96 protein-coding genes, 1 tRNA gene and 1 riboswitch (2 of these 98 running past the window's edge) are annotated in these 115,343 nt (G+C 50.3%); of the genes, 50 read left to right on the top strand and 47 right to left on the bottom strand.

The annotated features are described in order from the left end of the window. The 4 genes from ACW9SV_RS16565 to ACW9SV_RS16550 all read left to right on the top strand — a co-directional run. Nucleotides 1-310, top strand: partial view of a cytochrome-c peroxidase gene (locus ACW9SV_RS16565; protein ID WP_479557872.1) — the 3' end only. It extends 803 nt beyond the left edge of the window; the window shows 310 of its 1,113 coding nt (coding positions 804-1,113); its start codon lies off the left edge, out of view; its stop codon occupies nucleotides 308-310. Nucleotides 311-414: 104 nt separating this feature from the next. Continuing rightward, on the top strand, nucleotides 415-1,170 hold the full coding sequence (locus ACW9SV_RS16560) for an MbnP family protein (protein ID WP_479557871.1): 756 nt from the start codon (nucleotides 415-417) through the stop codon (nucleotides 1,168-1,170). A 6-nt stretch (nucleotides 1,171-1,176) separates the two neighbouring features. Next, a complete protein-coding gene (locus ACW9SV_RS16555; protein ID WP_479557870.1) occupies nucleotides 1,177-2,280 on the top strand; it encodes a cytochrome-c peroxidase in 1,104 nt (367 codons plus the stop codon). Between the two features lie 199 nt (nucleotides 2,281-2,479). Further along, nucleotides 2,480-2,896 (top strand): BrxA/BrxB family bacilliredoxin, encoded by a 417-nt coding sequence (locus ACW9SV_RS16550; RefSeq protein ID WP_479557947.1) that lies wholly within the window; start codon nucleotides 2,480-2,482, stop codon nucleotides 2,894-2,896. A 122-nt stretch (nucleotides 2,897-3,018) separates the two neighbouring features. Here ACW9SV_RS16550 and ACW9SV_RS16545 read toward each other — a convergent pair whose 3' ends face one another. The 3 genes from ACW9SV_RS16545 to recQ all read right to left on the bottom strand — a co-directional run bounded on the left by ACW9SV_RS16545 (nucleotide 3,019) and on the right by recQ (nucleotide 8,132). Continuing rightward, the gene (locus ACW9SV_RS16545) at nucleotides 3,019-4,302 is read right to left on the bottom strand and encodes an acetyl-CoA hydrolase/transferase family protein (RefSeq protein ID WP_479557869.1); all 1,284 of its coding nucleotides are present in this window, start codon (nucleotides 4,300-4,302) and stop codon (nucleotides 3,019-3,021) included. Between the two features lie 189 nt (nucleotides 4,303-4,491). Further along, a complete protein-coding gene (gene purD / locus ACW9SV_RS16540; protein WP_479557868.1) occupies nucleotides 4,492-5,796 on the bottom strand; it encodes a phosphoribosylamine--glycine ligase in 1,305 nt (434 codons plus the stop codon). A 158-nt stretch (nucleotides 5,797-5,954) separates the two neighbouring features. Next, nucleotides 5,955-8,132: a DNA helicase RecQ gene (recQ, locus tag ACW9SV_RS16535; RefSeq protein WP_479557867.1), complete on the bottom strand. Its 2,178-nt coding sequence runs from the start codon at nucleotides 8,130-8,132 to the stop codon at nucleotides 5,955-5,957. A gap of 70 nt (nucleotides 8,133-8,202) precedes the next feature. Here recQ and ACW9SV_RS16530 point away from each other — a divergent pair, with 70 nt between their 5' ends. Both ACW9SV_RS16530 and ACW9SV_RS16525 read left to right on the top strand, forming a co-directional pair. Further along, nucleotides 8,203-9,171, top strand: a complete 969-nt coding sequence (locus ACW9SV_RS16530) for a KpsF/GutQ family sugar-phosphate isomerase (protein ID WP_479557866.1) — start codon at nucleotides 8,203-8,205, stop codon at nucleotides 9,169-9,171. Nucleotides 9,172-9,190: 19 nt separating this feature from the next. Next, nucleotides 9,191-10,267: a mannose-1-phosphate guanylyltransferase gene (locus ACW9SV_RS16525; protein WP_479557865.1), complete on the top strand. Its 1,077-nt coding sequence runs from the start codon at nucleotides 9,191-9,193 to the stop codon at nucleotides 10,265-10,267. Nucleotides 10,268-10,341: 74 nt separating this feature from the next. Here the strand turns inward: ACW9SV_RS16525 and ACW9SV_RS16520 are convergent, their stop codons facing one another. The 5 genes from ACW9SV_RS16520 to ACW9SV_RS16500 form a co-directional block, all read right to left on the bottom strand. Continuing rightward, complete coding sequence (locus ACW9SV_RS16520) at nucleotides 10,342-10,752, bottom strand: hypothetical protein (protein ID WP_479557864.1); 411 nt, start codon at nucleotides 10,750-10,752, stop codon at nucleotides 10,342-10,344. 194 nt (nucleotides 10,753-10,946) lie between these two features. After that, complete coding sequence (gene rlmB / locus ACW9SV_RS16515; RefSeq protein WP_479557863.1) at nucleotides 10,947-11,759, bottom strand: 23S rRNA (guanosine(2251)-2'-O)-methyltransferase RlmB; 813 nt, start codon at nucleotides 11,757-11,759, stop codon at nucleotides 10,947-10,949. Between the two features lie 275 nt (nucleotides 11,760-12,034). Beyond that, the gene (locus tag ACW9SV_RS16510) at nucleotides 12,035-15,040 is read right to left on the bottom strand and encodes a glycosyltransferase family 117 protein (RefSeq protein WP_479557862.1); all 3,006 of its coding nucleotides are present in this window, start codon (nucleotides 15,038-15,040) and stop codon (nucleotides 12,035-12,037) included. Between the two features lie 123 nt (nucleotides 15,041-15,163). Next, nucleotides 15,164-15,793, bottom strand: coding sequence for a T9SS type A sorting domain-containing protein (locus ACW9SV_RS16505; protein ID WP_479557861.1), 630 nt, complete (start codon nucleotides 15,791-15,793; stop codon nucleotides 15,164-15,166). A gap of 181 nt (nucleotides 15,794-15,974) precedes the next feature. Next, the gene (locus ACW9SV_RS16500) at nucleotides 15,975-16,739 is read right to left on the bottom strand and encodes a biotin--[acetyl-CoA-carboxylase] ligase (RefSeq protein WP_479557860.1); all 765 of its coding nucleotides are present in this window, start codon (nucleotides 16,737-16,739) and stop codon (nucleotides 15,975-15,977) included. A 40-nt stretch (nucleotides 16,740-16,779) separates the two neighbouring features. Between ACW9SV_RS16500 and rsfS the strand changes: the two genes are divergently transcribed. Genes rsfS through ACW9SV_RS16475 form a run of 5 tightly spaced genes read left to right on the top strand, consistent with a single transcriptional unit; the run spans nucleotide 16,780 to nucleotide 21,603 of the window. Further along, entirely contained in the window at nucleotides 16,780-17,178 is a 399-nt protein-coding gene (rsfS, locus tag ACW9SV_RS16495; RefSeq protein WP_479557859.1) for a ribosome silencing factor, read from the top strand. Between the two features lie 48 nt (nucleotides 17,179-17,226). Next, a complete protein-coding gene (gene ftsH / locus ACW9SV_RS16490; RefSeq protein WP_479557858.1) occupies nucleotides 17,227-19,338 on the top strand; it encodes an ATP-dependent zinc metalloprotease FtsH in 2,112 nt (703 codons plus the stop codon). A 37-nt stretch (nucleotides 19,339-19,375) separates the two neighbouring features. Continuing rightward, the gene (locus ACW9SV_RS16485) at nucleotides 19,376-20,026 is read left to right on the top strand and encodes a LutC/YkgG family protein (protein WP_479557857.1); all 651 of its coding nucleotides are present in this window, start codon (nucleotides 19,376-19,378) and stop codon (nucleotides 20,024-20,026) included. After that, nucleotides 20,010-20,789 carry a UDP-2,3-diacylglucosamine diphosphatase gene (locus tag ACW9SV_RS16480; protein ID WP_479557946.1) on the top strand — a complete coding sequence of 260 codons (780 nt, stop codon included), beginning with the start codon at nucleotides 20,010-20,012 and terminating at the stop codon, nucleotides 20,787-20,789. The genes ACW9SV_RS16485 and ACW9SV_RS16480 overlap by 17 nt, the downstream gene beginning before the upstream one ends. After that, nucleotides 20,770-21,603 carry a hypothetical protein gene (locus ACW9SV_RS16475; RefSeq protein WP_479557856.1) on the top strand — a complete coding sequence of 278 codons (834 nt, stop codon included), beginning with the start codon at nucleotides 20,770-20,772 and terminating at the stop codon, nucleotides 21,601-21,603. Before ACW9SV_RS16480 ends, ACW9SV_RS16475 begins: the two co-directional genes overlap by 20 nt. 475 nt (nucleotides 21,604-22,078) lie before the next feature. On the opposite strand, the gene ACW9SV_RS16470 is transcribed toward ACW9SV_RS16475, so the two are convergent. Continuing rightward, the gene (locus ACW9SV_RS16470; RefSeq protein WP_479557855.1) at nucleotides 22,079-22,360 is read right to left on the bottom strand and encodes a DMT family transporter; all 282 of its coding nucleotides are present in this window, start codon (nucleotides 22,358-22,360) and stop codon (nucleotides 22,079-22,081) included. A gap of 501 nt (nucleotides 22,361-22,861) precedes the next feature. Here ACW9SV_RS16470 and ACW9SV_RS16465 point away from each other — a divergent pair. Both ACW9SV_RS16465 and ACW9SV_RS16460 read left to right on the top strand, forming a co-directional pair. Then, entirely contained in the window at nucleotides 22,862-23,923 is a 1,062-nt protein-coding gene (locus tag ACW9SV_RS16465) for a sensor histidine kinase (protein ID WP_479557854.1), read from the top strand. Then, a complete protein-coding gene (locus ACW9SV_RS16460; protein ID WP_479557853.1) occupies nucleotides 23,923-24,705 on the top strand; it encodes a LytR/AlgR family response regulator transcription factor in 783 nt (260 codons plus the stop codon). Before ACW9SV_RS16465 ends, ACW9SV_RS16460 begins: the two co-directional genes overlap by 1 nt. Before the next feature lie 49 nt (nucleotides 24,706-24,754). On the opposite strand, the gene ACW9SV_RS16455 is transcribed toward ACW9SV_RS16460, so the two are convergent. After that, a complete protein-coding gene (locus ACW9SV_RS16455; protein ID WP_479557852.1) occupies nucleotides 24,755-25,246 on the bottom strand; it encodes a GNAT family N-acetyltransferase in 492 nt (163 codons plus the stop codon). A gap of 507 nt (nucleotides 25,247-25,753) precedes the next feature. On the opposite strand from ACW9SV_RS16455, the gene ACW9SV_RS16450 reads away from it, so the two are divergent. Both ACW9SV_RS16450 and ACW9SV_RS16445 read left to right on the top strand, forming a co-directional pair. Continuing rightward, nucleotides 25,754-26,908, top strand: a complete 1,155-nt coding sequence (locus ACW9SV_RS16450) for a zinc-dependent alcohol dehydrogenase (protein WP_479557851.1) — start codon at nucleotides 25,754-25,756, stop codon at nucleotides 26,906-26,908. Between the two features lie 13 nt (nucleotides 26,909-26,921). Further along, on the top strand, nucleotides 26,922-27,431 hold the full coding sequence (locus ACW9SV_RS16445) for a hypothetical protein (protein ID WP_479557850.1): 510 nt from the start codon (nucleotides 26,922-26,924) through the stop codon (nucleotides 27,429-27,431). A gap of 123 nt (nucleotides 27,432-27,554) precedes the next feature. On the opposite strand, the gene ACW9SV_RS16440 is transcribed toward ACW9SV_RS16445, so the two are convergent. After that, nucleotides 27,555-28,172, bottom strand: coding sequence for an SH3 domain-containing protein (locus ACW9SV_RS16440; RefSeq protein ID WP_479557849.1), 618 nt, complete (start codon nucleotides 28,170-28,172; stop codon nucleotides 27,555-27,557). Between the two features lie 214 nt (nucleotides 28,173-28,386). Beyond that, entirely contained in the window at nucleotides 28,387-29,241 is an 855-nt protein-coding gene (locus tag ACW9SV_RS16435) for an N-acetyltransferase family protein (RefSeq protein WP_479557848.1), read from the bottom strand. A gap of 547 nt (nucleotides 29,242-29,788) precedes the next feature. Between ACW9SV_RS16435 and ricT the strand changes: the two genes are divergently transcribed. The 4 genes from ricT to ACW9SV_RS16415 all read left to right on the top strand — a co-directional run bounded on the left by ricT (nucleotide 29,789) and on the right by ACW9SV_RS16415 (nucleotide 35,717). Next, nucleotides 29,789-31,420, top strand: coding sequence for a regulatory iron-sulfur-containing complex subunit RicT (gene ricT / locus ACW9SV_RS16430; RefSeq protein WP_479557847.1), 1,632 nt, complete (start codon nucleotides 29,789-29,791; stop codon nucleotides 31,418-31,420). Continuing rightward, entirely contained in the window at nucleotides 31,420-31,902 is a 483-nt protein-coding gene (locus ACW9SV_RS16425) for a gliding motility lipoprotein GldH (protein ID WP_479557846.1), read from the top strand. The genes ricT and ACW9SV_RS16425 overlap by 1 nt, the downstream gene beginning before the upstream one ends. 169 nt (nucleotides 31,903-32,071) lie before the next feature. Next, nucleotides 32,072-33,226 (top strand): endonuclease/exonuclease/phosphatase family protein, encoded by a 1,155-nt coding sequence (locus ACW9SV_RS16420; RefSeq protein WP_479557845.1) that lies wholly within the window; start codon nucleotides 32,072-32,074, stop codon nucleotides 33,224-33,226. Between the two features lie 418 nt (nucleotides 33,227-33,644). After that, the gene (locus tag ACW9SV_RS16415) at nucleotides 33,645-35,717 is read left to right on the top strand and encodes a hypothetical protein (RefSeq protein ID WP_479557844.1); all 2,073 of its coding nucleotides are present in this window, start codon (nucleotides 33,645-33,647) and stop codon (nucleotides 35,715-35,717) included. Between the two features lie 182 nt (nucleotides 35,718-35,899). On the opposite strand, the gene ACW9SV_RS16410 is transcribed toward ACW9SV_RS16415, so the two are convergent. The 11 genes from ACW9SV_RS16410 to ACW9SV_RS16360 form a co-directional block, all read right to left on the bottom strand. Further along, a complete protein-coding gene (locus ACW9SV_RS16410; protein ID WP_479557843.1) occupies nucleotides 35,900-36,769 on the bottom strand; it encodes an SDR family oxidoreductase in 870 nt (289 codons plus the stop codon). 287 nt (nucleotides 36,770-37,056) lie between these two features. Beyond that, on the bottom strand, nucleotides 37,057-37,986 hold the full coding sequence (locus ACW9SV_RS16405) for a hypothetical protein (RefSeq protein WP_479557842.1): 930 nt from the start codon (nucleotides 37,984-37,986) through the stop codon (nucleotides 37,057-37,059). Beyond that, nucleotides 37,973-41,968 carry an AAA domain-containing protein gene (locus ACW9SV_RS16400; RefSeq protein WP_479557841.1) on the bottom strand — a complete coding sequence of 1,332 codons (3,996 nt, stop codon included), beginning with the start codon at nucleotides 41,966-41,968 and terminating at the stop codon, nucleotides 37,973-37,975. The genes ACW9SV_RS16405 and ACW9SV_RS16400 overlap by 14 nt, the downstream gene beginning before the upstream one ends. A gap of 293 nt (nucleotides 41,969-42,261) precedes the next feature. Next, entirely contained in the window at nucleotides 42,262-45,309 is a 3,048-nt protein-coding gene (locus ACW9SV_RS16395) for a PAS domain-containing protein (RefSeq protein ID WP_479557840.1), read from the bottom strand. A 446-nt stretch (nucleotides 45,310-45,755) separates the two neighbouring features. Beyond that, complete coding sequence (locus ACW9SV_RS16390; RefSeq protein ID WP_479557839.1) at nucleotides 45,756-46,709, bottom strand: ComEA family DNA-binding protein; 954 nt, start codon at nucleotides 46,707-46,709, stop codon at nucleotides 45,756-45,758. 179 nt (nucleotides 46,710-46,888) lie between these two features. Further along, on the bottom strand, nucleotides 46,889-47,788 hold the full coding sequence (locus ACW9SV_RS16385; protein ID WP_479557838.1) for an SDR family oxidoreductase: 900 nt from the start codon (nucleotides 47,786-47,788) through the stop codon (nucleotides 46,889-46,891). A gap of 10 nt (nucleotides 47,789-47,798) precedes the next feature. Continuing rightward, nucleotides 47,799-48,419, bottom strand: coding sequence for a peptidylprolyl isomerase (locus ACW9SV_RS16380; protein WP_479557837.1), 621 nt, complete (start codon nucleotides 48,417-48,419; stop codon nucleotides 47,799-47,801). Between the two features lie 72 nt (nucleotides 48,420-48,491). Continuing rightward, nucleotides 48,492-49,436 (bottom strand): hydroxymethylbilane synthase, encoded by a 945-nt coding sequence (gene hemC, locus ACW9SV_RS16375; RefSeq protein WP_479557836.1) that lies wholly within the window; start codon nucleotides 49,434-49,436, stop codon nucleotides 48,492-48,494. A gap of 9 nt (nucleotides 49,437-49,445) precedes the next feature. Next, on the bottom strand, nucleotides 49,446-50,567 hold the full coding sequence (holB, locus tag ACW9SV_RS16370; protein ID WP_479557835.1) for a DNA polymerase III subunit delta': 1,122 nt from the start codon (nucleotides 50,565-50,567) through the stop codon (nucleotides 49,446-49,448). Nucleotides 50,568-50,718: 151 nt separating this feature from the next. After that, a complete protein-coding gene (locus ACW9SV_RS16365; protein WP_479557834.1) occupies nucleotides 50,719-51,948 on the bottom strand; it encodes a GlmU family protein in 1,230 nt (409 codons plus the stop codon). Nucleotides 51,949-52,014: 66 nt separating this feature from the next. Continuing rightward, nucleotides 52,015-52,257: a type B 50S ribosomal protein L31 gene (locus ACW9SV_RS16360; RefSeq protein WP_207432519.1), complete on the bottom strand. Its 243-nt coding sequence runs from the start codon at nucleotides 52,255-52,257 to the stop codon at nucleotides 52,015-52,017. Nucleotides 52,258-52,428: 171 nt separating this feature from the next. Here ACW9SV_RS16360 and ACW9SV_RS16355 point away from each other — a divergent pair, with 171 nt between their 5' ends. Further along, nucleotides 52,429-52,938: a phosphoribosyltransferase family protein gene (locus ACW9SV_RS16355; RefSeq protein ID WP_479557833.1), complete on the top strand. Its 510-nt coding sequence runs from the start codon at nucleotides 52,429-52,431 to the stop codon at nucleotides 52,936-52,938. 534 nt (nucleotides 52,939-53,472) lie between these two features. Here ACW9SV_RS16355 and ACW9SV_RS16350 read toward each other — a convergent pair. The 3 genes from ACW9SV_RS16350 to ACW9SV_RS16340 are packed head-to-tail and all read right to left on the bottom strand — an operon-like array spanning nucleotide 53,473 to nucleotide 56,171. After that, complete coding sequence (locus ACW9SV_RS16350; protein ID WP_479557832.1) at nucleotides 53,473-54,567, bottom strand: MlaD family protein; 1,095 nt, start codon at nucleotides 54,565-54,567, stop codon at nucleotides 53,473-53,475. After that, nucleotides 54,568-55,341, bottom strand: coding sequence for an ABC transporter ATP-binding protein (locus ACW9SV_RS16345; protein WP_479557831.1), 774 nt, complete (start codon nucleotides 55,339-55,341; stop codon nucleotides 54,568-54,570). An 11-nt stretch (nucleotides 55,342-55,352) separates the two neighbouring features. Beyond that, on the bottom strand, nucleotides 55,353-56,171 hold the full coding sequence (locus ACW9SV_RS16340; protein WP_479557830.1) for an MlaE family ABC transporter permease: 819 nt from the start codon (nucleotides 56,169-56,171) through the stop codon (nucleotides 55,353-55,355). A gap of 503 nt (nucleotides 56,172-56,674) precedes the next feature. Here ACW9SV_RS16340 and ACW9SV_RS16335 point away from each other — a divergent pair. The 4 genes from ACW9SV_RS16335 to secDF all read left to right on the top strand — a co-directional run bounded on the left by ACW9SV_RS16335 (nucleotide 56,675) and on the right by secDF (nucleotide 61,566). Beyond that, nucleotides 56,675-57,271, top strand: a complete 597-nt coding sequence (locus ACW9SV_RS16335; protein WP_479557829.1) for a non-canonical purine NTP diphosphatase — start codon at nucleotides 56,675-56,677, stop codon at nucleotides 57,269-57,271. A 76-nt stretch (nucleotides 57,272-57,347) separates the two neighbouring features. Beyond that, nucleotides 57,348-57,971 carry a uridine kinase family protein gene (locus ACW9SV_RS16330; protein WP_479557828.1) on the top strand — a complete coding sequence of 208 codons (624 nt, stop codon included), beginning with the start codon at nucleotides 57,348-57,350 and terminating at the stop codon, nucleotides 57,969-57,971. 102 nt (nucleotides 57,972-58,073) lie between these two features. Beyond that, complete coding sequence (locus ACW9SV_RS16325; RefSeq protein ID WP_479557827.1) at nucleotides 58,074-58,439, top strand: hypothetical protein; 366 nt, start codon at nucleotides 58,074-58,076, stop codon at nucleotides 58,437-58,439. A gap of 136 nt (nucleotides 58,440-58,575) precedes the next feature. Further along, nucleotides 58,576-61,566, top strand: coding sequence for a protein translocase subunit SecDF (gene secDF / locus ACW9SV_RS16320; protein ID WP_479557826.1), 2,991 nt, complete (start codon nucleotides 58,576-58,578; stop codon nucleotides 61,564-61,566). A gap of 358 nt (nucleotides 61,567-61,924) precedes the next feature. Here the strand turns inward: secDF and ACW9SV_RS16315 are convergent, their stop codons facing one another. Both ACW9SV_RS16315 and ACW9SV_RS16310 read right to left on the bottom strand, forming a co-directional pair. Continuing rightward, entirely contained in the window at nucleotides 61,925-64,177 is a 2,253-nt protein-coding gene (locus ACW9SV_RS16315; RefSeq protein WP_479557825.1) for a monovalent cation:proton antiporter family protein, read from the bottom strand. A 459-nt stretch (nucleotides 64,178-64,636) separates the two neighbouring features. Then, on the bottom strand, nucleotides 64,637-65,032 hold the full coding sequence (locus ACW9SV_RS16310) for a hypothetical protein (protein ID WP_479557824.1): 396 nt from the start codon (nucleotides 65,030-65,032) through the stop codon (nucleotides 64,637-64,639). Between the two features lie 130 nt (nucleotides 65,033-65,162). On the opposite strand from ACW9SV_RS16310, the gene ACW9SV_RS16305 reads away from it, so the two are divergent. Continuing rightward, a complete protein-coding gene (locus ACW9SV_RS16305; protein WP_479557823.1) occupies nucleotides 65,163-66,044 on the top strand; it encodes a YitT family protein in 882 nt (293 codons plus the stop codon). Between the two features lie 101 nt (nucleotides 66,045-66,145). Here ACW9SV_RS16305 and ACW9SV_RS16300 read toward each other — a convergent pair whose 3' ends face one another. Beyond that, a complete protein-coding gene (locus ACW9SV_RS16300) occupies nucleotides 66,146-67,567 on the bottom strand; it encodes an APC family permease (protein WP_479557822.1) in 1,422 nt (473 codons plus the stop codon). Between the two features lie 608 nt (nucleotides 67,568-68,175). On the opposite strand from ACW9SV_RS16300, the gene ACW9SV_RS16295 reads away from it, so the two are divergent. Next, nucleotides 68,176-69,450: a NupC/NupG family nucleoside CNT transporter gene (locus tag ACW9SV_RS16295; protein WP_479557821.1), complete on the top strand. Its 1,275-nt coding sequence runs from the start codon at nucleotides 68,176-68,178 to the stop codon at nucleotides 69,448-69,450. A gap of 266 nt (nucleotides 69,451-69,716) precedes the next feature. On the opposite strand, the gene ACW9SV_RS16290 is transcribed toward ACW9SV_RS16295, so the two are convergent. Together ACW9SV_RS16290 and ACW9SV_RS16285 are read right to left on the bottom strand one after the other, a co-directional pair. Continuing rightward, entirely contained in the window at nucleotides 69,717-71,363 is a 1,647-nt protein-coding gene (locus ACW9SV_RS16290) for a peptide MFS transporter (protein ID WP_479557820.1), read from the bottom strand. A gap of 195 nt (nucleotides 71,364-71,558) precedes the next feature. Beyond that, on the bottom strand, nucleotides 71,559-72,176 hold the full coding sequence (locus tag ACW9SV_RS16285) for a NifU family protein (protein ID WP_479557819.1): 618 nt from the start codon (nucleotides 72,174-72,176) through the stop codon (nucleotides 71,559-71,561). Nucleotides 72,177-72,385: 209 nt separating this feature from the next. Between ACW9SV_RS16285 and ACW9SV_RS16280 the strand changes: the two genes are divergently transcribed. Both ACW9SV_RS16280 and ACW9SV_RS16275 read left to right on the top strand, forming a co-directional pair. Then, a complete protein-coding gene (locus ACW9SV_RS16280) occupies nucleotides 72,386-73,762 on the top strand; it encodes a sodium:proton antiporter (RefSeq protein ID WP_479557818.1) in 1,377 nt (458 codons plus the stop codon). Nucleotides 73,763-73,963: 201 nt separating this feature from the next. Beyond that, the gene (locus tag ACW9SV_RS16275; RefSeq protein WP_479557817.1) at nucleotides 73,964-74,134 is read left to right on the top strand and encodes a hypothetical protein; all 171 of its coding nucleotides are present in this window, start codon (nucleotides 73,964-73,966) and stop codon (nucleotides 74,132-74,134) included. 83 nt (nucleotides 74,135-74,217) lie between these two features. Here the strand turns inward: ACW9SV_RS16275 and aroC are convergent, their stop codons facing one another. Next, on the bottom strand, nucleotides 74,218-75,300 hold the full coding sequence (gene aroC, locus ACW9SV_RS16270) for a chorismate synthase (RefSeq protein WP_479557816.1): 1,083 nt from the start codon (nucleotides 75,298-75,300) through the stop codon (nucleotides 74,218-74,220). Then, nucleotides 75,297-76,727, bottom strand: a complete 1,431-nt coding sequence (locus ACW9SV_RS16265; protein WP_479557815.1) for a BatD family protein — start codon at nucleotides 76,725-76,727, stop codon at nucleotides 75,297-75,299. Before ACW9SV_RS16265 ends, aroC begins: the two co-directional genes overlap by 4 nt. 278 nt (nucleotides 76,728-77,005) lie before the next feature. Between ACW9SV_RS16265 and ACW9SV_RS16260 the strand changes: the two genes are divergently transcribed. The 3 genes from ACW9SV_RS16260 (at nucleotide 77,006) to ACW9SV_RS16250 (ending at nucleotide 79,012) form a co-directional block, all read left to right on the top strand. Then, nucleotides 77,006-77,764 carry a ferritin-like domain-containing protein gene (locus tag ACW9SV_RS16260; RefSeq protein ID WP_479557814.1) on the top strand — a complete coding sequence of 253 codons (759 nt, stop codon included), beginning with the start codon at nucleotides 77,006-77,008 and terminating at the stop codon, nucleotides 77,762-77,764. Between the two features lie 13 nt (nucleotides 77,765-77,777). Continuing rightward, a complete protein-coding gene (locus tag ACW9SV_RS16255; protein ID WP_479557813.1) occupies nucleotides 77,778-78,623 on the top strand; it encodes a ferritin-like domain-containing protein in 846 nt (281 codons plus the stop codon). Between the two features lie 194 nt (nucleotides 78,624-78,817). Then, nucleotides 78,818-79,012: a hypothetical protein gene (locus ACW9SV_RS16250; protein WP_479557812.1), complete on the top strand. Its 195-nt coding sequence runs from the start codon at nucleotides 78,818-78,820 to the stop codon at nucleotides 79,010-79,012. Here ACW9SV_RS16250 and queG read toward each other — a convergent pair. Further along, on the bottom strand, nucleotides 79,001-79,951 hold the full coding sequence (gene queG, locus ACW9SV_RS16245; RefSeq protein WP_479557811.1) for a tRNA epoxyqueuosine(34) reductase QueG: 951 nt from the start codon (nucleotides 79,949-79,951) through the stop codon (nucleotides 79,001-79,003). The genes ACW9SV_RS16250 and queG overlap by 12 nt on opposite strands. Nucleotides 79,952-80,131: 180 nt before the next feature. Between queG and ACW9SV_RS16240 the strand changes: the two genes are divergently transcribed. Beyond that, complete coding sequence (locus ACW9SV_RS16240; RefSeq protein WP_479557810.1) at nucleotides 80,132-80,581, top strand: RidA family protein; 450 nt, start codon at nucleotides 80,132-80,134, stop codon at nucleotides 80,579-80,581. A gap of 77 nt (nucleotides 80,582-80,658) precedes the next feature. Here the strand turns inward: ACW9SV_RS16240 and ruvB are convergent, their stop codons facing one another. From ruvB to ACW9SV_RS16220, 4 genes are all read right to left on the bottom strand, one after another. Further along, nucleotides 80,659-81,702, bottom strand: coding sequence for a Holliday junction branch migration DNA helicase RuvB (gene ruvB / locus ACW9SV_RS16235; protein WP_479557809.1), 1,044 nt, complete (start codon nucleotides 81,700-81,702; stop codon nucleotides 80,659-80,661). Nucleotides 81,703-82,073: 371 nt separating this feature from the next. After that, nucleotides 82,074-83,252, bottom strand: a complete 1,179-nt coding sequence (locus ACW9SV_RS16230) for an acyl-CoA dehydrogenase family protein (RefSeq protein WP_479557808.1) — start codon at nucleotides 83,250-83,252, stop codon at nucleotides 82,074-82,076. A gap of 153 nt (nucleotides 83,253-83,405) precedes the next feature. Then, on the bottom strand, nucleotides 83,406-84,269 hold the full coding sequence (locus ACW9SV_RS16225) for a transglutaminase-like domain-containing protein (RefSeq protein WP_479557807.1): 864 nt from the start codon (nucleotides 84,267-84,269) through the stop codon (nucleotides 83,406-83,408). A gap of 182 nt (nucleotides 84,270-84,451) precedes the next feature. After that, a complete protein-coding gene (locus tag ACW9SV_RS16220; RefSeq protein ID WP_479557806.1) occupies nucleotides 84,452-86,893 on the bottom strand; it encodes a TonB-dependent receptor in 2,442 nt (813 codons plus the stop codon). 60 nt (nucleotides 86,894-86,953) lie between these two features. After that, nucleotides 86,954-87,051: riboswitch (TPP riboswitch) on the bottom strand. A gap of 159 nt (nucleotides 87,052-87,210) precedes the next feature. Here ACW9SV_RS16220 and ACW9SV_RS16215 point away from each other — a divergent pair. Then, nucleotides 87,211-87,432, top strand: coding sequence for a hypothetical protein (locus tag ACW9SV_RS16215; protein WP_479557805.1), 222 nt, complete (start codon nucleotides 87,211-87,213; stop codon nucleotides 87,430-87,432). 197 nt (nucleotides 87,433-87,629) lie between these two features. Here the strand turns inward: ACW9SV_RS16215 and ACW9SV_RS16210 are convergent, their stop codons facing one another. Further along, entirely contained in the window at nucleotides 87,630-88,304 is a 675-nt protein-coding gene (locus tag ACW9SV_RS16210) for a YceI family protein (RefSeq protein WP_479557804.1), read from the bottom strand. 58 nt (nucleotides 88,305-88,362) lie between these two features. After that, nucleotides 88,363-88,812, bottom strand: coding sequence for a MarR family winged helix-turn-helix transcriptional regulator (locus tag ACW9SV_RS16205; protein ID WP_479557803.1), 450 nt, complete (start codon nucleotides 88,810-88,812; stop codon nucleotides 88,363-88,365). A 153-nt stretch (nucleotides 88,813-88,965) separates the two neighbouring features. On the opposite strand from ACW9SV_RS16205, the gene ACW9SV_RS16200 reads away from it, so the two are divergent. The 3 genes from ACW9SV_RS16200 to ACW9SV_RS16190 all read left to right on the top strand — a co-directional run bounded on the left by ACW9SV_RS16200 (nucleotide 88,966) and on the right by ACW9SV_RS16190 (nucleotide 91,073). After that, complete coding sequence (locus ACW9SV_RS16200; protein WP_479557802.1) at nucleotides 88,966-89,610, top strand: DedA family protein; 645 nt, start codon at nucleotides 88,966-88,968, stop codon at nucleotides 89,608-89,610. Between the two features lie 77 nt (nucleotides 89,611-89,687). After that, complete coding sequence (locus ACW9SV_RS16195) at nucleotides 89,688-90,269, top strand: DUF6799 domain-containing protein (protein ID WP_479557801.1); 582 nt, start codon at nucleotides 89,688-89,690, stop codon at nucleotides 90,267-90,269. Nucleotides 90,270-90,530: 261 nt separating this feature from the next. Then, on the top strand, nucleotides 90,531-91,073 hold the full coding sequence (locus ACW9SV_RS16190; RefSeq protein ID WP_479557800.1) for a DUF4142 domain-containing protein: 543 nt from the start codon (nucleotides 90,531-90,533) through the stop codon (nucleotides 91,071-91,073). 82 nt (nucleotides 91,074-91,155) lie between these two features. Here ACW9SV_RS16190 and ACW9SV_RS16185 read toward each other — a convergent pair whose 3' ends face one another. Next, entirely contained in the window at nucleotides 91,156-92,154 is a 999-nt protein-coding gene (locus tag ACW9SV_RS16185; protein WP_479557799.1) for an enolase C-terminal domain-like protein, read from the bottom strand. A 238-nt stretch (nucleotides 92,155-92,392) separates the two neighbouring features. On the opposite strand from ACW9SV_RS16185, the gene ACW9SV_RS16180 reads away from it, so the two are divergent. The 6 genes from ACW9SV_RS16180 (at nucleotide 92,393) to ACW9SV_RS16155 (ending at nucleotide 101,317) form a co-directional block, all read left to right on the top strand. Further along, nucleotides 92,393-93,772 (top strand): dicarboxylate/amino acid:cation symporter, encoded by a 1,380-nt coding sequence (locus tag ACW9SV_RS16180; protein WP_479557798.1) that lies wholly within the window; start codon nucleotides 92,393-92,395, stop codon nucleotides 93,770-93,772. A gap of 94 nt (nucleotides 93,773-93,866) precedes the next feature. Next, entirely contained in the window at nucleotides 93,867-94,460 is a 594-nt protein-coding gene (locus ACW9SV_RS16175; RefSeq protein WP_479557797.1) for a thioredoxin family protein, read from the top strand. Between the two features lie 361 nt (nucleotides 94,461-94,821). Further along, a complete protein-coding gene (locus ACW9SV_RS16170; RefSeq protein WP_479557796.1) occupies nucleotides 94,822-95,922 on the top strand; it encodes an MFS transporter in 1,101 nt (366 codons plus the stop codon). Between the two features lie 105 nt (nucleotides 95,923-96,027). Then, nucleotides 96,028-98,019: a type I pullulanase gene (gene pulA / locus ACW9SV_RS16165; RefSeq protein WP_479557795.1), complete on the top strand. Its 1,992-nt coding sequence runs from the start codon at nucleotides 96,028-96,030 to the stop codon at nucleotides 98,017-98,019. A 195-nt stretch (nucleotides 98,020-98,214) separates the two neighbouring features. Further along, nucleotides 98,215-98,778 (top strand): fasciclin domain-containing protein, encoded by a 564-nt coding sequence (locus tag ACW9SV_RS16160; RefSeq protein WP_479557794.1) that lies wholly within the window; start codon nucleotides 98,215-98,217, stop codon nucleotides 98,776-98,778. A gap of 202 nt (nucleotides 98,779-98,980) precedes the next feature. Continuing rightward, on the top strand, nucleotides 98,981-101,317 hold the full coding sequence (locus tag ACW9SV_RS16155; protein WP_479557793.1) for a GAF domain-containing protein: 2,337 nt from the start codon (nucleotides 98,981-98,983) through the stop codon (nucleotides 101,315-101,317). Nucleotides 101,318-101,584: 267 nt separating this feature from the next. Here ACW9SV_RS16155 and fabV read toward each other — a convergent pair whose 3' ends face one another. The 3 genes from fabV to ACW9SV_RS16140 all read right to left on the bottom strand — a co-directional run bounded on the left by fabV (nucleotide 101,585) and on the right by ACW9SV_RS16140 (nucleotide 104,089). Then, the gene (gene fabV / locus ACW9SV_RS16150; protein WP_479557792.1) at nucleotides 101,585-102,775 is read right to left on the bottom strand and encodes an enoyl-ACP reductase FabV; all 1,191 of its coding nucleotides are present in this window, start codon (nucleotides 102,773-102,775) and stop codon (nucleotides 101,585-101,587) included. A 155-nt stretch (nucleotides 102,776-102,930) separates the two neighbouring features. After that, entirely contained in the window at nucleotides 102,931-103,641 is a 711-nt protein-coding gene (locus ACW9SV_RS16145; protein ID WP_479557791.1) for a phosphatase PAP2 family protein, read from the bottom strand. After that, nucleotides 103,613-104,089 (bottom strand): hypothetical protein, encoded by a 477-nt coding sequence (locus ACW9SV_RS16140; RefSeq protein ID WP_479557790.1) that lies wholly within the window; start codon nucleotides 104,087-104,089, stop codon nucleotides 103,613-103,615. The genes ACW9SV_RS16145 and ACW9SV_RS16140 overlap by 29 nt, the downstream gene beginning before the upstream one ends. Before the next feature lie 95 nt (nucleotides 104,090-104,184). Between ACW9SV_RS16140 and ACW9SV_RS16135 the strand changes: the two genes are divergently transcribed. Beyond that, a complete protein-coding gene (locus ACW9SV_RS16135) occupies nucleotides 104,185-104,664 on the top strand; it encodes a hypothetical protein (protein WP_479557789.1) in 480 nt (159 codons plus the stop codon). A gap of 19 nt (nucleotides 104,665-104,683) precedes the next feature. Here the strand turns inward: ACW9SV_RS16135 and ACW9SV_RS16130 are convergent, their stop codons facing one another. From ACW9SV_RS16130 to ACW9SV_RS16120, 3 genes are all read right to left on the bottom strand, one after another. Continuing rightward, the gene (locus ACW9SV_RS16130) at nucleotides 104,684-105,124 is read right to left on the bottom strand and encodes a hypothetical protein (RefSeq protein WP_479557788.1); all 441 of its coding nucleotides are present in this window, start codon (nucleotides 105,122-105,124) and stop codon (nucleotides 104,684-104,686) included. A 141-nt stretch (nucleotides 105,125-105,265) separates the two neighbouring features. After that, nucleotides 105,266-105,345 (bottom strand) — tRNA-Leu (locus tag ACW9SV_RS16125). A 133-nt stretch (nucleotides 105,346-105,478) separates the two neighbouring features. Next, the gene (locus ACW9SV_RS16120; protein WP_479557787.1) at nucleotides 105,479-106,198 is read right to left on the bottom strand and encodes a phosphatase PAP2 family protein; all 720 of its coding nucleotides are present in this window, start codon (nucleotides 106,196-106,198) and stop codon (nucleotides 105,479-105,481) included. Nucleotides 106,199-106,366: 168 nt separating this feature from the next. Here ACW9SV_RS16120 and ACW9SV_RS16115 point away from each other — a divergent pair, with 168 nt between their 5' ends. The 7 genes from ACW9SV_RS16115 to ACW9SV_RS16085 all read left to right on the top strand — a co-directional run. Then, entirely contained in the window at nucleotides 106,367-106,861 is a 495-nt protein-coding gene (locus ACW9SV_RS16115) for a CinA family protein (protein WP_479557786.1), read from the top strand. A gap of 179 nt (nucleotides 106,862-107,040) precedes the next feature. Continuing rightward, complete coding sequence (locus ACW9SV_RS16110; protein WP_479557785.1) at nucleotides 107,041-107,709, top strand: class I SAM-dependent methyltransferase; 669 nt, start codon at nucleotides 107,041-107,043, stop codon at nucleotides 107,707-107,709. Between the two features lie 59 nt (nucleotides 107,710-107,768). After that, nucleotides 107,769-109,601, top strand: a complete 1,833-nt coding sequence (locus tag ACW9SV_RS16105; RefSeq protein ID WP_479557784.1) for a M61 family metallopeptidase — start codon at nucleotides 107,769-107,771, stop codon at nucleotides 109,599-109,601. Nucleotides 109,602-109,794: 193 nt separating this feature from the next. Further along, a complete protein-coding gene (locus ACW9SV_RS16100; RefSeq protein ID WP_479557783.1) occupies nucleotides 109,795-110,421 on the top strand; it encodes a hypothetical protein in 627 nt (208 codons plus the stop codon). 178 nt (nucleotides 110,422-110,599) lie between these two features. Continuing rightward, entirely contained in the window at nucleotides 110,600-112,072 is a 1,473-nt protein-coding gene (locus ACW9SV_RS16095) for a sodium:solute symporter (protein ID WP_479557782.1), read from the top strand. 298 nt (nucleotides 112,073-112,370) lie between these two features. After that, a complete protein-coding gene (locus tag ACW9SV_RS16090) occupies nucleotides 112,371-113,819 on the top strand; it encodes a sodium:solute symporter (RefSeq protein WP_479557781.1) in 1,449 nt (482 codons plus the stop codon). A 200-nt stretch (nucleotides 113,820-114,019) separates the two neighbouring features. Continuing rightward, nucleotides 114,020-115,343, top strand: the 5' portion of a protein-coding gene (locus tag ACW9SV_RS16085; RefSeq protein ID WP_479557780.1) for an ABC transporter ATP-binding protein. 497 nt of this gene lie beyond the right edge of the window; only the first 1,324 of its 1,821 coding nucleotides appear in the window; the start codon lies at nucleotides 114,020-114,022; the stop codon falls past the right edge of the window.

The raw sequence follows: 115,343 nt of genomic DNA, 5'->3' as shown, positions 1-115,343 counted from the left end.
GTTGATTACGGGGCTAGAAAGTGACCGAGGCAAGTTCAGAGCTCCTTCGCTCCGAAACATCGCGCTTACCGCCCCTTACATGCACGACGGCCGGTTCAAGACTCTGGAAGAGGTGCTGGACCACTACAATGAGCACATTAACATGAACGACCCCAACCTAGACCCCCTTATTGAAGAGGCTCGTAATGACTTCGGGGAAACGTCACTGGGGCTCACCGCAACGGAAAAGAAGCAGATCATCTCCTTTTTGAAGACCCTCACAGATGAGACCTTCATCACCGATCCTCGCTTCTCCGATCCTAATAAGTGACCCAAGTAACAAGTTTCCGTCCTGTTTTTTACCAAACTACACCTGAAACGGCGAACGGCCTACGTTCGCTCTAAATAGAATACCCAACTTTCTACTATACACCTATGAATTCACGTTTTACTATTGATAAAAGCTTTTCCGCTACATTACTCCTGGTGCTTGCCCTTTTTTCCTGGAGTTGCTCAGACAACGACGATGCCCCTGCTGGGCCAAGCCAAGTCACTTTAGCTTTTCAGCACACCTTCCAGACGGAGCCTTTCACGCTGGCGAAGGAGTACACCAATGCGCAAGGCCACCGCGTGAAGTTCAATGCCTTCCGGTACTACATCAGCAATGTGAAACTTACCCGCCCCAATGGATCTGCCTACGTAGAGCCAAACAGCTACCATCTCATAGAACGAACCGCTGATCACATTCAGGAGTCTTTCACCCTCCCGGAGGTACCTGATGGGATTTATACCACCCTTACTTTCAGCGTTGGCGTTGACCCCAGCCGGAACCACTCTACGGACCAGGTAGGCGACCTTGATCCCAACCAGAACATGGCATGGGATTGGGACACCGGTTATAAATTTCTGGTAGCCGAAGGCCAGTACTTCCACCCTACCGAGAACGCCTTCAAAAACTTCCTGTACCATATTGGCCATGACGAGAACTACCGCACCGTCACTATAACCTTGCCTTCCAACTGGGGGCTGAACGGCCAAGACCGCACGTTGGACCTCTTGACCAACACCAGAACTTTGTTTGGGGGACCTAACGTGATTGATTTGAGTGCAACGGGCTTTTCCAGTGTAATGGGTGGAGCCAACGCCGGTTTAGTGGCCGATAATATCCAGCAGATGTTTAAGTTAAAATAAGCCCTAATGCGGCACTTGTCTTCTTCCTGTGTGTACTGCCGATGGCTTAGGCTCACGGGCTGCTTGTTATGCCTGCTTAGTAGCCTGATCACTAGCTGTACGCCAGAAAATGAAGCAGACAGACCAGCGCCGGAGAGCTACGCAATAGCTGTTCCTGCGAACTTGGGTACAACGGTACCATCCCCGAAACGGAACCCGATCACCAAAGAGGGCGTGTTGGTGGGCAAAAGACTGTTCTTTGACCCGATTCTCTCCGGGAACAACCAAATTAGCTGTGCCACCTGCCACCAACCCGAGAAGGCTTTTTCTGATAGTCACGCACTCACCATGGCGGGGGTCTCAGGAAAACCCCTACGAAGACATGTCCCCGCCTTGCAGAACCTGGCTTGGATGCAGGGATGGTTCTGGGACGGCGGGGCCAAAGACTTGGAGTCCCTGGCGGTGGGGCCGCTCACCCACGCTGACGAGATGGCACAGGACCTGAAGGAACTCACGCGGGAACTGCAGTCGCATTCCATCTATCCTTCCCAGTTCAAGGCCGCGTTCGGGACTGATTCTATCACTTCGTCTCTCATCATGCGGGCCTTGGCCCAGTTCCAACGTACGCTCATCAGCGGCAACTCCCGATATGACCGCTACATGCGCCGGGAACCCAGCGCCACTTTGACCTCAACGGAAGTAAGGGGCTTGGCTTTGGTGAGGCAACATTGCGCTCCCTGTCACGCTACCGATTTCTTCACCGATCAAAGCTACCGCAACAACGGCTTAGACGCGCTTTTTTCGGAAGACCACGAAAAAGAGGCTTGGGGCCGTGGCCGCATTACGCAACGCCCCGAAGATATAGGCAAATACAAGGTTCCGACGCTTCGGAACGTAGCTGTCACCGCTCCTTACATGCACGACGGTCGCTTTAAAACGCTGCAGCAAGTATTGGAGCATTACACCCAGGGAATGGTTTTCTCTGCTACCCTTGACCCCATCTTCAAAAAGCCCGACGGCACCGTAGGGCTTCCCCTCTCAACGGCAGAAAAAGCTGACATCCTCTCCTTTCTGAATACATTGACAGACCATGATTTCCTTCAGCGAAACGCCAATTCCAATAGCCAGTAAACCTAATTAAACAGATTGAAGTCATCACACCTGCTCACCCATTCCTATCAGAAATAGCCCTTGTAAGCAGATTACAGTATCCCGGATGAGAATTGCTATCCTTTCGGAAACCAGAACTGGGCCCGTGGTGTTTTACGGTTGATTTTGTAGTTTTACACTAGAAATAGAATTCACCTTAAATTCATCCATATCCATGGCAATGTATCCTGAATATATGGTCGCCCCTATCCGGGAAGACCTGACCTCTGTTGGCTTCGAGCAATTAATGACGCCCGAAGAAGTAGAGTCTGTATTGAACCAGAAAGAAGGCACCGTTTTGGTGGCCGTTAACTCTGTGTGCGGTTGCGCCGCCGCTAAAGCCCGTCCGGCCCTGAAAATGGCCGTGGCTAGCAGCGAGCAAAAACCATCTAAACTGGTCACCGTGTTTGCTGGAATGGAAACCGAAGCCGTAGCGAAAGTACGTGAGTTCATGTTACCATATCCTCCGTCTTCTCCTTCTATCGCCTTGTTTAAAGACGGCGAGTTGGTGCACGTAATTGAGCGTCACCACATTGAAGGCAACGATTTAACCCGCATTGTAGACAACCTGCAAGGCGCCTTTGAAGAATACTGCTAGTTTGTAGTTCTTTTCAGATAAAACAGGAACGCCTGACCAATTTGGTCAGGCGTTCCTGTTTTAAGAAGGTTTTGCTTAGAAAGGGCTGTAAACGCAAAGACCTTAAAGCTTAAACCCGGTTCCTATAGCACCTTGAAACGTTCAAAGGCGAGTCGCTCCAGTTCAGCCTGGTGGTCTGGGTGGGCAATCCGGATCAATTCCTTTGCGCGTTGCCGTAAATTCTTCCCGTATAAATCAGCAATCCCGAACTCCGTTACAATGTAGCGGACGTGGGCGCGTGTGGTAGTGACACTAGCCCCGGGCTTCAGAATGTTGACAATCTTAGATTCGCCTTTGTTCGTAATAGAGGGAAGGGCAATAATGGGCTTCCCTCCTTCTGACAGCGCCGCTCCCCGCATGAAGTCCATCTGGCCGCCCACGCCAGAGAACTGGTACGTCCCGATACTATCTGCGCAAACTTGGCCGGTCAGGTCCACCTCAATGGCGCTGTTGATGGCCGTGGTTCTGGGGTTTTGCCTGATAATAGCCGTATCATTGGTGAAAACGGTTTCTTTCATCACCACCGATGGATTGTCATGCAGAAAATCAAACACCTTTTTAGAACCGTTCACAAAACAAGACACAATCTTGTGCTTTAAGACCTTTTTCCGGGCACCCGTAATCACGCCTTTCTCCACTAGAGGGATGATACCGTCAGAGAACATCTCGGTATGGATGCCTAAGTCTTTGTGGTTGCCCAACTGCTGCAATACCGCATCTGGTATCCCGCCAATACCCATTTGCAGGGTTGCCCCGTCTTCCACCAACTCTGCCACCAACTTGCCTATCTGCGTTTCCACCAATCCGCAGGCCTTGCTGGCGTGCTCCGGCAGCGGCTCATCTGACCAAACTTTGGCGTCAAACTTACTGATATGCACAATGCCATCGCCATGGGAGCGAGGTACCCGGGGGTTTACCTCGGCAATCAGAATTTTGGCGGTCTCCACCGCTGACAAAGCCACATCCACCGAGGAGCCAAGGGTACAATACCCGTGCGCATCTGGCGGCGACACCTGCACCAAGGCAACATCCAGCGGGAGAATGTTCCGGCGGAACAAAAGGGAGATCTCACTTAAGAAAATGGGGATGTAATCGGCGGTGCCCTCATTCAGTGCCTGCCGGATGTTGGCCCCGATAAAGCAGCCATTGGTTTTAAAACTACCAGCATTTTCTGGGTAGGTGTAAGGGGCAGGCCCTTCGGTGTGCATGTGAATGAACTCTACCTCCCGTAGTTCGTCTGCTCGGGCAGACACGGCATTCACTAACCGCAGCGGCGTCATGGCGGCCCCGTGCACAAACACGCGGTCTCCTGATTTAATCAGTTTTACAGCTTCCTCGGCGGTAGTATAGTCAGGTTGAAGTGACATGGGCTTTTCAGGTTTGGTGTTGTGGTGTTTACGAAAATCTGCCGCAAAGATAAATTTTCTGTACACCCACAAAAATGACGAAGGCCAGCCTCACGGCTGGCCTTCGTCATTTTTAAACCTGTTTTCAGGAAAAAAGGCCTGAAGTAGATCGCATAAATTCCTTGGAGCGAAGAAGAATCTTATAGCTTCTTAGAGACGTTCTGCCAAGTATTGCTTCAGGTCAAAGCCAATATCCCGGCGGAAATTACGTCCCTGCCAGGTAATCTGCCCGGCCGCGGCGTTTGCATTCTCCAGTGCCTCTTCCATGTCCTGGCCCAACCCAGTGATGGCAATTACCCTACCCCCATCAGTGACCACCTGGCCAGACGGTGTTTGCTTGGTTCCGGCATGGAAGCAAAGGGTGTTTTCAGGCATGGCAGCTTGCAGACCCTGGATCTCTTTGCCTTTTTCGTAGTCCTCAGGATACCCACCGGATACCAAGAAGATAGTAGTAGCAGAGCGTGGATCTACCTCCAACTGGAAACTGCCCAGCTCGTGGTCATGCAAGGCTTTGAAAAGCTCAAAAAGGTCTGAGTTGATGCGAGGCAAGATCGCCTCTGTTTCTGGGTCGCCCAAGCGCACGTTGTACTCAATCACGTACGGATCGCCGTTGGTGTTCATGAGCCCGATGAACAGGAAACCAGAGTACGGGATACCTTCCTGCTGCAAACCCAGCAAAGTAGGCTCAATCACGCGCGTACGCACCTTGCTCATGAAGGCTTCATCGGCGAACGGAACCGGGGAAATAGCGCCCATGCCGCCGGTATTTAGGCCGGTGTCTCCTTCGCCTATGCGTTTATAGTCTTTTGCCTCGGGCAGCAGCACATATTCTTTCCCATCAGTGAGAATGAACGCCGAAAGCTCAATCCCTTGCAGGAACTCCTCTACCACCACCTTGCTGCCTGCGCTGCCAAACTTGTTGTTCTTCAGCATGCCGGTGATGGCTTCGGTGGCCTCGGTTACGTTCTGGGCAATCACCACCCCCTTGCCGGCGGCTAAACCATCGGCTTTAAGCACTACGGGGTACGGGTGGTTTTGCAGATAAGCAATGGCCTGGTCAAAGTCCTGGGCGGTGAAGGTCTGATAACGGGCTGTGGGGATGCCGTACTTGAGCATGAACTGCTTGGAGAAATCTTTGCTGCCTTCCAGCTGTGCACCGGCTTTGCGCGGTCCCACCACCAAGATATGCTGCAGGTACTCACGCTCAGCAAAATAATCGGCGATGCCTTCTACCAGCGCCGCTTCCTGACCTACCACCAGCATCATGATGTTGAAGTCGGTGGCGAATTTGGCTAGTTCCTCAAAATCGGTGATGGAGATGTCTACGTTGGTGGCAATCTGGGCAGTACCGGCGTTTCCCGGGGCCACGAAGATTCTCTCACAGTAAGGGCTTTGGCTAATTTTCCAGGCTAGGGCGTGCTCGCGGCCACCCGCTCCAATTATCAGTACGTTCATACAAGCAAGGGTTTAAGCTCAAGCGCGGGGCTCAAGCCGAGTTATCGTTCAGGGACAGCCGTTTCAAGGCTGCATTCAATAAAACACCACCAAAATGGTGCCACATCATGGAAACAGAAAAGCAGGTGAGGCCACCTGCTTTTCTGTTTCCATTAGAATTAGTTCGCGTATTTAGAGAGGAACTTGATCCGCATGAGGCGGAGGTCATCCTCGGTATAATCGTCGGTGCCCAGTTCTTTGATGGCGGCGGCCATATTATCGGTGGTCGCGCTCATGAAATAGTCAATCACCTCCTGCTGGCGGTCATCGTCCAGAACCCCGTCAATATAGTAATCCAAGTTCAGTTTGGTGCCCGAGTAGCAGATGTGCTCAATCTCCTCAATCAGTTCAGACATGGTCAGGCCTTTGGAGGAAGCGATCTCTTCCAGGTCCATCTTCTTGTCAATCTGCTGAATCACGTAGATTTTGAGCTTGGACTTGTTCACCGTGGTTTTCACCACCACATCGGCAGCGGTGACAATGTCGTTTTCCTCCACGTATTTGGAAATCAGCTCCAAAAACGGCTTCCCAAACTTCTGCACCTTACCCATGCCCACCCCGGCAATGTGCGCCAGGTCTTCTTTGGTGGTAGGGTACGTGGTGGCCATCTCCTTGATAGACGGGTCTTGGAACAGCACGTACGGTGGCAGGTTCATCTCCTTGGCCAGCTTCTTGCGCAGCGCCTTGAGCATGTCAAAGAGAACGGCGTCATGTCCGGCCGCAGCCTGGGTTTCCTCTTTCTCTTCCTCTTGCTGCACTTCTTCGTCAAAGTTGTGGTCTTTGGCGAACTTGATGGAATGCGGGCTTTGCAGGAATTTCTCGCCTTTCTCAGTGATCTTAAGCGTCCCTACGTTCTCAATGTCTTTTTCCAGGTAATCGAACAACAGGGCTTGGCGGATGATGGAGTTCCAGAAAGCGGGCTCCTGCTCTTTGCCCACGCCAAAGACCTCTAATTGATCATGGCTGTAGCTTTCTACATACTGGTCTTTGAACCCGATGAGCACGTTCACCAAGTGGTCTATCGCGAAGCGCTGGTTTGTTTGCACCACCGCTTTCAGAGCGTACGTCAGTTCCTGCTCGGCCTCAAATTTCTCTTTCGGGTGCGTGCAGTTATCGCAGAAGCCACAGTCTTTGTCATATTGCTCCCCGAAGTAATGAAGTAGCTGCCGGCGGCGGCACACGGCTGAATCGGCATAGGAGGCCATCTCCTGCAGAAGCAGCTTGGAGTTGTCGCGCTCGGTAACAGGCTTGTCTTTGCTGAATTTCTCCAGCTTCACAATGTCATCGTAGCTATAGAACATGAGGCAGTTGCCTTCCAGACCGTCGCGTCCGCCGCGGCCGGTTTCCTGGTAGTAGCCTTCAATGGATTTAGGGGTATCGTAGTGGATCACGAACCGGACGTCGGGCTTGTCAATCCCCATTCCGAACGCGATAGTAGCCACAATCACATCCACGTCCTCGTTCAGGAACGCGTCTTGGTTGGCCATGCGCACGTTAGAATCAAGGCCGGCGTGGTACGGCAACGCTTTGATGTCGTTTACCTGCAACAGCTCGGCAATCTCCTCTACCTTCTTGCGGCTGAGACAGTAGATGATGCCGCTTTTGCCTTTATGTTTTTTGATGTACTGGATGAGCTGCTTTTTGGTGTTGTGTTTAGGGCGCACCTCATAGTACAGATTTGTACGATTGAAAGAAGACTTGAACACCGAGGCATCGTCCATCTGCAGGTTTTTCTGGATGTCCAGCTGCACCTTGGGCGTGGCCGTGGCGGTCAAGGCAATGATAGGCAGGTTGCCGATGTTGTCAATGATGCCCCTGATCTTGCGGTACTCTGGCCTGAAGTCATGGCCCCACTCTGAGATACAGTGCGCCTCGTCAATAGCGACAAACGCAATTTTAGCCTGCTTCAGGAAATCAAGGGTATCTTCTTTGGTAAGCGATTCTGGGGCTACGTACAGCAATTTCACATCACCACTCACCGTCTCCTTCTTCACCTTGTTCATCTCGGCTTTTGAAAGCGTGGAGTTCAGGAACTGGGCATTAATCCCGAAAGCGTTCAACTGGTCCACCTGGTTTTTCATCAGCGCGATAAGAGGAGAAATCACAATAGCGGTTCCTTCCATTGCCAGGGCGGGCAACTGGTAGCAAAGTGATTTCCCGGCACCCGTTGGCATGATCACAAACGTGTTCTTGCCAGACATGATGTTTTCTATAATCGCCTCCTGGTTTCCCCTGAATTGACTATAGCCGAAAACTTCCTTTAATTTGTTCTTTAATGATTCTTGTTTTACTAACATGTAATATGCTTGTTGTCGAGAAACAAGGGTTTGTACTTTCTGTTGTTGTCTTGTCTAATACAAATCTAACTTGAATATCACGAAAAATATCAAAAGCATCGCAAAAAAAGTGTTGCAGGAAGAAGCTGCCGCTATTCTTCAACTCGCAGACTATATTGACGAGGATTTTGAGGCTTGCGTGCAGGCAATATTGGCCATCAGAGGCCGTGTGGTGGTTACCGGCATCGGGAAAAGTGCCAACATTGCCTCTAAAATTGTGGCCACGCTTAACTCTACCGGCACCCCTGCCCTGTTCATGCACGCCGCCGATGCCATCCACGGTGACCTGGGCATGATTCAGGCCGATGATTTCGTGATTTGCCTCTCCAAAAGCGGCAATACCCCAGAAATAAAGGTATTGGTGCCGCTACTGAAGCGGAAAGGCACCCCGTTGGCCGCCTTGGTTTCCAACACAGATTCGTACCTGGCCCAGCAAGCCGATTTTGTATTGAACGCCACTATTGAGCGGGAAGCCTGCCCCAACAACCTGGCCCCTACCACCAGCACCACGGCCCATTTAGCTTTGGGTGATGCCCTGGCGGTCTGCCTTCTAGAGTCACGTAACTTCAGCAAAGAGGATTTTGGCGCCCTGCACCCCGGCGGCTCGCTGGGTAAGCGGCTTTACCTGAAAGTAGGCGATATTTACACCCTCAATGCGGCCCCGCAGGTAAACACAGGAGCCACGCTGAAAGAGATCATTATTGAAATTTCCTCAAAACGGTTGGGGGCTACTGCAGTTCTGGATAATTCTGGTAACTTAACCGGTATAATCACCGATGGTGACTTACGGCGGATGCTCTCCAACTTTGACAATCTGGCAGGCATCACCGCCGCAGATATCATGACACCGTCCCCCCTCACCATCGACTGTGAAGAATACGCCGTAGAAGCTTTAGTTACCATGCAGAAAAAGAACATCACCCAGCTCATTGTCACTAAAAAAGGGACATTCACTGGGTTTGTGCATCTCCATGATTTACTGAAAGAGGGACTAGTATAACATGAACGACTAGGATAACATGAACGACAACACCTATGTAGTGATTATGGCCGGGGGCATTGGAAGCCGCTTCTGGCCATTTAGCAGAGTCAACCATCCAAAGCAGTTCCATGATGTCCTGGGTATTGGGGAGAGCATGATCCAAACCACCGTAAAACGGTTTGAAGGGATCTGCCCGCCAAAAAATGTGTTTGTGGTGACCCACCGTGACTATTCCAGCCTAGTGCGGGAGCATTTGCCAGACCTTACAGACAACCAGATTCTGGAGGAGCCCATTGGCCGTAACACTGCGGCTTGCATTGCTTATGCCTGTTTCAAGATTGCCAAGCGCAACCCAAACGCGAATATTGTCATTGCCCCGGCCGACCACGTGATCCTACGGGAAGAATCCTTTAAAAATTGCATCAAAGAGGCATTGGTCGCCACCGCTAACAGCGAGATCCTGGTGACCTTGGGCATTAAGCCTACCCGGCCCCACACCGGCTATGGGTATATTCAGTTTATCGGCGATGATTCCCAAACCCTGAAAAAAGTAAAGACCTTCACCGAGAAACCTTCCCTTGAAATCGCCCAGATGTTTCTGGACAGCGGAGAGTTTGTCTGGAATGCCGGTATCTTCATCTGGAACGCCCAAGCCATTGTAAAAGCGTTTCACAAGCACTTGGGAGACATGGCCGAAACCTTCGACGAAGGAATCCCTGTCCTGGATACCGACGAGGAGGAAGCCTTCATCAACCGGGCGTATTCCCACACCCGAAACATTTCCATTGACTACGGCATCATGGAGAAGGCAGACAACGTGTTTGTGATTCTGGGTGATTTTGGGTGGTCTGACTTAGGAAGTTGGGATTCTTTATACAGTCTTTCTGAGAAAAGCCCTGAAGGGAATGTGATAGATGGCAACGTGCTTACCTATGAAGTCAAGAACTGCATCATCAAAACTCCTCAGGATCAACTGGTGGTGGTACAGGGTTTAGAAGACTACATTGTGGCGGCTTATGATAACGTGTTCATGGTATGTCGCCGCGAGGATGAACAAAAAGTGAAAGACTTTGTCGCCGATGCTAAGGCCATGAAAGGCCAAAACTTTATTTAGAACTTCCACCTACCTATAAACAAGAGCGGGGCTACTGATGATCAGTAGCCCCGCTCTTGTTTTATGCAGCCCTCTTACTTGGTTTGCTGCTGCAGGGTCAATCGGTACACATCAATGATGTCACCATGTTTGCGGGTAAGGGTGACTACATCATTTTGGGTGCTGATGGAAAAAGCCCCGTCAAGGATAAGGGTCCAGTCAAAGTCTGCCGTCCAGAATGATTCATCTTCAAAGATCACTTCCTGCCCTTCTATGTGGTAAGTGCCTCTCCCTATGGCCGGGTACTTGGGCATATTGCTGCTACCAGAGAAGGAATTACCTTCCAAGACAAGGGTCACCTCAGAAGAGCCATAATCAGCGGTGGGGCTTGAGCGCATAAAGGTGCCGGTGTAGGTACCATTGGGCAACACCGCCGGGGCGTCTTCCTTGTCAAAGCAGGAAAACGCGAGGAACGCCAAGAGCAGAAGAAGTAGTGTATTTTTCATAAGATCGCAGTTATGGCTTTTGAAGTAAGACCCCAGTGAGAGTGAAAAGGCTGCATCAAGTGATTTCAAAATCAATTTACTTTTCTACACCAAAATACAGCTTTATCAGGGAGTAAAAATCTAAAAGCCTTTCAAGCCTATTTTCTTAAAAACGGGCTTGAAAGGCTTTTAGATAGTTGATCAAATGCCGAAAGCTATTCTGCTTTGCGTTGTCTCAGTGCTTCGTAAAGAATGATGCCGCTAGCAACCGATACGTTCAGAGACTGTACCTGGCCCAGCATAGGGATTTTCACGCGAACATCGGCTCTTTTCAAGTACTCCGGGGAGATTCCGTCTTCCTCACTTCCCATTAGCACCGCCACGGGTCCGGTCAGGTCAACGGCGGTATCGGTCAGGTTGTCCTCGGCTTTCTCAGTACAGGCCACTACTCTGATACCGCTTTGCTTCAGGAAATGCAGAGTGTCTTTGAGGTTAGTCTCGCGGCAAACCGGAATCAGGTTCAAGGCACCGGCAGAGGTTTTCAAGGCATCGGCGTTGATCTGGGCAGCACCTCGGCTTGGGATCACAATCGCATCCACGCCCATACACTCAGCATTACGGGCAATAGCCCCGAAATTCCGAACATCAGTAATCCGGTCCAGAACCAACAGCAACGGATCTTTGCCTTTTTCAAAAAGGGAGGCTACAATCTCATCTAAAGGAGAATACGAAATGGCTGACAGGTACGCTACAGCGCCTTGGTGATTCTTGCGGGTGAGTTGGTCCAGCTTTTCGTTGGGCACCAAGGAAATAGGAATCTGGGCTTCACGGGCCAGCTCAGTGATTTCCTGGCTGATGCTGTGCTTGGTTCCTTTGAGCAGGTAGATTTTCTCCATGGTCTTACCGGCGTGCAAGGCTTCCAGTATCGGACGCAAGCCGAACACCATCTCCATTTTATCTACTTTGGGTTGGCTGTAGTACCTGGGCTTGCCGCCACCTTCTCTATCTCTGTGATTTCTGTTCTCCATGGATGTTATGCGTTGATCTGCAGCTACGCTGCCTTAATATTGCCTGCAAAGGTAGCCGTATTTCGGCAGAAATGCTGCAGAAGCTGTTCCGGTTCAATTTGCCCGGTATACTGGTCTCTTTAAGGCGCAGACGGCTCCCTATTTCTTACGCTATAAACTCAGAAACGGACCTCCTGTTTTTACCCTTCTTTTGATAAAACAGGCCTTTTACAGAGCAGCACAAAAAGAAAGGCCGGTTAGAAATAACCGGCCTTCATTTTTATCAAGTGCAACTATTACCTGCCCATTTGGCCATAATACTGCATGAATTTCTGTTCAATCTGGGTGGCTTTATCAGTCATACCCACTTGGCGGGCTACCTGAATCAGCTGCTGCATGATGAAGAGGTTGATGCGGATCTCGGTTTCAAACATGGAGCTTTGGGTGAAGTAGTAGCGAAGCGCCTCATCAGCTCGGGCTGACATCACATCCACAATCTCCTGGGCACGTTTCTGCTCGCCTACCTCGTACAACGGCACCACAAATGGCGGAATGTAATAGTCATACGGAATGGATTTGTCTGGCAACTGCGTAAACATATAATCCATGATCTTTTTGGCAGTGGCTTTGTCACCGGCTTTCAGATACTCCAAGGTTAACTGGTAATACTTATCACGGGCGTTGGCCGGGAAACGCAGGTAATTTTCATCGTAGAAAATATCGGTGCGGTCCAAGTTGCGCCAAGAGAACTTATTCATCATGTTGTCATACATGATGTCTCTGGCGATATAGCCCATCTGTTCAGTGTTCTTGCTTTGCACCGGTACAATTCTGTAGGCCAGGCCTTCTAACTGCAGGTAGTTGTCTAAGCCCATGAAATCTGAATTGTCAGCAGTGGTAGAGAAGTACACCGGACGTTTCCAGTTGTTGTTGGCAATCAGGTCTAGAATGGCCAAGTGCTTTTTCTCTAATCCAGCTTTATCAATAGTGAAGCGCATCTGGCTTACTACAGAATCCCGATAAGCAGGTGCCACGGCATTGTTCGCGAGTACTGCGTTTTTATCAACGTTCAGGAAGAAGTTCTTGGTTGGGAAAGAAAGGTACGTACGACCTGACCGGTCCCCAATCTGCAAGGCCTGGTGGTTTTGCTTCACCAACTGGATGTACTGTTGCAAGTCAATGCCACTGGCTACCTCCGGACGTTCCACGTAGGGTAAGTAGTCATTGATGCCCTGGCGGTAGTTTTCATTCTCCAACGTCATCGGGAATGGCTCAGACTGATACGCCTGGCGCTTCATTTGATCCAGGTACCAGTCAGTGTTCATGTAGCTAAGTACCGCTACGCGCACATCGGTCCGGAAACCTTCCACTTCCTGGGCGTACCAAAGGGGGAATGTATCATTGTCACCGTTGGTAAACAGGATGGCATTTGGTGCTACGGAACTCAACAGGTTTTTAGCCGAGTCAACGGAGTGGTAACGGTCAGAGCGGTCATGGTCATCCCATCCTTGGGCAGCCATCACCCCCGGAATCAGCAACCCGATAACGGTTGCCAACACGCCAGCCAGGACGTCAGACTTAAAGGTTCTTCTCAGGAAATCGGCAATGGCCAGAACGCCCAAGCCAATCCAGATACTGTAGGCGTAGAAGGCACCGGCAAAGGTGTAATCACGCTCGCGGGGTTCAATAGGTGGTTGGTTCAGGTAGATAACAATGGCCAGACCGGTAAAGAAGAAAAGCAAAGTCACCACAAAGGCATCGCGCTGTTTTCTTCTGAATTGGAAAATCAAGCCTATGATTCCTAGGGCCAGAGGCAACATGTAAAAGTTGTTACGGGCTTTGCTTTCAGAGATGCGGTCAGGCAAGCCGTCACTGCTTTCCCAAGGCCATAGCACGCCTGACTGCTGGATGTCCCCTTCACGGCCCACAAAGTTCCACCCGAAATAGCGCCAGAACATATGGCCCATCTGGTAGTTGATCAAGAAGCTCATGTTCTGCCCGAAGGTAGGTTTCTGGCCTTCCTGCACATCTACCCACTTCTTGTATTGGGCAATATGGCCTGGTTGACTGCTGTAAAGACGCGGTAACAACACCTTGTCTTTAGAATCATACACCGTCTCCACCTTACGGCCTACCTCAATGTATTTGTCTTTGCCTTTGATGTATTGCGCGGCACCTTCTTCCTGGTCTACCGGCTCCGCGTTGAACTGAGGTCCAAACAGCAACGGACGATCTCCGTACTGTTCACGCTTAAGGTAAGACACAAAGCTTACGATGTTCTCTGGGTCGTTCTCGTCAATGGTGGGGTCATAGCCAGAACGGATAGGAATGATGAGGTAAGAAGAATAACCAATCAAAACGAAGATCACGCTCAGCAAAGCCGTGTGTAAGGTGCGATTTCCGGTCTTAATGGCGTGACGCACAGCCCATACCAGCACCCCAATGAAGAGCACCACAAAGAAGATTACCCCTGTACCAAACGGCAACCCGAAGCTGTTCACAAACAAGACCTCAAAGCTACCAGCAATAGAAGGCAAGCCCGGAATGATACCCACCAGCACCACGCCCAAAATTACGGCACTTACCACTAAGGTGATGATAGCGCCTTTGTTGGAGTACTTTTTAAGCCTGAAAAAGAAAATAAAGGCCAAAGCCGGAATAGCGACCAAGTTCAGAAGGTGGACCCCAATGGAGAGCCCTACCATGTAGGCAATTAAAATTAGCCATTTGTCAGAAGTGGCATCGTGTGCGCGGCTTTCCCAGCGCAGCATGGCCCACACCACAAACGCAGTAAAGAAGGAAGAGAAGGCATATACCTCAGCTTCTACCGCCGAAAACCAAAAAGAGTCTGAAAACGTGAAAGCCAACGAACCAACGGTAGCAGCCCCCATGATGGCAATAGTTTGTCCCAAGGTAGGCACCAAAGTTTCCTCTGGTGCGGTAGCGGTAGCCATAGCCCCAATGGTGCTAGGGCGTTGAGACGGAACTAGAAGTTTGCGGGCCAGAATAGTAATGGTCCAGAACAGGAACAAAACCGTAAAGGAGCTGGAAAGCGCAGAAAGCAAGTTTACCCACCAGGCCACCTGCGAAGGATCACTCGCAAACAAGGAGAAGATACGGCCCAGCAACAAGTAAAATGGAGCCCCGGGAGGGTGCGGCACCAAAAGTTTATAGGAACAGGCAATGAATTCTCCACTGTCCCAGAAACTGGCCGTTGGCTCAAGTGTAAGTACATACGCGATGGTGGCCACCGCAAATACCAACCAACCTACCAGATTGTTGATCCGATTGTATTGCAACATGATGTGTTTATGATTGAACCCTCGAAATTAGCAATTTTCTGAACGTCTCGCCTCTTGGCAACCCCAATAAATAAAAAAAGAGCCAGCGTAGGCTGGCTCTTCTATAACTTAATGGGTCAAATTTTATTGCTGCTGCAGAATGAGGCGTTTGGTTTCCACCATTTTCTCGTTTACCAGCAGGCTGTAGAAGTAAATACCGGCGGGCAGAGGAGAAAGATCCACCACAATAGTCTCAGTAGTGGCGGGTTTCATCACCGGAATCTCTTTGTACACTTTGCCAATGGCGTTAGAGATTCTGATTTTATAGTTTTCATCCCCAAGTGAGTTCAGGGAGATTCTGGTAACTCCTCTGGATGGGTTAGGATACGCATTTAGAGAAGGAATCAGCTTTGGCTCCTTTGTCCCCTGATTACCGGAAAGGATTTTAGTCACGCTGGCGTAAGCCGTTGATAAATTCCGCACCCCTGGTTTTGCCGCCATGGCACCAGAATTTTTGGTCAGGTACAGTAAAGGAGAATATTTTTTTACGTTCGGGTTAATAGAAGAGATAGTGGGTGAAGGCAATATCCCAAAATCTAATACCGTTAAAGCAGAAGCGGAGCGCCAGCCTGCATAAACAGAATCAGAGGATGTGCCTGCAGTACGGCTCCCCAAAGGAAGACCGCCCGGAATAACGCCCAAAGAGGACGCCTTGCTTCCTAAAACCATACCTAGGGTTAAGATACCCAGGAAAACGCGCGTAAAAATTTTCATACCATATATGCCAAGAAGTTGGTGTCCGTTTTCAGAATCGTCCAAATATAGCAACGTATCCTTAAACTACAAACTAATTCATAGAATTTTCACTATTCTTATCTACAAAAAAAACAATTAAGCCTTTTCAATATACAAGAAGTGTTTTAGGGTTTAGTTTCAAAAATTAAGCCAAAAACAATTACTCCCCTTTCATAAACTTAATTTCCTGGAACTGGAAGAACTGCAATTTCTGTTCTATCAATACTGCCAAACGCCCGGCAGCGTCAACACCGGTAATCTGGCCCGTCATCACCTGGTCCCCCACCATAAAAGAATGCCATTCTTGGTAGCGGTACAAGTGTTGCAGGTATTCTCTTTTCTGGGCTGCAGCGGCTCCGCTTCGTAGGGCCAGGTATCTACGCTCCAGGTTTTCAAGCAAGGTATTGATCACTTTGTCCAGCGGAAGTTGCTGTCCGGTAAGCAAAGCCAGCGACGTGGCGCGGGGATGGGCAAAGGTGACCTGGTTTACATTGATCCCAATCCCTACCACACTGTGCTGCAAAAAACGCCCGCTTACAGAGTTTTCAATCAGAATGCCCCCGGCTTTGTGGTCGCCGCAGTACAGGTCGTTGGGCCATTTGAGGGTGACTCCTTGGGGCAGGTACTCCCGCAGAAGATCAAGGGCTGCCAGAGAGACCGCAATGTTCAGTGAAAATTGATGCTGGGCCTCTAAAAAGTTTGGCTTTAATATGACAGATAACGTAATGTTTTTGTCAGGTTCCACGTCCCAGGTATTGCCACGTTGGCCGCGTCCGGAGGTTTGGGCGCCCGCCACTATGACACAGCCATCAGTGGCGCCATTTTTGTTAATAAGCAGGTGTGCCTCTGTGTTGGTAGAGGTACATTCTGGCAGAAAGACTAGTTGTTGGCCTATAAAAAGGGTATTCGGCGAAAATTTTTGCAAAGACTTTAGTATTTTTGAAGATCAAATTTATATTTCCCAAATGAAACACAACACGATTCAGGACAATTCCGACATATTGGCAGAACTGGTAGTAAAAGGCATGCAGGAAAGAAAGGCAGCCGATATTGTCGTTCTCAACCTGAAATCTTTGAAGAACGCCGTTTCAAACTACTTTATCATAAGCTCCGCCAGCTCAGACACCCAATTGGATGCCATTGCTACGTCTATTGAGGAAGAAGTTTTCAAGCTAACCAAAGAGCATCCCTGGCAGAGTGAAGGCCGCACCAACCGTGAGTGGGTGGTGTTGGACTACGTTGACGTAGTGGCCCATATCTTCCTGAAAGATAAACGTAATTTCTACGCGCTGGAAGAACTCTGGGGCGACGCTGAGATTACGCACGTAGAGTCTACAGAAGGCTCTACTTCGGCTGTGTTATAAACAAAGGCACGGCCAGGAGGTTTACCTTTTATTGAGAGAGAACAACCCATGACAGAAAAACCAGAAAAAAAGAAAAAAAGAAAAATAATCCCCACCACCCCGCCTAGGCCTACAATGCAAATTTGGGTTTTGGCGGCGCTCGTGCTTTTTATTTTCGGCCTTACGTACTACAACAACCTTAACGCAACGGTAGAAATACGGCAGCCGCGCTTTGAAGAAATGCTTCTGGCGCAGGATGTGAAGAAAGTGGCGGTTGTGAATAACAATGTGGCAGAGGTCACCTTGAAAGAGGAAGCCCTTAAGAATGAGAAATACCGCACTGAGCTGGAAAGTCGCGGCGGCGGATTCAGCATGAACAACCAGGGGGCGCATTACCACTTCCCTATCATCACGGCAGAAAGCTTCAAGCAGGACTTAGACCAATTGCAGGCTCAGATCCCGCGCGAGCAACGCGTTCCGTTAGAGATTGAGAAGCGTACCGGCCTGTTGGAGCTCTTGATGGGTTGGCCATTCTTTATCCTGTTGATGGTTGGTTTCTGGTTCCTGATGCGCCGCATGGCCACTGGAGGAGCTGGCGGACAGATCTTCAACATCGGAAAATCACGTGCGGCGCTGTTTGACGCCGAGAACCGTGTGAAGATTACCTTCAAGGATGTGGCCGGGCTGGAAGAAGCCAAAGAAGAGATCCAGGAGATTGTAGAGTTCCTGAAAAACCCCACCAAGTTTACCATATTGGGAGGTAAAATCCCGAAAGGCGCCTTGCTGGTAGGACCTCCGGGTACCGGTAAAACCTTGTTGGCGAAAGCCGTTGCCGGTGAGGCTGAGGTTCCGTTCTTCTCTTTGTCAGGTTCAGACTTCGTGGAGATGTTTGTGGGGGTAGGTGCTGCCCGTGTGCGTGACTTGTTCAAGCAAGCGAAAGCCAAAGCCCCTTGTATCATCTTCATTGACGAGATTGACGCCATTGGCCGTTCACGTAGTCGTGGGCAGATGCCCGGCGGTAACGATGAGCGCGAGAACACCCTGAACTCCCTGCTGGTGGAGATGGATGGTTTCGCAACCGATTCAGGCGTGATTATCCTGGCGGCTACCAACCGTCCTGACATTCTGGATTCTGCCTTGTTGCGTCCAGGCCGTTTTGACCGCCAGATCAGCATCGACAAACCAGACATCAATGGCCGTACCCACATTTTTGGCGTGCACTTGAGTCCATTGACCTTAGCCAATGACGTAGACGCGAAGAAATTGGCTGCTCAGACACCTGGCTTTGCCGGAGCCGAGATTGCCAACGTGTGTAACGAAGCAGCCTTGATTGCGGCCCGCCGTAACAAAAAGGCGATTGAGATGAAAGACTTCAACGATGCCATTGACCGTGTGATTGGTGGTTTGGAGAAGAAAAACAAGATCATCTCTCCGCAGGAAAAGAAAATTGTGGCCTACCACGAGGCGGGTCACGCCATTGCTGGCTGGTTCTTGGAGCACTGTGATCCGTTGGTAAAAGTGAGTATCGTTCCGCGTGGTGTTGCCGCGTTAGGATACGCCCAGTACTTGCCAAAAGAGCAGTTCCTGTACAACACCGAGCAGTTGGTAGACGAGATGTGCATGGCCTTAGGTGGTCGCGCGGCAGAGCAGATCGTGTTTGGAAAAATCTCTACCGGTGCTTTGAGTGACTTGGAGCGGATTACCAAGATGGCCTACAGCATTGTGACCATGTACGGAATGAATGACCGCATTGGTAACTTGTCGTTCTATGACTCTAAGCAGCCAGACAACACGTTTACCAAGCCTTATTCTGAAACTACCGCTGAAACGATTGACTCTGAGGTACGCCTATTGGTAGGTGACGCGTACAACCGCACGCTGCAACTATTGTCTGACAGACGGAACGAGTTGGAAATGGTAGCGCAGGAACTGTTAGAGAAGGAAATCCTTTTCCAACATGACCTGGAGCGTTTGGTAGGTCCTAGACCTTTTGAAGGTTTAACCAACTACCAGGCCCATACCGCCGGTACAGACCGCAGTAAAACGCAAAGTGAGGTGGCTGGTGAAAACCACATCATCACCCCAACCGGTGCCCAGCAAAATCAGGAAGACACGCCAACGGCGGCAGAGCCAACTGGTGCACCAACTTCCACCGGAGAAGGTACTACGTTCAATTCGTAGTTCTTTCTGAAAAGTAGGTTCTAAACGGAAATACAACATGTACGAAGCCAAATCCAAAGAGATTGTGCTCCGCAAGGTAAGAGAGGCGCTGGCTAAGTCAGCGCCTTTTCTGCCTCCTACCCCAGACTTCTCCACGTCGGTCTACGGCCCGTTGCTGGAAGACCTTTCGGTGCTGTTTGCAGAGACGTTCATCCGCAACAGCGGCACGTTCGTGTACTGTGAGAACGAGGAAGACTTCTTTGACCAACTTTTTGAGTTCAAGAAGGAACGGGGCATCAACAATCTATACGTGTGGGAGCCTGTGCTGAAAAAAATCCTGCACGCCGGAGGCATCAATTTTAATGGCACCGAGGACGATTTCATCAACAATGCGCAAGCCTCACTGACCACTTGTGAAGCCTTGGTGGCCCGCACCGGCAGCATCCTGGTCTCCTCGGCAAATGCTAGTGGCAGACGCTTGTCTGTGTACCCGGCTATGCACCTGGTGGTGGCCAAATTGTCGCAGTTGGTCCCTGATATAAAGCAGGCCCTTGAATTTGTTAAAGGAAAGTACGGCAACCGTCTGCCTTCCATGCTATCTTTGGTGAGTGGCCCCAGCCGCACCGCCGATATAGAGAAAACCCTAGTGATGGGTGCCCACGGCCCCAAAGAACTTATCTTGTTTCTGATTGATGATCACACCGATTGACCACCTGCCGCCCGGTAAAAAAGTCTACTTTGCTTCTGATTTCCATTTAGGGGTACCGTCTCCTGAGCAAAGCCTGGCGCGTGAGAAAAAGATTGTGCGGTGGTTAGACCAGATCAAGGCAGATGCCCACGCTATTTTCCTAGTAGGTGATATTTTCGATTTCTGGTTTGAATACCGCCATGCCATTCCCAGAGGCTTCATCCGGCTGCAGGGTAAATTAGCTGAGATTGCCGATAGCGGCATTCCCATCTATCTCTTCACCGGAAACCATGACATGTGGATGTTCGACTACTTTCCGAAAGAGTTGAATATTCCGGTCCTAAGGAAACCAGTTTCTATCACCATCGGGACTCATTCCTTTTTTATTGGTCATGGTGATGGCTTAGGCCCGAAGGATTACACCTACAAGGTTTTAAAGCGGGTGTTCGCGAACCCGGTGAGCCAATGGCTGTTTGCCAGGGTGCACCCCAACATGGGCATTGGGTTGGCCAGTTTCTGGTCGCGCCGCAGCCGCATTCAGAACACCAAGGTAGACGAGGTTTTCAAGGGTGATGATGAATGGCTGGTGCACTACTGCCAACGAGTGGAAGGACGGCAGCACCATGACTTCTACATTTTCGGGCACCGCCATTTGCCGCTTGATTTGCCCATTGGAGACCGCAGCCGTTATCTTAATTTGGGAGAATGGGTCAATTTTTGCTCCTATGCTGTGTATGATGGACAGGACCTTACCCTCACCTACTTTGAAAAGCAGCCTGCTTAGTTTCTGCCTGGGGCTTCTCTCCTCGCTTTTTCTGTCACCCATCATGGGCCTGGCACAGGAATCTGCACCCAACTGGTCATTGGCGTTTCAGCTCCCAGCCAAAGGCAACTCCTTACTTTCCATAGACCGATTTGACCGGGTGTACCTGGCAGACACCCGCCAGAACATCATCCAGTTAGATACGGTAGGGAAAGTAGTTAATACTTTCTCGCCGCCCATCCAAGGCCATGTAGCCATGGTAGAGGCTTGGAGCCCGGCTAAAATCTCGGTGTTCTACGATGACCGCCAACGGGTACAATTACTAGACCGTTTTTTAACCCCATTGGGCCTGGCAGATTTGCGGGAATACACTGATGGAACCATTAGGGCAGCCACCCTGGCAGCAGACGATCGGCTCTGGCTTTTTGACGAAACCACTTTCCGGCTACTGAAAATAGATACCCGCACTAACCGGCCGGTATATGAAAACCCGTTGGAGTTACTGCTGGACCGGAGGCAGCACGACATTACGTTCCTGCGCGAGTACCAAAGCAAATTATACATGGTAGACCGCTCCTCAGGCGTCTACGTGTTTGACAACATGGGCAATTATCATAAGAAATTGCCACTACCAAATCTTTCCTACCTGGGGTTCGTGGGCGATGAGATGTATTACCTCTCCAATAACCAATTGCATTTCCAGCATCTTTACACCTTCCAGACCCGAACGGTTTCCTTACCAGAACAACCCCTCGCCTACCGCCAAGTGCTGGTTGGTGACAAGTTCCTCTACCTGCTCACCAACGATACCCTCTTCGCCTACCGCAGACACTAGGTAGTTTTGAGGCCATTTCCAAAAATGGGCTTAAAACAAAAAAGTATTCCCTAGAACTGAAACAACCACCTTACCAATAGAAGTCATTTCAGGTATCATAAATTCAAGTTGTAGGTCTAAACTTAACCTTAGAAATCTAAAAGGCGAAACGTTCAACAGCCTGGCCATGCAACTTCAAGTGGGAAGACCCCATTTCCAGTCTTTCGGCAGAGCGCCTTTGTTTTAGACCTGGTGCCGCAGGCAGGCCTACCGGCCAAGGCTAAAACGGAAGCGCGAGGGCGGAAGACGAGGCCCCGCGGCCTTGAGCGCACCAAAGCAAAATTGCAACAACAAAGCCTCTACAACTGATAAGCCGAGCCTCCGCTACTATAAACAAAAACGTTTAGACCTTACTTTTCAAAATTCAGCCTTAAAACAACCCTCTTCTCGCCCTACTCCTTCGCTAAAAACTTCAACCCCAACACTTCGGTAATAATCAACTCGATCCACGCCAGACGCCCACATTCTTGGGTTCATTGAAAAGAACCATCCCCAAAATAGCAGTCCCCACAGCTCCAATTCCAGTCCAGGAACCATAAGCGGTACCCACCGGTAAGGTGCGCAAGGCTGGGGAGAGTAACACAAAACTCAGAATTATGACAACGACTGTAATCACCGTAGGCCAAAGCTTGGTGAACCCTTCGGTGTACGTCAACCTAATGGCCCAGCTAATCTCACAAAGCCCTGCAACCACCAAATAAACCCAAGCTGTATTCATAATTTTCAAAGAGGTAAAATCAGAATCAAGTACTTAATCCGTAGATACCACAGCTTCAGCACGTTAATTTCCTCCTTGGTCAGGATTCTCTTGTGCGCTTGCGGCAAAAGCATCTATTTGCAAACTTAGCGGACATAACCATCCGCTTGGGTTTTCACGCAAACTCAGGGAAAAAGCCCGCTGCACCTTTTGCTTCTTTACAGACGAAGGCTGGCACTTTACCCTAAGCCTGTGGAAGATGAAGCTGTAATGGAAACCATTTTAGAACCTTAGTTTCTTTTCTTGAAAGGCGAAGAAACTGCATAAGGATCTAGGCGGAAGGCATTTTTAAGTTGTTTTTCAAAAAGTAAGCAGACAACAGAACTTTCATTCTCAACTATTTCTATTATGAGTAGAGCGCATGTACCCCTTTCTTTCACCGCGGCAAAGCGCTTACTTGCTTTTTGAACTATGCTTCTCTCCACTGAGTTTTTGGACAGGCTGTTTGTGCAGTCGCCCTTTATGAAAAAAAAGTTTCAATTCAAGCATAAGCACTTGTTGCGCTATTTAGGCAACACGGGCATTGCTTTTCTTATCTTCTGGACCTTCTTCTTTATCCATAGAACGGGGGTGCGGGATTTTGAACCAGCCGATATCTTTCGGTTGCTTTATAATGCTTTGATGGTGAATGTGGTGCTGGAAGGCACCCGCCGTATTGCCAAGCGCCTGAGCAGAAAGTATGACTGGCGCGAGTACGGCCTTCGCCGGTTCATTTATGAATGGGTGGCCGTCCAGATTTACATCTTGCTGGTGATGGTTCTGTTTGAGATCATGCCTCGGTTGGTCTTAGGCCAGATGGAATATGATTTCAAAGACCCTAACGCCATGCGCAACATCAAAGAAGTCTTTGTGTTTGGCAGCATTATCCTGCTTTTTGTGCATTTTATCCGCTCAGGAATCTATTTCTACAACCAATGGCACCGCTACCTTATGCAGTCTGAGAAGCTGAAAAAAGAAACCATCAAGGTGCAGTTTGAGTCATTGAAACAGCAAGTGAATCCGCACTTTCTGTTCAACAGCTTAAACGCCCTTTCCTCCCTTATCTACAAAGACCAGGACCTGGCCGCCAAGTTTGTGGAGCAGCTCTCTAAGGTGTACCGGTATGTGCTGGAAAACAAAGACAAGGAACTGGTGACGCTGCACACCGAACTGGACTTCATTTACTCGTACCTGTTCTTGCTTAAGATCAGGTTCAGGGAGAACCTACGCGTGAACATGGACGTGCCAGACCATCTCTTGAACCACCAGGTGGCACCCTTAACCATGCAGTTGCTTATGGAGAATGCCATCAAGCACAACATTGTGAGCCGCGATGAGCCCCTGTTCATTGATGTGTTTGTGGAGGGCGATTACATCATCATCAAGAACAACCTGCAGTTGAGAGAGAGCCGCGAAGAATCAACCGGAGTAGGCCTGAAAAACATCATCAACCGCTACAAATTCATCACAGATAAAAAAGTGGATGTAGAAGTAACAGCACACGATTTCATTGCTAAATTACCACTTCTAAATAACGCCGCCTGATGAACATCCTCCTCATTGAAGACGAGTACCTGGCTTCGGAGAAATTGGAAGCCCAATTACTGCGCTACGACCCCAGCATTCAGGTGGTAGGCACCATAGATTCTATCCGGAACGCGGTAAAATGGTTTGAGTCTAACCCCACTCCAGACCTTGCGTTCCTGGACATCCACTTATCTGATGGCAACAGCTTTGAGATTTTCCAGAAGGTGGAAGTAAAGTGCCCTATTATCTTCACCACGGCCTATGATGAGTACGCCGTTAAAGCTTTTAAGGTGAACAGCATTGACTACTTGCTTAAACCCATCAGCAACGAGGATCTGGGGGCGGCCATGGACAAATTCAAAGCTCTTCGCCAAAGCAAACCTGCTGCTCCGGCCTTGGACATGCAGCAGATCATGGCGCTTCTAAACAAGAACTCGCCTTCTTCTGTAGACACGCCGCACTACAAAACCCGCTTTTTGGTGAAAAGTGGCCAGAAAATACGCTCGGTCTCTACCGATGAGATTGCTTATTTCTACGCCGAAGACAAGATCGTTTTCCTGATTACTACCGGTGGTCAGCGCTTCATCACAGATTACACCTTAGACACCCTGCAGGAACTGCTGGACCCCGAGCATTTCAGCCGCCTTAACCGCCAGTTCATTGCCCACATCCACTCTATTGACGAGATCCATCCGTACCTCAAGGGCCGCCTCAAAGTGTACGTGAAACCGGTCACCGACAAAGAGATTATCATCAGCAACGAACGTGCCGCTGCCTTCAAAGAGTGGTTAGGGAAATAAGAAGACCTTTAGGCCTGTTTTCCTGAAAACAGGCCTAAAGGTCTCCTACCTATTTCTTCGTTAAGTCTTTTAGCATCCAGATAGTGCAGGCAAAGTGCCCTGAGTTACCCAACGCATGTGGTAAGGGCTCAAAGCCTGCCTTGGTGTACATACTCACGGCCTTGGCCAACTCTGGAAAAGACTCCAGATACAGCTGTTGGTATCCTAAGTCCCGGGCCAGCTCCATGGTTTGAAGGAGTAACTGGTATCCAATGCCTTTGCCCCTGCTCTCGGAAGAAAGGTAAAACTTTACCAATTCGGCACACCCATCCGGGAGTCCATCGGTTGGGTAAACTCCGCAGCCGCCAATAATTTCCCCGTTTTCCTCTGCTACCAGGTAGCTACTGCCCGCTGTCTTGAACAGATTGTAAAGGTCATCGGTGGTGGGGTCAGTATAAACTGTGCCTGGCCGGTCTATCCCAAATTCCCTAAATACTTTTCTGATAAGGTTGGCCAGTTGCAGGTTGTCTTTTTCCTCAATGGCCCTGATGGTAATACTCATATGCCGATGGTTGTCCCTGGCACCTAATGTTGTGCTGGGTTAGCGGCAAAAGTAGGCAGGAAAAGCAAACTGCACCCAAACTTTAGTAAAAGCCGCTGTAAACCATCACCTAACCTCCTTTCACTAACCTTTTTCAGAAAACAGCTTCTAAACAGTTTCTGTTTCTAATTTCAGACGCTTCAATCTTGCTGCCTTTCCTTCTAAACCCGCTCTTGGTTTGAAAATAAGTAAGCTCTCCAAAGCCTTCTTGGCTAGATTAAGGTCGGTTTAATCCAATAGATTAAAACATAATGCAATTTTTTCGTACAAGTAAAACATTGCAATCGAGTTTAGACCATATAAGTACGTATTTAAACATGAACAAAAGACTTACTGAAACTTTCGGGTTCTCAGGAAGTACAATTTAGTTGTGGAATACAACCCCTTTTCAGAACAGGCTAATAAGTCCTGCTTTAAAGAGTTGCCACGTAACCGTATGTCTCACTTTAACCCCAAGGAGAATTTTTTATGCTAGCCATGAATTACCGGGGACCTTTGCGGGTCCGGATAGATCAAAAACCAATGCCTGAGATCCTGCACCCCCAGGACGCTATTGTACGAGTAACTCGCTCGTGTATCTGCGGATCAGATCTGCACTTATACAATGGCTCCGTGCCCGATACCCGCGTGGGCATGACCTTCGGGCATGAATTCACTGGTATAGTAGAGGAAATTGGCTCTGAGGTAACCAAGGTGAAAGTAGGTGACCATGTGCTGGTGCCTTTCAACATTGCCTGTGGCCAGTGCGTTTTCTGTAAGCAGGAAATGTACGGCAACTGCCACGAGTCTAACCCGCAGGCTACCGCCGTGGGAGGTATCTTCGGGTACTCACACACTGCTGGTGGCTACAACGGTGGCCAGGCCGAGTATGTCCGCGTACCGTACGCCAACGTAGGCCCTACCATTATCCCCGAAGGGATGGACCCAGACGATGCTGTTCTGCTGACCGACGTGGTGCCTACAGGCTACCAGGCCGCTGAAATGGGCGGTATCCAGCCTGGCGACACGGTGGTGGTGTTTGGAGCCGGTCCGGTTGGGATCATGGCAGCTAAATGCTCCTGGTTATTTGGCGCAGGTCGCGTGATTATCATTGACGAGGTGGAATACCGCCTGGAGTTTGCCAAGAACTACGCGCAGTGCGAGGCCTATAACTTCAGGGAGTTTGGAGACCCAGCCGTGTTCATCAAGAAACAAACCGATTGGCTGGGAGCCGATGTTTGTATTGACGCTGTAGGTGCCGAGGCAACGGGCAATGCCCTACAGACCATCACAGGTAGAAAGCTGCTTATTCAGGCCGGGTCGGCAACGGCGCTGCACTGGGCCATTAACTGCGTGAAGAAAGGTGGTATTGTCTCCATTGTGGGGGTTTACGGACCGACCGATAACCTGGTGCCCATTGGCAACGTGCTGAACAAGGGACTTACCATCAGAGGAAACCAAGCCTCGGTGAAACGCCTGCTGCCCAGATTGATAGAGCACGTGCAAAACGGCGTCCTGAACCCTAAGGGACTTATCACGCACCGCATCCCGTTAGAAGAGGTTTCTGATGCTTATCGGATGTTCTCTGAGAAGTTAGATAACTGCATCAAACCTGTTCTTATTCCACCATCAGCAAGAATATAAGGAGACCCACCATATGGAAACGACACCAAATAAATATGCGCATATAATAGGCTGGGGAATAGACGCCGATCCGAAGAACGACCCAACCTACCCCATGAGAAACAGGGCCGCCGAGGACACAAAAGGGTACACCTGGGAAAGACCAACGCAGCAACCAATTAACATTGAGGTACATCATTCCATTGAGCGCCCTAACGTAACCGCTGTCTTCGGGACGGCTGTTCCGCCAAGCGGTTTAAGCGGGATGATCCGCCGGTTGGCGTTCAAGAAAAGCGAGAATGACTATGGGCACTGGCTTCCGCTTATCCTGGCAGACCGCATCAACGTGGTAGAAGGGATTATTGAAGACATCAAGGATGGCAAGTTCCCTAACATCATCGCAGAAAAAGGCATGAAGGCCGAGTGGGAACATAACCGTTCTGGCCTCCTTCGGCAGTTGGCGGTTACCGCCATCATCGGCTACGGAATAGTCGCCTATTACCGGGCTAAAAAGAAAAGAGAGCAAGAAGATTACGATTATTAATCTCCTAGCCTGAATTTACACACAGAACCCCGGCAGATTCTAAGCATCTGTCGGGGTTCTGTGTGTATGGCTTTGCGGTTTATCCTTTGGTTTTAGAAAACTAGCCAAATACTGGGCAGACCTTTATGAACAGCTAGAGTAAGTCAAAAGGGTTTTACCCTTAACTTTTTTGATTTTGATATCATCAATGGCGTCTGCTCCTACCATCATGCGCTCAATAAGCCAGTACGCTTCGTTGAAGGAAATGCTGAACGTGTATTCCATATCTCCGCAGCCATCACCCCAGGTAGATTGTGAGACCAATCCCCGCGGGAACGTTCTTACCTCTGTTTCAAAGTCTATTTTCCCACCTTGTGCCATTATGCTCTTTTTAGACGTTTTCAGGGTTGGCTTTCCAAACAAAGTAACCAGCCAAGAGTCCACCTCATAGCTACTGAGTGGCAACCCTTTGAATTTGGAGAGCATTCCTTCAAAAACATACCCTACTGCTTTACCAATGCCCACCTTCACCCAGTGCCCTTGCAGGTTCAGTTTTCCGCCCGCGAAATCAGTTACCGGCACCTGATACGGCTTACTGAATAATGAATCGCCTATTACGGTTACCTGCGTGTTGTAGTCCAACTTAGAAAGAACAGGCGATTGGGAATCAGGTGCTTTTCTCAGATTTAAACCTTTGGTAGGGGCTACAAACAGCTTGTCTCCTGCCTTGTACTTCTCCGCCCCTTCTGTTAGGTGAGGCAAGAAATTGAGGCAAAGAACAAACAGAAAAAGATATAGAATTCGCATAGTAACGAGGAGCGTAGTTGGCTTAAAGTATAGAATAACTTAAAACAGAAGATAAATAGTTGGCTAGCTGATATAGATATAGTTAACTGATAGAGTTTTTATCTCATTTTTAGAAAAGTAATGATATTAATTTTCGGCCTGTTTTCCCAAAGAAGTCCCTAAACGAAACTTACAGTTTCCACAGCATTTCATATTGGCCAAGCAGTTCACCCATTTGCCGGTTCTTCAGAAAGCGCAACAATGTCTCCCCTTTGGCATCGACGTTAATCACGCTCACCACTGGCGAGGAGGTAGCGGAAACCAGATGCTGCAACAATGCCTGCCCCACCCCTTTTTTCCGCCAGGCAGGAGCCACCGCTAATTGACCAATGGCCCCGGTTAAAGGGTACACCATACCATAACCCACGCAGATACCCTGCACCCGTGCCTCTACGATCTGCACATCGGCAACGGTCCGCTCAATAGCTCCGATGTGAAGGTGCCAACTGGGCTCCACATCCCAGAACGTTTGGTATAGCTCCCAATCAGGTATTGCAACCTGTTGAAAGGTCATTTCTTTAAGGGTATGGTCATGCCAGTGTAAGTCCGCTTTCTTGTCCCGGAAAACATGGAAGGACCTGGTCACCTCAAAGCCTAACTTCTGGTAAATCGCCAGGGCTCGCTTGTTCTCCTGGATCACCTCTAACAGGCACTGCTCCACTCCCTGCGCTTGAAGCACAGGCAACCCAAAATCATACATTCTCGGGACCAATCCATTTCCCCGGGCCCTGCTCACCACTCCGGTCCCGCTGTTATAAGCGGTCTTTTTGCCTTGCCAATCACCTGGGCATTGAAAGATAAACCCTACCGGTTCACCCTGGTCTATCACCAGCGGCGACAAGGCTAATTGGGTACCATCGCGCCGAAGTTTCAATTCCATCACTTCCGGCGAAAGGGTGAAAGGTTGAATGTAATCTGAAAAGGCGGCGTTGAAGAGGGTGCACAACTGGTCAACTGACAGATTTTGGGCAAAGTCAAACTGCATAGGCGAAAACAAGGATGAGGAAAGCCAAATAACAAAACGAAAGATCAGAATCAAAACAGGCAAGTGGCTTTCTCTTAGTCAACCAAAACTTTTCGATCCATTTGCAGAAAGGAATTAGTCCGAGGCGAGCAGTTCAAAACATCTAATTTCTGGCAGCTGGGTGTCCTTATTACCTAAGTGGTGGACTTTCCCGGCAAACTAAACTAGCCTGAACAAGAAAAAAAGGAACGGATAGTCATTGCTTTGTTGTTCGTGGGTTTGGCGTTTTAAGGCGGTTTTCATAAATATATCCTTAAAATGAACGGCGGATGGCAAAGGCAATCGTGCCTGCCTATTCGGATTTAGTTATTATATTTGTTAATTAGGCTCTCAGTATTTTCCGTAGAAAGGCTGTGATAAGTCCGTTGCACCAAGGCCTCTTCGCCCTAATACATTTGTATTCAGGAGGATGAATGACCTTCTTTTTGGCGCAGGTACTTTGCTTTTCCGGTAAGTGGAGTTTTATTTTTTTGAAAACAGGAATTATCTATATAAAGGAAATTGACCCGTGGGATGTAGTTCATGTTCTAGTGGCGGCTGCGGCACCAAAACCACCTCTGCCGATGGCAGCGAGGTAGTAGCGGGCTGCAAAAGCAACGGCGGTTGCAGCACGGGAGGCTGTAACCGATTAAATGTATTTGATTGGCTCTCAGACATGGAGATTCCTGTGTCTTTTAAAGAGTTTGATATAGTAGAGGTTCGTTTCAAAGGCGGCCGCAAAGAGTTTTTCCGGAACGTAAACCGTATTCCGCTCATCACCGGCGATGCCGTGGTGGTAGACGTACCTAACGGGCACCACATTGGCCACGTGTCATTGAAAGGCGAGTTAGTGCGCCTGCAGATGAACAAAAAGAAGGTTCAGAACAACGACGAGATCAGAACCATCTACCGCGTGGCCACCGAGAAAGACATGGAGAAGTTCAACCTCGCCCGCGAGCAGGAACCGTCTACCATGTACCGCGCCCGGGCCATTGTGCAGGAGCTCAAGCTTAAAATGAAGCTCTCAGACGTAGAGTACCAGGCCGATAAAACCAAGGCCACATTCTTCTACTCCGCTGATGACCGCGTAGATTTCAGGGAACTGATCAAGAAACTGGCCGAGGAATTCAAGGTACGGATTGAGATGCGTCAGATCAGCCTGCGGCACGAGGCCGGCCGGTTGGGTGGTATTGGGTCCTGCGGCCGTGAATTGTGCTGCTCTACCTGGCTTACTGATTTCAGAAGCGTGTCTACCACTGCGGCGCGTTACCAAAACCTGTCGTTGAACCCCAGCAAGCTTTCTGGCCAGTGCGGGCGTCTCAAGTGCTGCCTTAACTATGAGCTAGAAACGTACATGGATGCCCTAAAGGACATCCCTAACGTAAACCGTCCGCTGCAAACCAAAGCTGGTGACGCCTTCCTGCAGAAGACCGACATCTTCCGCCGGATCATGTGGTTTGGCTACCGCGGTGATAGCAACTGGTTTCCGGTAACTGTGGAGCGCGTGCACGAGGTCTTGAAGATGAATGCTGCCGGAGAGATGCCGGAGAACCTGGCTGAGGAAGTGAAAAAGCAGCAACCAGAAGTGGTGGACTTTGTGGAAGCCCTGGAAGGTAACCTGGACCGTCTGGACGAGCAATACAAAACCAAGAAAAAGCGCAACAAGAAAAAGAATAAAAACGGGGGTGCCGCCCCTGCCCCTACTGCAACCGAGGTACTTGCCCAAGCAGCCCCTACCCCAGAAGTGCGCAGAGACCGTCCTTCTGGCCGGGCGCAAGGAGAACCAAAATCCCGCCCAGAGCGCAACGGAAACAAACCCGGAGGAAACGAAAACAGACCTCCAAAGCCAGAGCGTGAGCCGCAGGCGAAAGGCCAACAGCCGCAAGGCAAACCTCGTCCTGAGCGCGACCAGAACCGTCCGCCTAAAGAAAACCGGCCACCTCGGGCAGACCGTCCGCAGGGCAACCGTCCGCCGCAGCAAAACAAACCTCAACCGGCAAACACCCAGCCTACGGCAGCAGTCGGCGTTTTAGCCCCTGAAAAACCAGAAGCCGGGCCAAGACCAGAGGGAGAACAACGCAGCAGACGGAACCGCAACCGAAACAACCGGAACAGACGACCGGGTAACCCAGAGGCCGGAGTGCCCAAAGTAGAAGGATGATGAGAAAACGTTTTCGTTTTTTAGTAGCACTATGTAGCCTTGGCTTATTCCTGGGAAGTTGTGATGCGAATCGCGTATTTGAGGAAAACCAGGATATTCCAGACAACCAGTGGCCGGTAAAGCTGGCGCCGGTGTTCAGCTTTGAGATCACCGATACCACCCAGCAGTACAACGTTTTTTTTAATGTGCGCAACGCCTTGCATTACCCGTTCTACAACCTGTATCTACGGCATTTTCTGGTAGGCCCAGATGGTAAACAGGTCAACTCCATGCTGCATGAAATGTACCTGATGGACCCTAAGACGGGTGAACCCAAAGGCAACGGCACTGGTGATATCTTTGACCATCGGTTCAGGGGGCTCAAGAATGTACGGTTTCAGCAGGCCGGGAAATATCAGCTTAAACTAAACCAGTACATGCGCCAAGACCCCTTACCAGGAATCATGTCGGTGGGTGTGCGGGTAGAGAAGGCGGCCCAATAGTTAACATAAATAAAAATTTCTTCAAGTCGTTTCTGGCCTGATTTTCGCAAATCAAGCTAGAAACGACTTTTTTGTTTTAAAAACCCGTCAAGCTGATAATGGGTATTTCTACAGGGGCAACCCTAGCCGTAAAAAACAGTACTTGTACGAACCGACCAATTTTGAAAGCATGAAAACAGCCCTTGAGCTACTTGGCGGAATCGCTATTGTAGCCTCCTTGCTCACTCTTGTAAAGAGCACCAACTGGTGGATACGAATACTGGACTTTCCCCGGGTACAGGTGGCTTTGCTGAGCGTGTTGGTGTTGGGGTTATATGGTTGGCTTTACGGCTTTGAGTTGCTTTCCCAGAAGATTTTTGCGGGCTTGCTGCTTCTGGCCATCATCAATGAGCTGGTGCATTTCTACAAGTTCACCCCGCTTGTAAGGGTACAGGCACTCAGATCAAAAATCAAGGCGCCTAAAAACTCCTTCGGGATCATGATTTCCAACGTACGGATGTCTAACACCCGCTTTGACCGCTTTCTGAAGGTAGTAAAGGAAAACGACCCAGATTTGCTGCTCATCAATGAGCCCAACCATGCTTGGGCCAACGCCATTTCTGAGTTAGATGACCAGTATCCGTACTGCATCAAAGAGCCGCTGGAGAACACCTATGGTATGATGTTCTACAGCAAGTTCAAACTCACCCATACCGAAGTGCGGTACCTGGTAGAGGAAGGTATTCCTTCTTTTTACATGATCGTTGAGTTGCCCACCGGCAAAAAGTTTGACCTCTTCACAGTACACCCGCAGCCACCTCACTTAAACAAAGACACAGATACCCGGGAGGCCGAGTTACTGACTGTTGCCAAAATGGCCAAGGAATCGCCGTATGCTAGCATTGTGATTGGAGACTTGAATGATGTGGCTTGGTCTTACACCACCAACTTGTTTAGAAAAATAAGTGGCTTGTTGGACCCCCGCATTGGGCGGGGTTTCTACAATACTTATAATGCCTTTGTTCCTTTCTTCCGGTACTCATTGGACCATATTTTTTACGACCCGGCATTCAGGCTCATCAGGATGAAACGGCTGCCGTTCTTCGGGTCAGACCACTTCCCTATGTTTGTTCGGTTGAACTATGAGCCTTTGGAAGCGGATGAACACGAGGTGCCTGTACCTGATGCCGAGGAAAAAGAAGATGCCGAAGAACTGCTCAGTAACCTGGAAGTGAACGAGGAACCCACCAGCACTACTACCTTGCAGAGTGGAGTAACCGAGAAGCAAACAGTAAACAGTGTGCTGCCAGTAGAAAGACAGCCAAAATCACCGGAAATCTCCTAACCTAGATTCTCGGATATTCTTAAACTCCAAGGGCACTTACAATTCTTACCACCTGCCACCAGAACGTTTCTCCTTTTGTTGAGATGTTTTGGTGGCATTTTTTATTCTGCCAGACCAGACTAAGAACAAAATACCTCGTAAAATTAGGTACATTCTTTTTTACCTCTTTTTCAAAAAGTAACAGGAAAGAATACCCTTAAAAATCATTTTCATAATTCTACCTTAAAAACTGACACATCTTTTAAGGGTATTCTCCAATTAAATCTTCATGGATTAAAAATTCGCAATGAATGAGTTAACCATGCAAACACCCGTTCGTATAGTATAAACACTTGCCTTTGAAATGGGTACAACCCCCGCGTCTGAGGCAAGTGTTTTCATCACACCATTCTATAACTAAAACAAAGGAGATTTAACCATGAAAGACAATCAAAAAGAGCAGCAAAATAACAACCAAGGCTCTTCTACTTCTGGCTCAGGAAGTGGTATGGGAACCAACGCTTCCGCCTCCTCTTCCGGTGCATTGGGCAGCAGCTCAACTTCAGGTACTACTTCCGGATCTCTGGGTTCTCAGGGTGGTTCTGGTACCCAAGGCACTTCTGGTTCCACCTCCGGTGCCTCTGGCATGAGCGGTTCAGGTTCAGGATCTGGCGCAGGTGGCAGCACAGGTACAGGCAGCACTTCATCTCCAACTGCTTCTACAGGCTCATCCTCAACTTCTAAAACAGGCGCTTCAGCCTCTTCTCCAGATACAGCTTCAGGTAAGAAAAGCAGCGGAAGCAAATCTACCGCTTCTACCTCCAGCACCCCAAAAGCCGGTTCCAAATCAGGCTCTTCTACAACCGCCAAAGCCTCCGGCGATAAATCTGGCTCAAGCAAATCTGGCCAATCCGGCTCTTCTTCAGACAACAACGCATCTGGTTCAGCAGCCTCTATGGGCAGCGGCATGGGATACGGCGGCTCACAAGGCGGCGAGTCCAGAAACCAAGGCAGCTCTTCTATGAGCGGCATTAGCGGCGGCGGAAACTTCAACGGCGACCAAGGCGGTTACGGCTCACAAGGTGGTGGCCAGGGCGGTTATGGTGGTCAGGGCAACAGCGGCAGCTTTGGCGGCGGCAATTCCTGGAACAACCATGATGACCAACACAACCGTTACGGCGGGCAAGGCGGCGGAAACTACGGTAACCAAGGTGGCTCCAATTATGGACAAGGCGGATATGGCGGCCACAGCAACCAAGGCGGCTCTAACTACGGACAAGGCGGTTACGGCGTATCTATGGGCCATTCACAAGGTGGTCAGGGTGGATACGGCGGCTCTGGCATGGGCAGCAACCCGTACGGCATGAGCTCACAAGGAGGCTACGCCGGCAACTCTTCCCGTTCAGAATCTGACCGCGGCGGTTATTCAAATTATGGTGGCTCTGGCTACTACGGAAACCAAATGGGCTACGGCACTGAGAGCGGCTACGGCATGCACGGTGGCGGAGGCCAAGGCAGCGGTCATGGCGGGTACAGCCAAGGCTACAGCAATCAGCAAGGCGGCTCTTACGGCTCCATGGGCTCTAGAGGCGGCTCTTACAGCGAAGAATATGGCTCACGTGGCGGCTCTTCCCGCGGCGGTCAGGGCTATGACGGAAACTCAGATTATGATGGTGGCTACAGCCAAGGCGGAAACAGTTACAGCACCCAGTACGGCGGTGGCTCTGGTCGCGGCGGCAGCAACTACGGCTCGCATGACATGGGCTCTAGAGGAGGCTATGGCGGATCTTCCGGTTCTGACATGGGCTCACGTGGGGGCTATGGCTCACCACAAGGCGGTAACCAGGACTGGCAAGGTGGCGGCAGCTCACGTGGCCAAAACCGGGGCGGCGACAACAGCGGCTATGGCTCTATGAGCGGCGGAAGCGGCCAAGGTGGTTACAGCACGCATAATTCACAAGGCGGTGACTTTGGTTCTCGTTCTGCCCAAGGTGGCTACGGCTCTATGGGCGGTGGAAACTACGGGGGCTCTTCTTATGGTGCCAGCCAAGGATCACAAGGCGGTAACTACGGACAAGGTGGTCACGGCGGCGGAAGCTTTGGCGGATCTAACTACGGCAACATGGGCAATGACATGGGCTCACGCGGTGGCTACGGCTCTTCCGGAACCGGTTCTAGAGGAGGCGGATTTGACCACGATCGCGGCCACGGCGGTGCCTCTACCGGTGGCGGCTACGGCGACCAATCACGTGACTACGGCATGGGCGGATACGGCCAAGGTGGCAGCAGCTACGGCGGTTCCAGCGGATACGGCTCTACTTCTACCGGCATGGGCTCACGCGGCGGCTATGGCAGCCAGGGCGGACAGTCTAGCTACGGTGGCGGCGGATCTGGTTACGAGAACCGTTCAAGATACGGCAACTCCAATGACCATGACGATGATCGCTCCAGCGGAAACAACCGTAACGGAAACTCTTCCCGCGGTGGATCTTCCAGAAACGACCGTGACTAAGGTCTAAATAAACCATTCAAACAAAAAGCCCCGTCTAGATTGGCGGGGCTTTTTGTTTATCTATATATCTTGGTAAATAAGAAATAAGCAGCCTTCCATTAAAAAAAACAGAACCCGTTCTAAAGCTCTTTTCCTGAAAAAAGCTTTGAAACGGGTTCTGCTTTTTAATTCTCTAAAAGACTCTAAAAACAGTCATGGTAGGTTTTGGCGAACTCCTCAAAGGTATGTGGGGCTCGGCCTATTACCTCTTGCACATCGCTTGTCACCCCAGAGGCATAGCCAGCCTTGGAGATCGCATTCAACTCTAGTAGGCTTTCAGTTATCCAATCTGGCAGACCATTTTGCCTCATGGCATTGCGGGCTGCTTCTTCGGGCACGTCTATGTACTGGATGGTGCGGCCGGTGGTTCTGGAGAAAATCTCGGCGATCTCATGACCAGAAAGAGCTTGGGGTCCGGTTAAGGTATAGGCTCTACCTGCGTGCTGGTCTGGGTTAATCAGGATTTCGGCGGCTACATCGCCAATGTCCCGCACGTCAATGTAGGACACCCGACCGTTCCCCAAGGGCTGGTAAAAGGCATTTTCCTGCTTGATGCTGTGCGCGTATTGGTTTACAAAATTCTGCATGAAAGAACCGGGGCGCAGCATGGTATAATTAATTCCGGTGTTTTTGAGGTAATCCTCGGCTTGCCGGTGCCATTTCCCCAGTTGGATGCCAGGCTCTGCTTCGGCCCCGCTGGCCGAGAGGCGAACCACGTGCCGCACACCCGCAGCCTGGGCAGCATCTATCATTTTTTGGGCCATTTCCACCTGATCAGCGGTGAAGGGAGTAATCAGGAAAGCGGTGGTCACCCCGGTAAAAGCAACCGCCAGACTCTCGGGCCGGTCAAAGTTGATTTCCACCAGTTCCACGCCGGGTAGGCGTTTCAAGATATCTCCCTTGATGAGAGACCGCACTCCGGCCCGCACATTGTTTCCTAAGGCAGAAAGGGCTTCCACGGTAGCAGAACCAACGGTGCCGGTAGCGCCGGTCACTAAGATGATATTAGACATGCTGTTCAGATTAAAGGTTGGCGAACAGGGAGACTTGTCCCTTATTTATACTCTTCAACGAAAAACAGGCAGGTGCGTTTCTCCCTTGTTTTTACAGAAACAAGGGTAATCCAATAATGCCCCAACTCCTACCAGATTCTTTAGGGCAAAAAAGAAACCGGCCCAAAGACAAAAACAGGGTTCACTGCATTTCGCCTTCAGACCGGTAAGTCAGGGGAACAGGTTGGTTTCTACAGAAACAAGAGCAGTTGGTTTACTGCCCATTTAGAGAAATCAAGCTTGAAAAACTATTTCTTCAAACTGAGCATGAACAGACGGCCGGCCTCGTTGGAGATCATCATGTCCGTGTCGTTCACGAAAACCAACCCCTCGGCCTGGCCAACTTTGCCCAACGGAATCTGCTCTTTCTTGCCTTTGAAGGTTTGCTCGGGGCTGTCAGCGTCAAACAGGTAGGCCCAGCCTTCGCCTAAAAGGGCAATGTGGCGGCCATCCGGCGAGATATCGGCGGCGGTGATTTTGGTGCTGATCTGGACACTGTCTAATGGCGTCACGGTTTGAGCAGCCCCCGGTTGGTTGGCTACTTTGTAGAGCTTCACCCAGTCGCCTTTGCCGCGGTTTTTGGTGAACAGGTAGAAGGCGTTGTTGTGCATGAAAAAGCCTTCCACGTCAAAGTTCAGGTTCTGCTTTGCCGGCGGAAACTCAGTCTGGTCAGCGTATTTGAACGGAATAGCGCCGACTACTTTTTTAGACTTCTCGTCAATCTTCAGAATCTGCAGATCCTGGCGGGTATTCTCGTTGTTGCCTATATCGCCAATGTACAGGAACCCGTCATTGCCCCGGGCCACATCTTCCCAGTCGTTGTTTTTGGCGCCTTGCACGTTCATGGTCTCCAGCAGCTCGCCAGATTGGTTCACCTTGTACAATACCGCCTCATTGCCCGCGTCTGGGTGGGTCCAGAAATTACCGTCAGCGGAGGCTTCCAAGCCAGAGCTCTCGGGCACAGATTTCTTGCCCATTTTGCTCACCTCCAGCAGTTCATAGTTATTGTTGACGGCAAAGCCTTCAGAGGCCGGGTTCTTGTCTTTCTTTTTCTTGCCTTCTTTTTTGGTAGAGGTCTCCGCGGTGCTTTCCTCTGATTTAGCCGCTCCTGAGTCACAGGCCACGGCAATGAGCAGGCAAAGCCCCACGCTGATCTCTAGTAGTTTATCTTTCATCATATTCGTACAGTTCGGTTAGTTTCTGCCAGACCTGTTCGGGCTGGTTCCAGAACTGACGACTGTACACGGCTCCGTATTTCCAGCCCCGGGCTTTGAGGCGTAAGGGCACATCGGCGTGCGAGGCTTTGGCGGAAGGTCTCCGGAAGTACAAATCGTCGTCCGTTAACACTACGGCCTTATACTGATTGCCGTTACGGAAAGTAAGGTCTGCGAAGGGGAGTTCTAACGACAAGCCCGTTTTTGTACCATTTTCTCCAAACTCCTGCAGCAACGCCGGGTACAGCAGCAACGCCGACGGGATGTTCGCTGGAGGCGAAGGTTTGGGCGTGAACCCATTCTCGCTTACCTCGCGGGCAAAGGCCAGGTACTCCCGCAGCAACCGCGGACCGGGGTGTTTCACGTTCTCCGTCGGGAACTGCTCAGGCCAGAGGCTGGTGACCACGTACACCCGCTTGATGGCGCGCGTGATTGCCACGTTGAGCCGGTTCTCGCCTTTAGCAGCGTTCAAGCTCCCAAACATGGCCCGTACCACACCGCTGGAATCCGGCGCGTACCCAATGGAGAAGATGATGTACTGCCGCTCATCGCCCTGTATGTTTTCAATGTTCTTGATGATGAGTTCCTCGGGCAATTTCCTGTTCTGAGCCAGGGCGGCCTCTTCCAGTAAATCCTGCACCAGTTGTTGCTGCGGGAAGTTGAAGGTGATCACCCCGATGTTGGTTTCGCCCTTGCGCATCAGCTCCAAGACCAGATCCCGCACGCGCTCGGCCTCTACCCTGTTAGTTTGGTTTTCCCAGACGCCTTCTACCTTCAGATATTGCAAGGCAGGCTCAGCGGTGTTCATGGCCTCCAGCTTAGGGATGAGCTGCAGTTTGTGGCGGTAGAAATGCTGGTTAGAGAACTGGATCAGTTCTGGGTACTGGCTGCGGTAATGCTCAGAAAGCAACGTCTGGGGCAAATGCAGCGCACTCAATTGCAACAAGGACTCAACCAGCAGTTCCTCGGTGTCATCCTCGTCTACCCCGAAGCGCACCCGGTACAAGTCTGACGGCCCCAACTGCTGTTCATCCCCGGCAATCACAGCCTGGTTGGCCCTGATCATGGCCGGAATTCCTACCTCGGCGAAACACTGCGAGGCCTCATCAAAAATCACCAGGTCAAAGATGCGCTCCAACGGAAACAAGGCCGACACGGTCTCCGGCGAAGCCAGCCAGCACGGCAGCAGTTGCCTGATTTCCTCGCCAAACTCTGCGTTGAGCTTGCGCAGCGGGAACAGCATCCGTTTTTTACTTACCTGCGTGAGCAAACGGCGGTACGTAACCGGGTTACCCAGGCGGTTATACTCCATGTTTTTGTAGGTCTGTTCACGCAAGTTGAGCAAGATAATCTGGCGGCTCAGTTCGGCTTTCTGTTTGATTTTTTCTTGGAGTTCGGTTTCCAGACGTTCCAGTTCGCCGGTGCTCACAATGGTAAGTACCGGGGAGCGGCTTTCCAGATGCTGTACCCAAGCTAGTAGAATGCTGTTTTCCAAGGCCTGCAACTGAGCTTCAACGCTTTGCGGTACGGCGGCACGCAGTTCATCCAGCCAGGCTCTTAGTTCCGGGGACAAGGTTTGCACCAACTCGTCAAAAAGCACCATCCGGTCAAAGTGCTCGGCCAGTGCTTGGGTCATTCTTTGGGTAGCCGAGGCATCGGTTGCAATCACCTCAATCTGCGAAGGCGTCAGCCAGCGTTCCCAGTCACGCACCTGCTCCTGCAACGCGTGGAGTTTTGGCAGTGTTTGGCTTAAAACAGCCCTGAAACGCTCTGCGGGCATCAGCAACAAAGCATCGGGCAGCACGTCATAGGCAAGGAGCCGCTGAACGATTTTCCGTTGCTCCCAGGCCTGCTGCAAAGCCGATAGCTCCTGCGAGGCCTCTGAACTAAAGAAGTCTGCCGGAATCTGGATGGTGGGCTCAAGGGTCTGCAGGCCTTGCCACTGAGTTTGCAAAGCTTGCCACTGGTTCAAAGCGATTCTCAGGTGCTCTACGGCGGTGTCTGAATTGGTCAGGCCCTTGCTCTCGGCAAAGGCAGCCAGCTTCTTTTTGTCAGCGGAAAAGCTCCACTGGATTTTGCTTAGGAAACCGCTCTGGGCTTGGTCATACGCTCCCAGCAGTTGGGACATTTGCTGAGCCTCTGCTTGGGTAAGCCTGACCTGCGCACTGGTGGTGTCTTTCTGTAACTGGGCTATGTGCGCCTCGCGCTGCTTGTACTCCTTGGTTTGGGCCAGGTTCCCGAAAAATAGGCGCGAAACCGCTTTGTCTTCCAAGGCTTGCTGCACAGACGTGAGCGTAGGTAATTCCTGCATCAGGGCCTGCAAAGCGTCCCACGGCTCGGCTTGGGACGGGAGCAATTCCTGCACCTGCCCAGCCACTTCCCTCGCCGTAGCTGGAATCTGGGTAAGAAGTTGCGTGAGTTTTTGGCGCTCGGCCCAGGTATGCAAATGGAAGGAACGACGTTCGTTCCACGGGAAATCAGGGCTTTGCAGTAGGACGGCATCTTGCAGGTAATGCAGCAGGCGCGGCCGCCACTCCTGCCAGGTAGTGGCGTTGAAGGCCAGGTAAATGCTTTCGGCGGGCAAATGCGGCGCCCGCGGGTTGCTGCGTAAATACAGTTCCTTCGGTGACCACCCACAGGTTTCGGTGTCAAACAAAGCTTCCTTCAGGCTGTTCAGCCGATCTGAGATTTGGTTGATGCGACGGCTAGTTTCCAGAAATTGGCGCTCGGCTTGGATATTGCCCAAGGCCACGTTTTGCCGCTGGTACTCTTCTACCTGCTCAATCTGCTGCCGGATTTTAGCGAAAACCGCAGGGCGGTCCAAGTTCAGGTCATGCACCAAGGCCGAGAATTGGTCTAGGCCGGTGGTAGACAAGCGCTGGTACACCACGTCTAAAGCCGCCCGCTTCTGGCAGACAACCAGCACGCTTTTACCCCGGGCCAGGTAATCAGACACCAGGTTACAGATGAGCTGCGATTTTCCGGTGCCCGGCGGGCCCTGCACCACCACGCTCTGCCCCGCTTTCACCTGCCGCAACGCTGCCTCTTGTGAAGAATCTGCGTCAAAGGCGGTGAAAAGTTGCTGCTCAAGTTGGGCTTGGGCGGCGTTTATTTCGGTTTGGGGCAAAAGCAGTTCTTCCAACGTTTCTACCGGAGGGTTTTCCAGCAGGTCATCGTAATCAGCGAGTTGGTAGGAACCTGCTTGGGGAAAAATACCTAGCACTGCCTCGGGCTGGAGTTTCAGTTGTCCAGGTTTCCAGGTTTTCTCCAGTTCTTCGCGTTTATAGGCTTTAAACGGCTGCAAAGCATCTTTCATCAACTCTTGGTTGAAGTTGATCTCCAGATTACTTGCTTTTAGAAGTTCATAGAGTTTGGTCCGGAACTGGAGGTCATCGGAAGGAAACTCGTCAAAGTCTTCCTCCATGAGGGCCTCGTCTGGCGTGAGGTTCAGGTAATGCGCATAAGCAAGCAGAAAGCTTTTGTTGAAGAAGCCCGGTGTGTCCTCGGGGCGCACCAGCTGCCACTGGCGTTTCTCGTTTACTCGCAGCTCCACCGGAAAAAAGATCAAGGGGCAGCGCACCAACGTTCCGTCGGGGAAAGCACCCTCCACGAAGGGCCAACCCACAAACAGCTCTTTCGCGCCCCGCTCTTCCCAGATCATGTGCGCCCGGCGCTGAATGGTTTTCAGGCTTTTGGTAAGTGGGGCTAGGGCGGCGTCACGGGCATCGGCTACCTCGCACAAGGTCAGATTCTGCTTTCCGGCCAACAAGTCTTTCACGTACTCATAAGACGGGCCTTTGTAGGCGTAATCCAGGGCGTGGACATCCAGGTGCAGACTGGCCGAGGGCTTGAGCAACACCAGGGAACGGTTAGAGCCACTGAGGTTCAGAAGCCGGCGTTGGTATTGCTTGAGCAGGTGCGGAAGTGACGTTGCGGGGTTGGTCATCTGGTATTTTCAGAAACGGGAAAGTGGGTTTTGGCAGAAGCAATACTTCTACCTTGGAGTAAACTGCTTTAAAAGGAAAACGGTTACTTTCCCGGGTTGGTGTGCCAGGCAGCAATTGCCCTACCCTCCTGTTGCAACAGAATACTTCCAGTTCTGAAAATTAAAGATTGTGCATGGGATTCCAAAAGCAGGCGCAAAGGCAAATGTACCTTCCCAAAGAAGACACCAATAATTCGAGGGATTAGGAAAAGCACCTCCCTTCTTCCTTTAGCATCCATGAAACTCCCCAACGGCTACTCTGCTGCGGTAGAATTGGGTAAGGGCAGCGGGAGGTGGATGCTGATGGTGGTGCCGTGCTCCGGGGCCGAGTCAATGTCTATGGTCCCGTTTAACAGCTGCACCCGATCTTTTATGGACTTAAGGCCCATGCCATTGGTTTTGCTTTTCAATTCTGTAGGGACAAAGCCTTTGCCATTGTCTTCTGCCTCTAACACAAGGGCTCCCCGTTGCTCGCGCAACAATAACCCGGCCTGGGTGGCCCGCGAATGCTTTACAATGTTGTTTGCCAACTCCTGGGCGATGCGGTACACCGCTAGCTCCATATGCTTTTCAAGCGGGGTATGTAGGTTGAAGACCCAGCATTTCAGTTTCAGGTTCTTGCTGGTTAAGGTAGCGCAAATGTCTTTGATGGCCGCTTGCAGCCCTAAATCTGATAAAGGGGTGGGAATTAATTCATGCGATAGGGTGCGCGTCTGCTGAATGGCTTTTTCCAGGATGGCATCTGCTTTGGTGGTCATTTCAAGTAACTGCTTGTTATGCAGAATATCTTCTTCCCTGATGATTTGGTTCAGGTTAAGTTTGGCCGCGTACAGCAACTGGGCGATGCCGTTGTGCAGGCCCTCGGCAATCCGGCGCCTTTCCTCATCCTGCGTATTCAAGATGGCCAGGAGCAATTCTTTCTGTTGGTTCAGCCTGATGGTGAGGTTCTCTTCTTCCAGCCGGTGCATGTCGGTGATGTCCCAGTTCACCCCCAGCACCTTAGAGGGTTTCCCGTCTGGCCCTGCCACCAGGGTACCTTTCATTTTCTGCCGCCTGATGCCTGAGTACGTATTTAGCCGCAAGGTTTCCTCAAAGGGTTGGGGGTTGTGCAGCAAGGCATGTAAGATGCGCTCGCCAACAGGTTTGTCTTCCTCCACCACAGCCGCCATGAAATTCATCGCCCAAGAGCCTTTGGTCCTGTCTACTTGAATTAGCCGCCCAAGTCCTTCTGACCAAGTGAGGTTTTTGGAAGCAATGTCATATTCCCAACTGCCCATGCCGGCTAATTCCTCCGCCTGCTGCAGAATGTTGAGGTGTTTCCTAATCTCAGCTTCGGCTTGCTTGATTTGGGAGATATCACGGCCAATAGATAAAACTGTCTCCACAGTGCCGTCCGGGGCAAACTCAGGCACCAGCCGGGCCAGGAGGTTGATTTGTCCCTCTGGAGTTGGTAAATCGCAGGAGTGGTCCATCGGCTGACCGGTCGCAAATACGGTATTCAGACTTTCGGCGAAAGGCAGAGCCACTTCGGGCGGAATGCCCATCTCTTGGTTCGTTTTACCTAAGGCTGCCCCGGAGGTAAAACCTAGCTTATGTTCAAAGTTAGGATTGCAATACACCAGGGTGCCGTCCTTCTTCCAACGGGAAATCAAATCGGGCATGTTTTCTACCAACCGCTGGAACTGCTCCTGTTGTTGCTTAATCTCGTAGCGGGCTTTTACCCGTTCTGTCACGTCAAAATACAGAACAACCAGGCCCGTAGGGGCAGGCATGGCGTTGTAGAAAAACCATTTATCCTCATGCGGGCTGTACACTTTTTGCAGCACTTGTTCTTTCTTCTCCACCACCGTGGAGAAAATCTCAGAGATGGCCGACTCTTTGCTGTGGGGCAAGACCTCAAAGTAGTTTTTACCCAGCACCTCGTCTGGTGCTTTGCCCCAAGCTTGATAGGCTTTTCGGTTGGCATACCTGAACTGCAGTTTGTCATCCAACTCGAAACAAACCTCATTGATCGCGTCCAGGATCAGGTCGGCGCGCACCTGGTCGGTGATGTCCTGGATGTTGCCCAGGAATTTCAAAGGCTGACCTTTGTCATCGCATATGACCTTGCCCTTGCCTTCAATGTAGCGCATCTGTCCGTCTGGCCGGAAGATTCGCCGGATGTAATGGTAACTGCTTTTGTTTTGAAGGGCCTGTTCCAGTTTCTGCCTGATGGGGAGCACATCCTCTGGGTGCGTGATGGCATCTATCAGGTCCAGGGTCGGTTCTATAGAATTAGGCTCAAAACCCAACAAGCGGTACATCTCATCTGAGAACTGGAAGGTCAGGGTGGCAACATCGGCTTCATAACTCCCAACTTTGCCCACGGCCTCAGACTGCCGGAGCAGGGCCTCCCGTTCCTCTAGCTTCTCCTGTGCTTTTCTTTGCTCGGTGATGTCTTGCAAAGTGCCGTGCACTTTCCGCTGAGGCTCCGTTTGCACGGTAGCCAGGGTGTGCACCGTCCTTAGTTGCGTATCTGCCCTGACAATTCTATAAGTAAGGTCAAAGTTGCTCTGCCCTTGGTAAAAGTCCTGCATGGCCTTATCAAACCGTGGCCTATCTTCTGGGTGTACAAAGGAGGCAAACTTCTCAAAGGTGGCCGGTTCACTTTGGGGCTCCAGCCCGAAAATGCGGTACAGTTCATCTGACCAAAACAATTCCTGGGCCGGAAGCATGTACTCAAAACTGCCAATATGGCCAATGGCTTGCGCTTCCCGCAGGCGGCGCTCATCTTCTCTTAGAACCTGCTGACTTTGTTGCGCGTGATCTAAACTCTCTTGAAGCACCTTCCGCTCTGAGGTAAGGTGTTGCACCTTGTTCTTATTATTGACTTGAGTGGTGACATCCGTTGCTTTAAGGATGATGTAGATTACTTCTCCCGCCTGGCTGAGCACAGGGGTATTTACCAGAAGCAGTTGTCTTTCTTCAAAGCCTCCTCCTTGTTCATCAGGCTTGAGTAGACTGTACTGCTGCACGGCCATCTGGTGGGGCCTTTTAGACTCTACTACCTTTTGCAAGGAGGCCTGCAGGTGGGTAGCGGCACCGTTCAACTGGTTGGCGAGGTTCTCAGGGAAAACGTCAAACAGGTATTTTCCTACGAAGGCTTCGCGCTTGCGGTGGGTAAGCGCGAGAAAAGCCTGCGTCACCATCTGAACTTTGAGATCAGGCGACAGTACCAGGTACGGGTCTGGCGCGGACTCTACTATCTGCACCAGAACAGAGGGTTCAGTTGTCTGGTCTACCACCTTTATTAACTGCCTCATAAAACTGGTTTCCTTAGGTTACAGATGAGTTTATTGCCTATTTTTTCGCATTCAGGTCAAAACCGTTAAGCTGCCGGTATGTTCTGGCATCTACTGCTTATGACGTGCCTCAAGAGTAGACAATTGACGGGTGCCCTACTTGGTGTTATGGAAGGCCAAAGCGTTCATTGGCACCGATTATTAAAATACGTTTTGTTTTTGAAAGCAATACCATCAACAGGCCCTCAACGGGCAAAATGCACTGAATTACACCTATTTACAGTATAAATACGCATCCAACTTTGATCTCCGTGGGCTTTTCTAAACTTCCTTTATCATGGAGGCCTAAAGATGATGGATAGTAGATATCCTCTTTCGAAAAGAGAAGCTCTAGCTTTTTTTAGGTGAAGAACCGCCCCAAAGAAGGTGTCAAACCTCAGGACTGAATTGAAGGAGTTTTTTGAAATTTATTGAATACTCAGGTAAGCCTGCATTTTCTGAAACTTTGCCTCGTCCAGAATCTTTATTTTACGCAGCTCTTCTAAGCTAGGGTACGGCCCGTGCTGGGTGCGGTAATTAACGATGGCTTTGGCCAGACCATACCCAATGTAAGGATGTTGGCGCAACTCCTCAAAGGTGGCAGTGTTCACGTTGATTTTTTTGGGTGCATACGCCTTACCGATAAACCCGTACTTCCGCACACTGTCTACCACCTCGGGCGCCAATCCGTACACCTCTCCTACCTGCTCCACCGAATGGAACCCGCCTATCTTGTTCCGGAAAGCCACAATGCGGCCCGACAGTTTGCTCCCGATGCCTTTGATTTGCTTCAATTCTGTGGTATCGGCGGTGTTGAGGTCAAAGGGTTGCAGTTCCCATTTCTTGCGGGGATATTCGGTTCTGGGCCTGTTTTCAGGAAAAGAGCTTGAAAACGGTTGCCTCTCCCCTGTGTTCCGGGCGTACCCCGGACTTTCATCCGGCAGGGCAATGTACGGGTACCATAGTTGGAAAAGCGAATCGGGTAAGCCGTAGATTCTCTGCAACTGGGCTTTGCTTTTGAAGGCCCCGGCTTTTGCTTTGTAGTTGAGGATGCGCTGCGCAATGTACTTGTTTAATCCTAGCTCCTGCCATTGTTCCACCGTGAGTTCATTGGGGTTGAAACGGTACAGCTTGATGGGTTTGCGCCGGTACGCTAAGTTTCTTTCGGTTTTGGCTTCTTCTACCCGCGCATCTAGCTGCACTACCAGGCTATCAAGAATTTGTTGATCGGCAGTAGGGTCATAGGGAACATCTTCCTGGAAAAGGAAAAAGGGTGCTATCAGAAGCAATAAAATCAGGAAGATGAGAATGAAAAACTGCTTGAGTTCTCGCTGGGAGAACGAAAAGTAATCCTGTATAGCGCGGGCCAAGCGGTTTAGCATAGATGCTTTACTACGGCTAAATATCTTAAAAGTTAAATATTAGAAATTGGTCATTATTTAGTAAGGCTGGCACTAACCTTTTCAAGAAAAAGTACTTCATAGAGTAAAAGCAAAATGCCGTTCTGAGGCTGTTATTAGAAAACAGCCCCAGAACGGCACCTCATTAAAGTAAGTTTATTTTAAATCTGCCCCGCCACAATGGCAATGCTTTCTTTGAAAGTACGTGGTTGGTAGCCCAGCTGTGTTTTGGCTTTGGTAATGTCAAACCCGGTGCGCGGTGGGCGTTTGGCCGGCTGCGTGAAGATAGAGCCATCCACTTCCTCAATCAGGGTTTTATCAAGGTTGAAGTACTCCGCAACTTGTACTGCCATTTGGTGTGGGGTCAGCAGCTCTTCGCCGGAAATGTTGAAAATCCCTTGGGCGTCGTGTTTAGCGGCAAGCCAGCAGCCTTGGGCCAGATCCTCGGCCAAAGTTGGCGTGCGCAGCTGGTCGTTTACTACTTTAATCTGTTTGCCTTGCTCCAGAGAGCCTTTCACCCACAGCACAATGTTGGAGCGACCATAGTCATGCACGATCCCGAAGACCAGCACCGTACGCAGAATGGCCCATTTGCAGGCAGCCTTCTTCACCAGTTCCTCGGCCGCCAGTTTGCTTTCGCCATAGAAGTTCACCGGAGCACCTTCTGCCTCCTCGGTATAAGGGCCGTTTTCACCATCGAAGATAAAATCGGTGGAGACGTGGATGAGGTGCACGCCATGCCGTTCTGAGGCGCGTACCAGGTTCTCCACGGCGTCTACGTTCTGTTTCCAGCATTCCTCACGCTGGCTCTCGCAATCGTCCACGTTGGTCATGGCCGCCGTGTGGATGATGTGCGTAGGCTGAGTTTCAGCAATTACACTTTCCACCATCTCGGCATTGGTCACGTCCATGGGGACGAACGTTACCTGCGGATATAAGGCTGCCAGCTTGTTTTGGCCACGAGACGAGGCAATCAGGTTGATATGAGGTTCTGTGTGCAGCAGGTCGATCAGCTTCTGCCCCAGCAAACCGTTAGAGCCGGTAATGAGGATAGTTTTCATAGTTGGAAGGTTATTCGTAGCGATAGCCGTACAATTTAGTGATTTTCTTTTTAGACACCTTGTCGGTGGTCACCTTCATTTTGATGTCGGTGGTGGGTCGGTCACGGTAGTCTTTGGGCTGCTCCGCAATCTTGTCAATAATAGATAACCCGTCGATCACCTGTCCATACACGGTATACTGGTTGTCCAGGAACGGAACGCCCTCGTGGTTTTCCACCAGGTAAAACTGTGAGCTGCTTGATTCGCGTCTGGGGTTCATCTGGTCGCTCATTCGGGCAGCGGCCAGGGCGCCGTACACGTGCTTATGATGCGGCAGAATCTCAGCCGGAATGGTTTTCCCCGGATTACCGGCCCCGTCGTTGTTGGGGTCATCGTCCTTAGAATTAGGATCGCCCCCCTGGATCATAAAGTCATCGATTACCCGGTGAAAGGTAGTTCCGTCATAGAACTTGTCCTTTACCAGCTTCAAAAAGTTCTCGCGGTGCTTGGGTGTATCCTCAAACAAGATCAGCCGGATGTTTCCTTGCGAGGTAGAGATGGTGACCAGGTAATCTTTCTTACTTTTCTTCTGGGCAAAGGCTGCCGTCCCGAGCAAGATCAGCAAGGCCAGTATGTACAGACTCTTTTTCATGTTCAATTTTAGATAAATAGGTCAAAAACGGCAGGTTTTAAGGAGAAGCTTGTGCTGCCGATTTTGATTTTTTTATGCTTTTTCTTCTCTGATTGCTTTTAAGATTTTGTCGCCTCCCTTGCTAAGCACGGTTTGGGCTAGCTGCTCGCCTAAGGATTCGGCCTCGGCAGAAGGGCCCGTTAATTCCTCTTGAATCAGCTGCTCCCCGTCTAGGCTTATGATGCCGGCTTTCAGGGTGATGGTATCCTCTTCCATGGTGGCCAACGCAAAGGATGGAATGCTGCAACCGCCTTCCATGGTGCGCAGGTAGGCCCGCTCAGCTAAAAGGCAAAGGTGCGTGGGCTTATGATCCAAGGCCAATTTTATGTTCAGTTTGCGTTCCAGTGGCAGGTTCTTGGAACACTCAATGGCGACACTGCCCTGCCCTGCGGCCGGGATAAATTTGTCCAGCGGAAGGTGCTGGGCCACCATGTGATCGTACTGCATGCGGGCTACCCCGGCATAGGCGAGCAGAATGGCATCGTACTGGCCGTCTTTCAGCTTTTGGATGCGGGTCTGCAGGTTTCCGCGGCACTCAGACGTGATCACATTGGGGTAGAAGCGCTTGAGCATGGACCGGCGGCGGGTAGACGAGGTGCCAATGACTTGCTGCCCCTCGCCCAGCTTAAACAAAGGATCGAAGGAGATGACCACGTCGTGCACTTTCTCGCGCTCCATGAAGGCTAGCAGTTCCAAATCATCCGGAATGGTAGACTGCACGTCTTTGGCGCTGTGCACGGCAATATCAGTGGCTCCGGTTCTTAGGCTTTCCTCCAGTTCCTCGGTGAACACGCCTTTTGCGCCTATTTTATCCAAAGAACGATCTAAAACAATATCTCCTTTGGTAGTAATGGTCACAATTTCCACTTCCATGCCGTTGGCACGCAGCGTTTCTGCCACGTGGTGGGCCTGCCACAAAGCGAGCCTGCTACCGCGGGTAGCAATACGAATAGGAGACGTTGGTTGGGGTGTTTCCATGCTATCTATTTATGCCACGGGCCTGATGAGCTGGGCAATTTGAATGGACGTATTTAAAAAGGTGATTTTGGGGTGCGCATTCCGCTCTATGTGGTAATGCGCGTCATTCAACTCCTGTGACAATTGCGCGCCGTTGCCTTGATGAATGAGCTTGGCAAATTTCTGCACGAAATCCAGCTCCGGCGGCGGTAAAAACGCGATCAGCTTGCTGTCTACACCGTAGAGCAAAACTTTACGTAGCAAGCCCAAGGCAAACTGCAGGAAGTTCTTCTGGTTCTCACGGCCAAGCTTCTGGAAATCCTCGCTCTGCTCCAGCACGCCGTCAAACTTGTGGTTGTAGCACAGACGCATCCAGCTCAGGAAAAACGTGAAGTAGTCTGAGGTCATTTCCTGGCTCAGGACGCGGGCGGCCTGCAGATTTCCTTCGGCTAAAGACACCACCTGATACGCCCGTTCACGCTCCGTGCCTTGTTGCTCTACTAAATATTGAATGACTTCTTCATCGGTGAAAGCGCGCACCTTTACCAATTGGGTTCTGGACAGGATGGTGGGCATGATCTTGTCTGAGGCGTTACTCACAAGCAAAAACACGGTGGCGGCGGGCGGCTCTTCCAACAGCTTCAATAGGGCATTGGCGGCGCTGGCGTTCATGAGTTCGGGCAACCAGATCACAATGACTTTGTATTTCGCCTCAAAGGCTTTCAATGAAGTCATGCGCACCAACTCGCGGCTTTCGCCTACCGGAATGGTACCTTGTTTGTTCTCAGCGCCGATAAACTGCATCCAGTCGTTGAGGGTCTGGTAAGGGCTGTCATTGAGGAACGCGCGCCACTGAGTCACAAAGTTCTTGCTCAGGGCATCCTGGTCTTTCACTTTGGTCACCGGCATCACGAAGTTCAGGTCTGGGTGGATGCGCTTGCTGATCTTGTTGCAGCTGGGGCACACGCCGCAGGAATCCTGGGGCTGCGGGTCTTCGCAGTTTAGGTATTGGGCATAGGCCAGCGCAAGCGCCAGGTTGGCACTTCCTTCAGATCCTAAAAAAAGCTGCGCGTGGGCCACGTGCTGTGATTTAACGGAATTCAGCAGCAATTGCTTTGTTTCCTGGTGGCCGTAAATCTGGGAAAACTGCACGAATGAAGGTTACTTTTTTAAACGAAGGCCAGGGAAATAAACTCCCGCGCCAATTGTCTGTAAAGATAACGGCGACGGATGGTTTTTGCCCTACTTTTCAGAAAATAGAGTGAAAACCATCCGTCGCCGAGGTCAAAAGTATTCTTAGCTATTAAGCGATCTTTTCGGTTGATCCGTTTTCCCAAGAACGCGAAGGTTGGGTCAGGTCAAACAGGTGGTTAAAGATCTTCCGGTCTTCGTCTGCCACCGTCTGCCCTCGGCGGCCTAATACCGCCTCGGCCACCTCGTAGAACTTGGGCAACTTGAAGGTCTGCGGCTCTGCTCCCCCTCCCCAGGTAAACGATGGGATAAAGTTAGGCGGATACCCGGCCCCAAACACGTTGGCGCCTACGCCCACTACCGTACCAGTGTTGAACATGGTGTTGATCCCGCACTTGGCGTGGTCGGCCATGATGGTGCCGCAGAACTGCAGGCCGGTGTCTACCATTTTCTCCTCAGCATGGCTGTAGAGCCGCACGTTGGAGTAATTGTTTTTAAGGTTAGAGGTATTAGAATCGGCCCCAAAGTTACACCACTCTCCTACCACAGAGTTTCCTAGGAACCCGTCATGCCCTTTGTTGGAGTACCCGAAGAACACACAGTTGCTGATCTCACCGCCTACTTTGCAGTAAGGTCCCACGGTCACGTCGCCGCGCATCTTGCCACCCATGTTGATGACGCTTTCCTCGCATATGGCAAACGGTCCCCTGATCACGGTTCCTTCCTGCACCTGGGCGTTTTTCCCGATGTAGATAGGCCCGTTCTCGGCGTTCAGGATGGCTGCTTTAAAATTAGCCCCTTCCTCAATGAAAATATCTTTATGGTTATAGGTTACCGTGTGCGGATCAGAGATGGGCTGGCTTTCCCGCCCGGCGGTCACCAGCTTGAAATCTTCCCGAATCTGCGGTCCGTTCCACTTGAAGATATCCCAGAGTTGCTTCACCACGCAATGCGCCGGTAACTCAACCTGCTTTCTTTTGGAGGTATTGTGCTGAAAGACCTCTTCCATGGTTCTCATTTCCAACGTGTCAGCGTTAAGGGCTACCAGCAAGTCGTCAAAGAACAGGGTTCCGCCTACGGGCAGTTGCTTGATTTCGTCCCACAGTTCTAGCGTAGGACAGACAGCCCCATTCACGTACAGGTTAGGGCCTCCGTCTAGGTGCTGCGGGAATTTCTCCTGCAGGTACTCTTCGGCTAGATAGGAAACTACCTCGTTGGAAACATGCCGCCATTTCTCGGCAATGGTCAGGATACCGATGCGGATTTTGGCCACGGGCCGGGTAAAGGTAAGCGGAAGCAGGTTGGCCCGCAGAACCGGGTCGTCAAAGAGAATGATGTTCATAAGGCAAAAATAAAAAAGTCTTCCTGAGGTTCAGGAAGACTTCTGTACGGAGAACCGTTAATAAGCTTATTTCTTGTAACGCTGCTTGAACTTGTCAATACGTCCTGCAGTATCCACGTAGATGTTTTTACCGGTATAGAACGGGTGAGAAGCAGAAGAAACCTCCACTTTGATAACAGGGTAGGTCTTACCGTCTTCCATGGTGATGGTCTCGTTAGAGTTCATGGTAGAACGGGTGATAAATTTGAAATCTGAGGAAGTGTCCTGGAAAACTACTTCTCTGTATTCAGGATGGATGTCCTTTTTCATTATTCTATATTTTTAACTACGGATTTCTGGAATAGGACTGCAAAAGTAAGGCATTTGCTTCAGATTCAAAACCTTTTACCAGAAATATTTTCAAAGATACAACTCTGCCGCTTACCATGCGGCTGGTTTGGGGAATATTTTGGTAATTTAGCCCGCAAACAGCAACACCCCATGGTCTTTACACAAGAGAACCGCATCCTGGACCACCACCAGATTCTGCAGAAAATCAAGCGCATGGCGTTTGAGATCTACGAGCACAACTTTGAGGAAAAACAGCTGGTACTGGCCGGAATCCACGAGAACGGCTACTTTCTAGCAGAGTTGCTGGCCCAGGAACTACGCGCCATCTCTCCCTTGGAGGTACAATTGGTGAAGGTGACGCTGCATAAAACCGAGCCCCTCACCCACGACATTGCCATCTCCCCCACTTTGCCTTCCCTGTCTGGCACCGCCGTGATCTTGGTAGATGACGTGTTGAATACCGGCAAGACCCTGGCCTATACCTTGCGCGAGTTCCTGGATAAGGACTGCAAAAAACTGGAGATTGCCACGCTCATTAACCGGCACCACACGCTGTATCCTATTTCCTCTACCTACACCGGCTATTCCCTGGCAACTACCTTGCGGGAGCATATTAGGGTGGTGTTGTCTGAGAATGAATGGAATGCGTATTTGCTTTAGGCTTGTTTTTCAGGAAACAGGTTTGAATTAGGTAGGCTTTTGTTTGGGGGGGGTGCTGGCGTAGCTTTTGTTAGTCTGTTTGCGTGAGCGTTGTTGTTGCACTTTGGCTTTTGTGCGCTCAAGGCCGCGGGGCCTGGTCTTCCGGCCTCGCGCTGTTGTTTTAGCCTTGGCCAGTAGGCCTGCCGCATGCGCGGCACCAGGTCTAAAACAAAGGCGCTCAACCGAAAGACTGGAATTGGGTTCTTCAAACTTGAAGTTGCATAGCCACCATTTTCCATGGCTCAAGTTTCCAACATTTTCTTTTCATGGTTCAAGTCTGTGACTTGGACCTACCACGGTCTGCAGTTTGTAACTGCAATGAGGCAATAGCCTCAATCAACGCCCCCTTCGTTCATCGCTGTTCTTGTTATTACAAGCAACAAACTTCCTCAAACTGCATTCTTTAAACACAACCTAAAAGAAAACCCCAGTTTAGAGCATGTTTCACTGAAACATGCTCTAAACTGGGGTACTATATCTATTGCTTGAGACTTATTAATTGGCAGGGGCCAAAGTGTCCGGGGGAACGGTTGTGGTCTTTGCAGGGAGAGGTTTTCTGTTATCCTGGTTTTGCTCTAGCTTCTGGAGTCTTTCCTGGCGTTGTGCTTCCCGCTCCTTTTGGCGGGCATCGCGTTTGGCTTTCCGGCGGAAGAATCCGTTGAGCAGGATGCTGTGCTGAAGGCTCTCCAATGTAGCGTCTAGTTTATCAGTACCGGCTTCCAGGTTCTGCATGGTCATCTGAAGGTCCACGGCAAAATCTTGGTCGTTGAGGAGCACGCCAAAGGCATTGTTGTTGGTATTGAGCTTATCGGTGGTGTAATTGAGTTTGCTCGCAATCTGGTTGGTGGTGGCCATAACACTCTCCAGTTGGGTCATGGTGGCGCGCAACCGGTTGAAAGTGACCGTGTCCGTAAGGATTTCGTCGGCTAGCCCCCCCTCGGTGTTTAGTTTGTTGGAGAACTGGGCCAATGCCTGTGAGGCCCGCATGCTGGTGGCCGAGGTTTTCTGCAGGTTGGCCAGGATAGCCTGGAAATTCTGGGCCAGTTGATCATCGGTGAGCAAAGCACCCGCCAATCCCTCGCCGTTGGCTAAGCCAGAGCTTAGCTTCTTGAAATCGGTGGTGATGGCAACCAGATTCTTATTGTTTTCCTGGAAAGTGGCCATCATTTCCTCGGTGCTGAGCTGCGCCTCGGTAGAGAGGCGGTCGCCGGCTTGTACCACGGGCATTTGGGGGGTACCGCCGTACAAGACAATGGCTTTGTTGCCAATGAAACTCTCTGACCCAATTCTGGCCTTCGCGTCTTTGCGGATGTATTTCTGCGATTCCTCAGTGATGTCCATGGATACGGCTACCTGCGAAGGGCCTTCAAAGGTGATGCCTTTCACCACGCCTACCCGCACTCCGGAGAACAGCACCTGGTTCCCGGTTTTCAGGCCGGTTACGTCATCAAATACGGCGGTGACCTGAATTGTTTTGGTGAACCGCTTTTGTTGGCCTCCCAGAATAAAGATACCGGCCACCAGGATCACCAGCGCCAGAAACACAAATACTCCAACAACAACGGCTCGTTTATTTTCTGCTGCACTCATTTAGTCTATGAAATTGTAATCATGAAATAGTTTCACCCGCTCATCATCGGTGCAGAAGACCTCTTCAAAGGTGCCTTGCCGCTGGAATTTCCCGTCTAGGAGCATCACCACGCGGTCGCCCACGGCTTTGGCACAGGTCAGGTCATGAGTGATGATGATGGAGGAAGTGTTGAAACGGGCTTGCACCTCGTTAATCAGGTTATTGATATCAATACAGGTAATGGGGTCCAGACCGGCGGTGGGCTCATCGTAGAGCATGATCTCGGGCTGCAGGATGAGGGTACGCGCAATCCCAATCCGCTTTCTCTGTCCACCGGAAAGCTCAGACGGCATCTGGTTGATGGTTTGGGAAAGCCCCACGGCATCCAGCACTACTTCCACCATACGGTCCACCTCGCCCCGGGTCATGTCGCGGCGGTTGCGCACCAACGGAAACTCCAGGTTCTTCCGGATTGTCATACTGTCATACAGCGCACTGTTCTGGAACGAGAACCCAATCTTCAGGCGAAGTTGATCCAACTCACGGCCTTTCAAAGTAGGCACCTCTTTGCCCAGCACATTCACTTTACCAGCATCGGGCTTGAGTAACCCGGAGATGATCTTGATCAAAACTGATTTCCCGGTCCCGGATTTTCCAAGCACCACCAGGTTTTCGCCTTTGTACAGATCCAAGTCCACGCAGCGCAACACATCCAGGTCACCGAAGGATTTCTCCAGATCTCTGATGTTGATGACGCAGTTGCTTTTGTCAATAACCGGTTGTGTCTCCTTCATGGCTTCAAATCTTAGAGGTAACGGAGGGCTGTGATCACCTGCAGCGACAGCAACTCCTCAATAAACACCAGGAACATAGCCGTTACTACGGAAGAATTGGCCGCTTTGCCTACGCCTTCGGTCCCTTTAGAAGAGTTGTAGCCCTTGTAGCAGCCTACCACCCCAATGGTGAATCCAAACAAAGCCGATTTGATTACGGAGGAGAAGATGTCTAGAAAGGTGATGGCATCAAACACCTGGGTGAAGTACGTAGTAAAACTGGTTCCCTCGTTTGCGTTCACATTCAGGAAAGCGCCCAATAAAGCTACCAGCATGGTGTACATCATAAGGGCCGGGATCATAAACGTGGTAGCCAGCACCCGGCTCACCACCAGAAATTTAAATGGGTTGGTTGCTGACACCTCCATGGCCTCAATCTGCTCGGTTACCTTCATGGAACCCAGTTCGGCCCCGATCATAGACCCAATGCGGCCCGCTCCAATCAATGCCGTCACCAAAGGAGCCAAAGCCCGCACAATAGCTAAGGAAACCAGCGAAGGCAACCAGGAAGTCGCCCCAAACTCGGCCAAAGAGGGCCTGGACTGGTTCATGAATACTATACCAATGATAAACCCAGTCAAGGAAATAAGCGGCAACGACTTTACCCCTATCTCAAAACACTGCCTTATAATTTCTTTGAACTCGTATGGAGGCATAAAGACCTCCTTAAAAAAACGGCCGATAAACGAAGCGATGGAAGACAGCTCCATGAACACGCGGTCCAATCTTTTGGAGAGCACCTGCGTCCGGGGTCGTCTTACCGGTTTTTCGTCATCATTATGAAATTTCATCTATTGTCTTTGTTTTCATCTTCGGTACCTTTTCTAGAAAAGACACCTGTCACGCACTGAGAACATTCAGCACAGCTTTATTGGCTTTTGATCTACCTATCGTCTTTAGAAACATTCTTTAAACGAGAGAAAACACCTCTACTGGTTTCAGCGGTTTTGGCCTCTTTTCCTAAAAAGGGCGTAAAAGCCGAAAGAAACCTATTTTAGGCTTCCGCAAGGTTGTATTCTGAACGCTTATTTCTAAGGTCAATTGAAAAGCCGGAGCAAAATTACATCAAAAAGCCTGATGACCTATTAAAAACGTATAGGAGTTGAACCCAAGTTGAAAGGCTTACCTTACTTCTTTGGCCCGGGAAAAAGCCTAATGTTGGAGAACAATGCCCTACAGACTACTGCAGAACAGGCTTTAACCGCAATTATATCTGTTTTCTGCACTTTGATCTGCCCTTGGCACGTAGTATCATTGCTGCACCTTACTACCGTATTCTATACCAACCTACGCTATGAAAATTTGTTTTGCCTCTAACAACGCCCATAAACTGAAAGAGATACAACAGTTGTTGGGTGCGCCTTTTGAACTGATCAGTTTAGAAGCCTTGGGCTGCACCGAGGAACTTGCCGAAGACCAGGACACCCTGGAGGGCAACGCCTTGCAAAAGGCTACTTACGTGTGGGAGAAATACAAAGTGCTCTGCTTCGCCGATGATACGGGGTTGGAGGTGGAAGCCCTCCACTATGAACCTGGCGTGTACTCAGCCCGGTACGCCGGTCCCGCCCGCGACAACCAAGCCAACATGCAGAAAGTATTAGAGAAACTGCAAGGACAAACCAATCGCAAGGCCCGGTTCAGAACCTCCATTGCGCTCATTCTGGAAGAAGGCGAACAGCACCTGTTTGACGGGATTGTAGAAGGGCATATCATTGAAGCCCCCAGAGGCGAGCAAGGATTTGGCTACGACCCCATCTTTGTGCCCGAGGGCCATGACCGCACCTTTGCCGAGATGGACAGCCAGGAAAAAAACCAAATCAGCCATAGAGGACGCGCTGTGCAGCAATTGGTCTCCTTTCTGCAACACCGATATGTGCAAACCGGCACCTAAATAAATTCTTTTGAACAGGCATTAGGCATCGTGCAGACAAAAGAGTATTTTTGCACCCCGTAAACCACACCTATTTATGCATCAAAAGCCGTTTATTGTAGGAATTACGGGAGGAAGCGCTTCAGGAAAAACCACATTTCTGAGCAGACTACTGGCTTCGTATGCACCTGAGGAGATTTGCCTGGTTTCTCAGGACAACTATTACCACGACCGCGACAAACAGTTTATAGACGAGAACGGCTTCCACAACTTTGATTTGCCGAGTTCTATTGACAGCGCGGCCTATGCCCATGACATTTTCCAACTAAGCAAAGGAGAAACCGTCTACCGCAAAGAATACACGTTCAACAACCCGAACATTGTGCCGCGCCAACTGGAGTTCAAGCCTGCGCCCATTGTAGTGGTAGAGGGTATCTTTGTGTTCTACTTTGAAGAGGTTGCCCGCCTGCTGGACATGAAGGTGTACATAGATGCCAAAGAATACATTAAACTGCAGCGCCGCATCATCAGAGACAAAGTAGAACGCGGCTATGACCTGGATGATGTGCTGTATCGCTACACGAACCACGTAGCCCCTACGTACGAGAAGTACATTAAACCTTTCAAGAATGACGCTGATATCATCATCCCTAACAACCGGCACTTTGACCGAGGATTGGATGTATTGGTAACCTACCTGAACTCTAAAATCAAAAAATAACCTTTTTATTTCTGAGAGGGCACTTATCAAAAGCCTCTGCTGTTCAACCCACAGCAGAGGCTTTTGTTTTATTTCAAGAATCTTCTACCTTTGCTTACAGAGATGAAACCCGGGCACTACATACAACGTAATTGGCGGCTGCTGTTCACCAGCATTGCCTTGCTGTTGGCGCTTACTGTAAACCACAGGGCTCTTCCGGCGTATGCCCACGCGGCTGCCTCTCCGACAGACCATACCTCAGTAAACAAGCAGGGCCGCGACGCGGAATCATCGGTGGTGAAACAAAAAGTCTCTTTTGAGGCCACCACTTCCTTTGTAGACTTTCAGATTGCCCAACCTGTCCCTTTCCAGCCGTTCACCTTTGTGGCTCCGGTGCAGCAGGCGGTAACAACCTCTTTAGGCAACCCTTACTGGACGTTCCTGCTCCAGAAGGTAGCAACCCTACCCATCTCCCCCAACGCGCCCTGACGGCAACTTCTTCCAACTCTGTATTTCCTTTTGACTAACCTACGATCTCCTGACAGGCCATTTCTGGTTTGATTGGTGATCAACACGTTGGTTTTTATCTCTAGTATCATTCATTTTATTTATCTATTTATCACCAATGCGTAACAAAGGTTTTATCCTGGTATTGACGGTAATTGTATCGGCGTTGTGCCTTTACTATCTATCGTTCTCGTTGGTCTCTAAAGGCGTTGAGAAAGACGCCACTGCTTTTGCCACCATGGCAGATGGCAAACTGGACCACTACAAAAGACAATCTTACCTTGACTCAGTGTGGAAAGCTCCGGTTTTCAACTTCCTGGGCGCTGAGTACACCTATCAGCAGGTAAAAGAAAGTGAATTGGGCCTCGGCCTTGACTTGAAAGGCGGGATGCACGTAACCCTGGAGGTTTCTCCGGTAGAGATCATCCGGGCGATGGCCGGAGGCCGCAAAGACGCCGCGTTTGAGCAAGCCCTTGCCCGCGCTCAGAAGTTACAGGCCACAAGCCAGCAGAGCTTTGTGAACCTGTTTTACCAATCTTACCGTGAACTTCAGCCAAACGCTAAACTGGCTTCTATTTTCGCCAACAGCACTACCCGTTCGTTAAGCTACAACTCTTCTGATCAGGATGTACTTAACGTCATCAATAAAGAGGTAGATGACGCGGTAGCCCGTTCATTCAACATTCTGCGTACCCGTATTGATAAATTTGGGGTAAACCAGCCAAACATCCAGCACCTGAAAGGTACCAACCGTATCCAGATTGAGTTGCCAGGTGTAGACAACCCGGAGCGTGTGCGTAAACTGTTACAAGGAACTGCCAACCTGGAGTTCTGGGAAGTGTGGAACATTCAGGACTATGGTCCTAACTTCACTCAGTTGAATGACTACCTGGTAAAACAGGAAGCCGCTAACAAACTGAAAGGCAACGTCGCCGGTGCTTCTGCCCTTACTGCTGCTACTGACACCACTTCTTCTGCCTTGACCAAGGCTGCCGGTGCCGATACTTCTGCGCTAGCTGCCCAGTTGAGCAAACCAGCCGATAGCGCTGCTGCCAAGAAAGACTCTATCAACCCGAACCAAAGCTCTCTTCTGGCGCGCCTGTTCACCACTTTACCTAACGGTTTAGGCTCTAACGTGCGTGACACTGCTAAAGTAAACGCCCTGTTTGCCAGACCAGAGGTTCGTGCCATTTTTCCACAAAACCTGAAGTTCTTATGGGGTGTGAAGCCAATCGTTTCTAACGATGGTGCTGAGTTCCTGGAACTGTATGCCGTGAAAAAAGGCCGTGATGGCAAAGCTCCTCTTACCGGTGAGTACATTGCCGATGCCCGTCAGGATTACGATCAGCAAGGCCGTCCGGAGATCAACATGAGCATGAACGCCGCCGGTTCTAAGAAATGGCAGCGTTTAACCAGCGACAACATTGGTCGTCAGGTGGCTATTGTGTTGGATGACTATGTGTACTCTGCCCCAGTGGTACAAAGCGAAATTGCCGGCGGTAACTCTTCTATCTCTGGTTCTTTCACCATTGAAGAAGCGCAAGACTTAGCCAATATCCTGAAAGCCGGTAAAATGCCTGCTCCTACCCGTATTGTGGAAGAAGCCATTGTAGGTCCGTCTTTGGGTCAGGAAGCCATCAACCAAGGGTTGCTTTCTTCTTTGGCCGGTATGGGTCTGGTAGTTCTGTTCATGTTCGCCTACTACAATAAAGGTGGCTTGATCGCGAACATCGCCTTGTTTTTCAATATCTTCTTCATCATTGGTATTCTGGCCCAGTTTGGTACTGCCCTTACCTTGCCAGGTATTGCCGGTATGGTATTGACCATGGGTATGTCTGTGGATGCGAACGTACTGATCTTTGAGCGTATCAAAGAAGAGTTACACAGTGGCCTGGGTATTGGTGAAGCCATCAAGAAAGGGTACAGCAAAGCATTCAGCTCTATCTTTGACTCCAACGTGACAACGTTATTGGCTGGTATCATCCTGTACTTCTTTGGTTCAGGTCCGGTAAAAGGATTCGCCATCACCTTGATGATTGGTATTGCTACTTCTTTCTTCACTGCGGTGTACATCTCTCGTTTATTGATTGAGTGGATGACCAAAGGTAAAGAAACCGCCAACCTTTCTCTGGAGACGCCACTTTCCAGAAGCTGGTTTAAAAACATCAATTTTGATGTTCTGGGCAACCGTAAGAAAGCTTACATCTTCTCGGCTGTGTTCATTCTGTTCGGTATTGTGGCGGTGTTCATCAAAGGTGAATTGCCGTTGGGTGTTGACTTCAAAGGAGGTCGCTCTTATGTGGTTGATTTCAACAGCGCGGTTCCTGCGTCTGAGGTACGTTCTTCATTGGATGACGAATTCAAAGGTGCCGGTACTGAGGTAAAAACCTATGGTGCCCCTAACCGTCTGAAAATCACCACCAGCTACATCGCCGAGGACGAGTCTACCAAAGGCGATGAAACCGTAAGAGCTGCCTTGACCCAAGGTTTGCAGCAATACCAGACCCAGAACCCGAGAATTGTAAGCTCTTCTAAAGTTGGGGCCACCATGGCCGATGACATCCAGAAGACAGCCATCATGGCGGTGTTACTTGCCTTTGCCGGTATCTTCTTGTACCTGGCCTTCCGTTTCAGCCGCTGGCAGTTCAGCTTGGGCGGGGTAATCGCCTTGATCCACGACGTGTTGGTAGTATTCGCCGCCTTCACCATCGCCAACCTGTTCGGAGTTTCCTTCGAAATGGACCAGGTGTTCATCGCCTCCATCCTGACCATCATTGGTTACTCTATCAACGATACCGTGGTAGTGTTTGACCGTATCCGGGAATTCACCAATGATAACCCACGCATGAAGTTCCGTGACATTGTGAACCCAGCCTTGAACAGCACCTTCAGCCGTACCATCATCACCAACTTAACGGTATTGCTGGTAGTAATCATCCTGTTCATTTTCGGTGGTGAGACCCTGAGAGGTTTCTCCTTCGCGATGCTGATCGGTTCATTGACCGGTACTTACTCTACCTTGTTCATTGCCGCTCCAATTGTAGTGGACACCACTAACGTAGACAAAGAGAAATTGGTAGCCGTGAAACCAGTGGTAACCGCTGGCTAATCCCTCTAATAGCATAAAAAGAAAAAGGCCGGGCATATGTCCGGCCTTTTTTATTGCTTCTTTCTAGGCAGAATCTACCTCCCTTCCCCGCAACCCTTTGCCATCACTGATGTTTCTATCTTTTTCGAAAAAGAGGCTTGAAAAGGCAACACCTCAAATCTCGCTTCTGACAAAGTATGTTTTGCGGGTCATTTTAGAAAAGTAAACCAAAAAGGCCAGAAGTGTATCTGGCCTTTTCTAGTGTGATCTGCTTCTAAAGCACCCTAAGTCTTTTTAATTGGAAATGTTTTAAGCTTGTTTTGCTAAACTCAGGCTCAAAATGGAAGTCTTGGGTTCGCTTCATAGAAGGTCAATCGGTTTACAAAGGAGCTGGTTCATTCACGAGGGTACCTTCCAGTTGCTTGATGCGTCTTGGCACGCCTACAATCCAAACGATGTCGCCCTCCTCAAAGACGAGTTCAGAGTCTGGGTTAAGAATGCGCTGACCTTTCCGTTCAATGCCCACAATCAAGCCTTTGGTTTTTTCCCGGACGCCTGAGTTACGGATGGATTTCTGCAACAGCACCGAATCTGATTTGACTTGCAGCTTTTGTAGCCGGATGTCTTCCCGCTGTCCTTCCACCTCATCGGGCAAGGTGATTTTTGTCTGGATGAACTGCCGGAAACCCTCCATCTGTTCCTCCGTCCCGAACACATACAGTTTGTCTTTAGGGAACAGCAGCTCGTTGCGCGTGGGGGCCAGAATGGTGCGGTCGCCACGTTCAATAACGGCCACATTTATCCCGTATCTTTCTCTTATCTGAAGATCAACCAGGCTCTTGCCTATGACGACGGACTCAGGGCTTACTTCAAAGCTGGTCAGGTGTACATCCCAAGGTGTGAGGGTGTGGTGCATCTTAGCAGCCTCATGGATTTCGCGGGCATTCAGGTTTCGTACAAACCGGTTCTCTATTCTAATGTAAAACCGTTGAATCCTTTTGGAGAAGACCACCATCAGGGCCGTAATCAGCAATCCGCCTAGAACGGCTAGTTGCGCAGAGAAAAACTGATTGAGCAGAAACCCGATGAACAGGATTGCCACCGCAATGCGGCCGAACTCCAGCACAATGATGAGGCTTCTATAGTTGCGGTTAGCCCAGATACGGCCTTGCGCCTCTTTCTGCGGATGGTGCACGGCTAGTGCCCACAGGAAGGGAGCCATAAAGACCAACGTAATAGCGGTGGTTGCGATGTTGCCCAAGGTTCCTGCTACCAAATGCTGGGTGATAAGCGGGTTCAGGTAACGGCCCGAAAGCAGCACAATACTGATGATGATCACTGAGTACACAACCAGATTAATGCCATAAGATCTGAGCACCAGTTTCCAGTCGCTGGTGGTAGAAATGGTTTGAGTGCCGGAACTATACTCGTTTAAAGATTTACGCCACTTCTCCGGCAGCGCGCGGTCCACCTTCCTGTACAGGGGCTCGGCCAACCTGATCATGTAAGGCGTAGTGAACGTGGTGATCGCGGATACCGCCACCGCTACGGGGTACAGGAAATCACTAGTTACTTTCAGGGTCACGCCCAACGTAGCGATGATAAACGAGAACTCCCCAATCTGTGACACGCTCATCCCCGACTGGATAGAGGTTTTCAGGCCTTGCCCCGAGATCAATCCGCCGGCGGAAATACTCAAGGCCTTCCCCACCAAGGTTACAATGGTAATCACCGCAATGGGACCAGCATAATTGACGATGGTGGCCGGGTCAATCAAGATACCGACCGAAACAAAGAATATAGCCCCGAAAAGGTCTTTTACTGAAGAAATTAGGTGTTCAATTTTCTCGGCTTTGGTGGTCTCCGCTAAGATCGAGCCCATGATGAACGCACCCAACGCGGGTGAGAACCCAGCTTGGGCTGCTAAAATCACCATGAGAAAACATAGCGCGAGCGAGACAATGAGCAGGGTCTCGTCGTTCATGAGCTTGCTGGCTTTGCGCAGGAACGTGGGGATAAGGAAAATACCGCCTAGGAACCAGAGCATCAGGAAGAAAGCGAGCTTGAGTACGGCGGCCAGCATCTCAGTACCGGCAAACTGCTGGCTTACAGCCAGCGTGGAAAGTAGCACCAAAAGCAAGATGGCCACCAGATCTTCCACAATCAATACGCCGAACACCAGGCCCGCAAACCGCTGCGACTTCACGCCCAGTTCGTCAAAAGCCCTAATGATGATGGTGGTGGAGGAAATAGAGAGGATACCGCCCAAGAAGATGCTGTCCATGGTTGACCAGCCCAGAATCTTTCCGGCCAGGTAGCCCAGCAGCAGCATCACCACTACTTCAATGAGCGCCATTACGGAGGAGGCTCCTCCTACTTTAACTAATTTCTTGAAGCTGAACTCCAGCCCCAAGCTGAAAAGAAGGAAAATAACCCCGATCTCGGCCCAGATAGTAATATTCTCGCTTTCCATGATGGTGGGAAACAGAGCTACGTGGGGTCCAACCAATAGCCCTGCAATAATGTAGCCCAGCACCAAAGGTTGCTTCAGCTTTTTAAAGAGAAGCGTGGTAATACCGGCCGCCCCAAGAATAAGGCCCAGGTCGGTTACCAAATGTGGTAGGTGTGTCATAAAGTAAAAACGTGTGATCTAACGAAAACGCAAGGGTGTGCCTGTGTACATCAAGCAATTCACCTTTGGTTTATTTTAAGGATAAACACGGGCTGCGTTTGCCCGCACAAATAGCAGAACCGTCAAAAGGGATTGCTCCAAAGTCCCATAATTCAACTCCGCTGAAGGCTTTAATACCTAATTTAGTTGTCCTAAGAGAGTATCAGCGGACGGGTACGAATTTGTTTTTAAGCCTATTTTCAAGAAAGAGCCCCCAATCGAAATTGGTAGAACATAAAACCCATCAGCCTTAATGAAAAGGTCAAATGATGGCATGTTTGCCAAAAGCGACACTGAAATAAAGGGATATTTTCAAATCGATTTCTGCTCCTCTTTCAAGGGCCGGGCACCTTGCCGGGTTGTCTTTTTACGTAAAAGAGATTATTCCTTATAAATCAAGAGCAGAAACAGGTAAGTTGCTTAGGGAGCATTGGGCTGCTGCGTGGAGGGCAACAACCTGGAAATGAAGAGAAAGGCAAAGGAAACGCCGCTTTGGAGGGCTGGTTCCAGGCTACCCAGAATGTCAAAGGGGAACTCTGGTAAGGTAGGTTTTAAAGCGAAGGGGAATTTGAGGAAAGGCGGGGTAGAAGCCTTGGCATCGGGGAATGCATGTACGCCTTCCTGCTTTACAACAGAACGTTCATCTTCTACAGCGCTTAGTCCGGTTTCAAGGGAGCTTTGGGCAGAAGAGCCGAAAAACAGGAACCGGTACACATCCACCTCTTGCCCCGGAAGGGTTACCGCCCATAGCAACACCACCCACATAAGCGGGTATTTTAAGTGATGTTTTGCTATGTTAAGGATGGAATTCAGCATTATCACAAAATAAAAGCTATTTGCCTTAAATGGCAAATGTACCTGAACACTAGACCATAAACGCATTTTACCTATATTTAAGAGTCTACACCCCCAAGATGCGTCTTATAGTCACCTCAACCCCTTTTTAATGCTAACCGCCGCTACCAAACATGCTACGCTTGCCTCAGAAATAAAAAACGTCATCCTCATTATTCTGGGCATTCTATCGGCAAGCATGGGCCTGAAGGGCTTTTTACTTTCCAGCCACCTGATTGACGGGGGGGTGACAGGTATTTCCATGCTACTGACGCACCTCTTCGGGATACCGCTTTCCCTGCTGATTGTGGTCATCAACCTTCCGTTCATATTCATGGGCTACCGGTATGTGGGCCACCTTTTCGCGTTTAAAAGTGCCTTGGCCATTATTGGGCTTTCGCTGAGCCTGGTTTTTATCACGTTTCCAGATTTCACCTCAGATACCATGCTCACTGCCATCTTTGGCGGAGTGTTTATTGGCTCAGGAATAGGATTGGCTATGCGGGGCGGATCGGTGCTGGACGGCACTGAGATTGCCGCCGTTTTGGTAAGCAAGGTGTACCCAGTTTTGAAGGTAAGCGATGTGATCCTGCTTCTGAACATTCTCATCTTCCTGACCGCTGCCTTCTTCTTGGGGATGGATGTCGCTCTCTACTCTATCCTGACCTACTTTTCGGCATCTAAGATGATTGATTTCCTGCTGCACGGGATTGAGCAGTACACGGGCGTAACCATTGTATCGCGCATGAGTGAGGAGATACGGGTTGCCATCACCGAGAAACTGGGCCGCGGAGTGACTATTTACCAAGGCAAGCGGGGATTTGGGAAACGGGGCGATAACCTGGAGATTGACATCATCTTCACTGTGGTCACCCGCCTGGAGATTCCTGCCCTCCGGAAAGAAGTAAAAAGCATTGACCCTGAGGCTTTCCTGATTCAGCAGAGCATTGATGACACAGACGGCGGAATGGTCAAGAGAAGAACCTTGCATTAGAACTCCCCGGTACGGAGCATACAAGTATAGAAAAACCTTCCTCTTTAGGGCTAGTTTTCAAAAAGCGAGCCCTAAAGAGGAAGGTTTTATTGCTAGAAGGCTTACCCATTAACCTCTACTGGAGCGGGTTCTTCTTTCAAGGTATTGTTTTTCAGAAACCACCAGTACATAGGAATACCCGTCAGCATCAGGATCATGCCAATGCCTGCTTCCCGGGGACGCACCAGAATGGTGTTAAAGAACAGGGCCGCGCAGAACAAGACCATAATAGCCGGCACCACCGGGTAGCCCCACACCTTGTAGGGCCTGGGGGCATCTGGCATCTTGCGCCGAAGGATGAACACGCCCAGCGTGGTGGCGCCGTAGTAGATGAAGACGGCAAAGATGATCATGTCGGTGAGCTGGTCAAACGTGCCCGAGAGCACCAGAATACAGGCCCAAACGCACTGAAAAATAAGCGAGTTAGCGGGTACCTGGGCTTTGTTCAGATCGGCGGCTTTCTTGAAGAAGAATCCTTCCCGGGCCATGGCGAAATACGTGCGGCAACTGGCCAGAATAGTAGCATTAGTACAGCCCAGGGTGGTGATCAAAATCAGAACTGAGATGAAAAACCCACCCGCACTCCAGAAGCTTTTCACCGCCTCAATGGCCGCAATCTGGTTTCCGGCAGCGTACACCTGTTCCAAAGCGGAAATAGGCAGCAAGGCCAGATACGTGGCATTCACCAGCAGGTAAATAGCGATCACTGCCAACACCCCGATAAATATCCCGCGGGGGATATTCCGTTTGGCGTCTTTGATCTCACCGCCCACAAACCCGATGGAAGCCCAGCCCTGGTACGCCCAGAACGCAGACAACATGGCCGCAAACACCGCACTGAAAGTAACGGGCGTGTTGTTGGTGGTGCTTACATCAAAACTGCGGGTGATATCTGCCTGTCCGCTGCTGAGCCCAAAGAAAACAATCATGAAAATACCGGCAAACACCAGAATGAGAATGGCAGTACTCAGCCCTGCTCCGGCGCGCATGCCGCGACTATTAATCCAGGTCAGAAAGACGATGAGGAAAATGGCCAGCAATTTCACGTTAAAATCAGCGAAAGGATAGAACACCCCGGCAATACTGACATCGGCTAGGGAGCTTAAAACCGGTGGTAGCGGTCCTATGCTGTGAAAAGATTGCGCAAAGACGTACGCCAGCGACGAGATGCCTGCCGTTTGGATGACGGTAAAAAGCGACCAGCCATAGATGAAGGCGAAGAACCGGTTGTAGATGCGCTTGTAATAGGCGTACTCCCCGCCGGTATCGGCCAAGAGGCCGGCAATTTCGGCATTACTTAAAGCCCCAAACAAAGTAATGATGCCTCCCAGAATCCAGCAGATGAGCACCCATCCTGGCGAGTGCAGTTCGGCGGCCATGGGGGCCACTTTCTTGTAAACTCCAGACCCAATGATATTGCCTACCACCACTACCACCACCAGGCGCAAGCCCAAGGTCCGGTTCAGCTGCTTTGTATTCTCCATATTCCTTTGAATGATTCTATAAATAAACAAATTATCTCAGAAACCTTGTCTATAACTTCCACCCGGCGCTTGTTGAAACAGTTGTTATTAGAGGAATTTTACATCACGTTTTTGTTTCAGGCTTCCTTTGGAAAAACACTTGCAAAGCATAGGCTGCTTGAAGAAAGTACAGGTCGGTATAAGCTTTTAGACCTTTTTAAAGAAAACAAGGCTGAAACAGAGTCTTGAAGGATGCTTCTTCACTACTAATAACTAGGAAATTAGCCCTTTCTAAAGCAGAATGAGAGTCCCTTTAATGTAGGAAAATAACCAGACAAGCTCCTGCCTTGGGCAGTTAGATAAAATTTTAGCGGTTAAGGTTTTACAGCTAATTATCTGTATTTTTGTAACCATGTTTTTTAACATCACCTCCAAGACGTCATCCAAGAACACTTTCGCTGTGGCGACGTTGCTGTTTTCGGCTGCCTTTTCTTCTCTTGGCTTGTCTTCAATCCTTCATCTGGCTGCCTTTGGCGGAACAAATCTGAGAGGTGGCCAATGATCGTTACTTTCACCTGGTCTTGGTTGGTCTTACAGCCAATTAACATTCAAAACCCTTTTTCTCTTATATGAACCGATTTACCGGCCTGATTGGCATTGTTCTGATCTTAGGTATTGCATTCTTACTCTCCAATAACCGAAAAGCCATCAATGTAAGGCTGGTGGTGGTGGGGCTGGCGCTCCAACTGGGGTTGGCGTTCTTCATCCTGAAGGTGCCCTTCGGACAAATGGTTTTCCAAAAATTAGGTCATTACATTACCCAGATCCTAAGCTTCTCTGACCGTGGAGCCGAGTTTGTGTTTGGCGCTTTGGTAAACAAGGAGAAAATGGACCGTGCGTTTGGTGTGGGAAATGACGTGATCTTCTTCTTCAAGATTGTTCCTACCATCATCTTTGTGGCGGTTCTGGTAAGTATTGCCTACCACATTGGGTTGATGCAGCGCATTGTATCAGTAGTGGCCCGTGGCGTGCACAAACTCATGGGGGTAAGTGGTAGCGAGGCGGTTTCTAACGTGGCCAGCGTGTTTGTGGGCCAGGTAGAAGCCCAGATCATGATCAAGCCGTATTTACCCACTATGACCAACTCAGAGCTTTTGGCTTCCATGGCCGGAAGTATGGCCTGTATTGCGGGGGGCGTAATGGCCGTGTACATTGCCTTGGGCGTACCCGCCGAGTACCTGATTGCCGCCAGTATCATGGCCGCCCCGGGTGCGTTGGTCATCTCCAAAATCGTTTTCCCTGAAACCGAAGTTTCTGAGACCAAAGGTAAAGTAGGAATTGAAGTGAAAAAGCAAGACGCCAATCTAGTAGATGCCATCTCACACGGTGCGTCCGACGGCCTGCGCGTAGGCTTGAACGTAGTAGCGATGCTGGTAGGTTTTATCGCCTTAATTGCTTTAGTAGACTACTTCTTGGGCTTTGTGGGAAGGTCTCTTGCAGGAATGGGCATGTCTTTGGATGCTGTAGGTATTCCGCTAGAGAGCCTGAGCATGAAGAGCCTATTAGGAAGTGTGTTCTCCCTTTTCGCCCTGGCGATGGGCGTTCCTTCGCAAGACATGTTCACCGCAGGCTCTTTGATGGGTACTAAAATCGTGATTAACGAATTTGTGGCGTATCTTGACTTAGCCGCCATAAAAGGAAATATCCACCCTAAAACGCTGCTTATTACTTCCTTTGCCCTTTGTGGTTTCGCTAACTTTAGCTCTATCGCTATTCAGGTGGGAGGTATCGGGCAGTTGGTGCCGGAGCGTAGAAAAGACTTAGCAGCCCTCGGTTTGAAGGCTTTGATCTGTGGTACGCTGGCCTCTTATATGTCTGCGGCCTTAGCCGGAATCTTGTTGTAAAAGTATTCCTTCTTCCTTAACAAAAGCCATCGCCGGCCATCCTGCTTTACAAGTTGGATAGCCGCCGATGGCTTTTTAAGTACTTTGGGGAAACCACAGTAAAATCAGCAGGAAGACAAGTTTGTTTTAATGTATACCCTAAAGAGTTGCAGCCCACCAATCCCTTGAGTGAATTGCTCTCTAAGGAGTCGGTTAATACCCATGCCTTATAAAGCAAACGCCTCCCATGAAGTTCATGGGAGGCGTTTGCTTTAGTAACTGTTTAATTAGATAGCGGGCTTTTCCATGATGCGGCGGAGCCACTTGAGCATCAGCACCAACACCAGAGCTGCAGAGACAGTAACCGCAAAGTTCACCCAGAAGAAGTAGGACTTATCATCATAAGTGTCCCAAAGGCTGGCCAGGATACCAGATAGTTTGTTCCCAATGGAAGTAGCGATAAACCAACCGCCCATCATCAGGGCCGTTAAGCGCGGTGGGCTTACTTTTGATACCAAAGACAAGCCCATCGGGCTAAGGCACAGCTCCCCTATGGTCACCACAAAGTAGGTACCCACCAGCCATAAACTGGACACCTTGTCTTGCCCGTTGTTTCCGGCCCAAACGGCGCCAACCATCACCAACGTAGATAAACCAGTAATAAGGAGACCTAAAGCCATTTTAGCAGGGGTGCTAGGTTCTTTCCCCTTCCGACGCATGAATCCCCAGAAAGAAACAACCAGTGGGGTTAAGGCAATCACAAAGAACGGGTTAATGGACTGGAACAGCTCCGTAGAGATCAACGACAAGGAGCTGCCTTCCTGCGGCCACTCTTCCTTAGGCAAATTGTTCAGGTACGGAGCGGGTCCTTCCTTAGTCACTACTTTTCCCTCGGCATCGGTGCGGGTCCGGAAAGCGGCGTCGAAGTCTGGCACGGTGGTAGGAGTGGCATCTACCTTCTGCACCATGCCTAGGGAAGCGGCTGGTTTTTCTAAAGTCTCTGGCAAGCTACGGTCGGTGTAATACTCGGCCCAGGTGGTCAAGGCGGTGCCGTTTTGCTTAAAAACGCCCCAAAACACCACTACTACCGCAAAGATGGAAAGCAAGGCCGCAATGGGCTTCTTGTCTTCCACAGAAGCCTTGGCCCAAAGGCTCACATAGAAAAGAATAATAGGAATAGAGCCGAAGATAAACGCATCGGTAGAATCAGAGCCAAATACATCACCCGGAATCAACACCCAACTCAATACTCCAACTACAAAGGCCGGCAAGATTACGATGCCAAATACTTTCCAGAGCGGCATGTCATGAGGTTGAGCAGGCTTCCGGATATCATAGTCGCGGTGGGTTTTGTTTCCGGCCCAGAAGATGATGAGACCAATAAACATGCCAATACCAGCCGCCAGAAACGCAAAGCCCCAGCCGTAGGTGTTGCGCAGGTAAGCCGCCACGAAGTTGCAGATAAAGGCCCCCACGTTGATTCCCATGTAAAAGATGTTATACCCGGTATCTTTCTGCGGCAGGTACTGAGGTTCTGAATACAGGTTCCCCAACAGGGTGGAGATGTTGGCTTTGAAAAAACCATTACCAATGACAATCAACACTAGGGAAAGGTAGAAAAAGGTATCACCCGGAATGGCTAACCCGCAATAACCTAAGCCCATCAACACTCCCCCAATAGTAATGGAGAGGCGATATCCCAGCAACCTATCGGCTAGAAGGCCACCAATAAACGGGGTTAAGAAGACCAGCGCGATGAACGTGCCATAAATATCAGATCCCTGGTTTTTAGATAGTCCCATTCCTCCGCTCTGGGTATCGGTCATGTAGAGGAAGAAGATACCTATCATGAGGTAGTAACCGAAGCGCTCCCACATTTCCGCTAGAAAAAGGAAATAGAGGCCTTTCGGGTGCTTAGAAGCTGGTGTTGACATTCGGGTGGTTTTGGTTAATCTGCTTTGAAAATAGGTAAAAGAAACGGAAATATATCGTTAGCGATAGGTAGAACGTGCTTTTAGGAAGAAAATTGACCTATTTCCTGTTTCACCCAGTCTCAAAAACCGAAAACCCATAAAAGTAAAAAGGCCCTGAGTTTTCAGGGCCTTTTTACTTTTATGGGTTAAATCACCTTAGAGCACTACGCCTTCGGCTACTACTTCTTGCACTTCAGGAACCATCCGTTTCAAGAGGTTCTCAATACCAGCTTTTAAGGTTACGGTAGCTGATGGGCAGCCGCTGCAAGATCCTTGCAGGTTTACAGTCACCACACCTTCTTTGTAAGAACGGAAGGTGATGTTACCGCCATCTTGCTCCACCGCAGGGCGCACGTAGTTTTCCAGCAGGTCAATCACTTTCTGGGAAATTTCGGTGTCTTCAGCAGAAAGGTCAGCGGGTACCTCGGCCGCGGCAGAAGCCGCAGTGGTAGTAACCGGGTTTCCTATGAAGATAGGTCCGCCAGCTTCAATGTATGATTTGATGAACGTTCTAAGCTCTGGGATCAAATGCGCCCACTGCACCGGCGAGTTCTTGGTTACCGTAACAAAGTTGCTCGCGATGAACACACGGGATACATAGTCAAAGTTGAACAATTCCTGTGCGAAAGGAGAATCAACAGCACTTTCCAGAGTTGGATAATCCACACTGCCGCCCTCACCCAGCAAGGTAGAGTTCAGGACAAATTTCATTGACTCCGGGTTTGGGTTCGCCTCAGCGTACACAGAAACCGGTTTGGTTGTATTATCAGTCATGGCTGTCTTCTTATTTATAGTAAAAACTTACCGTCAGGTATTTAAGTTTCCAAAATTAGTGAGAATTTCCGACACCTGATAGTTACTTCTTGGGTACCGCCTTTCTGCGTTTTAAGGCACGTTTTGCGAAAGGAAGGCGAATACGCTCCCCCTTTTCATCAGAAACCGTTACTTTAGCCTTATTCTTTGTTTCATTAACCCGCGTGCCTATGCTTTTTGCCACTGTTCTACTGGCAACCACCCCTCCAGACGTGCCTGGCTTCCTGATTGCTCCCTTTGCCTTATTAATTGGCTTGATTGCAACCGGCCCTATTTTCTTCCCTGATTTCTGGCATCACCACTTCAAAAAAATCTCAGTAGGCTTGGGTCTGCTGGTGTTGGCTTATTACCTGTTTGTCTTGCATGACACGCACCTCCCTGCCGAGACCCTGGCTGAGTATGCCTCCTTTGCCATTTTACTTAGCTCCCTCTACATAGCCGCCGGCGGTATTTACATCAACGCCAACGCCAATGCCACTCCTCTGATCAACGTAGGAATTATGTTGTTTGGCGCCATCATCGCCAATGTGATAGGTACCACCGGTGCCTCACTCCTGCTCATCAGGCCTTTCATCCGGTTGAACAACCACCGCATACAGCCGTACCAGATCGTTTTCTTTATTTTCATTGTGAGCAATGCCGGCGGACTTCTAACCCCATTAGGCGATCCGCCCCTGTTCATTGGCTTTCTGAAAGGGGTGCCGTTCTTCTGGACACTGCAGCACCTTTTCACGCCTTGGTGTATCGCCGTTGGCGCGCTCTGCCTCATTTTCTTCATCCGAGACAGTCGCAACAAACCGCAATTCAAACCAAGAGCCGAGGTGGTGGCAAAAAACGAGGCCAAAACGGAGTTCTTCTTCACGGGCAAGCGTAACCTTCTCTGGTTAGCCGTGATCATCGGGGCCACTTTCCTTAATCCTTCTTCTTACGAATGGCTGCCTTATATTCCCTTAGAAGGAGGAATCAAGGTTTCTTTTGTGCGCGAAATAATCCAGTTAACCGCGGCTTTGCTTTGCTTTAAATTTGCCAGCCGCACGGCCCTTAACGGAAACCACTTCACTTTTGACCCTATCATGGAGGTGGTATTCCTGTTCTTCGGGATTTTTTTTACCATGATGCCCGCCCTGCAGCTATCTGCCGAACTAGCCTCCTCTCCCGAATTTGCCGCTAAACTGACGCCCTCCGTCTTTTACTGGGTGACGGGATCCCTTTCCGGAGTTCTGGACAATGCCCCTACCTACGCTAACTTTTTATCACTGGGCATGGCCAAATACCACATGAACTACGCCAACACCACCCAGGTCCATGACTTTGCCTACGGCTTAGCCCAAAACCCCGAAACCCTTCTGGTTTTAGAAGCGATCTCTATTGGAGCAGTCCTCTTCGGCGCCATGACCTACATCGGAAACGGCCCAAACTTCATGGTGAAAGCAATCGCCGAGCAAGCCGGCATCAAAATGCCTCCTTTCTTCCAGTACATGTTCAAATACTCTTTGGTCTATTTGTTACCCGTGCTAGTTTTGATCTGGATCTTGCAGATTTTGTAAGGTTTTGAACCTCCTAATTACAAAAGGGCTTTGGGGCAGTTTTGCAAGAAACTGCCCCAAAGCCCTTTTGATTTAATTAAACATTTCTAAAACGCATTTGAGATTAGCGCCTCACTGCAGTTACAAACTGCAGAGCATGGTAGGTCCAAGTCACAGACTTGAACCATGGAAAATGGTGGTCATGAAACTTCAAGTTGGAAGATGCCTTTTCCAGTCTTTCGGCAGAGCGCCTTTGTTTTAGACCTGGTGCCGCGCATGCGGCAGGCCTACTGGCCAAGGCTAAAACAGAAGCGCGAGGCCGGAAGACGAGGCCCCGCGGCCTTGAGCGCACCAAAGCAAAGCTGCAACAACAAAGACCCTCAAAAACTGTAAAGCCGAAACGCCAGCAAAAGCCCTCACATTCCCCTAAAACCAATTTGGGCCTGCTTTCCAAAAAACAGGCCCAAATCCAAGTTCTATTCTACTCTATTCGTCCGCTGTCTCAGCACAAAATCAGCGAGCACCAAGGCCGCCATAGCATCCACAATCGGGACCGCCCGAGGAAGTACACACGGGTCATGCCGTCCTTTTCCCTGCAACGTGATTTCCTGCCCACTTTGGTCAATAGTGGTTTGAGGCTGCAAAATGGTTGCCACTGGTTTAAAAGCGACTTTGAAGTAGATGTCCTGCCCGTTAGAAATCCCACCTTGGATACCACCCGAGTGGTTCGTGCGGGTTCGCACGTTGCCTTCCTCATCGGTGTAAAAGACATCATTGTGCTGCGAGCCGTACATACTCACACCTTCAAACCCACTGCCGTACTCAAATCCTTTCACGGCATTAATGCTCAGCATGGCTTTGCCCAACTCCGCGTGTAGTTTGTCAAAAACAGGCTCTCCCAAGCCAGCCGGAACACCTTTGATCACGCAGGAAACCACACCTCCCACCGTATCCAACCTATCACGGGTTTCCTCAATGAGCTGGATCATGGCTTGGGCGGTCTCTGGGTGAGGGCAGCGCACAATGGTACTGTCTACCTGACTTAGATCTAGTTGAGTGTAGTCGGCAGGAGCATGAATGGGACCAACCTGAGAGACATACGACGTAATCTGAATGCCCTGCTGCGCCAGAAACTTCTGGGCTAACACGCCAGCCGCCACCCGGGCCAAAGTTTCCCGCGCCGAGCTTCTGCCACCGCCCCGGTGATCACGGGAGCCATATTTAGCGGTGTAGGTGTAATCTGCGTGCGACGGACGATACGCATTCTCTATGTGCGAGTAGTCATGGCTTGCCTGGTCTTTGTTGAAAACGGCTAATGCAATAGGGGTTCCTTGTGTGTGGCCATTGAAGATACCAGAAAGAATCTGCACCTGGTCTTTCTCGTCACGCGGGGTGGTGATCTTGGACTGACCAGGACGCCGGCGGTCCAAGGCAGCCTGGATTTCTTCAATGGAGATAGGAAGTCCGGCGGGGCAGCCATCCACAATCACGCCAACCGCCGTTCCGTGCGATTCTCCAAAGGTGGTGATCCGGAATATAGATCCGTATGTATTACTCATTTCCTCTTTAGTATGAAAATAAACAAAGCTACTCCCAGCATGACGCCTAACACCACGTTGGTGTACAGGCGCACTTCCCTGAATTGATCTATGCTGATAAGCTCATTGCTTTCTGTGGCGGCAATATTGTAAAAATCGCCCACATCTTGGGCCCTAATAAAACTATTTTGGTCTTCCTGCCCCCGCACCTGCACGGTTAACGACGGCTGAAGCGTATCATATCTGGCAGTAACCGGGTTGAAATACACCCATTGGAAGAGCTCTTTCAACGGGAACTCACCGGCTTCTCTGCCCACAATGAAGTACCGGAAAGTCTTGTTTCCCACTAGCCTGCCCTGGGAAATCTGCTGGTTCTGCCTGATCTCGGGAGAATAAATTTCCAGTTCGCTGGAGACAGCCAAACTCTGCGGAGTAGGCAGGGTCCTTATGTTTCCTTCTCCTTCAATCCGGAGGTGATATATAAGGTTTTGATTCAGGGAGATAGTCCTACGGGACAACTGCTCCTCTAACCTGAACACGCCTACCGCTACCTGGTCGCGCAGAGGGTGTGGGGGAAGGGTTCTTACCGTCACCTCTTTACTCTGGGTTGAGTAGGTCTTGTATTCTGGCAATCGGTTCTGGGTGAGCAACGAAGGGTTCTTGGCCACTTTGTACTTGATCATTTTCAAGCTCACGGCCGGAAAACGGAGAGGCTGCGGCGTAATCGGGAATAAAATGGCCTCGTACAGCTTATAGCGGGTAAACCCTTTCTCCCCTATTTTAATTTTCTCGGGCAGGATCTCCTCTTGCTGCACCACTTCCTCTAAGGCGCTCCGCTGCTTGAGCTGCTGCACAATGGCCACGATCTGAGTTTCAAACTCATGGAAATCCAGAAGGCCCAGATCCGTATCTGCCAGGTAAAACCACAGGGAGACCGGCACCGCCTCTCCCACAAACACTCTTCCTTTGGGCACATGCAAGGTCAGGAAAGCATTCTCCTTCACCTCCACAAACTCTGGTGCGGCCACCGTGCCGGGTACGGGGGCCAAACTGTCTTTGGCGTGCACACTTGGTGGGGCAGTTGGTCCTACTTTCACTTTGACGCCGGGAGCAGAAACACTCTTACCGTCTACCAGCAAAGTGAAGGGCTTTACAGTCACCTCGCCTTCTTTCAGGGGAGCATATTGCTGGGTAAGGGTGTATACCACCGAGGTCTTGGCACCTTGGGTGTACGTGGTGGTAAAAGACTTTTGGGTACTCTTCTGCAGTCCCTCAATCTCGGGAAAGCCTTCTACTTTGGTGGGCCTGGTGGCAGGCGACTTTAAAGAAATAGTGAAATATTGGTCAATGGGAATAGCGGTGGGCCCATACTCTATGGAATGGGTCTGGGCCATCCCAAAGGCCGCCCAGCACATACACCACAGCAAGAGAAAAACCGCTTTTTTCATTCGTTTTAGGTAAAACAGCCACAAAACAGCTGTCTTCTACTTTTCACAAAAGTACACATTACCGGGCAGCCCTTCCCCTTTCTCAGGGTATAAAAAGGAAGTCTAAATCAAATACTTCAATTTTTTTTCCACTTTTTTTCACTGCCCCGAAATCCAGTGAAATATCTATCGTCGTAGGTCTCGCTAATTCCGCCGGTTTACGCCAGCTGAATTGAGCTTTACCAATAGCTTATCGAAGCGCAGGTAATAAAAATTGTTTCATCTTCAATTTTAAAACTATGGCAAAAAACACAAATTCAGTCCCTGAGCAGGATTTCATGCAGGGATTGAAGAACTCTCTCAACCGACGTTCTTTTCTGCAGTACACCGGTGCAGGCGTAGCCGCCTCAGCGCTTTTATTAGCTGGCTGTGATGACGATGATGACGCGCAGAGCGGCCCCGACATGACCGGTGCCGTGAACCTAGGCTCCGGCGATGTAGGTGTCCTGAACTACGCGTATGCCCTGGAGCAATTGGAAGCTGCCTTCTACACCGCAGTAGTGGCCCTGCCAAACTTCTCTACCTTGTTCACCAGTGCCGTTGAAAGACAGGTATTGACTGACATCCGGAACCATGAAGTAGCGCACCGCGAGTTCTTCAAAGCCGCCATCACCAGCGCCGCTCCCAGCCAGATCATTCCTAGTTTAACCCCTGTTCTTCCGGCCGCTAACCTGGCCAGCCGGGCCTCTATTCTGGCGACTGCCAAAACCTTTGAGGACTTGGGCGTAGCCGCCTACAACGGTGCGGGCAAACTTCTTTCAAACCCTACCTTCTTAGGTCTTGCTGGCAAAATTGTTTCAGTAGAAGCCAGACACGCGGCCGAGATCAGAGACATGATTGAGAACGGCACATTTGCGAGTGGCCCCGCCGGCATCACCTCAGGGAACATTGTAGATGCCAACGGATTGGATGTTGCCTTAACACCAACCCAGGTGTTAGCTGCCGCGCAGCCTTTCATCAAGGAAATGATCAACGCAAGCAATTTGCCAACCACTTAATCATCAGAAAGCCATGAATATCTTCAATATACTAAAAGAAGTAGAGAAAGTAGATCCGGAAATCTTTGAACGTATAGATCCGCGCAGAGCCGTTTTCAAACATTTTGGTGGCTTTGGCAAGAAACTGGCCGCTGCTGCTATTCCGGTAGCTTTTGGCTCTATGCTGAACAAAGCCTATGGTCAGACGTCAAATCCATCGGTACGTGAGGTGCTGGAGTTCGCGCTTCTGCTTGAAAACTTGGAATACCACTTCTACCTGCGGGCCGCGGCCACTGATATCTTCCCAACACCGGCAGGAAAAACAGCTTTTGGGGTAATCCGCGACCATGAGAAAGCACACGTAGACTTCTTACGGTCTGCCATCTCAGGCATGGGCGGTGCTGCCCCTACTACTTACACTGATGCCAGCTTTGACTGGACGGCTAATGGTATATTAGGCAATAACACCTTCACCAGCTATCCTACCATGCTGGCTGTAGCCCAGGCTTTTGAAGACACCGGCGTACGCGCGTATAAAGGAGCTGCCCCGGCCCTTATAACCAATGACATGGTGTTACAGGCTGCCCTGCAAATACACTCAGTAGAAGCCAGACATGCGGCCCACCTTCGCCGGATGCGCAGAGACATGACGAATGGGATTGCCGGTCTTAAGCCATGGATTACCTTAAAAGACAGAGGCGGTCTTCCGGCCGAGTTCCAAGGAATTTATGACGGCGAGGAAGTAACCAGCCAGGCAGGTGTGAACCTGGTGGGTACCTTTGGCGGAATAGCGATAGATGCCAACGCTGCGTCTGAAGCTTTTGATGAACCACTAACGGTAGCACAGGTAAATGCAATTGTTGGTCCATTCATTGCTTAACACCTAAGTAAAATACAAAACAAAGTACAAAAAGCAGGTATCTCCTTTGTGAGTGCCTGCTTTTTTGCATTAATAAATTGTAAAATCAGTATAAAATTTTAGACAATCCGTATAAAAACAGGAATTAAAAGTAGCATATTTGTGTCTGAAACATATCCTATCAAAAATCATTTAATATTATTTCATTTAAAGCCATGTTAGAGTACGTGAAATTGATTTTGGACAAAGTAAGTTTTGACTCCAGTCTGTTTGAAAAAGAGCTGAGAAAAAACATGCGTTTGTTAATGCACAAAGAGTTGGAAACTCTACGTGAATGGTGCTATAATCGCTTCTCCGGCTCTTACAACACAATCTTAGATGAGGCCTTCGGACCCGTGCTAGTCGCCTAAAGGCTGGACTAGGCCATTCTCCACAAAAAGCAGGTTACGGGTAAGCCCTTCAAAACCCGTGCGTTTAACCGCTGATTTCCTAAAAACATTCTGAAACACCTCCTGGGTGAGCTCCAACCAATCGCTTTTAGAAAGGTGGAGCAACTCTGGGTGGGGCGCAAAGGCAGGTTCCCGGTGCGCCTTGCTAAACCGGTTCCAGGGGCATACATCCTGGCAGATGTCACAGCCAAAAACCCAGTTCCCAAATTTCCCTTCTACTTCCTGCGGAATCTGGTCTTTCAACTCAATGGTAAAATATGAGATGCATTTGCTGCCGTCTACCACGTACGGTGCCGAGATGGCATCGGTGGGGCAGGCATCCATGCATTTGGTGCAGGTACCGCAATAGTCTTTAATTGGCCCGTCCGGCTCCAGTTCCAAGTCCAGGATGAGTTCGGCAATGAAAAAGAAACTGCCCACTCCAGGTCTGATGAGGTTGCTGTTTTTTCCTACCCACCCCAGGCCGCTCTTCTTGGCCCACACTTTATCCATCACCGGGGCAGAGTCCACGAACACCCGGCCGCCCACCTCGCCAATCTCTTCCTGAATGAAATTGAAAAGGGTCTTCAGCTTGTCTTTGATGACAAAATGATAGTCCTGGCCGTAGGCGTACTTTGAGATCTTGAAGGAGTCTTCCCGCTGTGTCTCCTCCGGAAAATAGTTCAGCAGCAAACTCACCACCGACTTCGCCCCTTCCACTAACAGCCGCGGATCTAAGCGTTTGTCAAAGTGATTGGCCATGTAGTGCATCTTGCCGTGCATGTTCTGGTTGAGCCAATTTTCTAGCCGTGGCGCCTCTTCCTCCAGAAACTCCGCCTTGGACACACCGCAGTACATAAAACCCAGTTCCTGGGCCTTCTGCTTGATGAGTTGCGTGTGTTTGGGAGCGAGATTGAACATGGTGCTTTGAACGTTTCCGTTTCTGGAGAACAAAATTGGGGGAAAAGAATTTCAGTTATCAGATTATTTCTGCTTTCAGGCAGATTTCGCAGAAACAGATGCAAAACGCCGCTCTTTGTTTGATGCCCGTAAGGTTATTCTTGATTTGGGCTGTCTACTACAAACTAACCTTCCACTGTTATGCAGAAATTATTATTTACGCTACTATTCCTTCTACTGGTCTTTAGCTCTCAGGCGCAGGAAAGTAATAAAGCTTCTACTCCACAGGGCAAGACTTTACCTAAAACGTTTCGCCCTAACCAGAAATGGAACTATGCTCAGGCTTACCGAAGTGGCAATCTTCTGTATATATCTGGCACGGTAGCCAGTGGCCCCATGGACCAAGCCATTGACAAAGTGTACCGCACGTTACAAGCCACTTTGAAACAGTACCATCTGGATTTCACCCATGTGGTAAAGGAGAACCTATACACCACCAACATGGAAGAAACATCTAAGCACCATCTAATTCGGAAGAACTTTTACGGTACGCATACGCCAGCCGCCACGTGGGTGCAGGTGGTACGCCTGCTGGAGCCAAACACGGTGCTGGAGGTAGAGTTGATCGCCGAGATTGAGAAAACAGAATGAGATTACTCCTAAGAAAGAAGCCCCAACCTACATGGCCGGGGCTTTTTTCTTGGTATTACTGGGAAATACCTTACTACCTATTCAGCATTGTCAAACAAGGTACCGCTGCGCACGTGGTTAGGTGGAATCTTGCCTAGGTGACGGTAAGCGGCTTCGGTGGCTTCACGGCCCCGGCTAGTACGCTTGATGTACCCTTCCTGAATAAGGAAAGGCTCGTACACCTCTTCAATGGTCTCTGCTTCATCACCACAGGCCGTTGCAATGGTAGAAAGGCCTACTGGGCCACCCTTGAACTTGTCTATGATGGTACTCAGAATGCGTTTGTCCATTTCATCCAAGCCGCTTTGATCTACGTCCAGAGCATTCAGGGCGAATTTGGCAATCTCCACGGTAATGGTTCCATCGCCTTTGATCTGGGCAAAGTCGCGGGTACGGCGCAGCAGGTTGTTGGCGATACGGGGCGTACCACGGCTCCGGCGGGCAATTTCAAAGGCGGCATCCTCATGGATAGGCGCTCCTAAGATCTCGGATGACCGCTGCACAATAGTGGTCAACAACTTGGAATCATAGTACTCCAAACGGGAGTTGATCCCGAAACGAGCCCGTAACGGCGACGTTAGGAGACCAGAACGCGTGGTGGCACCAATCAGCGTAAACGGATTCAGGGTAATCTGCACAGAACGGGCATTTGGTCCCGAGTCCAGCATGATGTCAATCTTATAATCCTCCATGGCGGAGTACAGGTACTCCTCCACAATAGGGTTCAGGCGGTGAATCTCGTCAATGAAGAGCACGTCGTTGCGCTCCAGGTTGGTGAGCAAGCCTGCCAGATCGCTGGGTTTATCCAGTACCGGACCAGACGTGATCTTTATGTTAGAACCCAGTGAGTTAGCGATGATATGCGACAGTGTGGTTTTTCCAAGACCAGGAGGTCCGTGCAGCAGCACGTGGTCCAGGGCCTCACCCCGCATAATGGCTGCACCCACAAACACCTTCAGGTTTTCCACTACCTTTTCTTGCCCGGTAAAATCGCTGAAGTCTAACGGACGAAGGGCCCGGTCTAACTCGCGTTCTGTAGGGGAAAGCGCATCAGCGCTGCCTTTTAAATAGTCTTCTCTCATGATAAAATCTCTTGGCAGTAGTGCACAGATTCAGATGTAAAGATAACAATCAAAGAGGGAAAAACGGTCCAAACCCCTTCTAAAAAGCCTCTCTTTTTGCTATTATTTTTACTAAAACTCAATGAAATCTAATATATTTAGCAACCATTGTCGACAATCACCCTTCATGTTGAAGATTATTAGTTCAGGACAAATTTGTTAGCTGGGTATCCTGCCTAAGAGGTCTCTTCCTTCCACCCGGACCAAGCAAGAGTTGTGTCATTCCTCCATTTAGGACTTGTTTTCGAAAAAAAAGGCCAGAAAGAAAAAAGCAGTCACGTTTCCGCAACTGCTTTAAAGACCCTTGAACTAGGGTTGGTTTCTTAAAACCTTTATTTAAACGCCTGAATGCCGGTGATGTCTGCGCCGGTAATCAGTAAATGAATGTCATGGGTGCCTTCGTAGGTAATTACGCTTTCCAGGTTCATCATGTGCCGCATGATCGGGTACTCACCGGTGATACCCATTCCGCCGTGAATCTGACGGGCTTCGCGGGCCACGTGGAGCGCCATGTCCACGCTGTTTCGCTTGGCCATGGAAATCTGCTGGGTAGTAGCTTTTCCTTCGTTCTTGAGGGTACCCAGGCGCCAAACCATGAGTTGGGCTTTGGTGATCTCGGTCACCATCTCGGCTAGTTTCTTTTGGATAAGCTGGTAAGAAGCGATGGGTTTATCAAACTGGATGCGCTGCTTGGCATAGTTCAACGCTGATTCATAGCAATCTATAGCCGCCCCGATGGCTCCCCACGCAATACCGTACCGAGCCGAGTCCAGGCAACCCAGTGGTCCTTTTAAGCCATCAATGTTGGGCAGAAGATTTTCTTTGGGCACCTTCACGTTATCAAACACCAACTCGCCGGTGGTAGAGGCCCGCAAACTCCACTTGTTGTGGATCTCGGGGGTGGTAAACCCTTCCATGCCGCGCTCCACAATCAGTCCTTTTATACGACCTTGCTCATTCTTGGCCCACACCACCGCTACCTGGCACTCGGGGGAGTTAGAGATCCACAGTTTGGCGCCGTTAAGCAGGTAATGGTCGCCCATGTCTTTGATGTTAGTGACCATGCCACCGGGGTTGGAACCGTAATCTGGTTCTGTCAATCCAAAACAGCCCAACCACTCGCCACTGGCTAACTTAGGCAGGTACTTGCGGCGCTGCTCCTCAGATCCGTAGGCATAGATGGGGTACATCACCAATGAGCCCTGTACCGAGGCCGTGGACCGCATGCCGGAGTCACCACGCTCAATTTCTTGCATGATGATGCCGTAGCTGATGTAGTCCAGGCCACCCCCGCCGTATTCCGTTGGAATGGTAGGCCCAAAAGCTCCCACCTCGCCAAACTTAGGCACAATCTCAGAAGGGAAATGCGCGTCTTGGGCCCATTTCTCAATGCTTGGGGAAATTTCGCGCTTCACGAAGTCGCGCATGGTCTGCCGGATGAGTTTATGCTCATCGGTGAGCAGGTCGTCTAGGTTGAAATAATCTGGGGCGCCGGAGTTGTCTGAAGCCATGGGTAGTAAGGTTAACTCTGATGTCTGTTTTCAAACTTAGCAAGAAACCGCACCTCTGCCAACACTTGTTAGCAAAACCTTTCACGCTATTGGTGTAGGTCTTCGTTATCGGGCTCTTTTCTTGAAATCAGGGCGGAAACAAACCTCGGTCACCTATTTCCCCGAGTTGTAGCTGACTTTCAGGTTTTGGTAGACTTGCCCTAATTGGGCAATCTCCTGCCCGTACTGATGCAGGTTGGTCTGTCCGGCAAACGCCTGGTAGCACTTCGGACCCAGGGCCACAAGACTAGATTGCCAGGCTGTCCACTCTGGTAAGTTTTGCAGCTGCTGTCCGTAGTACTGATTGAAGGCCTGTACCAGGTAGTGCTGGGTGCGATCTTCCACTAGCTCTCCGCCAGGGCCCAGCACAAAGATGGCCATGGGCACGATCATGTCATGGCCAGTGGGGTCCAGCAATTGCCGGTCCTCAAACAAGACCCGGCTCCGGAGCCAATCCTGCAGCCCCACCAGGCCCAGCGAGGGATCTACCGGTTGCCACTGTTTAGTGGCGGCATCGTACACTTCCAGCCAGACATGGTCATTGTGCTGCCGACCAAATACTGACCCTCTGTTTCCTTTTTCCTGCACCAACTTTCGGGCACTCTCCTGCCGTTGCGCGCTTTCTTTATGGAGGTTGATTTCCTGCACCGTGCGTTGCTGCACCTGCAGTTCTTTCAGCATGGCTTTGGTGATGGAAGCCAGCTCAGCGCAGTTCCCTCCACCCCGGGCGATGATCTGTTCCACCGTGCGCTTCTGGTAATCGGTGGCTTTCCACTCGAAATGCTGCACCAGCCAATGCACCACTTTCTGGGTCTTGGCGTAATCGGTAGGCGAATCGGCGGTGAATTCCCGGGCAAACTGCCGGTAGTCCCGCTTGATCAGTTGCAGCCAGTCTGCGTCTGTTTTGTGCTGCGCTGTAGCCGTTGAAACAACACAGAAGAATGCCACAAGGAGTAGTAAAGGGAAAAGTTTTTTCATAGATGGTTTAGTATTCGGGGCAGGTTATAGATTGGATGAGAGAACGCTTGTAGGTCATAGACCCAAAAAAATCGCCGAAGTTGCATCTTATGTGCAACTCCGGCGATTTACGCTTCCAGTAAGGGTGAAAATCTAACCAAACACCCCAAATTCATCTTTAGGGCTGTTTCTATGAAAGAGGCTTAGAAACGCAGGCTAATTTGGGCCATGTAATTACGAGGGGCTTGCGGAAAGTAGTAGTTGTAGTCATAACGGGTATCATCACCGGTGTACAGTTCAGAGAAGGTGTAGCCATTGGCTTCGTACACTTCATTGAACACGTTGTTCACCAGCAAACCTAGTTCTACTTCCTTTACCGAAGGCAAAGGTTTGAAGCGGTAAAATACCCGCACATCTCCTACCTCGTAGGGCTTAAGCCGGCGGTTCTGGCTGGCCGTGTTGTCCAGGAACTGCTCGCTCACGGTCTTGTATTGCAGTTGGAACCGGAGGCCGCTCAAAGGCTGCACCTCTAACTGAGTGGAGGTTACCACACTTGGCGAGTAGGAAATGGTGGTCTCTTCATAGCTATTGGTCACTTCTCCTTCCAGGTCATAGTCTGGGGTGTAGCGGTAGAGCGTCTCCCCGAAGTTCTTGATCCGGTTGCGGCTGAGCGACAGGTTAGAGGTAAAGCGGGCAAACTCCCCTACTCCAATCCCGGCCGCTAACTCTACCCCGGTACGGTAACTTTCCGCAATGTTGGTTCTAAGCGGGGTGCCTACATCATTCACCTGACCGGTAAGCACCAGTTGGTCCTTATAATCCATGTAGAAATAGGTTAAGTCAGCGGAAAGGCGCAACGGCAAGCCTATCATTTCGCCTAAAGGTTGGTTTAAGCGGTAGCCGGCTTCCCAGTCTACCATGCGTTCGGCCTTGGCCCGGTCATTGGCCGGACGATCGGTGAAGTCTGAACGGGTAGGCTCCCGGTGCCCTACTGCCACAGAGGCATACAGGTTATGGGCGTCAGACACGTTGTAGGTGATACCAGCTTTGGGGTTGAAAAACTCATAGTTGGCCCTGGTAGTGACATCGCGTTGGTCATCATCGGTGCCTTTTAGGCTGTAGTCCACGGTACGTAGTTGCAGGTCACCAAAGAAGCCTAGTTTTTCGGTGGCTTGCAGCATTACTTTGCCATACACGTTGAAATCGGTTTTCAGGGCATCTCCGTCATAGTAGCGGTGCCGTGGCCGGATGGAGGAGGCATACTGGGCCCAGATCACTTCCCCGAAGTGCGCGCCTTTGTACCGGTTCCAGCCGCCACCCAGAACAGCCGAAAGCCTGCCGGGGCCGCGGTACTGCAATGCGAAGGTGGTACCGTAGAAGTCATTGTCCAGCCATTTCTGCCGAACCAGGTCGGTTTCTTCAATGGTGGTGCTACCTACGGTTAAAGCAGGCATGTTGTAATCTGCAAAATCTTCACCGGCCTTGTAATTCTCATAGAACCCAAATCCGCGGGTATAATGCAGGGCCGCATTCAAGGATAACGCTTGGCTGAATTCGTGGCCGTAGTGTAACTGGTAATGGTACTGCTGGTAATCGTCTACCTCATTGCCGTAGGGGGTGTCTTCGCCCATCTCGGTACCGGCAGAGTTGTACCGGCGGTTTGTTTCCAGGAAATCCTGGGGTATGCCGTTCCAGGCCTGATAGGTTTTCTCATGTCCTCCAAAGACCACTACTTTCAGCAGGTCTTTGGTGCCATAGTAGCCACCCGAAAGGTAAAACGACTTCAGGTTAGAGGAAGCCCGGTCAATGTAGCCATCAGAAGTAATGCGCGACAAACGGCCATCCACCGCAAATTTGCCACCCAGCAAGCCGGTGCCAAACTGCACGTTGTTTTTCCAGGTGTTGTAAGACCCGTAAGCGTTGTCGGTGCGAGCGTAGGCCTCGGGGCTGGCATCCTGGGTTTGTAGGTTCAGGCTTGCGCCGAAAGCTCCCGGTCCGTTGGAAGACGTCCCTACCCCGCGCTGAATCTGCACATCCTGCAAGGAGGAGGCAAAATCTGGCATGTTCACGAAGAAAACGCCGTGGCTTTCGGCATCATTCACCGGTATTCCGTTCACGGTCACGTTGATGCGGGTAATGTCTGACCCTCTGATGCGCATGCTGGTGTAACCCACCCCGGCTCCGGCGTCTGAGTTGGTCACCAAAGAAGGCGTGTTTTCCAGCAAATAGGGCAAATCCTGGCCAAAATTGCGGCTCTCCAGTTCCTGCTTGCCCACGTTGGTGTACGTGGTGCCGGTTTTCTCATTGGCCCGGGTGGCCGTTACCAGCACTTCTTTGGTGGCCACGCTAGTACGGGTAAGCCCCAAAACCAAGGGTTGCGAAACGGGCAAGGTCACCGATTGAGAAAGGGTGGCGTAGCCCAGGTAGCTTACTTGCAAGGCGTATTCACCGGCTGGGAGGTTGGAGAAAGTGAACCGGCCGGCGGCATCGGTGAGGGTGGCACGGGTACCTGTGGAGAGCGAAACGGTACTTCCGGTAAGCGGTGCTTGCGTGGCGGCGTCTAAAACGCGACCCGACAATGTGTTCTGTGCCATGGCAAACCAAGGCAGCAGGCAGCCCAAGAGGAGGGCTAAAGCTTTTTTCATGTGAAAAAGTGAAAAAGATAAAACAACCAGGAGCCACCAGGGGCCGGTGCTCCCACTCTGTTTTGTTTCCCTTGTTTTTCCCTTCGCCGGCATTACCCGGATCAGGTTCAATGGGTATGATCTCAGCCCGTTATATTAAGGCACCCCTAAACTGAGGCAAAGCTACGCCCGCCTTTTATGAAAACCAACCCGCCAACAGAACTTAAAAGATTTTTTTGCCTCAGCAGTCAACATAGCGAGGCTGCCATACGTTGAACAGAAAAGAGTCGCCAGCCCGGCTGTGGATGTGATGTGAGACTTTTAACTCATCGGATTTTATGATGATCGTATACTCTTTGGCCATGTTTGCCTTGATAGCTTTTCTTGCGCTGGCCCCCCGTAAAAGAATTAGTGTGCCACCACAAGATGACAACGACGATGACGGAGGCGAACCAATCAATGATGGTTTACCCGATCTGGACCTTCCACCAGGCATTTGCCTGCCTATCAATGACTGGGAACCTGATTACAACAGGCCGTCGGTGAAGACCACCATTTGACCTGATCAGAGTAGTGCAATTGAAAAACCCGAAAGCATGGCCAAGAGCTAAGCTTCCGGGTTTTCGACTTTTTAGGCTTTCCTCAGGTAATTTCCTCGTGGTTTCCAGAAAACGCCTTCAAAGCCGTAGTTGGAACGCACAAAAAAACGGCCAATACCGGGGTAAGGTACTGGCCGTTTCTATAACGTTGAGGTTGCTTATTTTTTGGCTACCGCTTCTTGCTTGGCTACCAGTTCAAGGTTCAGTTCCACGTCATCCATGATGGCTTTGTCGCCCAGGTTCTCAAAGAAGTTACCTGACCGGAATTTAATGTCCCACTTGGTGCGGTCAAATTTCAGGGTGGCTTTGGCGGTGGCTACCCCTTTTTTCACGGTTACCAGGGCCGGGAATGAGATCTGGTTAGAGATGCCTTTGATGGTAAGATCGCCGGTTACGGTGTAGTTGGCGGTACCAGCCTTGGCATTCTGTCTTGGTGTAAGGTTGGTGATTGAAAACAGAGCGGTTGGGTTTTTCTCCACGGAGAAGAAATCGTCTGATTTCAGGTGGTTCACCAGGTTCTTGTTTGAATTGCCTTGCAGGTCATTGCAGGTAATGGAGGTCATGTCCATGATAAAGGTACCTCCGCGCAGGTTGGCTTTGTCCATCAAAATGGTGCCGCTGGCCAAGGTGATGTTTCCGTTGTGCTCGCCGGTAACTTTACGGCCCACCCAGGTGATTTTGCTTTCGGCAGGAATTACTTTGTACGACTGTACAGCGGCCGCTACCACGTTTTTAGGGGCTACAGCTTTCTCTGGAGAACCCGGCTGCACCATTTTAAAGGCAGAAACCCCAACAGTGGCCGCTACCAGAACAGAGAGTAACATTTTTTTCATGGCAAAAACTCGTAAGAGGTTTAGTATAAGGTTGTAAGTTAAAGAATTAAAACAACAGTTAACTTCTGATTTTGTCTAGCAGGTTGCTGAGTTGCTCGGCATCCTCAGAAGACAAATTCTGCAAGCCAAACTGGCCTCCTACAGTGATAGAGTCCATTTCCTGCAGAAGGTTTAAGCCTTTCTCGGTGATGAGAATATCTACGGTGCGCCTGTCGGTGGGGCATTGCTCGCGGGTCACCAGTTTCTTGGCTTCCAGTTTGTCTACAATGCGGGAGGCATTAGAGGTTTTGTCCAGCATGCGCTCAATGAGCAGGTTCACGGTGGCAGGCTTTGGATGCTGTCCCCGCAAAATTCGCAACAGGTTGTACTGCGGCAGAGTCACGCCGAAGGGCTTGAACAACGCCGCCTGTCTTTGTTGCAGCCAGTTAGAGGTAAACACCACGTTAATGAATGCTTTCTGATAGGCATCTTTAAAGGAACTCTGCTTTATTTCGTCTTCTATTTTCATCTTCAAGGCTCCAGTTCTCAGGTTTATTCAAATATATGTAGCTACCCCAAAATCAGCAACATAGCTACCGTATTTATATAGGAGGCCGCAAAGATACAACCAACATCTGGCATCCTCTGTGCGTATTGCCCGTGAATCTACTTCTAAAGGCAAATGACAGACATTTTTCTGGTTTCATGGGCTGAATTGTTTTCCAGCCCCGAGAACATGATCCGGTACGGCGGCCTCACGCTCATTCTGATTGTAGTTTTTGTGGAAACCGGTTTGCTGATTGGGTTGGTCATTCCGGGTGGAGACTCGCTTTTGCTGGCCACCGGCCTGCTGGCGGGCGCCGATATCCTGAAAGTACCCGTGGGCGTACTGCTGGCTAGCATGACGGCCGCCGGCGTGGCAGGCGACCTGCTGGGTTACAGCATTGGCAAACGGATGGGCAAAAAGCTCTACCACAAACAAGACACCTGGTATTTCAAGCGCAAGAACTTGGATCGGGCTCAGAAGTTTTACAAGGAAAAGGGCAAGTCCGCCCTGGTGCTGGGCAAGTTTGTGCCGGTAGTACGCACTTTTAATCCGTTGCTGGCGGGGGTGACGGGCATGACGTTGGGAAGGTTTGTGCTGCTCAGTTTTGTGGGCACCGCCCTCTGGATTTGCTCGCTGGTACTGGCTAGTTACTACCTAGGGCAGCAGTTTCCGCAGCTGAAAGATTACCTGCACTACGCCATTCCGGTCATTATCTTCCTGTCTGTCCTTCCGGGAGTTATCCAGTATCTGAAAGAACGCAGAAAAGAATCTAATGCTTAGACTTGGTGCCAGAACCAACTGCTTTTCGCCTGTTTTACAGAAATCATCGTATAAATACCCACACAACACGTTATCATATGCTACCACGTTTCATTTTAGCTGGCGGCCTTTTGCTGGGGATTTTCCTTTCCCCGGTTTTAGCCCAAGCCCAGAATGCCTCCATTGGAAAAAGCCAAAGCGGCCGTACCACCAATACCAGTGTCGCCCCTTTGCGCCAGGGAATCATCATGCGCAACGGAAAAATGATGGAGATAAAAGGCAAAGACTTTATCCCTTTAACCCAAGCCAGAACGTTTCCTAACGGAGCCACGCTGCAACCAACTGGGGCCTTCACGGCAAGCGGGGGCGAGGCAATCCAACTGAACGAAGGCGACCATGTAGACTTGAAGGGGACCGTTCACCGCACAACAGTCATCACCCATAAAAGCACCACTCTCACTGGCGACACCACCGGCATAGGAAAGGAACTGATGCAGGCCCAACAGGCGAAAGAGCAGTTGAAGCTTTTACAAGAGAAACAGCGCGTGCTGCAACTTAAGACCGAACTCCTGCAGAAAACCGCCCAATCCAAACCCAACCAGACAGAGTTGAAGAAACTGGACGCAGATTTGGCCAAACTACAACAGCAGCTAGCCGCTGAGGAAAAGAAAAACCAATAGGAGCTTTCTGCCGCCAAAACAACCCAAATGTGCCCCATATTTTCAGTGTGCCTACAGCAAGACTTCTTCTGCTTTGGGTACACTTTTTTGTTTTTGGGGCTTGAAATTTACTCTTGAAGCTAAAAACTCATAAATAGAATTATATAAATATAAGAAATAGTGTTTATACCCAAAATCAAGCTATTTCTTGTACTTTATATAGCCTTTAAAATTTAGACCCGTAAAACAGGGGGTACTTAAACCAATTTTCAAATACCCCCTATGAAAAAAACCAACGTATGGATGCTCTTTTGGGCATTATTAGTCAGCAGCACGGCTTTTGTATCTTGTGATGACGATGATGAAGATGCGGACCTGAGCCAGGATAACGCACGAGTAGCCACCTTTCTGCAGAGCGCCGCTCAAAGCGACATGTTTGAGATTACCACTGGCACCATGGCTCAGAACAAAGGAATGACCAGCGATGTGAAGATGTTTGGCGAAATGCTGGTGGAGGATCACACCATGACTTCTGAGAAAATCATGGAAATGGCCGATGAAAGAGATGTGCAGCTTCCTACCACTCTGCCCCCAGCCAAAGTGACCATTGTAAACCGTTTGCAGGGAGAGTCTGGAATCGTGTTTGACAAAGACTTTGCGGCGGCACAGGTTCAATCTCACCAAGAAGCCATCACTCTCTTTGAAACTGCGGACCAACAAATCAGCGACCAAGAGGTTCAGGCGTTCATTGATGCCACGCTGCCAGCTCTAAGGATGCACCTACAGCATGCCCAAGAAGTAAAAACCAAAGTAGACGCTATGTAAGCCCTACCATTCAGTCAGATTAAACAGAAAGCCCCTTGTCTTTGCAGGCAAGGGGCTTTCTGTTTTTGATGATGAAGTATCTTTAGGGTTGTTCCACGGGGTACAATCTTCCTTTTTCTTCCCGCACCAATTGAAAAGGTTCATCTTTGACTACCAGCATCCCGTCAAGGTCCAGCAAGTGCACCCTGTGGGCCAGTTGCAGCGCCGACCAAATACCCATGGACGTTTCCATCATGCAGCCGATCATGGTTTTCAACCCTAGCGAACGGGTCTTTTGTAAAATGGCCAACCCGTTAAGGTACCCGCCGGCTTTCATCAGTTTCATGTTCACCCCGTGGAACTGCTGCTGCAGAAGCTCCCAATCGGCGTGGTCTGTTACAGACTCATCAGCGTACAGGTCGTAGGGCGAGCGTTTCTTTAGGTACAGGTACTCTTCTTCCAAGGTGGAAGGCATGGGTTGCTCAATCATGAGGATGGGGTACCTTTTAAGGCCCTCAAAAAAACGCATCAGCGAATCTGGGTCTTGCCAGGCCTCGTTGGCATCTATGATCAACCCCTGCGAGGTGGCTTTGGTGACCTCAGACAGCATATCCAATCCGCTTTCCTGGTTTACCTTCACTTTTAGGTATTCAAACCGGTTTAGGCCGTGCTCTTGGGTGAAGGCGGCAATTTTGCCCGGGTCCATGATGGGGTAAGAGTACGCAGTGGGAGCCGAGGAAACAGGCTGCACGCCCAGGAACTCGGGCACCGTCTTCCCGCTTTTCTTGCACAAGTAATGCACAAAGGCAGACTCAATGGCAAACCGAAGGGCAGGCAACACCGGGTGCAGCGTCATGAGGTGCTGCAGTTCTTCCACAGATCCTACCTGGTCTAAGCCGTTGGCTTGTAGTTTCTGGAATTGCTCCTGCAGAATATCGGGGGTTTCACCGTAGCGGGTGTTGGGGGCGGCCTCTCCCCTGCCCTGAAACCGTTCGTCTCCAACGGTCACGAAAAGGTTGGTCTTTACATCGGAAGCGTTTCGGGAGATCTTCCAGGTGTAACGGAGGGTGAGGTCCCGAGCCTCCAGATTCCATAGTAGCATAGTGAATGGTAGCGTTTGCAAAGCCCAAGTGTAGTAAAAAAGACGCAAAGGCCAATAAAAAACGTGTTTTTGGGTTCTTCTTCCAAAAACAGCCCCAGAACGCCCGGGCTGTTTAGGAACCGGAAGAAAAAAGTATATTTGTAGGTTCCAAGACGTGTAACGGTCTAAAGGACCGTCAACCCAACCAAAAAAACCTCTGCTTTTCCCCTTTTTCAAGGGAAAGGAGCTTAACTCATTTATGAAAAAATCCACGCTCGCCTTATCGGCTTTTGTGATTCTCACAGTGGCAATTGTGCTCACACTGTGTCAAAACTACGGCTATATAGCCTTGCCTGAAGTGGCGCTTACCGCCATCCGGTGGGTAGGTATTGCCGTGCTCATGCTGTTTGCCAAACAGAAGAAGTCCCTGACTACTTGGATTCTGGTGAGCATGGTCATTGGCGCCGAGATCGGCTACAGCTTCCCAGACTTTGCCCAGGGCCTGAACGTTTTAAGCAAGATTTTCCTGAAGATGGTGAAAACCATCATCGCGCCGCTCATTTTCGCCACGTTGGTGGTGGGTATTGCCGGCCACTCTAACCTGAAACAGGTAGGCAAAATGGGCGTGAAAGCCTTGGTGTACTTTGAGATTGTGACCACTATCGCTTTGTTCATCGGGTTGGCCGCCATCAACCTGAGCCGGGCCGGCGACGGTATTGTGCTCAAAGGTCAGACCAGTGACGAAATCACCGCCCCACCTGCCCAAACCTGGCAAGACATCGTTCTGCACATCTTCCCGGAAAACATCGCTAAATCGGTGGCCGAGGGGCAGGTACTGCAGATTGTGGTATTCAGCGTGCTCTTCGGGATTGCCCTGGCCATGCTGAATGAGCGCAAGCGCCGGCCTTTGCTGGAGGTAACTGAGAGTTTGGCCGAGACCATGTTCAAGTTCACCAACATCATCATGTTCTTCGCGCCAATTGCCGTAGGGGCGGCCATCGCGTACACGGTAGGCCACATGGGCTTCGGGATTCTGGTGAACCTCTTCAAGCTATTGGCTACGCTGTACGTGGCGCTGATTGCCTTCTTGTTGCTGGTGCTGTTGCCGGCGGCGCTTATCTTCCGGATTCCAGTAAAAATGTTTGTGCAGGCCATCGCCGAGCCGGTTTCCATCGCTTTTGCCACCACCAGTTCAGAGGCTGCTTTGCCGCGGGCCATGGAGGCCATGGAGTCTATCGGCGTGCCGCGCAAGATTGTCGCGTTTGTGATGCCGATGGGCTACAGCTTCAACCTTGACGGTTCCACGCTGTACTTGTCGCTGGCGTCAATCTTCGTTGCGCAGGCCGCCGGTATTGAGATGCCGTGGGAACAGCAGTTACTGATGGTGTTCACCCTGATGCTGACAAGTAAAGGTATTGCCGGGGTGCCGCGCGCCTCGCTGGTGATCTTGCTGGGTACCGCCGCCTCGTTTAACCTGCCGGTAGAACCTATTTTCATCATCCTGGGCATTGACGAACTCATGGACATGGCCCGTACCTCAGTGAACGTGATCGGGAACTGCCTGGCTACTGCCGTGATTGCCCGTTGGGAAGGTGAATTTGTGGACCTGGATGCCCCAAGAGCCCTGGAGACCGTTTAACGCAGAAGTTTTCCGCTAACGGATATCTTTTGGCGCAGGAAATTCGTTTCACCTTCACTGTGTTCTGTTTTATCCGATTTTCTTAAAAATAAAGATGAAGATGCATATCCGTTTGCTGTTTCTGTCTTTGCTGACGTTTGGAGCTTTTGCTTGCGCCCGTCAGTCTATGTCCTCTTCCTCTACCGAGCAATCGGGGTACTCTGCCGCGGGGCAGACGGGTATCGATGCCTCTAAAAACCGCGAGGAGAAGGACAAAGCAGGGAAAGAGAATATTCTAATTGGTCCTACTGACCGGGTAGCCTTTGAAAGCGCCCCGTATAGCACCTGGTTTCACCCGGCTTACCAAAAGTACCAGCCTAACCAGAAGATCATGGATGAGCTGCAGCCGCTCATGGAAAACATCACCGTGAAGGCGTATACCGGCAGTTGGTGCCTTGACAGCCAACGCGATCTGCCCCGTTTCTACAAGGTGTTAGACCAGGCACACTTTCCGCACTCCAGATTTCACCTGATCAGTGTACGCGAGGACAAAACGAGCCTTAGTGGTGAGGAAAAATTAGACAACATAACTGCCGTGCCTACTTTCATCCTGTACCGCGATGGCAAAGAATTGGGCCGGATTGTGGAGACCGCCTACCCCACCATTGAAATGAACCTGCTCACCATCATCAAAGGTGAATCTAAGTAGGGGTTTTAAACAGTTCTGCCGAAACTAAGCCTTAAACGCACCTAAGTAAGCCTACAAGCGAAAGCCTTTTTTCTGTCAAAACAGAGGGAAGGCTTTCGCTTTTAAGGTGGTTTGAACCTCTGCTCTTTTCTTGCTAAAACAAGGTCCTCTTCTCCCGCTTGTTTCAGGGGTATTTTATAGAAAAAGACCAGAAAACAGGCCTTCTGCAACGGTCTGCTTCCAGGTAAAGGCACATTGTTAACCGCCTGTTAATAGTTCCTTCGCGTACAAAGGTGTATTTTTGCCCGAATTTCTTTAGTACATGCTTTCTTCCATATCATCCCCCATCTCTAGAAAAGCTCATAGAATAGCCGTTGGCACCTTGTTTTTCCTTCAAGGCTTGTGCTTTTCCAGTTGGGGCTCCCGCATTCCAACCATCCAGGAAAAGCTTAACCTTTCTGAAACCCAACTGGGGGCGGTGCTCTTTGCTTTGCCAGTAGGGCTTATGCTTTCCTTGCCGTTCACGGGTTGGCTTACCTCAAGAATAGGCAGCCGCAAGGTGGTGACCATAGCCCTGTTGCTGTACAGTACCACCCTGGTCTTGATTGGGTTGACCCAAAGCATTCTACACCTTTCCCTGGTGTTGTTTCTCTTTGGGTTTGCGAGCAACATGGCCAACATCTCGGTGAACACCCAGGCCGTGGGCGTAGAGAGCCTGTATAAGAAATCTATTATGGCTTCTTTCCATGGGTTGTGGAGCCTGGCCGGGTTTGTGGGGGCCGCCATTGGTACTTTCATGATTGGGGCCGAGGTGGAGCCTTTGCAGCACTTCTTCATCATGATGGCCTTGATTGTGGCGGGCGTGGCCATTGCTTACCAGTACGCTTTCCCTAAAGATGCCCCAGCACCGGCAAACCAGCCCCTCTTTGTGATGCCAGACAAGTCGTTGATGGGCCTGGGTCTGATTGCCTTCTGCTCTCTTATCTGCGAGGGAGCCATGTTTGATTGGAGCGGCGTGTATTTCCAGAAAGTGGTAGGGGCCGAGAAGGCCTGGATTGCCGCCGGGTATACTGCCTTTATGAGCACCATGGCCTTTACCCGCTTCATCGCCGATTGGCTTACCATGAAACTGGGCTTGAAACGCGTGCTACAGCTGAGCGGCATTTTGACGGCAATTGGCTTAGCAATCTCGGTTCTCTTTCCTAACATGGTAGCGGCTATTGTGGGCTTCCTTTTGGTGGGGGCTGGCGTATCAGCGGTGGTACCATTGGTGTATGGAGTAGCCGGCAAAACGAAGACCATGGCCCCCAGTATGGCCTTGGCAGCGGTTTCCACCATCGGGTTTGCGGGCTTCTTGGTGGGTCCTCCCTTGATTGGCATGTTGGCGGGCATCAGCAGCCTGCGCCTTTCGTTTGCCACCATTGCCCTCATGGGCGTAAGCGTGGCCCTTCTTTCCAGCCGAATCAAGACAGAAGAAGCATAATTCCTTATCTTTAGAAAGTTCAGGAGCTGGATGGCTATTCCTATCCGGCTCCTCAATATAAGCGCGTTTTCCAAGGCGTACTCCATCCCTTTTCTACCTAAACCCATGAATTGCCGTAAGATTCTTTCAGTACTAACCCTCCTGCTGTACCTGATGCATTCTGCCACCCTCTGGGCCCAAGCCCATCCGTTTGACCAGTACCCCACGCCCGTAGAGGCCAATCTCTGGACAGAATACTCGCCAAAAGGCACCAAATTCAAGCTGTGGTCACCGGTGGCCGAAGAAGTGGTGGTAAAGCTGTATGCGAAAGGCAACGGAGGTTCAGCCAAGGAGAAACTCTCCATGGTGAAAGGGAAAAAAGGCGTCTGGTCACTTACGGTACAGAAAGACCTCGAAAGCGTGTACTACACTTACCACGTGAAAGTGGGAGGCCATTGGTTAGACGAGACCCCCGGCATTTACGCCACCGCCGTAGGTGTGAACGGCCAACGGGCTATGGTGGTAGACATGGCTTCCACCAACCCTAAAGGCTGGGACAAGGACAAAGGACCGGTGGTGAAAACGCCGAACGAGGTAGTGCTTTGGGAAGCCCACGTACGGGACATCACCTCCCACCCTTCCTCCGGCAGTTCAAAGCCTGGTAAATTCTTGGGCTTAGTGGAAACGGGCACCAAAAGCCAGGAAGGCCTGGCCACGGGCATAGACCACATGAAGGAACTGGGCGTCACGCACATCCACCTGTTGCCCGCGTTTGATTACCGTTCTGTAGATGAGGCTGCCCTGAACAAACCCCAATTCAATTGGGGCTATGATCCGCAGAACTACAACGTACCCGAAGGTTCTTACGCCTCTGACCCTTACCGGGCCGAGGTACGCATCAAGGAGTTCAAACAGATGGTGAAGGGCTTCCATGATAAGGGAGTAGGCGTGGTGATGGATGTGGTGTACAACCATACCGGCTTAACCAAGGGCTCTAACTTCAACCTGGAGTTCCCCGACTATTATTACCGCCAAACCCCGGATGGCAAATACTCAGACGCCTCGGCCTGTGGCAATGAGACTGCCAGCGACCGCGCCATGATGCGCAAATACATTATTGAATCTTGTAAATTCTGGGCCAGAGAGTACCACGTAGACGGTTTCCGGTTCGATCTGATGGCCATTCATGACCTGGAAACCATGAACCAACTCTCGGCAGAGTTGAAGAAAATCAACCCCAGCATTATTCTTTACGGCGAAGGCTGGACTGCCGGCAGCAGCCCTCTCCCCGACAATGCCAAAGCCTTGAAAGCCAATACCCACCAAATGACGCATCTGGCCGCTTTCTCAGATGACATCCGCGACGCGATCAAAGGCTCGGTCTTCGATGAGAAATCAAAAGGTTTTGTGAGTGGCGCCCCAGACACCGAGGAGTCCATCAAATTTGGCGTGGTGGGTAGCATCCGGCATCCGCAGGTAGACATCAAACAGGTGAATTACTCTAAGGCGCCATGGGCGCGCGAGCCGTGGCAGGCCATTTCCTATGTGTCTTGTCATGACAACCTCACCCTGTTTGACAAAATCAAGGCCTCTAATGAGAAAGCCACCCCAGAGCAGCTCAAGAAAATGAACCTGCTGTCAGATGCCATTGTCCTGACCTCGCAAGGGACAGCCTTTCTGCACGCGGGCGTGGAGTTATTGCGTACTAAGAACGGCGAGCACAACAGCTACAACCTACCCGATGCCATCAACCAGATCAACTGGAACTGGAAAGCCGCCCACCAGGAGGTATTCACCTACTACAAGAACCTGATTGCCCTGCGTAAAGCCCATCCTGCCTTCTGGATGCCTACCGCTGAGATGGTCAACAAGCACCTGGAGTTCAAAACAACTTACCCCGGTCTGGTGGGATATCAGCTGAAAGACCACGCGCACGGCGACTCTTGGAAAAACATTCTGGTGTACTACAACGGCCGCGAAACACCCGCTGACATCCGGCTTAACGGAGAGTGGACCATTGCCGCCGAAGGAGAAACCATCCAGCTTACCGGCGGCCGTAAGGCGAAGGACACCGTGTCTGTTCCGGCAGTTTCCATGCTCATCCTGTACCAAGAGTAACTTCTTTTTCTAGGGTTCACCTCCTCGGCCCCGCTTTGCGCCTGCTTTCTAAAAAACTGGTGTAAGGCGGGGCCGAGTGATTTTGTCTAGTTCTTTAAGCGTTAGAAACCACTATTTCCTGGTTTGTAAAATCCGGAGACAAGGCGTGTGTCGTAAGTGAGGCATTCGTATCTAACCAACCCAAACAAAACCTAGATGAAAAAGTCATTCTATCAACTTGCTTTAATCGGGGGCTTAGCATTGGCTTCTCTTTCTGTATCGGCGCAAACCACCAGCACTAAAGCCAAAGCCGCCACCACAAACAAGAAAGAGGGTGTGATGGTAGGCGGTGCCCTGATGGTACCTTCAAAGAACATTGTGGCCAATGCTTTAGGCTCCAGTGACCACACCACCTTGGTAGCCGCAGTGAAAGCTGCCAGTTTGGCTGAGACATTGATGGGCACCGGTCCTTTCACCGTCTTCGCTCCTACTAACGCTGCTTTTGAGAAATTACCGGCAGGCACTGTTGATGCCCTGTTAAAACCAGAAAATAAAGACAAACTGACTTCTGTGTTGACCTACCACGTGGTACCTGGCAGATTGCAGGCCAAAGACTTGAAGGATGGCCAGAAACTAACCACCGTACAAGGCGAGACGTTAACCGTTTCCAAAAAAGGCAACATGGTGATGATTAACGGCGCCCATGTCTCTACTCCTGATGTGATCTCCAGCAACGGAGTGACCCACGTCATTGACACCGTAGTTTTGCCTGGAATGTAGATTCCAGTCCATTTCCTGTAAAGAAGCCTGCTTTTAGCGGGCTTCTTTGTTTTCAGAGGACTTTTGAATATTCCCCCTGAAACAGCCTGAGGTACAAGCACGTCTTCCTATTTTCCTGTTGTGTTCGGGTTTAAAAAGCAGTCTGTGAGTTGATTGGCTTTTTTTGTATCTGGGGTATGATTTTCCCCGTTAAAAGCCCTGTATGCAATCCACCGATTTCCAGATAAGTGTTTCTTCCTTTCCTTTTAAGGCCTATTTAAGCCTAAAACCTATTATTACCTATTGGCAGCGGTACCAGGACGACTGCAAGAGCAGCCTCATGCTTAGCGCCCAGGAAATCACCCGGCAACTGAATGAGCTTCCGGAACTGATGGCGCCTATCACCAACGTCAGCTCGCTAGGCCCTGATCACCATTGCCTGATAGATTTGCTGATGACGGCTGTTTTCCCACCGGCTACCCATGAGTCTGAGGCCAGCGGTGCGGTAGGCCCTGAGTACGGGGCCAGTTTTTACCATACCCCGCCGTTCAAAAAAATCATTCTGAACGACCAGAACCATTTGAAACGTCCCCTCAACATTGATGAGCACCAGATGCTTTTCAACCGGGTGCGCATGATCTATTTGCTTATTCTGGAGAAATTCTACCAAGTACAGGTACCGCATGAAGAGTTCCTGATCTATACCGTTCCAGATTACCAGTTGGGGCTTTACCGGCACTACAATGTGGTACTCAACACGCAGTTCCTGGACATCACCCTTACCCAAGCCCTCCCTAATTTGAGCGAGGAAGATATCCAAACCATGCTGGACAACATCCGTGACATGGACATCTGGATGGAATTGCTGCCTCCCCAGAACTTTGAGATAAGCGGGTTTTACATCATGAACCTCTTTGACGTCACCGACCAGGAAGTGCTTTCTTCGCTTAAAAACGACTTGTTGGAACGGGATGTCATGTTAGCCCCTGACCGGTTTGAGCAGCTTCAGGAAAAGATACGCGTGCTCTTCAAACGACCGCACCTGCAGCTGGGGGTAGCGGCGTTCCATAAGAACAAAAGCGCGTTCGTGAACTTCGGGAATAAGATCAACCACAGTTTTCTGCTGCAGAGTGAGATCACCAGTGCCAGTTACGCCGGTTTCAAGGCCATCTATGACGAACTGGTAAGAGAAGGAGATCCGCTGGTGGTTAAAAATGTAGAAAATACCACCCAACTGCCCGATGGCGTCCGGGAGGAGATGCTGAACATGGGCATTAAAAATATTGTGCTCGCCCTGCTGCGCTACGGCAATGACCCCATTGGCATTCTGGAACTGGGCTCCCCGCACCCCGGTGACCTGGATAACTTCTCCATCTCCAAAGTGGAGCAGTTTCTACCTTTGTTCTCGGTGGCGGTGAACCGTAACTCAGAAGAGATTGAGGCGCGGGTACAATCGGTGATCAGGGAGAAATTCACAGCCATTCACCCTGTGTTGGAGTGGCGTTTCCGGGAGGCGGCCATGAACCTGCTGGACAAGATCAATGCCTCTCCTACTGCCCCAAGCCCCGAAATGGAAGCCATTGTCTTCCCGGATGTGTACCCGCTGTACGCCGTAGCCGATGTGCGCGGCTCTAGCACGGAGCGGAACACCGCTATTCTGGGAGACTTGGTAGAGCACCTGGAACTGGCGGAGCGGGTATTGAAGAAAGCCGTGGAAGTCCATTCGCTGCCTATTCTGGATGAACTGCGGTTCTCCATCTCAAAGCACCTGCGTCAGCTAAAAAAGGGCGTGCTGGTGCAGGATGGCATCACCATTTTTGAGACGTTGCGCACCCAGGTAGAACCTATGTTCCAGTTTCTGGAAGTGACGCACCCTGAACTGACGGTGTACATCCAAGACTACCGCAATGCCATGGATCCTTCGTTGGGTATTCTGTACAAGCGCCGGAAAGCCTTTGAAGAAAGCCTCACCTCTATTAACGAGACCATTTCTGAGTACGTGGAGCAGGAAGAACTGCACGCCCAGCAGATGTACCCGCACTATTTTGAGCGCTTCGTCACCGATGGTGTGGAGTTCAACATCTACGTGGGCCAGTCGCTGGTGGAAAACCAGCCGTTTGACTTGATGTTTCTACGGAATTTGCGGCTCTGGCAGCTGATGGTGGTCTGTGAGGTTGCCCGCCGCACGCAGGCCCTTAAGCCCACACTAAAAGTGCCCCTGGAAACTACCCACTTGATTCTGATCCACAGCCAACCCCTGGCCATCAGGTTCCGACAAGATGAGCGCAAGTTTGACGTAGATGGCGCGTATAACATCCGGTACGAGATTGTGAAGAAGCGCATTGACAAAGCCGTCATCAGAGACACCGAGGAACGCCTCACTCAGCCCGGTAAAATCGCCATCGTCTATTCCCAGGCCCGTGAGGCAAATGAGTACCTGGAGTACATAGAATACCTGCAAAACAAAGATGTGCTCACCGAGCACGTGGAACACTTGGAAGTGGAAGACCTGCAAGGCGTAAGCGGCCTGAAAGCACTGCGGGTACAAATCAAAGTCTGAGATTAGGGACGCAGTGAGCAGATCGGTTCTTCCGCTTGTTCGTTTCAAAGACTAGGCGGCTCAGGTGGTGGTACAAATCGTACAATCCTTTTTGGAGCAAAATGACTTACCAGTAGCCATTTTAGGGCTTAAAAACAGAAAAGACCCTGAAAACAAACAAGATTCACTCATGAGTTGAGTTGTTCCAATTTGTTTTCAAGGTCTTTTCTACAAGCTTAAAGAAGGTAAAAGCAGGGCCTCTTTTACCTATCAATGTCCATTTTTGGCTTACACCAAGCCCGGTACTTCCACTACTTCGTTCACGTCCGTTTCATATTCTACCCCCGCTACTTCAAAGCCGAACAGGTTGAAGAAGTCGGTGCGGTAGCCGTTCAGGTCGCCGATGGCCGGAAGTGTCTCGGTGGTGGCTTGCTCCCACAGGGCAGCTACTTCGGCTTGCACGTCGTCACGCATTTCCCAGTCATCAATCCGGATTCTGCCTTTCTCATCCACGGCAACTTCACCGCTGGTGTACAATCTCTCCTGGAACAAACGCTGGATCTGCTCAATAGTCCCTTCGTGGATTCCTTTCGCCTTCATTACTTTATACAGCAACGAGATGTATAACGGAATCACCGGAATAGCCGAGCTGGCCTGGGTTACCAAGGCTTTGTTCACCGATACATACGCTTTCCCGTTCAGGTCTTTCAGCGAATCGGAGATGGTGAAGGCAGTGGCCTCCAGGTGATCTTTGGCCCGCCCGATGGTTCCTTTGCGGTACACGGCCTCAGTGAGCCCGGGCCCGATGTACGAGTACGCCACGGTGGTGGCACCCGGCGCCAGCAGATCTGCGGCTTTCAGGGCCTCTATCCACATGGCCCAGTCTTCGCCTCCCATTACGGCTACGGTGTTCTCAATATCCTCCTCAGAGGCAGGTGTAATGCTTACCTCGGTGACATTGCCGGTATGGAAATCCACGGTTTTGTTGGAGAATGTCTGTCCGATGGGCTTCAGCACAGAATTGTGCACCACTCCGGTTTTAGGGTGTACCCGGCGCGGAGAGGCCAAGCTATAGATCACCAGGTCTACCTGGCCTAGATCGGCTTTAATCAGATCCAAGGTTTTCTGCTTGATTTCGTCAGAGAAAGCATCGCCGTTGATGCTCTTGGCATACAGCCCGGCTTCGTGCGCCTGCTTCTCAAACGCGGCGGTGTTGTACCAACCTGGTGACCCTGGTTTTCCCTCGGCCGACGGCTTCTCAAAGTAGACCCCAATGGTGGCCGCATTTGAGCCGAAAGCGCTGGTGATCCTGGAAGCCAGACCAAAACCGGTAGAAGCCCCAATGACCAATACCTTTTTTGGTCCTTCAATAGAACCCTTGGATTTCACATAGTTGATCTGGTTCACTACATTCTGCTCGCATCCTTTAGGATGGGAGGTTAGACAGATAAAGCCGCGTACTCTGGGCGTAATAATCATATAATGCTCTTTAAACAGATGACTCTGTAAGTAAGGTGTGTCGTTTACTGCCGTAAATTTGTCATTTTTATTTACAAAATACACCAACCCGGGTGCTTTGCCCTTCTTTAGGGTTTCTGAACGGCTGAAAAAGGGCTTGATTCCCTCTTCAGGGGTTAGTTCTCCATCTCCTTTTCCACTTTTCTCCCTAACCGTTGCTGTAATCTATTGAGCAGGAAAATTGCGATGATGAGCCAGAAAATACCTGCGGCCCAGCCTGCCAGCACATCAGAGGCGTAGTGCACGTTCAGGTAGACCCGGCTAAACCCAATGAGCAGGATCCAGATGGCTAACAGGATACTTACTGTCCACTTTAGCCAAGGATGCCGCACATTAGTCCAGACCAGGTACACCAATAAGCCCCAGAATGCTCCGCCAATCATGGCATGCCCGCTGGGAAAACTGTTGCCATTCACCTCCAGGAAAGCAGTCTCGGGGCGGGAGCGGCCAAAGATCAGCTTCATACTTTGGTTGAAGAGCGTGGTGGTGGCCGAAATGGCAATAATCTTTAAAGAATAAAACCGCCATTTTTTGAAAACAAGGAAGAAAAGCGCCAAGCCAAGTGACCCAAAAATGAGGAAATTCTTAGAGCCGAAGAAGGTGATGAAGTACATGGCGTCGGTGGTCTCGGGATCAGTGATGTCACCGGCAAAAGCGAAGGCGGCCCGGTCTAAGTCCTGCTCCTGCTCTATGAATACCACGGTAGTCATCCAGACAAACAAGAAGGCCGATCCTACAAACACCACCCAGGCCAACACCATTTGCAGGGACATCACCGTCAGCACAGCACCTACTTTTTTACTTTTTTCTTCCGCTTTCTCCTGCATAGGCTAACCTGAATGTTTCACCTCTTGTACGCAACAAATACCCGTGACAGATACATAACCGCTGGCCTTTGAGAAAGCCATCTTCTTTAAAATCCGGAGGAACGGGATGCTGCGTATGTGTGGTATGTTGTACCTGCTGGGCTTTATTTATCTGGATTTTAACGGTAGAGCTGACTACCTGCTCCACCATGGCCGGTACCTGGCAAGCAGAACAGAAGAAGAGTTTGAGGTACAGCTTTACTGGACCATGAATTTCTACGCCGAGGTTTATTTCTCCAAGGCAAAGCGCAGAGTTGAGAAGATAAGCGCCCTTACCGAAAAGCCCTTTTTTGACGCGTACTTGGAGAACATCAGCCTGAACCATCTTGAGATAAACTAACTGCTGCTGTTTACTTAAAAAGACTTGAAAGCCTATGGGAAACAGCATTGGAAAGCTTAGCAGCGGCATGCGGTTTTATACCTGATTTTAAATGGTTTAATGAACAGATTTTGAAAAGAAGCTTAATTGTAAAAGGTTTACTATCTTAGTAAAAAGGGAATTCTATGAGAAAATTAATACTTGTTTTACTAGCCCTCAGTATCTCGTTTGGGGGAATGGCGCAAACCACCTTGGCCCTGGCCACCAAACCTCAACCCAGAACGGGCATCAACCTGAATTTACCTTCCTCTACTCAGGAAACCCATCCATACGCCTACACCAAGCGGGCCGATCGGTTTTTGTTGGTAGGCTTAGCCTTGAACATTGCCAGTGCGGGATATTACATGATGGCGCCGGGGTTGTACAAGAAACCGTATGACCCTACCCTGGAGTACAGTTACGCCCTGGAAGCCGCGAGAAACGATCCTGTCGCGTTTCAGGCCCTAAGCAACCAATACAAGCAGGCCATGGTAGTCTATAACCAAAAGGCCCTTGAACGGGATAAGAAAGTGAAAAATGCCCGCACCGCGTTTGCCGCGGCTTTCTCGCTAGGGATGGCCTTTGATTTAGCCGCTATCCTGACCTTCAAAAAAGGAAGACAGTAGTTACCATTTCCTTACGCCCTTATTTCAACTTTATGAACTCCAAAGAAACATTTTGGCGGTGCGATGGCTTAAGCTCATCTGAGTAAGGATCATAGTATTGCGATTGGAAATTATCCCAAGACCACGTCATCACTCCCCCAGAGATCTTCAACTCATACTTTTTAATCGGGGTGTCCTCCAGGACAATATAGTCTTTGTTATTTTCCCTCACAATGGAATATCCTCTAGACAGGAGCCCGTTCTCACCTATTGAGTAAGTAGTCTCCCCAAAACCATACTCAGAATTGAGTCCGTGTAGTTCTCGGTGCAATTCCCGGTTGGCCTGGTCATAGAAGATGGAGATGGTTCGGTTTTCTTTCCACGTGCCCAGAATCTGTTCACTTAGCGGAACAGGATCCTCTCCTTCACAGGATACCAGTGTAAGGAGAAACAGCAGAGGTAAAAGGCAAAGCTTTCTCATATGGGTTTCAGGAGTTTACCAAATATAAGAAGGTATCCTTTTTATGCAAACCATTGATATAGGACCTGCTTGCTATAAAAACCAGACAAGAACCAAAAGCAAAAAGCCTTGCAACTCTACAGTTACAAGGCTTTTGTTTTGTGCGCAGAGGGAGATTCGAACTCCCACGATTGCTCGCTGCCGCCTGAAGACAGTGCGTCTACCAATTTCGCCACCTGCGCATCAACATCCCTTTCTTGCGTTAGGGAGTACAAAAATATCTACTTTTTCATTAACTGCAATATCCAACCTAATTTTTTGGTGAATTTTTAAAGCCTTTTGTTTCTTTTCCCACACGCACAGGCACTTAAATTTCTACTCAATCAAGGGCACATCGCCTTTCACCACCGGATTCAGATTACGCTTGGAGAATTTTTCCATCCGGTTCAGCACGAAGAGGGCCAGAATCACCCAGCCTAACCCGGCGGCTAACCCGGCAACTACGTCGGTGGCGTAGTGCACGTGCAGGTACACCCGGCTGAATCCAATGAACAGAATCAATAGACAAAGCAGCGTAATCAGCAGAAAGCGCCAGGCAGTCTCCTCCACGCTTTTCCAGACCAGGTAAATAAGCAATCCATAAAAAGAAGCACTGATCATGGCGTGCCCGCTGGGGAAGCTGAGTCCATAGGAATCTACCAGGTGGGGCACCAACGGCCGCGGTCGGTTGAACAAGTACTTAAGCAACAGGTTCAGGCTGATACTGCCCACCGCAATCACCGGCACTTTAACTGAGTACCACTTATGTTTCTTCACGAATAGAAAGTACCCAATGAGCATGACCCCGGCCCCAGAAATGAAGTTCCGCGAAGCCAGAAACGTGATGCCCTTGATAAACTCAGTTAAGGTAGGGTTGGCCCGCTCATCGGCCCAGGCAAAAGCCCGGCTGTCAAACTTAAGCTCCCGGCCGGGCAGCACCTCCTTGGCCAGCCAGAAAAAGAGGACCAAACAAAGAATAAAAACCGTCCACGTTACCACCAACTCCACCGTGAACAAAGCGGTAGTTGCTATAAATTTCCGAAATCTCTTTCTCATAGTGTCATTTGCATAGAGCCCCGCCTTTTAGGCTTATTTCCTGAAAAGGGGCTTTAAACCGTAAGATTTTTAAAGTACGTATCTGGCCTAAGTCGTGTTGGGCAGAAGCCAAAGGCAACCCCTGTCTGTAAAAACAGTATGATGCCTCATAAGCCAAAACCAAAAGCCATGAAACCAGAAGACCTGACGCAGCTGATCATGAAATTGAAAGACAAAGGCCTTTCCCTTGCGTTTGCCGAAAGTTGCACCGCAGGAAGCCTGGCAGCGGCCGTAAGTGAAGCCACAGGCACCACCGATGTGTTTCTGGGAAGCATGGTCACCTACAGCGCCACCGCGAAGAACAAGGTGCTGGGGGTAAAAAACGAAACCCTCAAATTGTACACCGCCGAGAGCCAGCAGACCACCAATGAAATGGTGCAAGGCCTCTACAAACTCCTGAAAGCCGATGTCTGCGTAGCCGTTACCGGGCTTTTCGGGCAGGGCGGCTCTGAGAACGCTGAGAAACCCGTGGGCACTACTTTTATCTCCATCCTTTTCAAAGATAAAGTAGAAGAGTTTAGACAGGTATTTAAAGGCGATGCCAAGAAAATGCGGGAACAAACCGAAGACTTCATTTTCAATAAACTGAACGACACCGTTGAGCGGCACTTCCAGCACGACTAAGCTTCCAAACCTTTCTTTAACTCTGGGTTCTTTAACTTAGGGCGGCGTTTGAGCAGTAGTTAGAAACCCTCGTTTGTAGGTCAGAAACAGGAAATAGCAAACTAGTGGGTCACCTATCTACAACCTGTTTTTGCCGTACTTTGGGGAAATAGCTCTTTTACGCAAGAGAAAGAACCCACATGCCGCCAACTCCAGACTTCAACCTCATTGCGCCAGTGTATGATACCCTGGCGCAGCTGGTGTATGGCTCAACCCAAAAAAAAGCCCAGGCAAACTTCCTTTCCTTTATTCCATCCGGCTCCAAGGTGTTAGTGTTAGGTGGAGGAAGCGGCTGGATCCTGACCGAATTGCTCCGGCAAAGCACCCCGGGGCAGGTGCTGTTTCTGGAGCCTTCCAGCAAAATGCTGCAAAAAGCAGAAAGGAAATTTCGCCAAACTGCGGTCACGGGCAAAGTGGCGTTCAGACTAGGTACCGAAGCCAGCCTACGGCCAGCTGAAACGTTTCACGTGGTGCTTACCCCCTTTGTGCTGGACCTGTTCACTCCGGCAGAGGCTTTCGCCATGATGCAGCGCCTTTCTTCTGCCCTGTTGCCCGGCGGCCTTTGGCTGCATACCGATTTTTACTCTCCTAGTTCTGGTACCCAGCCCCTATGGCAGAAAGCGATGCTCTGGGGCATGTACCGCTTCTTCAGATGGGTAAGCAATATCTCGGGGAAAGGCTTGCCCCCGTTTGAGGCCTTATTTGAGAAAACAGGTCTTAAACCCCTACAGGAGGCCTTTTTTCACAAGGGCTTCATCCGGGCGCAGGTCCTGCAAAAGCCCGTTGTCACGGCCAAGCCAACTAATTAAGCAAGAGATAGCGGTATTTGGCAATCGTGTGTATCTTGGGGGTTGAAACATCCCTCTCCATGAAGAAAACCCTCTTCACAGCCTTGGCCGCAGCGGCTTTGGCGTTTGCTACCCCGGCTCTGGCGCAACAGAGCGTCAATTACCAGGTATCTTTTGAAAACGCAGTGCACCACGAGGCCTCCATCACAGCTACCTTCAAAGGGGTGACCACCCCGGTACTGGAAGTCAGGATGGCTCGTTCTTCCCCCGGGCGCTATGCCTTGCACGAATTTGCCAAGAATGTCTACAGCGTGCAGGTCACCGACGGACAGGGCCGCACTTTGGCCGTGAACCGCCCCAATCTGCACCAGTGGAACGTCTCAGGCCATGACGGAACCGTGGTGGTGAAATACACGCTCTTCGCCGATCACCCCGATGGGACCTATGCCGGAGTCAACCCCACGCACGCCCATTTGAACGCCCCGGCTACGTTTATGTATGCCAATGGCTTGGAGAAAGCTCCCGTACAGGTGAAGTTCATCCCTCCGGCCGGACAGGACTGGACCGCTGCCACCCAGCTGAAACGCGAGGCCGCTCCTCTCACCTTCTCGGCTCCTGATTTTCAGTACCTCATGGACAGCCCTACTGAGTTGGCTAACCTGCAGTGGCGCGAGTGGACCGTACAGGAAAAAGGACGCCCCCAGAAAATCAAGATTGGCCTGCACCACAAAGGCACGGAACAGCAACTGGATGAGTACACCCAGCGGGCCAAACGGATTGTGCAGGAAGCGCAGGCCGTGTTTGGCGAGCTTCCGGCTTTTGATTTCGGGGAATATACGTTTATCGCCTGCTACCTGCCCGGCACCCCGGGCGATGGCATGGAACACCGCAACTCCACGGTCATCACCAGCTCACGGCCGCTGGAAACCGGCATGAACCCCAACCTGGGCACCCTGTCGCATGAGTTCTTCCACGCCTGGAACGTGGAGCGCATCCGCCCAAAAAGCCTGGAGCCCTTCAACTTCGCTGATGCCAACATGAGCGGGGAACTATGGCTTGCCGAGGGTTTCACCAGCTACTATGGTACGTTGCTGATGGCCCGGGCCGGCGTAACGACTTCAGCTGATTACCTGCAGAATGCCGGCTACCCTATCCTGGCTTTGCGGGTTTCTCCGGGGAAAGACTACTTCTCGCCGGTAGAAATGAGCCAGCAGGCCCCGTTTGTGGATGCCTCGCGCTCCGTGGACCCTACCAACCGCACCAACACCTACATCTCCTACTATACCTACGGCAACGCAATCGCCATTGGGCTGGATTTCACCTTGCGTACCAAGTTCAAGAACCTAACCTTGGATGATTACATGCGCCTGCTCTGGCAACGCCACGGCAAACCCGAGAAACCGTACACCCTGCCTGAACTGGAAAAAGCCCTGGCTGACCTGACCAAAGATCCTGGTTTTGCTCAAGATTTCTTTAAACGCCACATTTACGGCAAAGAGATGATGCCGTATGAGGCCTTAGCCCGGCAGATGGGTTTGGCGCTGCAACCGTCTAAAGAGGCGGTGCTGGGCTGGGAAGGACTTAAGTTCCAGAACGACCAAGCCACCATCGCCCAAGGTACCTTCTCCAACAGCCCGCTTTACAAAATAGGCCTGGACCGTGACGATGTGCTTTTAACCCTGAACGGCCAGAAACTCACCGACCAAAAAACGCTGGACAGCCTGTTGGCCAAACACAAACCTGGCGACCAGGTACAACTGGAGGTAATCCAGCAAGGCACCAAGAAAACCGTACCGCTTACCCTTGCTCAGGACCCTCAGGTAGAGTTGGTGCCGCTGGAGAAAACCGGCCAACCCGTTCCTAAAGAGGCCAAAGCCCGCAGAGAAGCCTGGTTGGGCAAACAAAGTAAGTAATCTGGCCTTTCCTTTGTTGCCAATCACAGCAAGTACCCCGTTTCGGGCCTGTTTAGTTAAAAACAGACCCGAAACAAAATTGCGTAAACTATTGAAGGTGTGTTTTGCGTTAAAACAGGAAATACCTTTATCTTAGTAGGGCGGCAGAAGGGAGTTCCCTTCATCTTTTAAGCGCCTTCTTCTTATACACAAGATGTCAAACAGACTTTTTATACATAACCTTTTCGTTTTGCTGGTTTGGGCAGCAAGCATTTTGCCTGGGCAGGCACAGGGTCTAGAAAGAACTTCTTCCTTAGACTCCCTCAGGGCTTCGGCACCGTTTGTTCCACGGGTGAGCTACGGCCTCAACGCGGGCGCGGCCTTTAGTAACTTCGGCTCGGTTTCATATCTGGAGCCACAGGTAAGATATCAGGTTTCGCCTAGGTTCAGTTTCTTCAGCAGCCTCACGATGCTGCAGACCTGGGGTGGCCCTACTTTCAGGACCGCTACCGGTGAAGGTACTTCTACGGTCATGACCGCGGCACCTAATCGCCAGTATTTGTTACACGTGGGAGGCTCCTATGCCATGAGCGACCGTCTTCTGCTTAGCGGCAGTGTCTGGAAAGACTTGAACCCGTCTGCCACTAACCGGTGGAACAGCAACCCCTTTATGTATGGGCGCCTGCCTAACCAAGGATTCCATTTCCAGGCGCAATACCAGGTGGCTCCTAACTTCACCGTCTCCGGCGGGGTACGGTACAGCAACGGCGGCAACGCTGGTTACGGATCCGGCTACGGCGGGTATCCCGGAGGTGGGTTCAACTCGCCTTGGGGCTTCTAAAAAGCCGTCGTTTTTACCAATTTTATAAAGAAGCCTTTCCAATACCTCTTGGAAAGGCTTCTTTATGTCTGTTTACCTCTGTTTTGGTTCCTTTCTTTCAAATACGCCCTATTCTTTTTTGGTTATATTTGTCGCTGCACCTAAAACAGAAAAACTCAACACCCCTACCCTCCGGCTCATGTCATCAACGCTTATCTTAGGCATTATCTGCGCCTATTTCTGTATCCTGATCCTCATCTCATTTTTAACCAGTAAAAAAGGAGAATCCACCGATAGCTTCTTCCTCGCCAACCGGCAGTCGCCGTGGTACGTGGTGGCTTTCGGGATGATCGGGACGTCCCTTTCCGGGGTGACCTTTATCTCGGTGCCGGGCATGGTGGAGAATGCGCAGTTCTCGTACCTGCAGCTGATCCTGGGTAATATGTTGGGGTATTTTGTGGTGGCGTTGGTGCTCATGCCTCTGTATTACCGCCTGAATTTGGTGTCTATCTACACTTACCTAGAGCAGCGGTTTGGCTACTGGTCTTATAAAACAGGGGCGGGTTTCTTTCTGCTTTCCAGAACCTTGGGGGCTGCCTTGCGCCTATACTTGGTAACCGGTGTGCTGCAGTTGGCGGTGTTTGACAGCCTGGGTGTACCGTTTGAGGCTACGGTGGTCATCACTATTGGGTTGATTTGGGTCTATACCTTCAGGGGCGGCATGAAAACCATCATCTGGACCGATACATTCCAGACTCTGGCCATGCTCATCTGCGTGGGCATTACCATTATCACCATCTCGCAGGATCTTAACCTTTCCTTCAACGGCATGGTGAATACCATCAGTGAAAGCAAATTCTCGCAGGTGTTTTTCTGGGATGTGAAAGATCCGCGTTACTTCTTCAAGCAGTTCTTCTCTGGCTTCTTTATTTCCATTGTGATGGTAGGGCTGGACCAGGACATGATGCAAAAGAACCTGAGCTGCAAAAACCTGAAAGAGGCGCAGAAGAACATGTTCTCGTTCACGGTGATTATCCTGTTTGTGAACATCCTTTTCCTGAGCTTGGGCGCATTGCTGTATCTATATGCCCAAGCCAAGGGCGTAACCCTCCCCGAGAAAGGTGACAACGTGTTCCCGTTCCTGGCTTTGAATTATTTCTCTGCCTTCATGGGCATCGTGTTTATTCTGGGCATCACAGCCATTACCTACGCCTCGGCAGACTCTGCCTTAACCGCCTTGACTACTTCTTTCTGTGTCGATTTCCTGGACTTCAAGAACCGCCCGGAGACGGAGCGTGTCCGGCTAAAGAACTGGGTACACCTTGGTTTCTCCGTGATTATGGCCATTGTAATTGTGATCTTCAAGATTGTGAATGATGAAAGCGTGGTGCAGGCCGTCTTCAAAGTGGCAGGCTACACCTACGGCCCGTTACTGGGGCTCTACTCGTTCGGCGTGTTCTCCAACCGCCCTGTGCGCGACAGCTTGGTGCCATTTATCTGCGTATTGGCCCCTATCCTCACGTACATCATCAGCCTTAATTCGGTGGAATGGTTCTGGGGGTATGAATTCGGCTTTGAAGTGTTGATTCTAAACGGCTTCTTGACGTTTATGGGCCTTCTCTCCATTTCCAGAAAAAGAACCGAGTTTGTAGACGTAACTCAGACGTATTAATTAAAATACTCTCCTGTTTAGCCCCTGTGCTTTGAGCTTGTTTCTACAAAACCGAGCTCAAAGCACAGGGGCCTTCTTTTTCCTGATTTTGTAAAAAGAAGGCTAAAATCATCGCTCAAAATAATAAGAGGTAAGCGAAGAGATTTCAGGCGTTTCTAAGATTATCTTTTTTTCAGCTAGGTTCCAGAATACGGCTTAAAAGCAGTATTTCTGAACCCACACGCAAAACAACTTACTTCGGTGTACTTTTGCGGATAGATTACCCTCTATGATTACACCGAATACTTAATTTCCCAAAGTGTCTCCTCTTTTCATCCTCGGCATCATTGTCGGATATTTCTGTCTGCTGCTGCTGGTTTCCCTCGTCACAAGCAAGAAAGGCGAATCTACGGCAAGCTTCTTTTTAGCCAACCGGGCCTCACCGTGGTACGTGGTAGCGTTTGGCATGATTGGCACCACCCTCTCGGGCATCACCTTCGTGTCTATCCCGGGTATGGTGGAGAAAACAGGTTTTACCTACCTGCAAATGGTGCTGGGCTACGCGCTAGGGTATCTGGTCATTGGCCTCCTCTTGCTACCCTTGTATTACCGCCTGAACCTGGTTTCTATTTACACTTACCTGGAGCAGCGGCTGGGGTTCTGGTCCTACAAAACTGGGAGTGCCTTTTTCCTGCTTTCCCGTACCCTAAGTGCAGCCCTGCGGCTTTACTTGGTGGCGGGCGTGTTGCAACTGGCCGTGTTTGGCCCGTTGGGCATCCCCTTTGCTGGAACAGTAGGTATTACCATTGCTTTCATTTGGGTCTACACCTTTAGGGGCGGCATGAAGACTATTATCTGGACCGATACCCTCCAAACCTTGGCCATGCTGGTATGTCTGGGAATCTGTATCTGGGTTGTTTCTGAAGAGCTACACCTTCCTTTTACGGGCATGGTGGACACCATCGGCCAGAGTAAATACGCTCAGGTATGGGAATGGGACCCGAAGGCTCCTAACTACCTGTTCAAACAACTGGTGGCCGGAGCCTTTATCACCATTGCCATGACGGGCTTGGACCAGGACATGATGCAGAAGAACCTGAGCTGCCGCAATCTGCCCGAGGCCCAAAAAAATATGTTCTGGTTCACCGTAATCTTGCTGGTGGTGAACCTATTGTTTTTGTGTTTAGGCGCATTGCTGTATCTCTACGCTACCCAGAAAGGGATAGTGCTTCCTGCTAAAGGAGACGATGTATTCCCTGCGTTGGCGCTGCACCATTTTCCGGCGATAGCCGGAGTAGCCTTTATCTTAGGAATCACGGCCATCACCTACGCCTCCGCTGACTCGGCACTTACCTCGCTTACCACCGCTTTCTGCGTAGATTTCCTAAACTTTCAACATCGTTCGGAAGATCAACGCATCCGGTATAAAAACTGGGTGCACCTGGGTTTCTCCTTGGTTCTGATGGGCGTGATCCTGCTTTTCAGATTGTACAATGACGAAAGCATTATTGCCACCCTCTTCACATTGGTGGGCTATACCTATGGACCGCTGCTGGGCATGTACAGTTTTGGCTTGCTAACAAACAGGGCGGTAAAAGACAGGGTGGTACCCTTGTTGGGGGTAGCCTCGCCGGTGCTTACATACGTGCTCAGCGCCAACTCTCAGGAATGGTTCTGGGGCTATCAATTTGGGTTTGAGGTGCTATTGGTAAACGGATTACTCATGTTCCTGGGTCTATGGCTGGTGTCTTCCCGTAAAACATCTTAGCAGGCGGTTTTCTACCAGTTTAATGGTTTTTAAGTCATCAGTAATACCTACCTTTGTAGGTTGCTTTCTCTGAAAGGCCAAATTTGTTCCTGTTTTACCCCTATCTTCTGAAAACGGGGCCAAAAAGGAAACGTCTGATGAGAAAGCTATCCTGATGCCGCTTACCGGCGGCACGATTTTTACTTAACGGTAAATAGTACATGGCAAAACGAGGATTCGGGCCGGGCGCCGCACCCGAACTTGAAACAGAAGGCAAACCCAGGCTAAACAAAGAAAGTCTGCGTCGGGGCCTTCAGATATTCAGATTTCTTCTTCCCTACAAAACCAAGTTCTACATAGGCTTGGGATTTCTACTGTTCTCCAGCTTGACCTTCATGGCTTTCCCAGCCGTTACCGGTATGCTCCTGGATGCGGCGGTAGGCAAGCCTAACGCTTTTTTTCAGGACATTGACTACATAGCGCTGTTGCTGTTTGGAGTGATTGCCTTGCAGGGTATTTTCTCTTTTTTCAGGGTCTACTTCTTTGCCCAGGTAAGCGAGAACGCTATCGCCGATATCCGTAAAAGCCTCTACTCCCAGTTCATGGGGTTGCCCCTCACGTTTTTTGAACAGCGCCGGGTTGGCGAAATCACCAGCCGCATCACGTCTGATGTAAGCTATATCCAGGATGGTTTCTCTATTACGTTGGCAGAGCTCTTCCGCCAGGTCACGACGCTGTTGGTGGGCATCGGGTTTATCATGTTCATTTCCGTGAAGCTTTCTCTGTTCATGCTGGCCACTTTTCCGGTGCTGGTCATTTTAGCCATGGTTTTCGGAAAACGACTAAAAAAGCTTTCCCGCAGAACCCAGGATGAGTTGGCCATCACCAACGTGATTGTGGAGGAGACCCTGCAGGCCATTCAAGTGGTGAAAGCCTTTACCAATGAGCTTTTTGAGATCAACCGCTACAAACAGGCCCTGGATAGATCGGTAAAGACCGCAATCTCCACATCCTTTTACCGGGGTGCTTTCATCTCCTTTATTATAATAGGGCTCTTTGGCGGCATCATACTGGTGATCTGGTACGGGGCCACGCTGGTACAACGCGGGGAATTAAGTTTTGGCGAGCTTACCTCTTTTATATTATACACCACGTTCATTGGAGCCTCCGTGGCTGGCCTTGGCGATTTGTACGCCAAAATTCAGGTATCCATCGGGGCCTCAGACCGCATTCTGGAAATTCTGGATCAACCGGTAGAGCAAACCGACTTGGGTCTTCCAACTTCGGCTGCCGTCCGCTTCAACGGAAACGTACGCTACGAGCACGTGGGCTTCTCCTACCCTACCCGCCCAGACTTGCCGGTTTTGCAAAACATCCATTTTGACATAAAGGCTGGTGAGAAAATAGCCCTAGTGGGTTCCAGCGGCGCGGGTAAGTCTACCATTGCGCAGTTACTCATGAAGTTCTACAAAGTAGAGCAAGGCAGTATTTTCGTGGATGGTCAGAACATAAACCAACTTCACCTGCACGATCTGCGCGGCAATT

This window comes from Rufibacter sp. JT20002, from assembly GCF_056491185.1.
Note: the sequence above shows the minus strand (reverse complement) of the source record. Positions and strands in the feature narration are given on the sequence as shown.

What these genes read in the sequence shown, in the direction of transcription:
- ACW9SV_RS16115 (WP_479557786.1), top strand. Translation starts at nt 106,367, where the DNA reads ATGAAACCAGAAGACCTGACGCAGCTGATCATGAAATTGAAAGACAAA.
- ACW9SV_RS16105 (WP_479557784.1), top strand. Translation starts at nt 107,769, where the DNA reads ATGAAGAAAACCCTCTTCACAGCCTTGGCCGCAGCGGCTTTGGCGTTT.
- queG (WP_479557811.1), bottom strand. Translation starts at nt 79,951, where the DNA reads ATGTTCAATCTCGCTCCCAAACACACGCAACTCATCAAGCAGAAGGCC.
- ACW9SV_RS16395 (WP_479557840.1), bottom strand. Translation starts at nt 45,309, where the DNA reads ATGAGGCAGTTAATAAAGGTGGTAGACCAGACAACTGAACCCTCTGTT.
- ACW9SV_RS16155 (WP_479557793.1), top strand. Translation starts at nt 98,981, where the DNA reads ATGCAATCCACCGATTTCCAGATAAGTGTTTCTTCCTTTCCTTTTAAG.
- ACW9SV_RS16400 (WP_479557841.1), bottom strand. Translation starts at nt 41,968, where the DNA reads ATGACCAACCCCGCAACGTCACTTCCGCACCTGCTCAAGCAATACCAA.
- secDF (WP_479557826.1), top strand. Translation starts at nt 58,576, where the DNA reads ATGCGTAACAAAGGTTTTATCCTGGTATTGACGGTAATTGTATCGGCG.
- ACW9SV_RS16505 (WP_479557861.1), bottom strand. Translation starts at nt 15,793, where the DNA reads ATGAAAATTTTTACGCGCGTTTTCCTGGGTATCTTAACCCTAGGTATG.
- ACW9SV_RS16425 (WP_479557846.1), top strand. Translation starts at nt 31,420, where the DNA reads ATGAGAAAACGTTTTCGTTTTTTAGTAGCACTATGTAGCCTTGGCTTA.
- fabV (WP_479557792.1), bottom strand. Translation starts at nt 102,775, where the DNA reads ATGATTATTACGCCCAGAGTACGCGGCTTTATCTGTCTAACCTCCCAT.
- ACW9SV_RS16305 (WP_479557823.1), top strand. Translation starts at nt 65,163, where the DNA reads ATGCTAACCGCCGCTACCAAACATGCTACGCTTGCCTCAGAAATAAAA.
- ACW9SV_RS16480 (WP_479557946.1), top strand. Translation starts at nt 20,010, where the DNA reads ATGATCACACCGATTGACCACCTGCCGCCCGGTAAAAAAGTCTACTTT.
- ACW9SV_RS16240 (WP_479557810.1), top strand. Translation starts at nt 80,132, where the DNA reads ATGCAGAAATTATTATTTACGCTACTATTCCTTCTACTGGTCTTTAGC.
- ACW9SV_RS16215 (WP_479557805.1), top strand. Translation starts at nt 87,211, where the DNA reads ATGATGATCGTATACTCTTTGGCCATGTTTGCCTTGATAGCTTTTCTT.
- ACW9SV_RS16275 (WP_479557817.1), top strand. Translation starts at nt 73,964, where the DNA reads ATGCCTTTTCCAGTCTTTCGGCAGAGCGCCTTTGTTTTAGACCTGGTG.
- ACW9SV_RS16225 (WP_479557807.1), bottom strand. Translation starts at nt 84,269, where the DNA reads ATGAAAAAACTTTTCCCTTTACTACTCCTTGTGGCATTCTTCTGTGTT.
- ACW9SV_RS16260 (WP_479557814.1), top strand. Translation starts at nt 77,006, where the DNA reads ATGGCAAAAAACACAAATTCAGTCCCTGAGCAGGATTTCATGCAGGGA.
- ACW9SV_RS16135 (WP_479557789.1), top strand. Translation starts at nt 104,185, where the DNA reads ATGAGAAAATTAATACTTGTTTTACTAGCCCTCAGTATCTCGTTTGGG.
- ACW9SV_RS16560 (WP_479557871.1), top strand. Translation starts at nt 415, where the DNA reads ATGAATTCACGTTTTACTATTGATAAAAGCTTTTCCGCTACATTACTC.
- ACW9SV_RS16380 (WP_479557837.1), bottom strand. Translation starts at nt 48,419, where the DNA reads ATGAAAAAGAGTCTGTACATACTGGCCTTGCTGATCTTGCTCGGGACG.
- ACW9SV_RS16550 (WP_479557947.1), top strand. Translation starts at nt 2,480, where the DNA reads ATGTATCCTGAATATATGGTCGCCCCTATCCGGGAAGACCTGACCTCT.
- hemC (WP_479557836.1), bottom strand. Translation starts at nt 49,436, where the DNA reads ATGGAAACACCCCAACCAACGTCTCCTATTCGTATTGCTACCCGCGGT.
- ACW9SV_RS16420 (WP_479557845.1), top strand. Translation starts at nt 32,072, where the DNA reads ATGAAAACAGCCCTTGAGCTACTTGGCGGAATCGCTATTGTAGCCTCC.
- ACW9SV_RS16180 (WP_479557798.1), top strand. Translation starts at nt 92,393, where the DNA reads ATGAAAAAATCCACGCTCGCCTTATCGGCTTTTGTGATTCTCACAGTG.
- ruvB (WP_479557809.1), bottom strand. Translation starts at nt 81,702, where the DNA reads ATGAGAGAAGACTATTTAAAAGGCAGCGCTGATGCGCTTTCCCCTACA.
- ACW9SV_RS16210 (WP_479557804.1), bottom strand. Translation starts at nt 88,304, where the DNA reads ATGAAAAAAATGTTACTCTCTGTTCTGGTAGCGGCCACTGTTGGGGTT.
- ACW9SV_RS16250 (WP_479557812.1), top strand. Translation starts at nt 78,818, where the DNA reads ATGTTAGAGTACGTGAAATTGATTTTGGACAAAGTAAGTTTTGACTCC.
- ACW9SV_RS16160 (WP_479557794.1), top strand. Translation starts at nt 98,215, where the DNA reads ATGAAAAAGTCATTCTATCAACTTGCTTTAATCGGGGGCTTAGCATTG.
- ACW9SV_RS16405 (WP_479557842.1), bottom strand. Translation starts at nt 37,986, where the DNA reads ATGATGAAAGATAAACTACTAGAGATCAGCGTGGGGCTTTGCCTGCTC.
- ACW9SV_RS16545 (WP_479557869.1), bottom strand. Translation starts at nt 4,302, where the DNA reads ATGTCACTTCAACCTGACTATACTACCGCCGAGGAAGCTGTAAAACTG.
- ACW9SV_RS16350 (WP_479557832.1), bottom strand. Translation starts at nt 54,567, where the DNA reads ATGAGTGCAGCAGAAAATAAACGAGCCGTTGTTGTTGGAGTATTTGTG.
- ACW9SV_RS16340 (WP_479557830.1), bottom strand. Translation starts at nt 56,171, where the DNA reads ATGAAATTTCATAATGATGACGAAAAACCGGTAAGACGACCCCGGACG.
- ACW9SV_RS16120 (WP_479557787.1), bottom strand. Translation starts at nt 106,198, where the DNA reads ATGAGAAAGAGATTTCGGAAATTTATAGCAACTACCGCTTTGTTCACG.
- purD (WP_479557868.1), bottom strand. Translation starts at nt 5,796, where the DNA reads ATGAACGTACTGATAATTGGAGCGGGTGGCCGCGAGCACGCCCTAGCC.
- ACW9SV_RS16390 (WP_479557839.1), bottom strand. Translation starts at nt 46,709, where the DNA reads ATGCTAAACCGCTTGGCCCGCGCTATACAGGATTACTTTTCGTTCTCC.
- ACW9SV_RS16110 (WP_479557785.1), top strand. Translation starts at nt 107,041, where the DNA reads ATGCCGCCAACTCCAGACTTCAACCTCATTGCGCCAGTGTATGATACC.
- rsfS (WP_479557859.1), top strand. Translation starts at nt 16,780, where the DNA reads ATGAAACACAACACGATTCAGGACAATTCCGACATATTGGCAGAACTG.
- ACW9SV_RS16255 (WP_479557813.1), top strand. Translation starts at nt 77,778, where the DNA reads ATGAATATCTTCAATATACTAAAAGAAGTAGAGAAAGTAGATCCGGAA.
- ACW9SV_RS16330 (WP_479557828.1), top strand. Translation starts at nt 57,348, where the DNA reads ATGCATCAAAAGCCGTTTATTGTAGGAATTACGGGAGGAAGCGCTTCA.
- ACW9SV_RS16265 (WP_479557815.1), bottom strand. Translation starts at nt 76,727, where the DNA reads ATGAAAAAAGCGGTTTTTCTCTTGCTGTGGTGTATGTGCTGGGCGGCC.
- ACW9SV_RS16300 (WP_479557822.1), bottom strand. Translation starts at nt 67,567, where the DNA reads ATGGAGAATACAAAGCAGCTGAACCGGACCTTGGGCTTGCGCCTGGTG.
- aroC (WP_479557816.1), bottom strand. Translation starts at nt 75,300, where the DNA reads ATGAGTAATACATACGGATCTATATTCCGGATCACCACCTTTGGAGAA.
- ACW9SV_RS16385 (WP_479557838.1), bottom strand. Translation starts at nt 47,788, where the DNA reads ATGAAAACTATCCTCATTACCGGCTCTAACGGTTTGCTGGGGCAGAAG.
- ACW9SV_RS16325 (WP_479557827.1), top strand. Translation starts at nt 58,074, where the DNA reads ATGAAACCCGGGCACTACATACAACGTAATTGGCGGCTGCTGTTCACC.
- ACW9SV_RS16130 (WP_479557788.1), bottom strand. Translation starts at nt 105,124, where the DNA reads ATGAGAAAGCTTTGCCTTTTACCTCTGCTGTTTCTCCTTACACTGGTA.
- ACW9SV_RS16100 (WP_479557783.1), top strand. Translation starts at nt 109,795, where the DNA reads ATGTCAAACAGACTTTTTATACATAACCTTTTCGTTTTGCTGGTTTGG.
- ftsH (WP_479557858.1), top strand. Translation starts at nt 17,227, where the DNA reads ATGACAGAAAAACCAGAAAAAAAGAAAAAAAGAAAAATAATCCCCACC.
- ACW9SV_RS16315 (WP_479557825.1), bottom strand. Translation starts at nt 64,177, where the DNA reads ATGACACACCTACCACATTTGGTAACCGACCTGGGCCTTATTCTTGGG.
- ACW9SV_RS16365 (WP_479557834.1), bottom strand. Translation starts at nt 51,948, where the DNA reads ATGAACATCATTCTCTTTGACGACCCGGTTCTGCGGGCCAACCTGCTT.
- ACW9SV_RS16205 (WP_479557803.1), bottom strand. Translation starts at nt 88,812, where the DNA reads ATGAAAATAGAAGACGAAATAAAGCAGAGTTCCTTTAAAGATGCCTAT.
- ACW9SV_RS16510 (WP_479557862.1), bottom strand. Translation starts at nt 15,040, where the DNA reads ATGTTGCAATACAATCGGATCAACAATCTGGTAGGTTGGTTGGTATTT.
- ACW9SV_RS16220 (WP_479557806.1), bottom strand. Translation starts at nt 86,893, where the DNA reads ATGAAAAAAGCTTTAGCCCTCCTCTTGGGCTGCCTGCTGCCTTGGTTT.
- ACW9SV_RS16445 (WP_479557850.1), top strand. Translation starts at nt 26,922, where the DNA reads ATGGAAACGACACCAAATAAATATGCGCATATAATAGGCTGGGGAATA.
- ACW9SV_RS16415 (WP_479557844.1), top strand. Translation starts at nt 33,645, where the DNA reads ATGAAAGACAATCAAAAAGAGCAGCAAAATAACAACCAAGGCTCTTCT.
- ACW9SV_RS16525 (WP_479557865.1), top strand. Translation starts at nt 9,191, where the DNA reads ATGAACGACAACACCTATGTAGTGATTATGGCCGGGGGCATTGGAAGC.
- ACW9SV_RS16290 (WP_479557820.1), bottom strand. Translation starts at nt 71,363, where the DNA reads ATGTCAACACCAGCTTCTAAGCACCCGAAAGGCCTCTATTTCCTTTTT.
- ACW9SV_RS16280 (WP_479557818.1), top strand. Translation starts at nt 72,386, where the DNA reads ATGCTTTTTGCCACTGTTCTACTGGCAACCACCCCTCCAGACGTGCCT.
- ACW9SV_RS16465 (WP_479557854.1), top strand. Translation starts at nt 22,862, where the DNA reads ATGAAAAAAAAGTTTCAATTCAAGCATAAGCACTTGTTGCGCTATTTA.
- ACW9SV_RS16145 (WP_479557791.1), bottom strand. Translation starts at nt 103,641, where the DNA reads ATGCAGGAGAAAGCGGAAGAAAAAAGTAAAAAAGTAGGTGCTGTGCTG.
- ACW9SV_RS16140 (WP_479557790.1), bottom strand. Translation starts at nt 104,089, where the DNA reads ATGCCGCTGCTAAGCTTTCCAATGCTGTTTCCCATAGGCTTTCAAGTC.
- ACW9SV_RS16190 (WP_479557800.1), top strand. Translation starts at nt 90,531, where the DNA reads ATGAAAAAAACCAACGTATGGATGCTCTTTTGGGCATTATTAGTCAGC.
- ACW9SV_RS16450 (WP_479557851.1), top strand. Translation starts at nt 25,754, where the DNA reads ATGCTAGCCATGAATTACCGGGGACCTTTGCGGGTCCGGATAGATCAA.
- ACW9SV_RS16195 (WP_479557801.1), top strand. Translation starts at nt 89,688, where the DNA reads ATGCTACCACGTTTCATTTTAGCTGGCGGCCTTTTGCTGGGGATTTTC.
- ACW9SV_RS16335 (WP_479557829.1), top strand. Translation starts at nt 56,675, where the DNA reads ATGAAAATTTGTTTTGCCTCTAACAACGCCCATAAACTGAAAGAGATA.
- ACW9SV_RS16310 (WP_479557824.1), bottom strand. Translation starts at nt 65,032, where the DNA reads ATGCTGAATTCCATCCTTAACATAGCAAAACATCACTTAAAATACCCG.
- rlmB (WP_479557863.1), bottom strand. Translation starts at nt 11,759, where the DNA reads ATGGAGAACAGAAATCACAGAGATAGAGAAGGTGGCGGCAAGCCCAGG.
- pulA (WP_479557795.1), top strand. Translation starts at nt 96,028, where the DNA reads ATGAATTGCCGTAAGATTCTTTCAGTACTAACCCTCCTGCTGTACCTG.
- ACW9SV_RS16555 (WP_479557870.1), top strand. Translation starts at nt 1,177, where the DNA reads ATGCGGCACTTGTCTTCTTCCTGTGTGTACTGCCGATGGCTTAGGCTC.
- ACW9SV_RS16485 (WP_479557857.1), top strand. Translation starts at nt 19,376, where the DNA reads ATGTACGAAGCCAAATCCAAAGAGATTGTGCTCCGCAAGGTAAGAGAG.
- ACW9SV_RS16410 (WP_479557843.1), bottom strand. Translation starts at nt 36,769, where the DNA reads ATGTCTAATATCATCTTAGTGACCGGCGCTACCGGCACCGTTGGTTCT.
- ACW9SV_RS16345 (WP_479557831.1), bottom strand. Translation starts at nt 55,341, where the DNA reads ATGAAGGAGACACAACCGGTTATTGACAAAAGCAACTGCGTCATCAAC.
- ACW9SV_RS16355 (WP_479557833.1), top strand. Translation starts at nt 52,429, where the DNA reads ATGGTCTTTACACAAGAGAACCGCATCCTGGACCACCACCAGATTCTG.
- ACW9SV_RS16285 (WP_479557819.1), bottom strand. Translation starts at nt 72,176, where the DNA reads ATGACTGATAATACAACCAAACCGGTTTCTGTGTACGCTGAGGCGAAC.
- ACW9SV_RS16360 (WP_207432519.1), bottom strand. Translation starts at nt 52,257, where the DNA reads ATGAAAAAGGACATCCATCCTGAATACAGAGAAGTAGTTTTCCAGGAC.
- recQ (WP_479557867.1), bottom strand. Translation starts at nt 8,132, where the DNA reads ATGTTAGTAAAACAAGAATCATTAAAGAACAAATTAAAGGAAGTTTTC.
- ACW9SV_RS16520 (WP_479557864.1), bottom strand. Translation starts at nt 10,752, where the DNA reads ATGAAAAATACACTACTTCTTCTGCTCTTGGCGTTCCTCGCGTTTTCC.
- ACW9SV_RS16095 (WP_479557782.1), top strand. Translation starts at nt 110,600, where the DNA reads ATGTCATCAACGCTTATCTTAGGCATTATCTGCGCCTATTTCTGTATC.
- ACW9SV_RS16230 (WP_479557808.1), bottom strand. Translation starts at nt 83,252, where the DNA reads ATGGCTTCAGACAACTCCGGCGCCCCAGATTATTTCAACCTAGACGAC.
- ACW9SV_RS16470 (WP_479557855.1), bottom strand. Translation starts at nt 22,360, where the DNA reads ATGAATACAGCTTGGGTTTATTTGGTGGTTGCAGGGCTTTGTGAGATT.
- ACW9SV_RS16200 (WP_479557802.1), top strand. Translation starts at nt 88,966, where the DNA reads ATGACAGACATTTTTCTGGTTTCATGGGCTGAATTGTTTTCCAGCCCC.
- ACW9SV_RS16455 (WP_479557852.1), bottom strand. Translation starts at nt 25,246, where the DNA reads ATGAGTATTACCATCAGGGCCATTGAGGAAAAAGACAACCTGCAACTG.
- ACW9SV_RS16185 (WP_479557799.1), bottom strand. Translation starts at nt 92,154, where the DNA reads ATGCTACTATGGAATCTGGAGGCTCGGGACCTCACCCTCCGTTACACC.
- ACW9SV_RS16175 (WP_479557797.1), top strand. Translation starts at nt 93,867, where the DNA reads ATGAAGATGCATATCCGTTTGCTGTTTCTGTCTTTGCTGACGTTTGGA.
- ACW9SV_RS16295 (WP_479557821.1), top strand. Translation starts at nt 68,176, where the DNA reads ATGAACCGATTTACCGGCCTGATTGGCATTGTTCTGATCTTAGGTATT.
- ACW9SV_RS16460 (WP_479557853.1), top strand. Translation starts at nt 23,923, where the DNA reads ATGAACATCCTCCTCATTGAAGACGAGTACCTGGCTTCGGAGAAATTG.
- ACW9SV_RS16435 (WP_479557848.1), bottom strand. Translation starts at nt 29,241, where the DNA reads ATGCAGTTTGACTTTGCCCAAAATCTGTCAGTTGACCAGTTGTGCACC.